This is a genomic window from Micromonospora sp. NPDC005173, from assembly GCF_040608515.1.
Taxonomy (GTDB): domain Bacteria; phylum Actinomycetota; class Actinomycetes; order Mycobacteriales; family Micromonosporaceae; genus Micromonospora.
The window spans coordinates 1-115,343 of sequence record NZ_JBEXIK010000014.1 but is presented as its reverse complement, the minus strand read 5'-3'; the positions used below and the strand labels follow the sequence as shown (position 1 = coordinate 115,343).

The 115,343-nt window shown below is 71.9% G+C and carries 97 protein-coding genes, 3 pseudogenes and 2 riboswitches (1 of these 102 running past the window's edge); of the genes and pseudogenes, 46 read left to right on the top strand and 54 right to left on the bottom strand.

All coding sequences use genetic code 11. The features are described from left to right. The 3 genes from ABZV00_RS18155 to ABZV00_RS18145 form a co-directional block, all read left to right on the top strand. Positions 1–1,176 carry the final stretch of a BTAD domain-containing putative transcriptional regulator gene (locus ABZV00_RS18155; RefSeq protein ID WP_355607472.1) on the top strand. It extends 2,142 nt beyond the left edge of the window, so only the last 1,176 of its 3,318 coding nucleotides appear in the window; its start codon lies beyond the left edge, outside the window; it ends in the stop codon at positions 1,174–1,176. A gap of 124 nt (positions 1,177–1,300) precedes the next feature. Beyond that, a complete protein-coding gene (locus tag ABZV00_RS18150; RefSeq protein ID WP_355607469.1) occupies positions 1,301–2,872 on the top strand; it encodes a Na+/H+ antiporter in 1,572 nt (523 codons plus the stop codon). A 203-nt stretch (positions 2,873–3,075) separates the two neighbouring features. Continuing rightward, entirely contained in the window at positions 3,076–4,386 is a 1,311-nt protein-coding gene (locus ABZV00_RS18145) for a hypothetical protein (RefSeq protein ID WP_355607466.1), read from the top strand. Between the two features lie 43 nt (positions 4,387–4,429). Here ABZV00_RS18145 and ABZV00_RS18140 read toward each other — a convergent pair whose 3' ends face one another. From ABZV00_RS18140 to ABZV00_RS18125, 4 genes are all read right to left on the bottom strand, one after another. Then, positions 4,430–5,173, bottom strand: coding sequence for an amino acid ABC transporter ATP-binding protein (locus tag ABZV00_RS18140; protein ID WP_355607464.1), 744 nt, complete (start codon positions 5,171–5,173; stop codon positions 4,430–4,432). Beyond that, a complete protein-coding gene (locus tag ABZV00_RS18135) occupies positions 5,170–5,952 on the bottom strand; it encodes an amino acid ABC transporter permease (RefSeq protein WP_355607461.1) in 783 nt (260 codons plus the stop codon). Before ABZV00_RS18135 ends, ABZV00_RS18140 begins: the two co-directional genes overlap by 4 nt. A gap of 45 nt (positions 5,953–5,997) precedes the next feature. Beyond that, complete coding sequence (locus tag ABZV00_RS18130) at positions 5,998–6,867, bottom strand: ABC transporter substrate-binding protein (protein ID WP_328425555.1); 870 nt, start codon at positions 6,865–6,867, stop codon at positions 5,998–6,000. 274 nt (positions 6,868–7,141) lie between these two features. Beyond that, a riboswitch (SAM riboswitch) is annotated at positions 7,142–7,254 on the bottom strand. An 86-nt stretch (positions 7,255–7,340) separates the two neighbouring features. Beyond that, complete coding sequence (locus ABZV00_RS18125; protein WP_355607457.1) at positions 7,341–9,290, bottom strand: amino acid transporter; 1,950 nt, start codon at positions 9,288–9,290, stop codon at positions 7,341–7,343. A 217-nt stretch (positions 9,291–9,507) separates the two neighbouring features. Here ABZV00_RS18125 and corA point away from each other — a divergent pair, with 217 nt between their 5' ends. After that, positions 9,508–10,638, top strand: a complete 1,131-nt coding sequence (gene corA / locus ABZV00_RS18120; protein ID WP_355607454.1) for a magnesium/cobalt transporter CorA — start codon at positions 9,508–9,510, stop codon at positions 10,636–10,638. 15 nt (positions 10,639–10,653) lie between these two features. On the opposite strand, the gene ABZV00_RS18115 is transcribed toward corA, so the two are convergent. Both ABZV00_RS18115 and ABZV00_RS18110 read right to left on the bottom strand, forming a co-directional pair. After that, positions 10,654–10,839, bottom strand: coding sequence for a hypothetical protein (locus ABZV00_RS18115; protein WP_089016844.1), 186 nt, complete (start codon positions 10,837–10,839; stop codon positions 10,654–10,656). A gap of 221 nt (positions 10,840–11,060) precedes the next feature. Continuing rightward, positions 11,061–11,576, bottom strand: a complete 516-nt coding sequence (locus ABZV00_RS18110; RefSeq protein ID WP_328425566.1) for a 2'-5' RNA ligase family protein — start codon at positions 11,574–11,576, stop codon at positions 11,061–11,063. A gap of 76 nt (positions 11,577–11,652) precedes the next feature. On the opposite strand from ABZV00_RS18110, the gene ABZV00_RS18105 reads away from it, so the two are divergent. Then, positions 11,653–12,162 (top strand): DinB family protein, encoded by a 510-nt coding sequence (locus ABZV00_RS18105; RefSeq protein ID WP_355607451.1) that lies wholly within the window; start codon positions 11,653–11,655, stop codon positions 12,160–12,162. A gap of 9 nt (positions 12,163–12,171) precedes the next feature. Here the strand turns inward: ABZV00_RS18105 and ABZV00_RS18100 are convergent, their stop codons facing one another. Further along, on the bottom strand, positions 12,172–13,218 hold the full coding sequence (locus ABZV00_RS18100; RefSeq protein ID WP_355607448.1) for an NAD(P)-dependent alcohol dehydrogenase: 1,047 nt from the start codon (positions 13,216–13,218) through the stop codon (positions 12,172–12,174). 162 nt (positions 13,219–13,380) lie between these two features. Between ABZV00_RS18100 and ABZV00_RS18095 the strand changes: the two genes are divergently transcribed. After that, positions 13,381–13,770 (top strand): SCP2 sterol-binding domain-containing protein, encoded by a 390-nt coding sequence (locus ABZV00_RS18095; RefSeq protein ID WP_355607445.1) that lies wholly within the window; start codon positions 13,381–13,383, stop codon positions 13,768–13,770. Further along, on the top strand, positions 13,767–15,830 hold the full coding sequence (locus ABZV00_RS18090) for a glycogen debranching N-terminal domain-containing protein (RefSeq protein ID WP_355607442.1): 2,064 nt from the start codon (positions 13,767–13,769) through the stop codon (positions 15,828–15,830). The genes ABZV00_RS18095 and ABZV00_RS18090 overlap by 4 nt, the downstream gene beginning before the upstream one ends. A 65-nt stretch (positions 15,831–15,895) precedes the next feature. Here the strand turns inward: ABZV00_RS18090 and ABZV00_RS18085 are convergent, their stop codons facing one another. The 3 genes from ABZV00_RS18085 to ABZV00_RS18075 all read right to left on the bottom strand — a co-directional run bounded on the left by ABZV00_RS18085 (position 15,896) and on the right by ABZV00_RS18075 (position 18,250). Continuing rightward, the gene (locus ABZV00_RS18085) at positions 15,896–16,606 is read right to left on the bottom strand and encodes a Pr6Pr family membrane protein (protein ID WP_355607440.1); all 711 of its coding nucleotides are present in this window, start codon (positions 16,604–16,606) and stop codon (positions 15,896–15,898) included. 203 nt (positions 16,607–16,809) lie between these two features. Continuing rightward, positions 16,810–17,631, bottom strand: coding sequence for a hypothetical protein (locus ABZV00_RS18080; RefSeq protein WP_355607437.1), 822 nt, complete (start codon positions 17,629–17,631; stop codon positions 16,810–16,812). Positions 17,632–17,746: 115 nt separating this feature from the next. After that, a complete protein-coding gene (locus ABZV00_RS18075) occupies positions 17,747–18,250 on the bottom strand; it encodes a DinB family protein (RefSeq protein ID WP_355607434.1) in 504 nt (167 codons plus the stop codon). 131 nt (positions 18,251–18,381) lie between these two features. On the opposite strand from ABZV00_RS18075, the gene ABZV00_RS18070 reads away from it, so the two are divergent. Then, on the top strand, positions 18,382–19,317 hold the full coding sequence (locus ABZV00_RS18070) for a DUF72 domain-containing protein (protein ID WP_355607431.1): 936 nt from the start codon (positions 18,382–18,384) through the stop codon (positions 19,315–19,317). A 90-nt stretch (positions 19,318–19,407) separates the two neighbouring features. On the opposite strand, the gene ABZV00_RS18065 is transcribed toward ABZV00_RS18070, so the two are convergent. Together ABZV00_RS18065 and ABZV00_RS18060 are read right to left on the bottom strand one after the other, a co-directional pair. After that, positions 19,408–19,776, bottom strand: coding sequence for a hypothetical protein (locus ABZV00_RS18065; protein ID WP_355607428.1), 369 nt, complete (start codon positions 19,774–19,776; stop codon positions 19,408–19,410). A 170-nt stretch (positions 19,777–19,946) separates the two neighbouring features. Next, positions 19,947–20,585 (bottom strand): hypothetical protein, encoded by a 639-nt coding sequence (locus ABZV00_RS18060; RefSeq protein WP_355607426.1) that lies wholly within the window; start codon positions 20,583–20,585, stop codon positions 19,947–19,949. Between the two features lie 206 nt (positions 20,586–20,791). Here ABZV00_RS18060 and ABZV00_RS18055 point away from each other — a divergent pair, with 206 nt between their 5' ends. Then, positions 20,792–20,962, top strand: a complete 171-nt coding sequence (locus ABZV00_RS18055; RefSeq protein ID WP_328425588.1) for a hypothetical protein — start codon at positions 20,792–20,794, stop codon at positions 20,960–20,962. A gap of 42 nt (positions 20,963–21,004) precedes the next feature. Here ABZV00_RS18055 and ABZV00_RS18050 read toward each other — a convergent pair whose 3' ends face one another. Beyond that, entirely contained in the window at positions 21,005–21,856 is an 852-nt protein-coding gene (locus ABZV00_RS18050) for an alpha/beta fold hydrolase (RefSeq protein ID WP_355607423.1), read from the bottom strand. A gap of 125 nt (positions 21,857–21,981) precedes the next feature. Continuing rightward, positions 21,982–23,238: a hypothetical protein gene (locus tag ABZV00_RS18045; protein WP_355607420.1), complete on the bottom strand. Its 1,257-nt coding sequence runs from the start codon at positions 23,236–23,238 to the stop codon at positions 21,982–21,984. Positions 23,239–23,337: 99 nt separating this feature from the next. Between ABZV00_RS18045 and ABZV00_RS18040 the strand changes: the two genes are divergently transcribed. Further along, positions 23,338–24,066, top strand: coding sequence for a uridine kinase (locus ABZV00_RS18040; protein WP_355607418.1), 729 nt, complete (start codon positions 23,338–23,340; stop codon positions 24,064–24,066). Between the two features lies 1 nt (position 24,067). On the opposite strand, the gene ABZV00_RS18035 is transcribed toward ABZV00_RS18040, so the two are convergent. Further along, on the bottom strand, positions 24,068–24,814 hold the full coding sequence (locus tag ABZV00_RS18035; protein WP_355607416.1) for a hypothetical protein: 747 nt from the start codon (positions 24,812–24,814) through the stop codon (positions 24,068–24,070). Next, positions 24,811–25,476, bottom strand: coding sequence for a class I SAM-dependent methyltransferase (locus ABZV00_RS18030; protein WP_355607413.1), 666 nt, complete (start codon positions 25,474–25,476; stop codon positions 24,811–24,813). The genes ABZV00_RS18035 and ABZV00_RS18030 overlap by 4 nt, the downstream gene beginning before the upstream one ends. 278 nt (positions 25,477–25,754) lie before the next feature. On the opposite strand from ABZV00_RS18030, the gene ABZV00_RS18025 reads away from it, so the two are divergent. The 5 genes and pseudogenes from ABZV00_RS18025 to ABZV00_RS18005 all read left to right on the top strand — a co-directional run bounded on the left by ABZV00_RS18025 (position 25,755) and on the right by ABZV00_RS18005 (position 32,362). Further along, on the top strand, positions 25,755–27,812 hold the full coding sequence (locus ABZV00_RS18025) for a DNA topoisomerase IV subunit B (protein WP_355607410.1): 2,058 nt from the start codon (positions 25,755–25,757) through the stop codon (positions 27,810–27,812). Between the two features lie 32 nt (positions 27,813–27,844). Continuing rightward, positions 27,845–28,099: pseudogene (locus ABZV00_RS18020) on the top strand (DNA gyrase subunit A); the annotation flags it as partial. Next, positions 28,073–28,900, top strand: a pseudogene (locus tag ABZV00_RS18015) (LAGLIDADG family homing endonuclease); the annotation flags it as partial. The pseudogenes ABZV00_RS18020 and ABZV00_RS18015, both read left to right, overlap by 27 nt. Before the next feature lie 150 nt (positions 28,901–29,050). After that, positions 29,051–31,633, top strand: a complete 2,583-nt coding sequence (locus tag ABZV00_RS18010; RefSeq protein ID WP_355607573.1) for a DNA topoisomerase (ATP-hydrolyzing) — start codon at positions 29,051–29,053, stop codon at positions 31,631–31,633. 396 nt (positions 31,634–32,029) lie between these two features. Next, the gene (locus ABZV00_RS18005; RefSeq protein ID WP_355607407.1) at positions 32,030–32,362 is read left to right on the top strand and encodes a TrmH family RNA methyltransferase; all 333 of its coding nucleotides are present in this window, start codon (positions 32,030–32,032) and stop codon (positions 32,360–32,362) included. Positions 32,363–32,432: 70 nt separating this feature from the next. Here the strand turns inward: ABZV00_RS18005 and ABZV00_RS18000 are convergent, their stop codons facing one another. The 7 genes from ABZV00_RS18000 to pseB form a co-directional block, all read right to left on the bottom strand. Further along, positions 32,433–33,068 carry an alpha-ketoglutarate-dependent dioxygenase AlkB gene (locus ABZV00_RS18000; protein ID WP_355607404.1) on the bottom strand — a complete coding sequence of 212 codons (636 nt, stop codon included), beginning with the start codon at positions 33,066–33,068 and terminating at the stop codon, positions 32,433–32,435. Positions 33,069–33,159: 91 nt separating this feature from the next. Next, entirely contained in the window at positions 33,160–34,218 is a 1,059-nt protein-coding gene (locus tag ABZV00_RS17995; RefSeq protein ID WP_328426425.1) for a spore coat protein, read from the bottom strand. Further along, positions 34,215–34,937: a glycosyltransferase family protein gene (locus tag ABZV00_RS17990; RefSeq protein WP_328426427.1), complete on the bottom strand. Its 723-nt coding sequence runs from the start codon at positions 34,935–34,937 to the stop codon at positions 34,215–34,217. The genes ABZV00_RS17995 and ABZV00_RS17990 overlap by 4 nt, the downstream gene beginning before the upstream one ends. 77 nt (positions 34,938–35,014) lie before the next feature. Continuing rightward, positions 35,015–36,841 carry a class I SAM-dependent methyltransferase gene (locus tag ABZV00_RS17985; RefSeq protein ID WP_355607402.1) on the bottom strand — a complete coding sequence of 609 codons (1,827 nt, stop codon included), beginning with the start codon at positions 36,839–36,841 and terminating at the stop codon, positions 35,015–35,017. Continuing rightward, the gene (locus ABZV00_RS17980) at positions 36,831–37,679 is read right to left on the bottom strand and encodes a hypothetical protein (RefSeq protein WP_355607399.1); all 849 of its coding nucleotides are present in this window, start codon (positions 37,677–37,679) and stop codon (positions 36,831–36,833) included. Before ABZV00_RS17980 ends, ABZV00_RS17985 begins: the two co-directional genes overlap by 11 nt. A 10-nt stretch (positions 37,680–37,689) precedes the next feature. Next, on the bottom strand, positions 37,690–38,847 hold the full coding sequence (locus tag ABZV00_RS17975; protein ID WP_355607396.1) for an aminotransferase class I/II-fold pyridoxal phosphate-dependent enzyme: 1,158 nt from the start codon (positions 38,845–38,847) through the stop codon (positions 37,690–37,692). Next, a complete protein-coding gene (pseB, locus tag ABZV00_RS17970) occupies positions 38,844–39,827 on the bottom strand; it encodes a UDP-N-acetylglucosamine 4,6-dehydratase (inverting) (RefSeq protein WP_328425612.1) in 984 nt (327 codons plus the stop codon). Before pseB ends, ABZV00_RS17975 begins: the two co-directional genes overlap by 4 nt. A gap of 355 nt (positions 39,828–40,182) precedes the next feature. On the opposite strand from pseB, the gene ABZV00_RS17965 reads away from it, so the two are divergent. Further along, positions 40,183–41,916, top strand: a complete 1,734-nt coding sequence (locus tag ABZV00_RS17965; RefSeq protein ID WP_355607392.1) for a hypothetical protein — start codon at positions 40,183–40,185, stop codon at positions 41,914–41,916. A 108-nt stretch (positions 41,917–42,024) separates the two neighbouring features. Here the strand turns inward: ABZV00_RS17965 and ABZV00_RS17960 are convergent, their stop codons facing one another. After that, positions 42,025–42,534 (bottom strand): GNAT family N-acetyltransferase, encoded by a 510-nt coding sequence (locus ABZV00_RS17960; RefSeq protein ID WP_355607389.1) that lies wholly within the window; start codon positions 42,532–42,534, stop codon positions 42,025–42,027. Positions 42,535–42,633: 99 nt separating this feature from the next. Here ABZV00_RS17960 and ABZV00_RS17955 point away from each other — a divergent pair, with 99 nt between their 5' ends. The 4 genes from ABZV00_RS17955 to ABZV00_RS17940 are packed head-to-tail and all read left to right on the top strand — an operon-like array spanning position 42,634 to position 45,364. Further along, a complete protein-coding gene (locus ABZV00_RS17955) occupies positions 42,634–42,885 on the top strand; it encodes an acyl carrier protein (protein ID WP_328425618.1) in 252 nt (83 codons plus the stop codon). Beyond that, positions 42,882–44,186, top strand: a complete 1,305-nt coding sequence (locus ABZV00_RS17950; RefSeq protein ID WP_355607385.1) for an AMP-binding protein — start codon at positions 42,882–42,884, stop codon at positions 44,184–44,186. The genes ABZV00_RS17955 and ABZV00_RS17950 overlap by 4 nt, the downstream gene beginning before the upstream one ends. After that, positions 44,179–44,934 carry an SDR family NAD(P)-dependent oxidoreductase gene (locus ABZV00_RS17945; protein WP_355607382.1) on the top strand — a complete coding sequence of 252 codons (756 nt, stop codon included), beginning with the start codon at positions 44,179–44,181 and terminating at the stop codon, positions 44,932–44,934. The genes ABZV00_RS17950 and ABZV00_RS17945 overlap by 8 nt, the downstream gene beginning before the upstream one ends. Further along, the gene (locus tag ABZV00_RS17940) at positions 44,918–45,364 is read left to right on the top strand and encodes a hypothetical protein (protein ID WP_355607379.1); all 447 of its coding nucleotides are present in this window, start codon (positions 44,918–44,920) and stop codon (positions 45,362–45,364) included. Before ABZV00_RS17945 ends, ABZV00_RS17940 begins: the two co-directional genes overlap by 17 nt. Before the next feature lie 728 nt (positions 45,365–46,092). Here ABZV00_RS17940 and pseI read toward each other — a convergent pair. Together pseI and ABZV00_RS17930 are read right to left on the bottom strand one after the other, a co-directional pair. After that, entirely contained in the window at positions 46,093–47,145 is a 1,053-nt protein-coding gene (gene pseI, locus ABZV00_RS17935; protein WP_355607376.1) for a pseudaminic acid synthase, read from the bottom strand. Positions 47,146–47,278: 133 nt separating this feature from the next. Continuing rightward, a complete protein-coding gene (locus ABZV00_RS17930) occupies positions 47,279–48,457 on the bottom strand; it encodes a glycosyltransferase (protein ID WP_355607374.1) in 1,179 nt (392 codons plus the stop codon). A 310-nt stretch (positions 48,458–48,767) separates the two neighbouring features. Here ABZV00_RS17930 and ABZV00_RS17925 point away from each other — a divergent pair, with 310 nt between their 5' ends. The 4 genes from ABZV00_RS17925 to ABZV00_RS17910 all read left to right on the top strand — a co-directional run bounded on the left by ABZV00_RS17925 (position 48,768) and on the right by ABZV00_RS17910 (position 52,908). Then, positions 48,768–50,003 (top strand): acyltransferase, encoded by a 1,236-nt coding sequence (locus ABZV00_RS17925; RefSeq protein ID WP_355607372.1) that lies wholly within the window; start codon positions 48,768–48,770, stop codon positions 50,001–50,003. A gap of 83 nt (positions 50,004–50,086) precedes the next feature. Then, positions 50,087–50,500: a hypothetical protein gene (locus ABZV00_RS17920; RefSeq protein WP_355607369.1), complete on the top strand. Its 414-nt coding sequence runs from the start codon at positions 50,087–50,089 to the stop codon at positions 50,498–50,500. A 135-nt stretch (positions 50,501–50,635) separates the two neighbouring features. Beyond that, the gene (locus ABZV00_RS17915) at positions 50,636–51,403 is read left to right on the top strand and encodes a hypothetical protein (protein ID WP_355607366.1); all 768 of its coding nucleotides are present in this window, start codon (positions 50,636–50,638) and stop codon (positions 51,401–51,403) included. A 285-nt stretch (positions 51,404–51,688) separates the two neighbouring features. Further along, positions 51,689–51,830, top strand: a riboswitch (cyclic di-AMP (ydaO/yuaA leader). Positions 51,831–52,074: 244 nt separating this feature from the next. After that, positions 52,075–52,908, top strand: a complete 834-nt coding sequence (locus ABZV00_RS17910) for a C39 family peptidase (protein WP_355607364.1) — start codon at positions 52,075–52,077, stop codon at positions 52,906–52,908. Between the two features lie 70 nt (positions 52,909–52,978). Here the strand turns inward: ABZV00_RS17910 and ABZV00_RS17905 are convergent, their stop codons facing one another. Then, positions 52,979–54,022 carry a hypothetical protein gene (locus ABZV00_RS17905; RefSeq protein ID WP_355607362.1) on the bottom strand — a complete coding sequence of 348 codons (1,044 nt, stop codon included), beginning with the start codon at positions 54,020–54,022 and terminating at the stop codon, positions 52,979–52,981. Between the two features lie 148 nt (positions 54,023–54,170). Between ABZV00_RS17905 and ABZV00_RS17900 the strand changes: the two genes are divergently transcribed. Further along, positions 54,171–54,917: an alpha/beta hydrolase gene (locus ABZV00_RS17900; RefSeq protein WP_355607359.1), complete on the top strand. Its 747-nt coding sequence runs from the start codon at positions 54,171–54,173 to the stop codon at positions 54,915–54,917. 4 nt (positions 54,918–54,921) lie between these two features. On the opposite strand, the gene ABZV00_RS17895 is transcribed toward ABZV00_RS17900, so the two are convergent. The 4 genes from ABZV00_RS17895 to ABZV00_RS17880 all read right to left on the bottom strand — a co-directional run bounded on the left by ABZV00_RS17895 (position 54,922) and on the right by ABZV00_RS17880 (position 60,003). Next, complete coding sequence (locus tag ABZV00_RS17895) at positions 54,922–56,592, bottom strand: CDP-glycerol glycerophosphotransferase family protein (RefSeq protein ID WP_355607356.1); 1,671 nt, start codon at positions 56,590–56,592, stop codon at positions 54,922–54,924. Between the two features lie 42 nt (positions 56,593–56,634). Beyond that, a complete protein-coding gene (locus ABZV00_RS17890) occupies positions 56,635–58,152 on the bottom strand; it encodes a bifunctional cytidylyltransferase/SDR family oxidoreductase (protein WP_355607353.1) in 1,518 nt (505 codons plus the stop codon). Between the two features lie 146 nt (positions 58,153–58,298). Next, complete coding sequence (locus ABZV00_RS17885) at positions 58,299–59,117, bottom strand: ABC transporter ATP-binding protein (RefSeq protein WP_355607350.1); 819 nt, start codon at positions 59,115–59,117, stop codon at positions 58,299–58,301. Continuing rightward, positions 59,110–60,003 (bottom strand): ABC transporter permease, encoded by an 894-nt coding sequence (locus ABZV00_RS17880; RefSeq protein WP_355607348.1) that lies wholly within the window; start codon positions 60,001–60,003, stop codon positions 59,110–59,112. The genes ABZV00_RS17885 and ABZV00_RS17880 overlap by 8 nt, the downstream gene beginning before the upstream one ends. A gap of 178 nt (positions 60,004–60,181) precedes the next feature. On the opposite strand from ABZV00_RS17880, the gene ABZV00_RS17875 reads away from it, so the two are divergent. From ABZV00_RS17875 to ABZV00_RS17865, 3 genes are all read left to right on the top strand, one after another. Beyond that, complete coding sequence (locus tag ABZV00_RS17875) at positions 60,182–60,820, top strand: TetR/AcrR family transcriptional regulator (RefSeq protein WP_355607345.1); 639 nt, start codon at positions 60,182–60,184, stop codon at positions 60,818–60,820. A 126-nt stretch (positions 60,821–60,946) separates the two neighbouring features. Continuing rightward, positions 60,947–63,058, top strand: a complete 2,112-nt coding sequence (locus tag ABZV00_RS17870) for a DUF6077 domain-containing protein (RefSeq protein ID WP_355607342.1) — start codon at positions 60,947–60,949, stop codon at positions 63,056–63,058. Between the two features lie 273 nt (positions 63,059–63,331). Then, entirely contained in the window at positions 63,332–65,089 is a 1,758-nt protein-coding gene (locus ABZV00_RS17865) for a CDP-glycerol glycerophosphotransferase family protein (RefSeq protein ID WP_355607339.1), read from the top strand. Positions 65,090–65,147: 58 nt separating this feature from the next. On the opposite strand, the gene ABZV00_RS17860 is transcribed toward ABZV00_RS17865, so the two are convergent. Next, the gene (locus ABZV00_RS17860; RefSeq protein ID WP_328425656.1) at positions 65,148–65,486 is read right to left on the bottom strand and encodes a DUF952 domain-containing protein; all 339 of its coding nucleotides are present in this window, start codon (positions 65,484–65,486) and stop codon (positions 65,148–65,150) included. Between the two features lie 114 nt (positions 65,487–65,600). Between ABZV00_RS17860 and ABZV00_RS17855 the strand changes: the two genes are divergently transcribed. The 3 genes from ABZV00_RS17855 to ABZV00_RS17845 all read left to right on the top strand — a co-directional run bounded on the left by ABZV00_RS17855 (position 65,601) and on the right by ABZV00_RS17845 (position 68,102). Further along, positions 65,601–65,912: a hypothetical protein gene (locus ABZV00_RS17855; RefSeq protein WP_328425658.1), complete on the top strand. Its 312-nt coding sequence runs from the start codon at positions 65,601–65,603 to the stop codon at positions 65,910–65,912. 87 nt (positions 65,913–65,999) lie between these two features. Continuing rightward, complete coding sequence (locus ABZV00_RS17850) at positions 66,000–66,656, top strand: response regulator transcription factor (protein WP_328425660.1); 657 nt, start codon at positions 66,000–66,002, stop codon at positions 66,654–66,656. 9 nt (positions 66,657–66,665) lie between these two features. Then, positions 66,666–68,102: an ATP-binding protein gene (locus ABZV00_RS17845; protein ID WP_355607335.1), complete on the top strand. Its 1,437-nt coding sequence runs from the start codon at positions 66,666–66,668 to the stop codon at positions 68,100–68,102. Between the two features lie 3 nt (positions 68,103–68,105). Here the strand turns inward: ABZV00_RS17845 and ABZV00_RS17840 are convergent, their stop codons facing one another. The 6 genes from ABZV00_RS17840 to ABZV00_RS17815 all read right to left on the bottom strand — a co-directional run bounded on the left by ABZV00_RS17840 (position 68,106) and on the right by ABZV00_RS17815 (position 74,501). Further along, entirely contained in the window at positions 68,106–69,026 is a 921-nt protein-coding gene (locus tag ABZV00_RS17840) for a TAXI family TRAP transporter solute-binding subunit (protein WP_355607570.1), read from the bottom strand. Between the two features lie 110 nt (positions 69,027–69,136). After that, complete coding sequence (locus ABZV00_RS17835) at positions 69,137–69,829, bottom strand: hypothetical protein (protein WP_328425664.1); 693 nt, start codon at positions 69,827–69,829, stop codon at positions 69,137–69,139. 108 nt (positions 69,830–69,937) lie between these two features. Then, entirely contained in the window at positions 69,938–70,735 is a 798-nt protein-coding gene (yaaA, locus tag ABZV00_RS17830; protein ID WP_355607567.1) for a peroxide stress protein YaaA, read from the bottom strand. A 16-nt stretch (positions 70,736–70,751) separates the two neighbouring features. Next, a complete protein-coding gene (locus ABZV00_RS17825; protein WP_355607332.1) occupies positions 70,752–72,158 on the bottom strand; it encodes a transposase in 1,407 nt (468 codons plus the stop codon). Next, on the bottom strand, positions 72,155–72,769 hold the full coding sequence (locus ABZV00_RS17820) for an IS607 family transposase (RefSeq protein WP_355607329.1): 615 nt from the start codon (positions 72,767–72,769) through the stop codon (positions 72,155–72,157). The genes ABZV00_RS17825 and ABZV00_RS17820 overlap by 4 nt, the downstream gene beginning before the upstream one ends. A gap of 112 nt (positions 72,770–72,881) precedes the next feature. After that, positions 72,882–74,501 carry a hypothetical protein gene (locus tag ABZV00_RS17815; protein ID WP_355607326.1) on the bottom strand — a complete coding sequence of 540 codons (1,620 nt, stop codon included), beginning with the start codon at positions 74,499–74,501 and terminating at the stop codon, positions 72,882–72,884. A 123-nt stretch (positions 74,502–74,624) separates the two neighbouring features. Here ABZV00_RS17815 and ABZV00_RS17810 point away from each other — a divergent pair, with 123 nt between their 5' ends. Further along, positions 74,625–75,665, top strand: a complete 1,041-nt coding sequence (locus ABZV00_RS17810; protein ID WP_328425670.1) for a phosphatase domain-containing protein — start codon at positions 74,625–74,627, stop codon at positions 75,663–75,665. 110 nt (positions 75,666–75,775) lie between these two features. After that, entirely contained in the window at positions 75,776–77,788 is a 2,013-nt protein-coding gene (locus tag ABZV00_RS17805; protein WP_355607323.1) for a family 10 glycosylhydrolase, read from the top strand. An 83-nt stretch (positions 77,789–77,871) separates the two neighbouring features. Here ABZV00_RS17805 and glgB read toward each other — a convergent pair whose 3' ends face one another. The 3 genes from glgB to glgA all read right to left on the bottom strand — a co-directional run bounded on the left by glgB (position 77,872) and on the right by glgA (position 83,484). After that, the gene (glgB, locus tag ABZV00_RS17800; protein WP_355607320.1) at positions 77,872–79,974 is read right to left on the bottom strand and encodes a 1,4-alpha-glucan branching protein GlgB; all 2,103 of its coding nucleotides are present in this window, start codon (positions 79,972–79,974) and stop codon (positions 77,872–77,874) included. Continuing rightward, positions 79,962–82,037, bottom strand: a complete 2,076-nt coding sequence (locus tag ABZV00_RS17795; protein ID WP_355607317.1) for a maltotransferase domain-containing protein — start codon at positions 82,035–82,037, stop codon at positions 79,962–79,964. Before ABZV00_RS17795 ends, glgB begins: the two co-directional genes overlap by 13 nt. A gap of 226 nt (positions 82,038–82,263) precedes the next feature. After that, positions 82,264–83,484 carry a glycogen synthase gene (glgA, locus tag ABZV00_RS17790; RefSeq protein WP_355607314.1) on the bottom strand — a complete coding sequence of 407 codons (1,221 nt, stop codon included), beginning with the start codon at positions 83,482–83,484 and terminating at the stop codon, positions 82,264–82,266. A gap of 70 nt (positions 83,485–83,554) precedes the next feature. Between glgA and glgC the strand changes: the two genes are divergently transcribed. Together glgC and pgm are read left to right on the top strand one after the other, a co-directional pair. Further along, positions 83,555–84,787: a glucose-1-phosphate adenylyltransferase gene (glgC, locus tag ABZV00_RS17785; protein ID WP_328425685.1), complete on the top strand. Its 1,233-nt coding sequence runs from the start codon at positions 83,555–83,557 to the stop codon at positions 84,785–84,787. A gap of 47 nt (positions 84,788–84,834) precedes the next feature. Then, the gene (gene pgm, locus ABZV00_RS17780) at positions 84,835–86,478 is read left to right on the top strand and encodes a phosphoglucomutase (alpha-D-glucose-1,6-bisphosphate-dependent) (protein WP_355607311.1); all 1,644 of its coding nucleotides are present in this window, start codon (positions 84,835–84,837) and stop codon (positions 86,476–86,478) included. A 19-nt stretch (positions 86,479–86,497) separates the two neighbouring features. Here the strand turns inward: pgm and ABZV00_RS17775 are convergent, their stop codons facing one another. Continuing rightward, the gene (locus ABZV00_RS17775) at positions 86,498–87,415 is read right to left on the bottom strand and encodes an NAD(+)/NADH kinase (protein WP_355607309.1); all 918 of its coding nucleotides are present in this window, start codon (positions 87,413–87,415) and stop codon (positions 86,498–86,500) included. 361 nt (positions 87,416–87,776) lie between these two features. On the opposite strand from ABZV00_RS17775, the gene ABZV00_RS17770 reads away from it, so the two are divergent. The 8 genes from ABZV00_RS17770 to wecB all read left to right on the top strand — a co-directional run bounded on the left by ABZV00_RS17770 (position 87,777) and on the right by wecB (position 97,591). Beyond that, positions 87,777–88,526 carry a class I SAM-dependent methyltransferase gene (locus tag ABZV00_RS17770; RefSeq protein WP_355607306.1) on the top strand — a complete coding sequence of 250 codons (750 nt, stop codon included), beginning with the start codon at positions 87,777–87,779 and terminating at the stop codon, positions 88,524–88,526. Between the two features lie 142 nt (positions 88,527–88,668). Beyond that, the gene (locus ABZV00_RS17765; RefSeq protein WP_355607303.1) at positions 88,669–90,072 is read left to right on the top strand and encodes a hypothetical protein; all 1,404 of its coding nucleotides are present in this window, start codon (positions 88,669–88,671) and stop codon (positions 90,070–90,072) included. Then, on the top strand, positions 90,056–91,435 hold the full coding sequence (locus ABZV00_RS17760) for a lipopolysaccharide biosynthesis protein (RefSeq protein WP_355607300.1): 1,380 nt from the start codon (positions 90,056–90,058) through the stop codon (positions 91,433–91,435). Before ABZV00_RS17765 ends, ABZV00_RS17760 begins: the two co-directional genes overlap by 17 nt. Before the next feature lie 168 nt (positions 91,436–91,603). Next, positions 91,604–92,842 (top strand): glycosyltransferase, encoded by a 1,239-nt coding sequence (locus tag ABZV00_RS17755; protein WP_355607297.1) that lies wholly within the window; start codon positions 91,604–91,606, stop codon positions 92,840–92,842. Between the two features lie 231 nt (positions 92,843–93,073). After that, a complete protein-coding gene (locus ABZV00_RS17750; RefSeq protein WP_355607294.1) occupies positions 93,074–94,114 on the top strand; it encodes an SDR family NAD(P)-dependent oxidoreductase in 1,041 nt (346 codons plus the stop codon). Continuing rightward, positions 94,108–95,235 (top strand): capsular biosynthesis protein, encoded by a 1,128-nt coding sequence (locus ABZV00_RS17745; protein WP_355607291.1) that lies wholly within the window; start codon positions 94,108–94,110, stop codon positions 95,233–95,235. Before ABZV00_RS17750 ends, ABZV00_RS17745 begins: the two co-directional genes overlap by 7 nt. Further along, complete coding sequence (locus ABZV00_RS17740; protein WP_355607289.1) at positions 95,232–96,470, top strand: glycosyltransferase family 4 protein; 1,239 nt, start codon at positions 95,232–95,234, stop codon at positions 96,468–96,470. Before ABZV00_RS17745 ends, ABZV00_RS17740 begins: the two co-directional genes overlap by 4 nt. Then, positions 96,467–97,591 (top strand): UDP-N-acetylglucosamine 2-epimerase (non-hydrolyzing), encoded by a 1,125-nt coding sequence (gene wecB / locus ABZV00_RS17735; RefSeq protein ID WP_355607286.1) that lies wholly within the window; start codon positions 96,467–96,469, stop codon positions 97,589–97,591. Before ABZV00_RS17740 ends, wecB begins: the two co-directional genes overlap by 4 nt. Before the next feature lie 57 nt (positions 97,592–97,648). Here the strand turns inward: wecB and ABZV00_RS17730 are convergent. From ABZV00_RS17730 to ABZV00_RS17695, 8 genes and pseudogenes are all read right to left on the bottom strand, one after another. Further along, positions 97,649–97,877: pseudogene (locus ABZV00_RS17730) on the bottom strand (polysaccharide biosynthesis protein); the annotation flags it as partial. Between the two features lie 95 nt (positions 97,878–97,972). Further along, the gene (locus tag ABZV00_RS17725) at positions 97,973–98,632 is read right to left on the bottom strand and encodes a sugar transferase (protein ID WP_355607284.1); all 660 of its coding nucleotides are present in this window, start codon (positions 98,630–98,632) and stop codon (positions 97,973–97,975) included. A 68-nt stretch (positions 98,633–98,700) separates the two neighbouring features. Next, the gene (locus ABZV00_RS17720) at positions 98,701–99,963 is read right to left on the bottom strand and encodes a nucleotide sugar dehydrogenase (RefSeq protein WP_355607281.1); all 1,263 of its coding nucleotides are present in this window, start codon (positions 99,961–99,963) and stop codon (positions 98,701–98,703) included. A gap of 76 nt (positions 99,964–100,039) precedes the next feature. Further along, positions 100,040–101,110 (bottom strand): hypothetical protein, encoded by a 1,071-nt coding sequence (locus ABZV00_RS17715; protein ID WP_355607279.1) that lies wholly within the window; start codon positions 101,108–101,110, stop codon positions 100,040–100,042. Then, entirely contained in the window at positions 101,107–102,195 is a 1,089-nt protein-coding gene (locus tag ABZV00_RS17710; RefSeq protein WP_355607276.1) for a GNAT family N-acetyltransferase, read from the bottom strand. The genes ABZV00_RS17715 and ABZV00_RS17710 overlap by 4 nt, the downstream gene beginning before the upstream one ends. Positions 102,196–102,215: 20 nt before the next feature. Next, positions 102,216–103,334, bottom strand: a complete 1,119-nt coding sequence (locus tag ABZV00_RS17705) for an aminotransferase class I/II-fold pyridoxal phosphate-dependent enzyme (protein WP_355607564.1) — start codon at positions 103,332–103,334, stop codon at positions 102,216–102,218. Between the two features lie 416 nt (positions 103,335–103,750). Next, entirely contained in the window at positions 103,751–105,619 is a 1,869-nt protein-coding gene (locus ABZV00_RS17700; protein ID WP_355607273.1) for a polysaccharide biosynthesis protein, read from the bottom strand. 330 nt (positions 105,620–105,949) lie between these two features. Beyond that, positions 105,950–106,378 carry a hypothetical protein gene (locus ABZV00_RS17695; protein ID WP_355607270.1) on the bottom strand — a complete coding sequence of 143 codons (429 nt, stop codon included), beginning with the start codon at positions 106,376–106,378 and terminating at the stop codon, positions 105,950–105,952. Between the two features lie 258 nt (positions 106,379–106,636). Here ABZV00_RS17695 and ABZV00_RS17690 point away from each other — a divergent pair, with 258 nt between their 5' ends. Then, positions 106,637–107,581, top strand: coding sequence for an LCP family protein (locus ABZV00_RS17690; protein ID WP_355607267.1), 945 nt, complete (start codon positions 106,637–106,639; stop codon positions 107,579–107,581). A gap of 98 nt (positions 107,582–107,679) precedes the next feature. Here the strand turns inward: ABZV00_RS17690 and ABZV00_RS17685 are convergent, their stop codons facing one another. Further along, positions 107,680–110,103 (bottom strand): Tex family protein, encoded by a 2,424-nt coding sequence (locus tag ABZV00_RS17685; RefSeq protein WP_355607264.1) that lies wholly within the window; start codon positions 110,101–110,103, stop codon positions 107,680–107,682. 102 nt (positions 110,104–110,205) lie between these two features. Between ABZV00_RS17685 and dgt the strand changes: the two genes are divergently transcribed. Beyond that, the gene (dgt, locus tag ABZV00_RS17680; RefSeq protein ID WP_355607261.1) at positions 110,206–111,717 is read left to right on the top strand and encodes a dGTP triphosphohydrolase; all 1,512 of its coding nucleotides are present in this window, start codon (positions 110,206–110,208) and stop codon (positions 111,715–111,717) included. 13 nt (positions 111,718–111,730) lie between these two features. Here dgt and ABZV00_RS17675 read toward each other — a convergent pair whose 3' ends face one another. The 3 genes from ABZV00_RS17675 to ABZV00_RS17665 form a co-directional block, all read right to left on the bottom strand. Further along, positions 111,731–112,873 carry an MBL fold metallo-hydrolase gene (locus tag ABZV00_RS17675; protein ID WP_355607259.1) on the bottom strand — a complete coding sequence of 381 codons (1,143 nt, stop codon included), beginning with the start codon at positions 112,871–112,873 and terminating at the stop codon, positions 111,731–111,733. Between the two features lie 113 nt (positions 112,874–112,986). Next, entirely contained in the window at positions 112,987–113,985 is a 999-nt protein-coding gene (locus ABZV00_RS17670) for a serine hydrolase (RefSeq protein WP_355607256.1), read from the bottom strand. Positions 113,986–114,082: 97 nt separating this feature from the next. Further along, positions 114,083–114,205, bottom strand: coding sequence for a hypothetical protein (locus ABZV00_RS17665; RefSeq protein WP_355607254.1), 123 nt, complete (start codon positions 114,203–114,205; stop codon positions 114,083–114,085). A 12-nt stretch (positions 114,206–114,217) separates the two neighbouring features. On the opposite strand from ABZV00_RS17665, the gene ABZV00_RS17660 reads away from it, so the two are divergent. Then, positions 114,218–115,231 (top strand): RNA-guided endonuclease TnpB family protein, encoded by a 1,014-nt coding sequence (locus tag ABZV00_RS17660; protein WP_355607251.1) that lies wholly within the window; start codon positions 114,218–114,220, stop codon positions 115,229–115,231. Positions 115,232–115,343: the final 112 nt, after the last annotated feature.

Sequence of the window (115,343 nt, the reverse complement as noted above, 5' to 3'; positions counted from 1 at the left end):
GGCCTGGGGCGCGCGCTGGCCGTGACGGGCCGGCTGGCCGAGGCGCGGCGGCGGCGAGCCGAGGCGATCGACGACGCGGAGGCCGTCGGCGACCCCCGGCTGATCGGGGAGGTGCTGGCCGGCTTCGACGTACCCGCCATCTGGACCCGCAACGACGACGACCTCCTCTCCGGGCGGATCGTCCGGGCCGCCGAGCACGCCCTGGCCGCACTCGGCGTGCAGGACTCGGCGCAGCGCAGCCGGCTGCAGAGCACCCTCGCGCTGGAGCTGCGCGGCACCACCACCGACCGTGGTCGCCGGGCGGCGGACGAAGCCGAGTCCATCGCGCGCGCCATCGGAGACCCCGGGCTGCTGGCGTTCGCGCTCAACGCCCGCTTCATGCACGCCTTCCACCGGGTCGGCATGGCCGGTGAGCGGGCCCGGATCGGTGCCGACCTGGTCGACCTGGCCGCCCGGCACCAACTGGTGACCTTCGAGGTGCTGGGCCACCTCGTCCGGGTGCAGGCCGGCTGCGCGCTGGCCGACCGGGCGGGCGCCGACACGCACGCACGCGCCGCCGACCGCCTCGCCCAGCGGTACGAACTACCGCTGGTCGGCCTCTTCACCCGCTGGTACGCCGCGCTGCGCCTGGCGCTGGACGGCGAGTCGGCTGCGGCGGCGGACGCGTACCGGGCGGCTGCCGACCGGCTGCCCACCGACGGCATGCCGGGCCTGACCCGTGGGCTGCTCCCGCTCGCCCTGCTCGGCCTGCGCCTGGCTGACGCCGTCGGGGACGACCGGCCGATTCCCGGGTCCGACGGCGAGGACTGGGCGGGCATGGACTGGGGTCCGCACGAGCCGTGGGTCCGGCCGCTGCTGCTGCTCACCGCCGGCGACCGGGACGCCGCCGGAGCGGCCCTGCGGGCCCTCCCGGACGGGCCGCACGACCTGCTGCGGGAGGCGCGGCTCTGCGTCACCGCCCGGGCGGCGCTCGCCCTGGACGACCGGGCCACGATGAAGCGCGTCGCCGCCGAGCTCCGACCGGCCGCCGACGAACTGGCCGCCGGCAGCGGGGTGCTCACCGTCGGTCCGGTGGCCGGACACCTTGCCGACCTGGCTGCCGCCCTGGGCCGCGACGAAGAGGCGGCCGGTTACCGCCTTGCCGCCCGGGCGGTCACCGCCCGCGCCCGCGCCTGACCGCTGGCGGTGGCGTCACCCCGCCCCGGCGACTTGCCGGTTTCCCCCCGAACCGGGCGGCACGGTGCGGTCAGATGGAACCACCGGCGCGGCCACCGTCGGCCATGGATCGAGGGGGTACGCCGTGGAGGTGCTCGTCCTGATCGTGGTGCTGGGCGTCACCGTCCTGATCGGCACCACGCTCGGCGGCCGGTACAGCGTCGCGCCGCCGGTCCTGCTCATCGCGTTCGGGGTGCTGATCGGGCTGGCGCCACCGCTGTCCAACCTCACCCTGGAACCGGAGCTGGTGCTGCTGATCTTCCTCCCGGCGATCCTCTACCGGGAGAGCCTCACCATCAGCCTGCGCGAGATCCGGGCCAACCTCCCGGTGATCGGGCTGCTCGCCGTGGTGCTGGTCGTGCTCACCATGGTCACGGTCTCGCTGACCGCGCAGGCGTTCGGGGTGAACCCCGCCGCCGCCTGGGTGCTCGGCGCGGTCCTCGCGCCGACCGACGCCGCCGCGGTCACCGGGCTGGCCAAGCGGCTGCCCCGGAAGCTCCTCACCACCCTGCATGCGGAAAGCCTGATCAACGACGGCACCGCACTGGTGCTCTTCGCGGTGACCGTGGGCCTGCTCGCCGGGAGCGCGGCGCCGGGCGCGCTCGGCATCGGCGGGGAGTTCCTCGGGGCCAGTGCCGGGGGAGTGATCGCGGGGCTGCTGGTCGGCGGCGGTGTGGTGCTGATCCGCAAACGGCTCGACGATCCGCTGCGCGAGGGCGCGTTGAGCGTGCTGACCCCGTTCGCCGCGTTCCTGCTCGCCGACGCGGTACACGCCAGTGGCGTGCTGGCGGTGGTGGTCGCCGGCCTGGTCCTGGCCTACGCCGGCCCTCGGGTGATCCGCGCTCGGTCCCGGGTGCTGGCGTACGCGTTCTGGGACCTGTCCACGTTCCTGATCAACGGCGGGCTGTTCGTCCTGCTCGGCACGCAGATCCCCCGGGCGGTGAAGGGCATCACCAGCACCTCGCCGGGGCGGGCGCTGGTCATCGTGCTGGTGGTCACCGTGGTCGTCCTGGTCACCCGGCTGCTCTTCGTCTACGTGACGGCGGAGTCGGTGAAGTTGCTGGACCGCCGAGCAGTGAGCATGAGCCAGGGGCAGGGCAGTTGGCGGGTGGGCACCGTCGCCGGCTGGTCCGGCTTCCGGGGTGCCGTCTCGCTCGCCGCCGCCCTGGCGGTCCCGGCGACGACGGCCGCCGGTCGACCGGTGGCCGAACGTGACCTGATCATCTTTGTCACCGCGCTGGTGATCGTGCTGATCATGCTCGTTCAGGGCACCACCCTGCCGCTGGTGGTGCGCTGGGCGGGGCTGGTCGGCGACCCCGAGCGCGTCGACGAGTTGCGGCAGGCCCGACAGCGGGCCACCGAGGTGGGTTTGGCCGCGCTGCCGCAGGTCGCCGCCGAGATCGGAGCCGGGGAGGACGCGGTACGCCGGCTGCAGTCCGAGTACCAACGGCACCTGGAGGACGTCAGCGAGGGCGTTGGTACGTCCGAGGAACGCCGTCTGGAACGCGACCTGCGCCTCGGCGTCCTCGAACACAAGCGGCGGGAGGTCACCCGGTTGCGCGACAGCCGGGAGATCGACGACCTCGTGCTGCGCGACCTCCAGGCCGCGCTGGACAACGAGGAGATCCGGCTGCTGGGTCGCGGGCCCAACGAGTGACCTCGCCTGGCCTGACCCTCGGGTGCCGACGGCCGTGCGGGACGAACCGGAGCGGAGGTCTTGCCGCCGCACACCTCTACGGGGCCGACCGACGGATTGGTGACAGCGGCCAGCCTCTGTGGAGGGCACCCGGCCGCCCTGCCGCCGGGTACGGTGGGACGAGTCGGCGTCGGTCGATGCGCTGGGTTCGCGAGGGGGTGCCCGTGACCACCGGAGCGACAGAGGCCGACCTGCGGGTGGTCACCCAACGGGCGTTCCTCGACGAGCTGACCTCGGTCACCCGCGAGCGCGGTGCCACCGAGTTCCTGTATCTGATGGCGCAGGGCGACGGCGTGATCGGGGTGCAGTGGGAGCAGCCCGGCGTCGACCATCTGCGCCGCTATCGGGTGCGCGATTCCGGCGGCCCGGCCTGCCCGCACTGCGCCCTGCTGGCCGCGGTGCTGGCGCTGGCGCCGGTGCTGCCGCTGGACGTGTTGCGGACCATGCGCGCCCGGCCGCAGTACGAGACGGTGTTACGCACCGGTCGGCTGCCACACCTGGCGTTCGCCCGGCCGGTGCGGCAACCCGGGACGAGTTGGCTCGGTGACTGCCACGCGGTGCCCGGCGACCCGCACACCGAGGCCGACTGCGCTACCCACGCCGTGCCCGCGCCGAGCGGCGACCTGCTGGACCTGCGCCTCGGGACGCTGCCCCGGGCGGTACGGGAGCTGTACCCGCACGACGGTGCCGTGACCGCGGATCTTCAGCAGCGGCTGCAGATCGCCCGGGACTGGCGGGCCGACGCGCAGGCCGTGGCCAGCGGGATCCGCGAGGCGGAGGCGACCTGGGCGTTCCTGCGCAACTCCTGCGTGCTGGGCGTGCCGGTGCCCGGCGCCGCCGGCCTCGTCCTCACCCTTGCGCCGGACCGGGCCCCGGACGACCGCCCGCTGGCCGAGTTGCACACCGCGGCGGTGCGCGCCCTGCCCGCCGGTGGTCCGCCGTTGGCCTACCAGGAGCGGGCCTGCCTGGTGCCGGAGCCGGGCAGCGGGGCGCAACGGATGCCGTCGTACGGCGGTGCGGTGGACCTGACCGGCGCGGCGCCGGTGCGTACGCTGCGGTTGCCAGCGCCCCGCCGGCCACTGAGCACCACCGGTCGGGGCGTACTGCTGCTGTACGAGGCCCGGCACGCGATGGGCCGGCACCATGCGAGCGCGCCGGAGCGCGACAGTGCGTACTGGGAGTCCGAGGCGGCGTTGAACGTCTTCGAGTTCACCCTGCTGGAACGGGTCGCCGGCCGGCCCTACCAGGACGCGGTGGCCGCGTACCTGCAGGCCCTGCGCCGGGAGGGCGACCTGCTCGCCCGCCCGCACAAGGTGCTCGACCGCCGCCGACGCAAGGCCCTGTCGGCGGCGTTCGGTGGGTTGGACGACGAGGAGCTGCACCTGTGGGCGTCGGTCGCCTACCGCAACGCCATCCTGGTGCTGCTCGGCGATCTGCAGGCGTTCGCCGCGCACCTGCGGCGGCAGGCCGGCTGACGTCGATCGGGGCCAGGTCGGGCGGGCCGTCGTCGGCGCGGGCTCAGAGCACCTGAGCGAGGAACCGGCGCAGCCGTGGATGCTCGGCCCGCTCGAAGATCGCCTCCGGCGGGCCGGCCTCCAGCACCACGCCCCGGTCCATGAAGGCGACGGTGTCGGCGACCTGCCGGGCGAAGCCCATCTCGTGCGTGACCACGACCATGGTCATGCCCCCGGCGGACAGGTCGGCCATCACCCCGAGCACCCCCTTGACCAGCTCCGGGTCGAGCGCCGAGGTGGCCTCGTCGAAGAGCATCACCTCGGGCCGCAGCGCCAGCGCCCGGGCGATCGCCACCCGCTGCTGCTGACCGCCGGAGAGCTGCGCCGGCCGTGAGTCGGCCTTGCCGGCCAGCCCCACCAGCTCCAGCTGTGCCCGGGCGACCGCCACCGCCTCGTCCTCGTCGAGCTTGCGCAGCCGACGCAGCGCCAGGGTGACGTTGCGCAGCACGCTCATGTGCGGGAAGAGGTTGAACTGTTGGAAGACCATGCCCACCCGCTGCCGCAGCGCGTCCGGATCGTCGCGCAGCACGCTGCGCCCGTCCAGCAGCACGTCGCCGCGGTCCGGCTCGATCAGCCGGTTGATCGTCCGCAGCAGGGTGGACTTGCCCGACCCGGACGGGCCGATCACGCAGGCCGTCGCGCCGCGTGGCACGGCCAGGTCGACGCCGCGCAGCACCCGGTTCGGTCCGAAGGCGAGGTGCACGTCGCTTACGTCGAGGCTGACCGAGGTGGTCGTGCCGGTGGTCATCGCCGGTCCCCTTCGGTCGTGCCGGCCAGCGCCGACTCGGTGTCGTCCTCGTCATCGTCGGCCGGCGCGGTGGCCGGCCGGCCGTGGCGCAGCCGCCGGTCGATCCAGTTGACCACGTGCGTCAGCGGCACGGTCAACGCCAGGTAGAAGAGCCCGGCCAGCAGCAGCGCGGACTCGTTGCCGGTGGTGGCCGCGTAGTCCTGCCCGATCCGGAACAGCTCCCGCTGGCTGGCCACCAGTCCGAGGAAGTAGACCAGGCTGGAGTCCTTGATCAGCGCGATGAGCTGGTTCACCCAGGCGGGCAGCACCCGCCGGATGCCCTGCGGAATGATCACCAGCCGCATCGAGTCGGCCCAGGAGAAGCCGAGCGCCCGGGCGCCCTCCAATTGGGCGGCCTCCACCGACTGGATGCCGGAGCGGAAGATCTCCCCGATGTACGCCGCCGCGATCAGCGACAGCGCCAGAATGCCCAGCGGGTACGGGTCGGGTCCCCAGACCTCCATGCCCAGCGGCGCCAGCCCGACGCCGATCAGGAGGATCGTCGCCGCGGCCGGCAGCCCCCGGAACACGTCGGTGTAGACCCGCGCCGGCCAGCGCAGCCACCGGGTACGGGAGATGCCGGCGACGGCCAGCAGCAGGCCCAGCACCGAGCCGAGCAGGGCGGCGGAGACCGCCAGGATCAGCGTGTTGGGCAACCCGACAGTCAGCATCTCGGGTAGCGCCTCGCGCATCGCGTCCCAGTCGAAGAAGGTCTCCCACAGGGTGCTCAACGGATCCATTGGTCGCCTCTCCTACCGCCCTGCTCGCTCGTCACCGGGTATGCCTCAGGACGCGGTCGACGCGGACGCCGACGCCGACGGCACGGTCACCGTGCCGCTGCCCGGTCGGAAGTCCTCCGGAACCGGCCGGCCCGGGTAGTACTGCGCCTGCAACCGGCTCCAGGTGCCGTCCGCGATCACCTCGTCGAGGCCCTTGTTCAGCGCCTCGCGGAGCTTGTCGCTGCCCTTGGCGACCGCGTACGCGGTCGGCGCCGGGCTGAGCTGCTTGGCCGCCACGGTGATCTTGCCGTTGCTGTCGGCGGCCGACTTCTCGCCGATCTCCGCCGGGGCGATCCACGCGTCGGCGGTGCCCGCCTTGAGCTGGTTGATCGCGCCGTTGTAGTCCGGCACCCGGACCGGGTCGAGCTGCTTGCCGGTGGCGTAGTCGTCCTGGACGGTGCCCTGGACCACCACGACCCGCTTGCCGGCGAGCTGGTCGAAGCTGGTGATCGGCGAGCCGGCCGGGACGTCCAGGCCGAAGTAGCCGAAGTCGTAGCCGTTGCCGAAGTCGACCGTCTTCTTCCGCGCCTCGGTGATGGTGATCGAGGAGCTGCCGACGTCGAACTTGCGGTTGTTCACCTGGGAGAGCAGCGCGGAGAAGTCGGTGCCGACGAACTCGACCTTCAGGCCGAGCTTGCCGGCCACCGCGGCCAGCAGGTCGTTGTCGAACCCGGTGAACTTGCCGTCCTTGAGGTACACGTTCGGAGGGGCGTCGGTCAGCGTGCCGGCGCGCAGCACGCCCGGCTGCGACAGGCCGTACGGGTTGGCGGTGGCGTCGGACGACGTGTCGTCGCCGCAGGCGGTCAGCGCGGTGGCGGCCAGGATCGTGGCCGCGCCGAGGGCAGCGGCGCGGGTCAGGGCAGGAAGAATTCGCACGGGTGTCTCCGAAGGTTGCGCAGCGGCGGGCACAGGCGTGCGCCGCCGACGGTGCGCCCGATGGGCGTACCGCTGGGGTGGGTTCGGGAAAGAGGGGTGCGCTAGTGCGCGGCGCGGCAGCGACAGGCGGCGCTGCACACCCGCATCATGTCCACGTGCCGCCGCCGGGTCAGTGCCGGCGGAAGCCAACCGGCGCGGGAATCCGCGGCGTCGGTCGGTGGGGCGGTGCTGAGGATGCGCATGGTTCTCCCAGGTCTGTGCTGACCTGGGTGCCAGGCCACGCTTGCACCGACGTCTTTGCCGGTGCCTGGTCTTCACCCGGGGCACCCCACCGCGGAGGAGGGTTGCCGGCCAGCGAGCCGGGGCTTCGCGCTGGCGCTCATGACCTGTCCAGAGGCTAGCAGCCGGAACCGGCGGATCGTCCAGCCGCTATGACCACGCTCACCCTCCGCGACGACCACCGGACCGCCGGGTCAACCGGCGTGCACGTGCGGCCGGCGGCTCCGGTCGGGCTCCTGGCGGCGCAGGATCTCGCGGGTGACCGGGGCGATCTCGCCCTGCCCGAAGGCCAGGTAGCGCAGGAGGTTGCCACCCGGGTTGCCCTCGGTCCACTCGAAGTAGATGTGCGGGCGCCGCTGGATCCGGTCGCGGATCTCCAGCAGCAGGGCGGCCAGCGCGTTGGGCACCGCGGAGCTGGCCAGGCTGAGCACCAGGTAGTTGTCGTGCACCACGCTGCCGCGCACCAGCAGCTCGGTCTCGAAGTCGGACGGGTCGGTGACCGTCACCTCGACGAAGATCACGTCGCTGTCGGCCGGGAAGTCGTTGTCCGCGACGGTCTGGGCCAGCTTGTCGCGGTACTCCGCCGGCTCTCGGCTGGCCGGCTCGTGCGCGATCAGCCGGATCCGGCGCCCGACGCACTCGTCGATCATCCGGGCCGCCTCGGGGTCCAAATCCACCCGTTGGACCCGCAGTTCGAAGGCGCGGTTCAGCCGTGACAGCAGCGAGACCAGGATGATCCCGCCGATGAAGCAGGCCGCGATCTTCACGCCGTCGGGGCGCTCCACCACGTTCGCCGCGGTGGTGTAGACGAAGATCACCGTGATGATGCCGAAGGCGATCGTGCGGCGGCGCTGGCGCCGTCGCCGTGCCGCGAGGGTCACGGCCGTCGCCGCCGAGGTGATCAACACCAGAACCCCGGTGGCGTACGCGCCGCCCTGCGCGTCCACGCTGGCCTCGAAGACCACGGTGATCAGGAAAGCCACCGCGGTGAAGACCAGCACCAGCGGCCGGACCGCCCGGGCCCAGGTCGGTGCCATGCCGTAGCGGGGCAGGTAGCGGGGTACGAGGTTGAGCAGGCCGGCCATCGCCGAGGCGCCCGCGAACCAGAGGATCCCGATGGTGGACAGGTCGTAGGCCGTGCCGAACACCTCGCCGAGGTACTCGTGCGCCAGGTAGGCCAGCGCCCGGCCGTTCGCCGGCCCATCCGGCTGGAACGCCTCAGGCGGGATCAGCACGGTGGTGGTCACGCTGCTGGTGATCAGGAAAACGCTCATGATCGTCGCGGCGGTGGTGAGCAGCCGGCGCGTGCCGCGGATCCGGCCCAGTGGCCGATCCTCCGTGTCCTGCGGGTCGCCCTGCACGCTCGGCATCACCGCCACCCCGGTCTCGAAGCCGGACAGGCCCAGCGCCAGCTTCGGGAAGACCAGCAGGGACAGCCCGACCACCATCCAGGGGTCGCCGTGGCCGGTGGTCAGCGCGGTGGTCCAGTCCCCGACCGCGCTGGGGTGCGTCACCACCTGCCACAGCGCGGCGGCGATCACCACCGCGTTCAGCGTCAGGTAGACCGCGACCAGGACGACGGCGATCCCGATGGCCTCGGTGAATCCCTTGAGGAACACCGCGCCCAGCAGCGCCACGAGCAGCAGCGTGAGCAGGACTTTCTGCCCTCTGAGCCCTTCGGGCCAGAACGGGTTCTCGTCGATGTGTGCGGTCGCGTCGGCGGCGGAGAGGGTGATGGTGATGATGAAGTCGGTGGCCACGAAACCGAGTAGCACCAACACCAGCAGCTTGCCCGGCCAGTAGCTCAGCAGGCGTACCAGCATCGCGATCGATCCCTCGCCGTGCGGGCTCTCCACCGCCACCCGCCGATAGATCGGCAGCGCGCCCAGCAGGGTCACCAGCACCAGCACCAGGGTCGCCACCGGCGAGAGCGCCCCGGCGGCCAGTGCCGCGATGCCCGGCTGGTAGCCCAGGGTCGAGAAGTAGTCGACGCCGGTCAGGCACATCACCTTCCACCACGGGTGGTGCCGGTGCTCCGGCGGGCGGCCGTGCGGGCCCTGCTGCCGAGGCTGCTCCGAATCGCCGCCGAGCAGCCAGTCCCGCAGCCGGCGGGTCCGCGGGCCGGCGCGCCTGTCGACCTCCATCGGCGCTTCCCCCGTCATCCCGCCCGTGGTCACCGCGAGTATCCGCCCGCCGGCCCGCGCCCGTCCGGCGGTGCGCGGAAACGGCCCCGGCCGGGCAACCGGTCCGAGGGTTTTGGCGCGCGGGCACGGGGGAAGCAGCGCGTCCCGGCGTCCCTGCCCGAACTGCCCGGGCGGCTCGGGCAGCCGCCGGTTGAGGCGTCCGGGGAGGGGGCGGGTCATGGTCGGTGGCCGTCGGTTCCGCCGGGGCGAGGGCTTTGGCCGCCAGCTCGACGAGCACGAGATCCGCGGCGGCGAGCCGCCGCGCGAGCCGCCGGCCGAGCCAGGTGCTGGCGGTCTGGTGGACAGCGCCGTCTACATCCAGGGGCACCGCTTCGCGTCGCCGGCCGGGCTCGCCGAGACGTACCGCTGCCTCCAGGAGCAGGATGAGGCGATGGCCTGGATCGGGTTGTACCGGCCCGACATCGACCAGATCACCTCGCTGGCCCGGGAGTTCCGGCTGCACGACCTGGCGGTGGAGGATGCGATCAACGCCCACCAGCGGCCCAAGCTGGAGCGGTACGGGCACACCCTCTTCGTGGTGCTGCGCGCCGCCCGCTACGACGACCTGCGGGAGGAGGTCGAGTTCTCCGAGCTGCACCTGTTCATGGGGCCCGGCTTCGTGGTCACCGTCCGGCACGGCGAGGCACCGGATCTGGCCGCCGTGCGGCGGCGGCTGGAAGCCGACGCGCAGATGCTCGCCCAGGGCCCGGAGGCCGTCCTGTACGCGATCCTCGACCAGGTGGTCGACGGCTACGCGCCGGTGGTGGCCGGGTTGGAGAACGACATCGACGAGATCGAGACCGAGGTCTTCGGCGGCGACCCGAACGCCAGCCGGCGCATCTACGGGCTCAGCCGCGAGGTCATCCAGTTCCAGCGGGCCGCCCGCCCGCTGCTCCACGTGCTCGACGCGCTGGCGGCCGGCGCCGGCAGCTACGGCACCGACGAGGAGCTACGCCGCTATCTGCGCGACGTGACCGACCACCTCACGCAGGTCGTGGAACGGGTCGACGGCTTCCGGCACCTGTTGCAGAACATCCTCACCGTCAACGCCACCCTCGTCTCGCAGCAGCAGAACGAGGAGATGCGCAGCCTCACCGCGGCCAGCTACGCGCAGAACGAGGAGCTGAAGAAGGTCTCGTCCTGGGCGGCGATCCTGTTCGCACCCACGCTCATCGGGACGGTGTACGGGATGAACTTCGTCCACATGCCCGAGTTGCAGTGGCGCTTCGGCTACCTGTTCGCGCTGCTGCTGATGGCGCTGGTCTGCGGCACCCTCTACCTGATCTTCAAGCGGCGCGGCTGGCTGTGACGGTGGGACCGAGGGTCACTCGATGCCGCGCAGGATATGCCGTTCGTCCTCACTGTCGTCATCGCCGGCACCGATCCGGCCGAGCAGCACGGCAGCGGCCCAGATGGTCAGTGGCGTGGCCGCCCCGGTCATGCCGCCGCCGGTCCGGTCGTCCCTGGTCTGGCTCCGCTCCGTCCGCGGTGGCCTGCGCTGAGCCTGCATGGGCTTTGCCTCTCCTCGTCGAAGCCGTCCCGGGCAGCGCCGCGTGCGCCCGCGCCACCGGATGGGCCGGCCGCCCGCAGGCGGGAGGCCACCGGAACGACATCCATGTCGAACCATCCCACGCCCAGCCTCGTCAGCACCCCTCGTTTTCAGTTTCCCGACTGCGACCCGCCAAACCGGACATTCCACGCAGGGTCGCGTCTGTCGTGCCCCTGGTCGCCTCAGGGCAGCGGGTGGGCGATGTTGCGGGCGTGGTCGGTAAGCGCCGCGCCGACCACGGTCGCGGCCAGCGGCAACACCTCCAGGCAGCGACGCACCGCGGCGGCCATCAGCGCGTTCGGCACCCGCATGGAGAGCGTGCAGTGCGGCACCCAGCGTCCCGGCTGGTAGTGCTCCACCAGGGTGATGCCGGCAGCGGCCAGCCGGTCGTGCACCAGCCGGTGGTGTGCCAGCAGCTCCGGGGTGGGCGTCGGGCCGAGCCAGAGCACCCGGCCGACGAACTGACCGGTGTGCTGGAATTCGAGCCGAAGTGGGGCGGCCACGACCGTGCCGCGCAGCGCCGCGGCGACCTGCTCGGGGTCGAAGCGGGGAGCCACGGCGAGCGAGACGTGCGGGCGGTGGCGCTGCTCCAGCAGCGAGCGCATGCTCTGCACGCCCTCGGCTTCGAGAGCGTCCCAGAGCACCCGGATCCGCCGGGTGGCGTCCGGGTCCAGATACAGCTCCAACGCCGCGACCACTTGATCACCGTAGCGGCCGAGGTTTGGCCGCCGGTTTCGGCGGTACCTGATCGGAAACAGACCAGGAGGCGTGCCCGTGGACGTGAAAGACCTGCTGACCGAGACGTACGACCGGCTGCCCGACCTCGTTCGCGCGGCGGTCGACGGCCTCAGCCCGGAGCAACTGCGCTGGGCGCCCGGCCCTGGTGCCAACCCGATCGGCTGGCTGGTCTGGCACCTGACCAGGATCCAGGACGACCACGTCGCCGACCTGCTCGACGCCGACCAGGTCTGGACGAGCGGCGACTGGGCGAGCCGGTTCGGGCTGGCCGCCGACCCGAACGACACCGGCTATGCCCACTCGCCCGCACAGGTCGCCGCGGTGCAGCCGGAGAGCGCGCAGGCGCTGATCGACTACTACGAGGCGGTCGCGGCGCGGACCGCGCCGTTCCTGGCCGGACTGCGCCCGGCGGACCTGGACCGCGTGGTGGACGAGGCGTGGGACCCGCCGGTCACCCTCGGCGTCCGGCTGGTCAGCGTCGCCGAGGACGACCTGCAGCACGTCGGCCAGGCCGGGTACGTCCGCGGCCTGCTCGGGGCCGCCTGACCGGCCGGCTCACGGCACGATCACGGCGCGGCCCTGCAGCGTGCCGTCGCGCATCTGGCGGTACGCGTCGAGGGCGTCGTCCAGCGCGAAGGTGGTGGTCTTCGGCCGGATCAGACCCCGGGCAGCCAGGTCCAGCACCTCGACCAGCTCGGGACGGCTGCCCCAGTAGGTGGTCGCGATGCTCACCTCGTACGGCACGGAGAAGTACGAGACCGGCAGGGTGCCCCCGCCGATGCCCACGATGGTCAGGTCGCCGACGGTGCGGGCCGCGGCCGCGCCGAGCGCCAGGGTGGCGTCCACGCCGACGAAGTCCAGCACCACGTCGGCGCCCCGACCTCCGGTGGCCTGCCGGATCTCCTCGGCGGCGGTCTCGCCCGAGGTCACGGTGCCGTCGGCGCCGCACTCCTCGGCCAGCCGCAGCGCGTCGGCGCGGGTGTCCACCGCGATCACCCGGGCGGCCGTGGTGGCCTTGAGGATCTGCACGCCGACGTGCCCCAGCCCACCGACCCCAATCACGACTGCCGTGCTGCCCGGCGGCAGCTTGGGCCAGGAACGCCGAACGGCGTGGTACGGGGTGAGCCCGGCGTCGGTCAGCGGCGCGGCGTCCACCGGATCGAGCCCGGCCGGCAGAGGGACGATGTGCCGCGCGTCCGGGACCAACTCGTACGTGGCCATTCCACCGTCCAGGCCGAGCCCGCCGCCCCCGCCCGGCACCGGCGCGCCGGCCGGGTTCTCGCAGTACGGGTCGATGCCGACCCGGCAGCGGGCGCAGGTGCCGCAGCCCCACGCGCCGAAGACGGCGACGGGTTGCCCGACCGTCAGCCCGGTCACGCCGTCGCCGAGGGCGTGCACCCACCCCGCGTTCTCGTGGCCGAGGGTGAACGGCGGGTTCCAGGGCACGGTGCCTGGCTCGAACTCGTCCATCAGGTGCAGGTCGGAGTGGCAGGCGCCGGCTCCACCGATCCGGACCACCACCTGGCCCGGCCCGGGCGTCGGCTCAGCGACCTCGACCAGTTCCGGTTCCGACTTCCACTCCCGCAGCCGCAACGCCCGCATCCGTTGCCTCCCGTCCGTGTCGGCCTGTCGGTGCCTGCCCTTTTCATCGGCCGGCAAACAGCGTCTTCCGGCCGACCCGGGCGGGTTGTCACCCGGTTCGGGTGAGCCGGGCTCACCCCGGCTCGGGTGATCCTGCGGGGGAACCGGGGAAGGGGGACGTGGATGAGCACAATGGCGGCGCAGTACCTGCAGCACCTGGACACCGGCCGGCGTCCCGATCTGCCGGAGACCACCGCCGGGACGATACGGCTGGACGTGCGCGGTGACGGCGGTACCAGTCACTGGTATCTGACCATCGCCGACCAGCACGTGGCGGTGACCCGGTCGGCCGACGAGGCCGAGCTGGTGGTCCGCGCCGACCGGGCGGTCTTCGACCAGCTGGCCAGCGGCGAGAGGCACCTCGCGGCGGCGTTGCTGCGCAACGAGCTGACCGTGCGGGGCAACATTCGTCTGCTGATGGCGCTGCGGCGGATCTTTCCCGGCCCGTCCGGCGCACGGCACCCCCGCGAGCTGGGCCAGGCTGCCCTGGCGGAACGGGACCAGCGGCGATGAGAGAGGAACAGGTGCACGTCATCGCCGGCAACGCGTTCGCGCTCAGCGACGCCCAGGGTGACATGGAGGTTGACCCGAAAGAGCCGGTCGGGCTTTTCTCGTTCGACACCCGCTTCCTGTCCCACTGGGTGCTCAGCGTCGACGGGGAACGGCTCAACGCGCTCTCCCGCGACGACATGACGTACTTCGAGACCCGGTTCTTCCTGGTCCCGGGCGTGGCGAGCCACTACGTCGACGCTGACGTGTCGGTCATCCGGCACCGTTCGATCCACGACTGCTTCCACGAGCAGATCATCCTGCTCAACCACTCGGCGCATCCCGCCGAGTTCACCGTGCGGATGGAGATGGGCAGCGACTTCGTCGACATCGTCGACGTCGGGGAGCGCAGGCAGCGGGTCGTGCAGGCCACCGCCGACTCCGCGCGCCACCAGCTCGTGCTGCGGTACGCGCGCGAGCGGTTCGTTCGAGAGACCACGGTGAGCAGCACCGCTCCCGCCGAGGTCGACGAGAAGGGGATGACGTTCCGAATCCGGATCGCGCCCGAGGGGAAGTGGGAGACCGACCTGCACGTGACCATGACCATCCGGGGTGAGGGTGGCCGGGACCTGCGCATTGCTCTGGAGTCGCACCAGCAGACCGTGCGCGGGGGGATGCGCGAGGACCTGGCCGACTGGCTGGACCGGGCCCCGCAGCTGGCGGCGGAACGGGACGGCCTGGAGGCGATGTACCAGGGCAGCCTGGCCGACCTGGCGGCGCTGCGGTACAAGCCGCTGGCGTACACCGATCGGGTGCCGGTCGGTGGCCTGCCGTGGGCGATGGGGCTGTCCGGGCGGGACAGCATCATCACCTGCCTGCAGACCATGGCGTTCACTCCCGAACTGGCCCCCGCGACGCTGCGGATGCTGGCGCTGTTGCAGGGCGGCCAACTCGACGACGAGCACGACGAGGAGCCGGGCAAGATCCTGGCCGAGCTCCGGTACGGCGAGTCGGCCGCGTTCGGCGAACGGCCGGACGCGCTGTACTACGGCGCGGCGGACACCACCCCGCTGTTCGTCGTCCTGCTCGACGAGTACGAGCGCTGGTCCGGCGACGTCGACCTGGTCCACAAGCTGCGACACCCGGCTCGGATGGCCCTGGACTGGATCGACGAGTACGGCGACCTGACCGGCGACGGGTACCTGCGCTACCAGCGCCGCAACGAGCGGCACGGCGTGCTCAACCAGTGCTGGAAGAACTCCCCGGACGCGATCACCGACGCGCACGGGCGGCAACCGGCCTTTCCCCGGGCCACCTGCGAGTTGCAGGGCTACGCGTATGACGCGAAACGGCGCGGCGCCCGGCTAGCCCGGGAGTTCTGGGGTGACCCCGGGTACGCCGACCGGCTGGAACGGGAGGCCGCGGAACTGAAGGACCGGTTCAACCGGGACTTCTGGCTGCCGGACCGGGATTACTACGCGTTGGCGTTGGGATCGGACGGCGAACCGGTCGACGCGCTGACGTCCAACATCGGGCACCTGCTGTGGAGTGGGATCGTGGCGGATGACCACGCCGAGGCCGTCGCCGAGCACCTGGTCGGGCCGCGGCTGTTCAGCGGTTGGGGGGTGCGGACCTTCGCCACCGGGCAGCGCCCGTACAACCCGGTCGGCTCACACCTGGGGGCGGTGTGGCCGTCGGACAACGCCCTGATCGCCGCCGGGCTGCGGCGCTACCACTTCGATTCGCAGGCGGGCCGGATCGCGGCCGGAATCTTCGACATGGCGCAGACGCTCGGCGGGGCGGTACCGGAGCTGATCGCCGGCTACGAGCGCAGCCTGACGAAGTACCCCGTCCAACTGCCCGCGGCCGGTCGTCCCCAGTCATGGTCGTCGGGCGCGCTGCTGATGCTGCTGGGCACCCTGCTGGGGCTCCAGCCCACCGGCGACAACCTGCTGGTCAACCCGGCCCTGCCAAAGGGCTTCGGACGGGTGGAGCTGCTCGACGTCCCAGGCCGCTGGGGCCACTCGGACGCCTACGCCCGCGACCATTCCACCACCCGAGGCCCCCGAAACCGCCTCCGCTAAACCCCCGCCCCTCCTCCCTCCCATTCCCCCTCCCCACCCACCCCCCGGTGATCATGAAGTTAGCGTCACGACACGCCGTTGCCGGTGACGCTAACTTCATGATCACCGGGCGGGGTTGGAGGGGGAGAGGGAGCGGGGGAGAGGGCGGGGGTTCGGGTGGTTAGGGTGTGGTCTATTCCGATGTAGAGCAGGCCGAGTAGCCAGAAGGCGATGGCGAAGAAGAGGGCGCTGATCGCGACTCCGGCGTAGCCCAGCTCGGCCGCATCCAGGAACGGGTACGGGTACCGGTGCACGACCAGCCCTCGGAGCAGGGCGAAGCCCAGATAGCCCAGCGGGAACGCCAGCCACCAGGCCGCGTACCGAAGGCGCAGCCGGCCGCGTTGGTCGAACAGCACCCAGTCGGCGACCACCAGCAGCGGTACCACCGTGTGCAGCAGTTGGTTGCCGAGCGCCTCGCCGCCGGACCGGTCCGGCTGGACCATCGCGAACGCGCTGGCCGGGTTGGCCAGCACCAGGTGGTAGACCACGCCGGTGATGGTGATGTAGAGGGTGACCGCGCCGCGCAGCGCCGGCGGTGGGTCGGGCTGGTCCCGCCAGGCCCGCAGAGCGGCGTACCCGGCGAGGGCGCCGACCGCGAGGTTGCTCTGGATGGTGAAGTACGGCAGCAGTCCCGTGACGGTGGCCGGGCCGAGCGCGGTGAGCACGACCCCGGCCAGCACGCTGAACACCACCACCAGGCGCAGGATCGCCGCCGCGCGTCGGCGCCGCAGACTCATCGGGGCAAGCTATCAGCCCACGGCGCCCCGCGCTCCGCTGGACGAACCGCCCGCTGGACGAACCGCCCGCAGGGCCGCAGCGCCACAGGGCCATAGCGCCACAGCGCCACAGCGCCACAGAGCCACCGGGCCACAACGCCACAGGGCACGGCCGCCGGGCACGGTTGCCCGGCACGGTCGCCAGGCGGGGCTGTGGGGCGTCGTCAGTGCGGGTCGCGGGCTGGTGTCGGTTGGCGGTCCCCGGGGGAGGGCCGCCGGTCGGCTGGTTCGCTGCGGTCCGGTCCGGGTGCGGTGGGCCGTCCGGCGGGGAGGGCCGCCGGACGGCTCGTTCCGCTGCGGTTAGGGACGTCGGGCCGACCATCGGGCGGGCCGGGCGACGTCGGGCGGCGGCTCGGCACGGCCCCGGGCCGTCCATGGGTCGTGTCCGGAACCGCCTCGGTGGCCAGGACCCGCACGCAGTAGTCCGCCACCTGCTCCGGGCCGCCGGCGGCGGCGATCAGCCCGGAGAAGACCGGGTTGTCCAGTGCCCGGCCGTGGTCGTTTCCGGCGACCGTCTGGTACGCCCGACACCGGCCGACCATCCCAGCGGGAACCGAGGTCGGTGGCACCGCCCCGGGCGTGGCGGGTGCGCCCGCGGTGCCCTGCTCGGGTGTGGCCGGGGCGGTCGCGGCGGGCGGCGTCTGGGTGGCCGTGGGTGGGTGCGGCGGACGGGGCGCAACGCCTGTCGCGGCGGCCACTGCCACCCCGCCGATGGCGGCGAGCGCCAGGGCCGCCACCGCGGCCCGGGCGCCGAACCCGGCGAGGGTGCGTGACCGGTGGGCCGGCCGTTGGGCAACGGGCGGCTCAGCCAGGGCGCGGCGGAAGGCCTGCACGGCCACGTCTTCGCCGGCCAGCTCGGCGGGGCGGGGTGTGGCGCGTACCGCTGTCATCAGCAGCACGACCGACTGCGGGCCGCCCGATGGGCCGACGATGCTCCCGCCGAGCAGCCGCTCGGCGGTTTCCTGATCGATCCGGTCTGCGTTCATCTCGTGTCCCTCAGCGCCGCTCACCTGCGCGCTGTCACATCCGTTCACGCAGGGCGGACCGGAGGCGCCGCGCGGAAGGTGGACGGTGGGGGAACGTCGCCGTGGCCGGCCGGGCTCAGCCCATGGTCTTGGCGCCGTCGATCGCCTCGCGCAGGATGTCGGCGTGCCCGGCGTGCTGGGACGTCTCGGCGATCAGGTGCAGCAGCACCCGCCGAACCGTCCAGCTCGCCCCCGGCTCGAACCAGGGCGCCTGCGGCAGTGGGTGCGCCGCGTCCAGGTCGAGGGTGGTGATCAGCTCGTCGGTCTGGTCGGCCACCTCCCGGAACCGCACGACCAGACCGGCGAGGGTCTCGCCCGGCGTCATCCGGAACTGACCGGTCCAGTCGACCGCCTCGCGCTGCATCGCCTCCGCGCCGCCCACGGCGAAGCGCATCCACCGCTCCTCGGTGCCGGCCACATGCTTGATGAGGCCGCCGAGGCACAGCTCGCTGACGGTGGTGCAGGTGGCCGCCTGTTCGTCGGTCAGCCCGTCCACGGTCTGCAACAGGAAACCCCGGTGCCGGCGCAGCGTCTGCAGCAGGTCTGCCCGCTCTCCGGTGAGCTGCTCGGTGCTGGTCATGGTGCCGCCCTTCGGTCGAAGTTCGCTCGGCGCCAGCGTAGGACGCGGCACCGATACTTCCGGCTCGACACGGTGGCGGCGTGGGCCGCCAGCGGTTGCCGATCCACGCGCGGGGCGGTCCACTGAATGACATGGGTGTGATTAAGGTGGGTACGTCCTCCTGGGCCGACCAGTCGCTGCTGCGCTCCGGGTGGTACCCGCGTTCGGCCAACACGCCGGCCGGCCGGCTGGGTTTCTACGCGGGCCGCTTCCCGCTGGTCGAGGTGGACACCTCCTACTACGCGATCCCCGCACCGGAGACCACCCAGGGCTGGGTCGACGCCACACCGGACGACTTCACCTTCGACGTCAAGGCGTTCAGCCTCTTCACCGGTCACCCGACGCCGGTCGCCGCGCTGCCCCGCGACCTGCGGCCGGCCGCCGGTCCGAGCCGGATCCGTCGCCGCGACCTGCCGGAGCGGGCGTACGACGAGCTGTGGTCCCGGTTCCGAGCTGCGCTGGCCCCGGTCACGGCCGCCGGCAAGCTGGGTGTGGTGCTGCTGCAGTTCCCGCCGTGGCTGGTACGCGGCGCCGCCGCCGAGCGCCGGATCATCGAGTTGGCGCAGCGGTGCCGGCCGTGGCGGGTCGCCGTGGAGCTGCGGCACGGGTCCTGGTTCGACGGTTCGGCCGCACCCGACACGATGGACCTGCTGCGTGCGCACGACCTCTCACTGGTCTGCGTCGACATGCCGCAGGGGCACCCGTCGTCGGTGCCACCGATCCTGGCCACCACGGCGGAGCCGGCGATCGTCCGGTTCCACGGCCACAGCGGCGCCTGGCGCGACGGCGACAAGCAGGACAAGTTCCGCTACGCGTACGCCGAGGAGGAGCTCCGGCACTGGGCCGGGCTGCTGGCCGAGCTGGCTGGGTCGGCCGACGAACTGCACGTGCTGTTCAACAACTGCTGCTCCGGCCAGGCCCAGCGCGACGCGACCCGGCTGGCACAGCTGCTCACCGAGACCATGCTCTGGCCCGAGCCCCGCGAAGACCGACGGGACGTCCCCGCCCGGGCCGCGTCCACCAATTGACGGTGCCCGGCAACGGCGCCCGGAGCACCACCGCCCTGGGAGCACCAGCCGCCGCCGGCCGGAGACCGGCGGCGGGCGTCGCGGGTTGTGCTAGGACCGCCGGCCGCGGGAACGCAGCGCGTCCTGGCTACGTTCGTTGATGTCCGCGTCGTCCGGGAAGGTCCGGCCGCTGGGTGCCGGGTCCGGTGGCGCACCCGGGCCGGCCGTGGGGGTGCGGGTGGGTTCCACCGAGCCGAAGCCGTGCCGACCGGCCGGGTTGGCTCGGCCCGCCGGGGCGCCCGCGCGGCGTTCTCCTCGCTGCCCCTCGGGCACCGCCGTCTCCTCGCTGCCCTCGTCCATCGGGGAGTCCTCGCCCGTGCCCCACGGCGGTTCGGCATCGAACCCGTCTCTGGTACCCCATGGCTCGACCGCCTCCGGCACCAGCCGATCGCCGCCGCCCTTGCGTCCCTCGTGCGCCATCGTGGTCACCTCAGCTCGTCGGTCCGCCGCTATGGGCGGACGATTGCCCGTCCCCGGGCCGGTCATGCCGGTCCCGGCGGACCGCGTGCCGTACCCCGGCCCGGTGGTTGCGTGGGGCCGGCCGGCGCCCCGCCGTCAAGGAGCCGGCAGGGTGCCGCCCGGCCCCATGCTCAGCGTCCGGCCATCGCCATCGGCCGCTTGCCGTTGCTCATGGTCGCCATGCTCGCCATCTTGGCCATCCCCTTCGGGGCGCTCATCAGCCCGCTGGCGCGGCCGAGCATCCCCCGGAACACCTGGCCGGGCTTCTGCTGCTCGCCCATGTACGCGGTGATCACCACCAGGGTCCCGGTCAGTGCCGGGATGGCCCACTGGAGCAGCTTCATCTGCCGCTGCGAGGAGGCCACGCCGGCCGGAGTCTGGTGGTTCGGCTCGGTGGCACCGTTCACCGGTGGGGCACCCGCCTTCTCCAACCGCATGCCGATCAGCCGGCTGTAGCCGGTCACCGCGAGCGCGCCGATCGTCAGCGCCGTCTTGATGGTGCTGGCCCGGGCGACCCCTGACTGGGCGGCCATCCGTGGGCTCTCCGTCACCAGCTCGCCGACCGCCCCGGCCAGGTGAGCGCCGATCGCCGCCGCGTTGACCGGGGTCCACTTGGACCATCCTGCCGAGGCGACCGGGAGACGCTGGGTCGAGTCGCTGATCTTCGCCGCTGCGCCGTTGACGCCGAGCGCTCCCATCAGGGAGCCGCCGAACCAGGCCGCCAGGCCCAGATCGTGCATCGAGCGCAGTGCGGTATGCCGTTCGGACATCTGATCCCCTTCCGCCGTGTCGGGCGCTGCGGCTTACCCGCCGCCCGGGCCGCTAACCCCGCCCCGTGCGTGCCGAACCGGCGCCGCATCGGTACGTCGGGGACGTCAGGGACATCGGTTCGCTGCGGTGCCGGACCGCCGCCGGCAGGAGTCGTCCGGTCGGTGGCGGGTAGATGTCGGGGGACGCTGACGGAGAGGGGAACGGGATGTCGCAGCCGGACGAGAGCCGGGAAAAGACCGCCAAAACCGACGCGGTGCTGATGCATCCAGACAACGACCCGCACAGGAACATCGCCGAGGTCGCCCCACGCAAGGACCACGGTGAGGTCCGGGTGGAGCGCGACGGCAAGCTGGTGCCGCTGGACCAGGAGGAGTGAGCGGGCCGGTCGGGCGGCCACCGACCGGTCGGCCGGTACGGCTCAGCGGGGCGGCAGGTCGCTGGCGAAACCGGCGATCCGCTGCGCCAGCGGGGTGGCCGCCCGGACCCAGGTGAAGTGGTCCAGCGCTACGCCGGCCTGCGCCACTGTGTACAGCTCCCGGGTCACCGGGGCCGCGGTGAGCTTCCCGCAGAGGTGATCCATGGTCTCGTGCGGGGTGTACTGGTCGTCGTCGACGCTGACGGCCAGCACCGCGCGCACCGCCGCCTCGGTGTCCGTACCGTCGAGACGGGGGAAGCGGCCGGTCCGCGCGGTGTACGCCCAGTCCCGGATCACCCCGCGTGCCTGCCGGCCGCCGAAGCCCCACCCCGGCCAGACCCCGAGCAGCGCCGTGGTGGCGGCGATCCCCTGCGTGTACGGCAGCACGCCGACGCCACGCCGGCCGGGATAGCTTCGCCAGTACGGGATTCCGACCGCGACCAGCGCCAGCCCGTCCACCGCGTCGGCGCCGTGCAGGGCGAGGTGTAGCAGCGCGGCCTGCCCCCCGAGTGAGTGCCCGAGCAGCAGCCGGGTGCGGCCGTCCAGCTGCGGCTTGAGCGCGGCCAGGACAGTGCCCACGTCGTCGGCCAGCTCGGTGTAGCCGTGCCGGTCGGCGCGACTCGGCGCGGGGGTGCTCGTCCCGGTACCGCGCAGGTCGGCGACGACCACGGCCAGCCCGGCGGCGCGGAGCGCGGTGGCGAACGGCCGGTAGTAGCGGGCCCGCACCCCCATCGCCGGCCAGATCACCACCACCGGCGCGCCCGCCGGGCCGGTCGGCTCCGGATAGATCTGCACGCCGAGCCGACCGCCGGCGATGTCAACGAACTCCTGCGCGTACTCCGGGTCCCCGTTCACGGGCCTAGCCTACGGGCCGAGGTTACCGACGGGTAGCCGCAGGCGTCGGGCGACCGGTTCGAGCCGACGTGGCCGGACACGACGGAGGCCCCGCCGGGTGGCGGGGCCCTCGGTGACGATTCCGGTCAGGATACGGAGATCGTCCCGTTGCTGGCGCGAACGCAGGCCACCGACCGCGCGCTGGTGGCGGCCGCGCCGGCCAGGCACTGGCCGAGCACCTGGTGCCCGGTGGCGTTCGGGTGCCACGACTCCTGGCAGGTCTGGAAGTAACTGACGCAGGTGTTGGCGATCCGCTGAATGTCGATCTTGTCCTTGCCGGAGAGGCTGGTGACGAAGGTGCCGCTCGCGCCGTCCTGCAGCCGGATCGGGGTGGCCAGCGCGCCGGTCGGGCTGGCCGCCGACTCGCAGAGCCGGGCGCCGTCGAAGGCCCGCTGCACGTTGAGGTAGACCAGGTCCGCACCGGGGAACTCGGCAGCGAGGGTGTCCCGGGTGGACTTCACCAGGGTGCCCAGGCCCTGCGAGAAGCGGTGACCGGGCGCGAGGCTGGCCCGGTGGATCGGGCAGCCGCCCGCGTACCGCTCGGCACCCAGGTCGCGGAACTTGTCCCGGGTGTCGTCCCGGCTGTCCTGGGTGTGGAACGTCGGCTCGAGATCCAGCGGCAGCGGGTTGGTGTAGTCCTGGAACACGACCCGGTGCTGGCCATCCGCGTCCACCTGATCCAGGGTGGTCAGCAGTTGGCGCACCGCGGCGGTGGTCTCGGCGGTGGCGGCGTTGAACTGCGCGGCGGTGGCCAGATCGGCGTCGGTGCACGGCTTCTGCTCCACCGGGCCACCCAGGTACGCCCAGAACTCCCACCAGCCCGTCCACGCGTCGGCGATGAACCGGTTGGCGCACTTCTCCGCGACGCTGCCGAAGGTGAACGAGCTGTTGTTCGAACCCAGGCCGAGCAGCACCAGGTCGATGTCCTGGGTCTGCGCGACGGTCCGGAGCTGGGCGATCTGCGCGGCCACCGTGCGGCCGTTGGTCCGGGCGTTCGATGCGTTGGCGATGTCGTGTGGCTGGCCGCCGGAGCAGGCCAGGTTGAACCGATTCTGGATGCCCGGCAGGTTGGCCTGGTTCAGCGAGGCGTTCGCGGAGCGGTGGCAGAAGAACGCGTTGTTGTTCGGCGCCGTCCAGCCGGGGAAGTCCTGGGCGACCCCGTTGACGTCGACCACCGGGGTGTACGCCCCAGCGCCCTCGCCGCTGATGAAGCTGTCGCCGACCGCCACCGCAGCGGTGGGCAGCGCGGCGGATGCGGGAGCGGGAAGCGCGATGGCGGTCGACAGCGCGGCCATGGCGATCGTGAGTGCCGCGGCGAACGCGGTACGCCGGAACCTGAGCATTGGCTCACATCCATCCATCGAAAGATGAAAGATTCTCTGAGGGCGCGATCAGATCACCCCCGTGCGACGGGCGTCAATGGCCCGTAACAGAATCGTTCGATGAAAGACACGCCCGCCCCGCTGCGCCATTCGGTCTCCACCTGGCAGCAGCCCCTGCCTCCGCCCGCGTCGGCCACCCGGACCGCGCTGGTCGACGATTTGACCAACCGGATCCTCGCCAGTGGACCCGCCCGCCTCCGGGTCGGCGTCGACGGCCTGACCGCCGCCGGCAAGACCAGCCTCGGCCACGAACTGGCCCAGCGCGTCGCCGCCGCTGGTCGGCCGGTGCTGCGCGCCAGCCTGGACGACTTCAAACGCCCCTGGTCGGAGCGGCACCAGTACGACCGGACCTCCGGGCCCGGCTACTACCGCAACGCCTTCGACCTGCCGGCGATCCGCACCCTGCTGCTGGAACCGGCCGGGCCGGCCGGATCCGGGGCCTGCGTGCTCTGCCTGCGCGACCCGCTCACCCAGCGCGTGCACACCGACGTCGTCACCCCCGCCCCGCCGGACGCGGTGCTCATCGTGGACGGTGTGTTCGCGTTCCGCCCCGAGCTGGACGACCTCTGGGACTACCGGATCTGGGTGGAGGTCGCGGCCGAGCTGTCGGTGCGGCGCGGGGTGGCCCGCGACGGCGACCGGGAAGGCGTCGCGGCGGCCGAAGCGCTGCACCGGGACCGGTACCTCGCCGCCCAGCGCGTCTACCTGGCCGAGGCGGACCCGCTGTCCCGGGTGGACGCGATCGTCGACAACACCGACTTCGCCCGGCCACGACTGCTCCCGCGCTGACCTACCGGGCGGGCTGCTGGCGCCGCTTCAGCAGCGCCGCGCCGGCGGCGTTCAGACCGACACCCCAGATCAGCAGGACGCAGAGCCACTGCACCCACCGCAGCACGCTCATGTCCCCGGAGAGCAGGTTGCGCACGCTGCCGAACGGGGTGAGCCACGCCTGCGCGGGACGGAGGGCGTCGACAGCGCCCAGCAGTGCGAACAGGCCCAGTGGCAGGACGATCGTGGCGAGGAACGCGACCACCGGTGAGCGCAGCAGCAGGCCCAGCCCGGTGCCCACCAGCCCGGCGACGATCTGCACCAGCACGCTGCCCACCGCGATCGTCCCGGAATGCCGCCACGGCTCGTCGGCGATGTCGGCCGGGGTGAGCGCGAGCGTCGCGGCGCAGATCAGCACCCCGACGACGCCGATGACGGCGGCCGGGAGCCCCACCGCCAGCACGGTGGGGATGACCCGGGTGGCGTCGGGTGCCCGTCGCAGGTCGCGCACCAGCAGGATGCCGAAGAGGGGCGTCAGGACCGACATCAGGCTCTGGACCGTGCCCGAGAGCTCGGCGAACGTCCGGTCGGCCGGGGCCGCCGCCGCGGTCAGCGCCACGGCGGCGAGCAGCCCCGCCAGCAGGGTGCCCGCGAGCAGCCACCGCCGGGCCCGCGTACCGATGGCCCGCCGGAGAGCACCGCGAATCGTCCCGTCCACCTCGATGGCCTCCTGACGATCGGTCGTACCCGGCTCTGTCGACGCGGTCACCGGATCAGCCCGCGACGGAACTCGGCGCGCCAGCGGCGTACCCCGCTCTGGTCCTGGATCTCTTCCACCCGCACCGGCGCGAGCCCGACGCCCGCGAACGTGTCGATCTCGGCACGGGTCAACGGCCACGGCGGCCCGGCCGGCGTGGGTTCGTCGTCAGCCCGGCCGGCGGCGATGACCAGCAGCGTGCCGCCCGGCGCGACCAACTCGCCCACCGCGCCGACCGCGCCGGCCCGGATCTGCGCCGGCAGCGCCTGCACGGTCATGCTCTCCACCACCAGGTCGAACGACCGTCGCCAGGCCGGTGGCGGGTCCAGCAGGTCGGCGGGACGGTAGTCGACCGCCGAGGCGGGGTGCCGTCCACGGGCGCCGGCCACCGCGGTGGGGGAGATGTCGAAGGCCACCGTGTCGAAGCCCAGACCGGCGACGTGCTCGGCGTCGCGGCCGTAGCCGCAGCCGACCACGACCGCCCGACGGCCGGTGCCGGTCAGACCCCGCTCGACGGTCCACTCGGTGAGCAGGCTGTGCGGGGCGTCCCGGTCCCACGGGACGACCGCCTCGCCGCGCTCGGCCTCGGTGTAGAGCCGCTCGAACCAGCCGGTCGGATCACCCGCCGCCAGCGACTCGGCCGCCAGCCGGTCTGCCGACTCGTCCTCGTCCATGTCGCCCCCCGCCCCGCGCCGGCGCTCCGACCGGCCGCGATCGCCGGTCAGAGTACCGGCCGGACGGCCCCTCCGTGGCCCCGTGAACGCCGCCGCCGGGCTGGTCCGGGCGCTGAAGGGCTGTTCCGTGGCTCACTTCCGGTGGGTCGACACCCGGCGGGTCGCAGAGGTCCTCCGGGAGTTGTCCTAGCCTCGGGCTAGGCTCGCTGCGGCGCGCCACGCCGGCTGATGTCGCCGGTGAACGGCAGCACACCGCCGAGACCGGGGAGTACGACCAGTTGACCGCAGAGCCTGACACCCTGTACGGGGCCGACGACCTCACTCACCTTGAGGGGCTGGACGCTGTCCGCAAGCGGCCCGGCATGTACATCGGTTCCACCGACAGCCGTGGCGTGGGTCACCTCGTCAACGAGATCCTCGACAACTCCACCGACGAGGGTGTCGCCGGTCACGCCGCCAACGTCGAGGTGATCCTGCACGCCGACGGCTCGGTGCAGGTCGACGACGACGGCCGGGGCATTCCGACCGACGTGCACGCCAAGTCCGGCATCTCCGGCGTCGAGCTGGTGCTCACCCGGCTGCACGCGGGCGGCAAGTTCGGCGGCTCCGGCTACAAGACCTCCGGCGGCCTGCACGGCGTCGGCGCCTCCGCGGTCAACGCGCTGTCCCGCCGGTTCGACGTGACCGTCCGCCGCGCCGGCAAGATCCACTCGATGTCCTTCCGCCACGGCGTGCCGGGGATCTTCGACGGCGACGGGCCGGACGCGCCGTTCACCGCCGGCCCCGGGCTCCAGGTGGTCGGGGCCATGAAGCGCAGGCAGTCCACCGGCACCTCGATCCGCTGGTGGCACGACGCCCGCTACTTCGAGACCGGCGCGGCGCTCGACGTCGACGCGGTCCGGATGAAGCTGCGCAACACCGCCTTCCTGGTCCCCGGTGTGCTGTACGTGCTGCGCGACCTGACCGGCGAGGCGCCCGCCGAGGAGAAGTTCCACTACCCCAACGGGCTCAGCGACATGGTGGACTTCCTCGCCCCGGCCGGAGACCGGCCGGTCTCCGGCACGCTGCTGGTCACCGGCGAGGGGACGTACCGGGAGAACGCCGCCGACGCCAACGGCGTCATGCAGTCCAACGTGCAGCGCCGCGCCGAGGTCGAGGTGGCGTTCCGCTGGGGCACCGGCTACGAGCGCACCGTCGAGTGCTTCACCAACACCATCCGCAACGCGCACGGCGGCACCCACCGCAAGGGTTTCGAGCGGGCCCTGGTCCGCACCCTCGCCGACGCGGTGCGCAACACCCGCGGCCTGCTCAAGGCCAAGGAGGAGCCGCCCACCCTGGACGACGTCCTGGAGGGGATGACCGCGGTCGTGCACGTGCGGATCCCCGAGCCGCAGTTCACCTCGCAGACCAAGGACGAGCTCTCCACCACCGGCATCACCAAGGTGATCCAGACCCAGGTCGACGCGCACATCAAGGCGTGGCTGGAGGACCGTCGCACCAAGGCCGAGGCGCGCACCGTTCTGCAGAAGATCGTCGACGCGGCACGGGTGCGGCTCACCCAGAAGCAGCAGAAGGACGCCGCCCGGCGCAAGACCGCCCTGGAGGGCGCGTCGATGCCGCCGAAGCTGGTCGACTGCCGCGCCACCGGCGTGGAACGGAGTGAGCTGTTCATCGTCGAGGGCGACAGCGCCCTCGGGACGAGCCGCATGGCCCGCTCCTCGGAGTACCAGGCGTTGCTGCCGATCCGGGGCAAGATCCTCAACGTGCAGAAGGCCAACCTCCAGCAGGTTCTGGACAATGCCGAGTGCGCCGCGATCGTCCAGGTCCTCGGTGCCGGCTCGGGGCGCACGTTCGACCTCTCCGCGCTGCGCTACGGCCGGGTGATGATCATGGCCGACGCCGACGTGGACGGCGCGCACATCCGCACGCTGCTCATCACCCTCTTCGCCCGGTACATGCGCCCGCTGATCGAGGCCGGCCGGCTCTACGCCGCGATGCCGCCCCTGCACAAGATCACGACCAAGGGGCGCAACCCGCAGACCGTCTACACCTACACCCAGGCCGAGATGGTGGCGACGGTCCGCAAGCTGGAGAAGGCCGGCAAGCAGATCGTCACCCCCATCCCACGGTTCAAGGGCCTCGGTGAGATGGACGCCGACGAGCTGTGGGACACCACGATGAACCCGGCCACCCGCGCCGTCCGCCGGATCACCATCGAGGACGTCGACGCCGCCGAACGCATCCTCGAACTGCTGATGGGCGAGAAGGTCGAGCCGCGCCGCAACTGGCTGATCGACTCCGCCGACCGGGTCGACCGGGAAGCGATCGACGCATGAGCACCGGTCTCGTTCAAGGGGAAAGCTGAGTCATGGCACGCCGCAAGGAAAACAAGGTCGACCTCTCCTCGTTCGACCAGGCCGGCGCGCGGGTCTTCGACAACCCGCTGGTCACCGAGGTCTCCGACTCCTACCTGGAGTACGCGTTCTCGGTCATCCACTCCCGCGCCCTGCCCGACGCCCGCGACGGCCTCAAGCCCGTACACCGGCGCATCCTCTGGTCGATGTACGAGCAGGGCTACCGGCCCGACCGCGGCCACGTGAAGTCCGCCCGCATCGTCGGCGACTGCTTCGTCGCCGGCACTCTCGTCTCGACACCCGATGGTCTGCGCGCCATTGAGGAAATTGAGATTGGTGACCGCGTCCTGGACGGCGACGGCGCCCCGGTGCCGGTGACTGCCGTGTATCGGAACCCGACGTCGGACCTCGTGCGCGTCACCTGGAGCAATGGGCACACGATGCTCGTCACCCCAGGCCAGCGGTTCCGCGTGGTCGCCGATGATCTCTCGGTCCGCTGGGTGGAGGCTCGGGATCTCCCGGGGCAACTGACATTGGCGTACGGGAGTCGCCGCAGTGCGGTGTCGACGCCCGCTGGCGACGTCTACGACTATGTGCGCGGGCTGTTGGTGGCCGAGGGCTTCCCTGCGCACCGGTCTCGCGAAGCGGACGGTCGGGTCCGGATCCACATGTGTGACGTCGAGCCGCTGGATGTCGCCCACGGCTGGGCCATCGCCAGTGGATTGAACGTCTCCCGGGGTAAGCGTGAGGCCCGGAACCCCCTCCATCGCGACCAGCACATCTTGACCTTCAGCCGGCACGAGGGGCTGCTGGAGGCCGCACAGCCGCTCAGCCGCGACAAGCACGTGCCCGGCGACATCATTGGGGACCGGTCGGCGTGGGCGCCGTTCCTCGCCGGCTTCTTCGACGGAGACGGCTACATCCGTAAACGCTTCAGGGAGATTGTCTTCGTCAGCACCAGCGAGGTGCTGGTGCGGCAGATCTACGCCATGCTTGCCGACCTGGGGCTGCACGGGCACCACTGGACCAGCGGTCGTCGCTCCGGGAATCGTCCGCTTCTCGGTCTATCGGTCACGGGCCGAGACGCCTCGGATCTCGCCCGGCTGCTGCTGCCCTGGGTGCGGATCGGTTACAAACACGACGGCTTGCAACGGGTCGCCGAGACTGACTACCAGTACAGCGGCAAGCAGGGCAACGACCGGTTGCCGTGCGGCCCGGTCATGGCGGAATTCACGGCGGCGCATCAGGGCGGCGGTTGGTTCCGAGATGCGGATGGACGGGCGTTCCGCGACTCGCTCTCGGCGGGCGACGGGCCGAAGGTGCGTTACGGCAAGGACCGCAATGGTGTCCCCCTCGCAGACCGGTCGTTCCAACTGGAGCGCGCGGTACGAGACGGTTGGATCCGCAAGCTCCACCGCCTCGGCTCACCACTCGCTCCTCGGCTGGACGCGTTGGTCGGTGGTTCTTTCCTGCGGGTCACGTCGGTGGAGCCGGTGTCACCTGATGTCACGTACGACATTCAGGTCGGCAGCGACGAGCACGCCTTCGTCGCCGAGGGCTTTGTCGTTCACAACTGCATGGGTAAGTACCACCCGCACGGCGACACGGCGATCTACGACGCGATGGTCCGCCTCGCGCAGGACTTCTCGCTCAACGTGCCGCTGATCGACGGCCACGGCAACTTCGGTTCCCCGGACGACGGTCCGGCCGCCGCCCGCTACACCGAGGCGCGGATGTCCCGCGAGGCGATGCTGCTCGTCGGTGAGCTGGGCGAGGACACCGTCGACGTCGAGCCCAACTACGACGGGTCGCTGACCCAGCCGACCGTGCTGCCTGCGGCCTTCCCCAACCTGCTGGTCAACGGCGCGTCCGGGATCGCGGTCGGGATGGCCACCAACATGATCCCGCACAACCTCGCCGAGGTGGTCTCCGCCGCCCGTTGGTTGATCAACCACCCGGACGCCACGCTGGACCGGCTCATGGAGTTCGTCCCGGGCCCGGACCTGCCCACCGGTGGAGTGCTGCTCGGCCTCGACGAGGTGCGCCGGGCGTACGAGACCGGGCGCGGCGTGGTGCGGATGCGCGGCAAGGTCGAGATCGGCCCGATCGAGGGCAGCCGGGGCCGCCAGGCGATCACGGTGGTCGAGCTGCCGTACGGCGTCGGCGCGGAGAAGGTCATCGCGGCGATCACCAACGAGGTCACCAAGACCAAGCGGCTGACCGGTATCGCCGACGTCAAGGACCTCACCGACCGGGAGAGCGGCACCCGGCTGGTCGTCGAGTGCAAGGTCGGGGTCAACCCGCAGGCCCTGCTCGCCGACCTCTACCGGTTGACCCCGCTGGAGCAGTCCTTCGGCGTCAACAACCTGGTGCTGGTCGACGGGCAGCCGCGCACCCTCGGGCTGAAGGCGCTGCTGGAGGTCTTCCTGGCCCACCGGTACGAGGTGGTCACCCGGCGCAGCTCGTACCGCCGCCGCAAGCGCCAGGAGCGGCTGCACCTGGTCGACGGCCTGCTGATCGCACTGCTGGACATCGATCGGGTGGTCCGGCTGATCCGGGGCAGCGACGACGCGCAGGCCGCCAAGGACGGGCTGATGAGCCAGTTCGGCCTCTCCGACATCCAGGCCACCTACATCCTGGACACTCCGCTGCGCCGCCTGACCAAGTACGACCGGATCGAGCTGGAGGCCGAGCAGGAGCGGCTGCGCACCGAGATCGCCGAGCTGTCCACGATCCTCGACGACGACAAGGTGCTCAAGAAGCTGGTTTCCGACGAGCTGGCGGCCGTGGTCAAGCAGTTCGGCAGCGAACGGCGCACCACGCTGGTCGACGGCGACCTCAAGGAGGTGCTGGCCGCGTCCGTGCCGGCCGGTCCGCTGGAGGTCGCCGACGACCCGTGCCAGGTGATCCTCTCCGCGACGGGGCTGGTCGCCCGCACCGCGGCCGAGTCGGAGGAGAGCGCCGAGGGGCGCCGGCGCAACGGCCGGGTCAAGCACGACACGGTACGCGCGATCGCGCACTCCACCGCCCGTGGTCGGGTGTTGCTGGTGACCAGTGCCGGTCGGGCCTTCAAGGTCGACGTACTGCCGCTGCCGGTGCTGCCCGAGCAGGCCGGCACGGTGTCGCTGCGCGGCGGCATGTCCGCCGCAGAGTTGGTGCCGTTGGAGCCGGGGGAGACGGTGGTCGGCCTGGCCCCGCTCGGCGGGTCGGCGGAGGGTTCGCCGGGGCTGGCGCTGGGCACGCGGCAGGGCATGGTGAAGATCTGCGCGCCGGAGTGGCCGGTGCGCTCCGACGAGTTCGAGGTGATTGGCCTGCGCGACGGCGACGAGGTGGTCGGGGCGACCTGGCTGGCTGACGGCGCCGAGACGCTGACCTTCATCACCTCGGAGGCGTCGCTGCTGCGCTTCGCCGCCGGGCTGGTCCGCCCGCAGGGCCTCAAGGGTGGCGGCATGGCTGGCATCAACCTGCCCGCCGGGGTGCAGGTGGCCTTCTTCGGCGCGGTGCGCACCGACGACCCGGGGCACGGTGAGCCGATGGTGGTCACCTCCACCGGGGCGACGGTCAAGGTGACGCCGTTCAAGGCGTACCCGGCGAAGGGCCGGGCGACCGGCGGGGTGCGTGCGCACCGCTTCCTCAAGGGTGAGACGGACGTGGCGGTCGCCTGGGTGGGGCCGCGCCCGGTCGGCGCCACCGGCACCGGCGACCCGGTCGAGTTGCCCGCGGCGGACCCGCGCCGCGACGGCTCCGGCTTCGCCGTCATGCTCGGCCCAACGGTGGTAGGCCACCTCATCGAACGCGACTAGCCCCACCCCCAGACCCCGCCCCGCCTCGTTGATCATGAGGTTATTGCGGCGACACGCCGACGTTGCCGGCAGTAACCTCATGATCGACCGGGCTCGGGAGGGGGTGGGGCGCGGTATGGTGAGTGCTCTGTTGTCGGTGAGGGTTCGGGCGCGCCGCTAAGCACCCTTCACATGATCTTTCTTCTGTCCGGCGGAGTCGCCGGCGCGGCGTGAGCGCCGCCATCCGGGTCCGGCCGCCGCGCGAGCTACGCGCCGCTCGCCGGCCCCGGCCGCACCGCTGCTGGGGTCACCTGATCGCCGCCCCGCTCTGGCCGCTGCACGGCGCGAACCTGGGTACCCTGCTGCGCACCTGCGACGCGGTCGGTGCCTGCCTCGCCGTGCCGCCGTTTCCGCTGGGTGGACGAGGCCGTGGCCCGGGGCAACACGCTGCGCAGGCCGGGCTGCGTCCACCGGGTCGGCAGTCCGCTGCGCTGGCTGGCTGCCGAACGGGCCGCCGGCGCCCGGATCCTCGGGGTGGAGTTGGCCGACGAGGCCGTCCGGCTCGGTGATCTGCCCGCCGCTCGGGGACGCACCGTGGTGCTGCTCGGGCACGAGGCGACCGGAATCCCGCCCGAGGCGCTCGACCACCTGGACGCGGCCGTGGAGATTCCCATGGTTGGGCACGGCCACAGCCTGAACGTCGCCGTCGCCGGCTCGCTGGTCCTCTACAAACTTGCCGGCCTCCTCTAGCCCTCAGCCCGTCCTCTGACCGCGTCGATCGTGCACTTGCTGCCCTGACGTGGCGGGTAAGGGGATGAGGTCAGGCGACGTTGATGGGGCGGAACTGGACGCTGACCCGGGGGCCGACCGGGCGGGTGGTCTTCGGGATGGCGTGTTCCCAGGTGCGTTGGCAGGAGCCGCCCATCACGATCAGGTCGCCGTGGCCCACCGGAAAGCGCAGGCTGTCGCCGCCGCCGCGAGGGCGCAGCAGCAGCGGCCGGGGCGCGCCGAAGGAGACGATCGCGACGATGGTGTCGGTGTGCGCCGACCGGCCGATGGTGTCGCCGTGCCAGGCCACGCTGTCCCGCCCTGAGCGGTAGAGGCACATGCCGGCGGTGACGAACGGCTCGCCCAGCTCGGGGGCGTAGTGCCGGGTCAGCTCCGCCCGTGCCGTGGTGAGCACCGGATGCGGCAGTTGCCGGTCGCCGTCGTACCAGCAGAGCAGGCGGGGCACGTCGACCTCGCTGTCGTACATGGTGCGCCGCTCGGCTCGCCAGGGGACCTCGGTGAGCAGGGTGTCGAGGACCGCGTCGGAGCCCTGCACCCAGCCGGGGAGGTGGTCGACCCAGGCGCCCCGGCTGAGGTGGTGCCGGCGGATCTGGCCGGGCAGCGGACCCGGGGTCGGCCCGGCGTCGGTCAGGTCGAGCATCGACGGCTGGTAGGCGGCCTGCGTCATGGGGCCACCCTAGCAGCCCTTTCGTACACCCGTGCCAATTGGTCGTGGCGGCCTGGAAGGGCCGAGATCAATCGGTGAGCCCGGGCCGCGGTCAGCCAGTGACGGCGGCCGGGCTGACGGCGTCGAACACCGCGTCCACGACCCGCGCCCGGCCCCGCCCGTCGACCGTGGACCAGGCCCGAGCGGCGAGCGCCGTGCGCCGGTGCGGCGAGCTGAGCAACCCGTGCAGGGTCCGTGCCGCCGTCGCGCGGGCGGCCCGTCCGGCGACCCCGGTGCCGGTCAGCTCCGGCAGCTCGCCGAGACCGGCGGCCAGGCCGTGCCGCACCACCCGGGCGTACGACTCGCGCTGGTTGTCGACCACGCAGACCAGCGCGGCGGGTGCGCCGAGGCAGCAGAGTTCCCAGGTGGACGTGCCGGCGGCGCTGACCACCAGGTCGGCGTCGGTGATCAGCGTCGGCAGTGAGCCGGTGGGTGGGACCGGTCGGATGATCTGCCCGCGTCCGGGGGTGATCTCCTCCAGCTCCGCCTCGATCTCGGGTCGGCCGACGACGACCGTGAGGTCCATCGGATGGCCGGTGGCCACCAGCACCCGGGTCAGCACCGGGGCCGCGCCGACCGCGTCCGTGCCGCCGAAGAAGGCCAGCACCCGGGGTCGGCTGACCTCCGTGGCGGGCCGTGGTGCCGGCGGTCGGGCGGTCACCACCGAGTCGCGCAGCAACGCGTACCCGCTGCCGGCGAGCAGCCGTCCGGGCAGCGCGGGGGCCTGCGCCCCGAAGTTCTGATCGAGGTAGAGGTCCGCGTCCTGGCCCCGGCTGTCCCCGTCGATCACGGCGAGGGTGAACACGCCGGCGGCGCGCAGCGCGCCCGCCCCGGCCGGGTCCAGCTCGTAGGAGTCGAGAACCAGCACGTCCAGCTCGTGCCGGCGGGCCGCCTCGACCAGCTCGGCCGGCGAGTCAGGGCCCGGGTGCAGGGGGATGCCCCGCGCGGCCAGTTCCGCGGTGGCCCAGTCGAGCCGCTCGACCGCGCCGAACACCGCGACGTGGGCGCCCCGGGCCAGGAACTCCTCGGCGAGCGCCAGGCAGCGGACGAGGTGGCCGACGCCGCGTCGCGGCCCGGCGTCGCAGCGCAGTCCGACCCGTAGCGTGCTCAGGACTCCTCCAGCCGCTTCTGCCGTACGTCGGCGTTGAGCGCGCGCAGCCGGGGCTGCCCGTCGAGCCAGTCGGCGAGCTTGGCCAGCGGCACGCTGACGTCACCGAAATGGTCGATCACCGCGTTCACCAACGCCCAGTCCTGCTCGGTGTCGAGGGTCAACCGCAGCGCCGAGCGGTCCGGGGTGAGCGTCACCCCGAGGACCCGGAACAGCTCCGGATGGGTGTACGCGTACGAGGTCACGTGCACCCGGTGGTGACCGGTGGCGAGCCGGTCCAGGGTACGCAGCGTCTCCGCCCGGATGATCTCGACGTCCAGCCCGCGGGGCAGGGTGCGGGCGATCGACGTGCTCGCGTAGTCCAGCCCGGGCACCGCGCGGTACACCGAGGCGACCAGCGTGATGATCTCCGGGTCGAGCAGCGGGCAGTCGGCGGTGAACCGCATGACCGCATCGCCCGGGTGCGCCGCCAGCGCGCCCACGAAGCGGTCCAGCACGTCGTCGACCGGCCCCCGGTGACAGGGCACGCCCAGTCGCGCGGACTCGGCCACCACCGCGTCGTCGACCGGATCGGTGCTGGTGGCGACCACCAGGTCGGCCAGGACGCCGCTGTCCCGGGCTGCGCGCACCACCCGGCCCAGTACGGAACGCCCGGCGAGCGGGCGGAGCACCTTGCCGGGCAGTCGGGACGACCCCATCCGGGCCTGCACGATCCCGACGATCCGCGGCCCCCCGTTCGCGCCCGTGCCCTCCGTCGGGCCCACCCTGTGCGTCGTGTCCGACGCGCTGTCGTGGCCGGTCACTGCTGCTCCTCCTGCTTCGGGGCGAGCGCCGAGCGGGCCCGGCGTTTGGCGGCACGGGCACCCCGCTTGGCCAGCCGGGCCGGGGTGATGGCGAGCCGGCCGACCCGGTAGCTGAGCGAACCGCTGAGCAGACCGATCGTCGCCTCGGCCCGGCGCAGCGCCCGTTCCCGCGAGGTGAGCATCTCGTCGGTCCACTTGGCCAGTGCGGCGAGTCGGCTGATCTCCTCGCGTTGGCGCAGCCACGCCTCCCGCAACTGCTGGTAGCTGCGCGTACCGACCGGCGGGTCGGTCGACTCGATGGCGTGCAGCTTGGCGGCGAGGCTGCCCCGGTTGCCGGTGTCCAGCCCGTGCAGTGCCGCGGTGATCGCCACCTCGGCGTCCACCGCCTGCGCCACGGTCTCCCGGGTCAGGTCGTGGCCGGCGAGCCCGCCGAGCACCACGGTCAGTCCCGCCACGTCGAGGGTGGACGACCAGGGGTGGGCGTACCCGCCGGTGAGCAGGCCCGTCGCGAAGCGCCACAGCCCACGGGCCAGCACCACGTCGCGGGGCAGGGCTTTGGTGGCCCGCCAGCTCGGGTCGAGTACCGCGTAGCGCTCTCCGGCGACCACCACGTTGTCGGTGCTGGCCAGCGCGCCCGCTCCGGCGATCCGGCCGTCGTCGTCGGCCTGACCGGCGAGCCAGCCCGCGTACCCGTGCAGCAGCGTGCGCAGCATTGCCAGGTCGCGGCGCAGGGCCGCGTCGAGCAGCAGGGTGCGGAGCAGCCGTCCGGACGGCACCGGCCCGGTCAGCGCGCCGGGGTCCCGGTACGCGGCCTCGCGGCTGGCGAACGGCGCGGCGGCCGGCACGCTCGCACTGGCCGGCGCGGTGAACCCCCACCGCCAGCCCGACGGGCCGTCGAACACCTCCAGCACGCCGATCCCGGGCTGCCCGGTCTGCGCCAGCACCGCCGGCAGGTCCCCGTCAGCGGTCGGCGTGGCCTGGTCGTCGGGCCGGACGGGGCGCCGGGCCAGCATCAGCCAGCCCGGCGCGAGGTCGGCGGCGCGCCCGGCGTGCAGCGCGTCCACGGCCAGCCGGGCCGGGTCCTGGAGCACCGGCGCGGTGGTGAAACCCCCCGCGCAGGCGCCGTGCAGCACGGCGTCGAACAGCCCCGACCCGGCGTCCCGGTCGAGCTGGTCGGCGTCGAGCAGCGCCGTGGCGGCGCCGGCGGTGGGGTACGCGGCCCAGCACGCGGTCGGCCGCAGTCCGGCCCCGGTGAGCCGCTCGCGCAGCTGCTCCCGGTTGGCAGGGTGCGCCCGGTCCAGGACCCCGCCGACCACCCAGGCGGAGTCGTTCCGGTCGGCGTACCAGGGGGAGGTGGCGACCAGCCGGTGCAGCCCGAGCGGGTTGTCCAGTCGCAGCAACAGCGCGCCACCCGGCCGTACCGCGGCGACCAGGCGCGCCAGCACCCCGTCCCAGCCGAACCGGGTGCCCTCCACCGACTCCACCGGGTCGAGCCCAGCGGCGGCGATCACCACGTCGTAAGTCTCGTCGTCGGGCAGCCCGGCCGGGCCACCCACCACCACGCGGGCGGCCCGCTGGGCCAGCGCCACCGCGTCCGGGTGGCTGCGCAGCAGGCAGGTCACCTCGGCGTGGGCGAGCCGATCGAGCAGCGCCGGGTCGTGCGGCCCGGCCAGCAGGACCCGGGCACCGGCCGGCACGATCCGGGCGGCCAGCGCGGCCAGCGGCCCTCCGTCGGCCAACCGCTCCTTCGGCAGGTCGGACCAGGCCAGCATCTCGCCGCCCGGCAGGGTGATCCGGCCGGCGGGTGCCGTCTCAGTCGTCACGGTCTTCCTCTTCCTCCTGGAGCGTCGCCCAACCGAGCAGCTCGCGTAGCTCGGCCGGCGTGCAGCGGTGATCCGTGCCCAGCTCGGCGCGGGCGATCTCGACCGCGGTGGGCAGGTCGACCGCGGCGCCGTGCAACTCCGGCCACTGCCGCCGGATGCGGGCGGTCCCGCCGAAGGTCGGGTCCTCATTGGACAGGATCATCGGGTCGCCGTAGACCGCTGGTTCGCAGCCGGCCGCGATGCCGTAGAAGATGGCGCTGGTCAGCCGGTTTGACGCTACCCGACGGTGCCGGCGCAGCTCGGTCAGCTGATTGTCGAGGAACTCCGGGTTGGTGTCCTTCCACCAGTGCCCCCGGTAGCCGTGGCAGATCACCCGGAACCCGGCGCGTTCGTAGAGGCGGCGGACGTGGCGCATCCGGTACTCGTGCCAGTAGAGGCAGACCGTGACGGGGCCGGGCTCGGTGTCCTGGATGCGGGCGATCAGCGCCCGGTGGTCACCCTTGACGTGCTGGCCCTCCCAGCCGTGGAAGGGGTACCAGATGGTGCCCTCCCGCTCCTCGGCGGGCGGCTCCTCGGGCCGCATGGCCAGCAGGTACACGAACGGAGCGCCGATCACGACCACGTTGCGCCGCCCCACCGACCAGGCCCGGCGGCGGGTCTGCTCCGACCAGAGCAGGCTCGGGGTGCGCTCGGCGTACGGATGGCCGGGGGCCAGGCCGTCGCCGATGTTCCAGCCGTGCTGCACGTACCCGTTGATCCGGGGTGGGTGCCGGTCGCCGAGGCCGGCGTACCGGGCCAGCACGTGAGCGTGGCCGTAGAAGTGGTTGGCGTGGTGCATCAGGTTCCCATCAGGCGGCGGAACGCACCGAGCCGGCCCGTAGGGCCGCGACCAGCGCGTCGATGACGCGGTCCTGGTCGGCGTCGCTGAGTCCCGGGTAGAGCGGCAGCGACAGCTGCTGAGAGTAGAACGACTCGGCCACCGGGCAGGATCCGCGCCGGTAACCCAGGTCGGCGAAGGCCGGGTGCCAGTGCACGGGGACGTAGTTCACCTGGACGCCGATGCCGGCGGCGCGCATCCGGTCGTACACCTCGCGGCGGCGTCCGTCGAGCACCCGGATCGGGTAGAGGTGCCAGGCGGGTCGGGCCCACGCCCGCCGGCCCGGCAGCCGGACGCCCGGCAGGTCGGCGAGGGCCTCGTCGTAGCGGGCCACCAGCCGGTCCCGGCGGGCCAGGAACTCGCCGAGCCGCCGCAGCTGGCTACGGCCCAGCGCGCAGAGCACGTCCGGCAGCCGGTAGTTCAGCCCGAACTCGTGCACCTCCTGGTGCCAGCCGCCCTCGTCCGGCCACCGTTGCTCGTCGCGCTCGCGGACCAGGCCGATGTTGCGGAACCGGCGGGCCCGCTTCAGCAGCTCCGGGTGCGGGGTCACCACCGCGCCGCCCTCGGCGGTGGTGAGGTTCTTGGTGGGGAAGAACGACAGCGTGGTCAGGTCGGCCAGCGACCCGACCGGCCGGTCCTTGTAGCTGGCGCCGATGGAGTGCGCCGCGTCCGCGAGCAGCAGCGCGTCGTGCCCGCCCAGCGCGGTGCGCAGCGCGTCGTAGTCGGCCGGGTGGCCGGCGTAGTCGACGGCGGACACCACCCGGGTACGCGCGGTGGTCGCGGCGGCAGCCGCCGCCGGGTCGAGGGTGAAGGTGTCCTCCTCGACGTCGGCGAACACGATCTTCGCGCCGAGCGCGACGGCGCTGCTGGCGGTCGCCACGAACGTCATCGGCGGCACGATCACCTCGTCTCCGGGGCCGACGCCGGCCGCCGCGTACGCCACGTGCAGCGCCGCGGTGCCGTTGGAGACGGTGGCGCAGCCCGCGCCGCCGGTCCAGCCGGCGAGGTCGGCCTCGAACGCCTCGACCTGCGGCCCGGTGGTGAGCCAGTCGCCGCGCAGCACGCCGGCCACGGCCGCGATGTCGTCCTCGGTGACGGAGTGCCGGCCGTACGGGAGCATCCCCGTCATGCGGTGAGGCCGAGCATGTCGCGCAGTTGGTCGACGCTGAGCCACTCGTCGTTGGTGTCCGACTGGTACGCGAAGCCGTCCGGCACCGGCTCGCAGTCGACCGGCGGCTGGTAGCCCCAGCCGGCGATGGTCGGCTGGACGATGAACCGGTCCTTGGCGCGCAGCGTCCGGCGGCTGTCGTCCGGCGCGATCATCTCCTCGTGCAGCTTCTCGCCGGGCCGGATGCCGATCTCGTGCGTGGTGGCCTCCGGGGCGACCGCCTCGACCAGGTCGAGGATCCGCATGCTGGGGATCCGCGGCACGAACAGCTCGCCGCCCTGCATCTGGTCGAACGAGTCCATGACGAACTGGACGGCCTGCTCCAGCGTGATCCAGAAACGGGTCATCCGCTTGTCGGTGATCGGCAGGCTCTTGCCCTCGGCGGCCAGCCGGCTGAACAGCGGGACCACCGAGCCACGGCTGCCGACGACGTTGCCGTAGCGGACCACCGCGAACCGGGTCGGGTGGTGGGCGGCGTAGTGGTTGGCCGAGACGAACAGCTTGTCGCCGACCAGCTTGGTCGCGCCGTACAGGTTGATCGGGCTGGACGCCTTGTCGGTGGAGAGCGCGATGACCTTCCGGACGCCGGCCTCGATCGCGGCGTCGACCACGTGCTGCGAGCCGGTGATGTTGGTGGCGATGTACTCGGAGGGGTTGTACTCCGCCGTGTCCACCTGCTTGAGGGCGGCGGCGTGCACGACGTGCTCCACTCCGTGCATCGCCCGGGTGAGGCGGTGCCGGTCCCGGATGTCGCCGATGAACCAGCGCAGCCGGGGGTCGTCACCGAGCTGCTGGCGCAGCTCGTACTGCTTGAGCTCGTCGCGGGAGAACACCACCACTCGGGCGGGGTCGGCTTCGGTGAGGATGTGCCGCAGGAAGGTCCTGCCGAAGGAACCCGTTCCCCCGGTGATCAGAATGGACGATCCATTCAACTCACTCAATTTGGTGCTCCCGTGTTCGTGGATGAACGGGCGGCCCTCGGCCGGCCGACCGGGGTGAGACGCTAACCATGGCGGGTTAACGGGCCGGCGCTCCCGGGTTAACCCCGCCCCCTGCCCCCGTGAATGCCGGGCACCGGGCAGACGAACACTTCCGGCCACCCGCCAAGCGGGCTGACCAGGCCCGATTGGGCCGTTACAGTGGCCGCGCGAGCGACCCGGCCGCCCCTGCGCGCCGCTGGTACCCGCGTTCACCCGACATTCGCACCACCCCGGTTCGAGCGGGCCACCCCGAGCGTCAGCGGCGTGCCCGCCGGCCCGCGTGGCCCCGGTGCGGCCGGCAATTCAGGAGGCGTCGATGGCATCCGGCAGCCACGTGATGGAACGCCCGGCTGACCCGGTCGAGACACGACCGGCCGTACCCGCACGGCGTTGGCTGGTGCCGCTGCTGCTGCTCGTCGGTTGGGTGCTCAGCGTGGCCTGGCGGATGTGGCTGTCCCGTCACATCGTGCTGCCGATCGCGCACACCGACGAGGACAGCTACCTGAACACCGCCCGCGCGCTGGCCGGCGGGCCGGGTGGGTTCAGCAGCGAGAACGGCCTGCTGCGCCGGGTCGGCTACCCGATGCTGATCTCGCCCGCGTTCCTCGGGGACCGGGACTTCAGCGACAGCTACCGGCTGGTCCAGCTGATCAACGCGATGGTGAACTCGACGCTGTTGCCGCTGGCGTACCTGCTCGGCAGGCGACTGCTCCAGCTGCGCCGGTCGTACGCCCTGCTCGGGGCGGTGGTGGCGGCGACCCTGCCGGCCACCGCCTTCTACGCCGGTGTCGCCATGATCGACTCGGTGATGGCGCCACTGGTGATCGCCTGGCTGCTCGCCGTGCACCGCTGGATCGAACGGCCCGGCCCGCTCGCCGCGGCAACCGTCGGCCTGCTGGTCGGCGCGTTCCACCTCCTGCACTCCCGCGGCCTGGTGATCGTGGCGGTGCACATCGGGCTGGTGCTGCTGCTGCTGATCCGCCGCCGGATCACCCCGACCGTGCTGCTCGCGGCGCTGCTGCCGGTGCTCGCCCTTGCGCTGGTCAACGAGGCCGGTATCCGGCTGCTCGGGGACAAGGTCTACCTGCTCGGCAACACCCCGGGCGGCAGCATGGTCGACGCGGTCTCCTCCGCCGCGGGTGTGGTCCGGGTCGGCGCGGCGGTCACCACCCAGCTCTGGTACCTCGTGGTCATCACGTTCGGGATGGCCGGGGTGGCCTGGGCGGCAGCCGTCCGGGAGCTGTGGCGGCCCCGGCGCGGCGACGCCACCCGCTGGACGATGGGCGTGGCGCTGGTGGTGAGCGTCGGAGTGGCTAGCGGGGCGTCGGTGATCCTGGCCGGCATCACCGGAAAGCCGCTGGACGCGATCTACGGCCGCTACGTGCAGATGTTGGCCCCGTTCTGGCTGCTGGTCGGGCTCGGGGTGCTCCTCACCGCCGGGCGCCGGGTGGTGCTGCGCCGGGCTGCCGTCGCGGTGGCGCTGCTCATCGCCGGCGGCGCCCTGATCGCCGTCCGCCTCGCGTACGTGGCCAGCCGGGGGCACTCGCTGCGCTACGGCGGCTTCGGCGCGCCGGACCTGATGGCGCTGACCGGCGGCTGGCGGGAGATGCGGCCGGTCGTCGCGTCGCTGATCGGCATCGCCGGCTGCGTGTTGCTCGTCGCCGCGGTCCAGGTGCCCCGGCTGCGGCTGCCGCTGCTCGGGGCGCTGGTGGTGGTCAACCTCGTGACCATGCAGGTGATCGACCAGCGGTTGGTGCGGCCGATGGTGGCCAGCAGCGCGCCGACGCCCTGGGTGGCCGACGTCGGGGTGCGGCCCGGCGAGCGGGTGTGGGCCTCCACCGGCGTGCAGTACATCCACCGGTTCAACCTCAGCCACCAGGTGACCTGGACCGACGTGCGGTGGTTCCAGGAGCAGCCGCCGGACACGGCGCAGGTGGTGTTCGCCCGCTGGGCGCCCGGCCAACCCGACGACTGGGACGGCGCGAAGTACGGCTTCGTGCGGCTCGGTGGCAACGTGCGTCAGCATTGGGCGGCCTGGCGGCGGGCCTGACCCGCACCGCCCCGCGTCCGGTGGACATCAATTTTCGTGAACGGGGGATGTCCACCGGACGCACGGCCGGTTAATGGTGCCGGGCCAGTGCGGAAATGCTCGCCGTAATCAGCGCTGGCGGCGGTCGGCCCGGTTCAGGGAAATCGGGATTACGGTGATTTCCCGACCATCGGACAGCTCCTGTCGGGGGGTGCCCTCGACGAATCGGAAACGCCGGTTCATCTGCCGTACGACGGTGTTGTGCGCGAGCACCTCGCCGTCGAGTCGGTCCAGGTGCAGCCCGTCGAAGGCGTACTCGACGGCCTCCCGCATGACCGCCAGCCAGGCGGGCAGCGTCTCGCCCCGCTCGGCCAGCCCGTCAGCGTCCAGATAGAAGCCCCAGGCGCCGGTCCGGGGGCCGTCCAGCCGCAGGTCGAAGAAGGTGACCACGCCGCTGGGCAGGTCCTCGCGGACGTACACCAGCACCCGCCGGGACGGGTCGTCACGGACCGCCGACCACCACCGGGCGTGCTCGTCGGCGGTGATTTCGTGGCTGGTCTTGCTGACCTGACGGTTGGTTTCCTGATTACGCCAGGACAACATCAGGTGAACGTCTTCCGTCGTCGCTTCGCGTAGCACGTGCTCTCACTTTCCTTACTGTTCACGTCCGGTCCCGGCACCCTACCCGGGCGCACCGGGAAATCAGATATCTATTCGCGGGGCTGTAGACTCCGGCGCATGAAGGAATTGAGTCGCGCGCAGATCCGCGACCTCATGGCTCAGGTGCTGAAGAACCAGGACAAGGAGCTGCCGGCCGACGACGCGGCGCAGTTGCGGGAGATCGGCTTCCGGTCGCTGGACTTCTCCGAGCTGGCCCTGCGGGTGGAGGACGAGACGGGGGAGGAGCTCAACTTCGACGCCCCCGGCCTGCGCCGCATCGCCACCGTCGGGGACGTCCTCGACTTCCTCGTCGAGCTCCAGCAGCAGTGACCGTCGCGCCACCCCGCCCGCCGACCGCCGCGCCCCCGGAACCGGCCGGCGTCGACAACCGGCTCGTCGTCGGCGGCACCGCGCTGACTTGGCGGACGCTGCCGACGCCGGCGTTACCGGACCCCGCCGCGGTGCTCGCGCACTCCGCCGGTCACGCGCTCGCCGCCGCGCGGCAGCACGCCGTGCACGGCACCGAGCTGCTGCTCAGCGCCGCGAGCCGGGTCGACGCGGCGATGCGCGCGGAGCTGCTGGACGCAGGGTTCACCGTGACCGTCCTTGACGACGACGGCGCGCACCCGAGCGCGCCGCCCCAGCCGCGCGCCGCCGAACCCGGCCGGCTCTGGCTGCTGACCTCGGGCTCGACCGGCCGTCCCAAGCGGGTCGGGCACACCCTCGACACTCTGACGACCGTGCGGGCCGACCAGCCGGAGCGGACCTGGCTCTGTCCCTACGCCCCCGGCACGTACGCCTGGTGGCAGGTGGTCACCCTGTCGCTGACCCAGCCCGGTCAGCACCTGGTGGTGGTCGAGCCGGAGGAGCTGGACGACTGGCCCGCGGTCGCCGCGGCGCACGGGGTCGACGCCGCGTCCGGTACGCCGACCTTCTGGCGCCGCACCCTGCACCGGGACGCCGCCGCGCTGGCCCGGGTGCCGCTGCGCCAGATCACCCTCGGCGGGGAGCCGGTGGACCAGGCGATCCTGGACCAGCTGCGGGAGGTTTTTCCCACCGCGCGGATCTCCTGGATCTATGCGTCTTCCGAGGTGGGCGCGTCCATCGTGGTGCACGACGGGCGGGCCGGGTTCCCGGTCGGCTGGCTGGACCGGGAGGCTCCCGGCCGGCCGACTCTCTCCGTCCGCGACGACGAGCTGGTCGTCACCTCGCCGTACCACGGTGCCGGGCTGGGCGGCCCGGTCCGCACCGGGGACCGGGTGCAGGTGGTCGACGAGCGGGTGCTGATCACCGGCCGCCTGGACTCCGACGAGATCAACGTCGGTGGCAGCAAGGTCTCCGCCGGTGTGGTCCGCGGTGTGCTGGCCGGGCACCCCGCGGTGGCCTGGGCCCGGGTCACCGGCCGCCGTGCCCCGGTGCTCGGCCGGATGGTGGTCGCCGAGGTGGTCCTCGCCCCCGCTGGCCCGTCCGACCGCCCAGCTGACCAGTCCGGCCATCCCGCCATCAGCGTGCCGGACGAGGCCGCGTTGGTTCGCTGGTGTGCCAACCGGCTGCCCGAGCACGCGGTGCCGCGCCGGATCCGTGTGCTGACCGAGATTCCCGTCAAGGAGACCCTGAAGAGCGATGTCTGACCTCGCCGACACCCAGTTCGTTCCGCCCAGCTCCGTGGTCCTCGTCTCCGGGGGCTCCCGGGGGCTGGGCCTGGCCATCGTCACCGACCTGCTCGACCAGGGCGTACGGGTGGCGGCGTTCGCCCGCACGGTCACCCCGGAGCTGGCGAAGCTCGCCGCCGAGCACCCCGACCGGGTGCACGTCGGCTCGGTGGACGTCACCGACCTGCCCGCCGCTCAGGGCTTCGTCCGTGAGGTGGAGGAACGCCTCGGCCCGATCGACGGGATCGTCAACAACGCCGCCGTCGGGCAGGACTCCCTGCACGTACACACGGCCACCGACGACATCGCGCGGATCATCGAGACCAACCTGACCGCCCCGCTCCAGCTGACCCGGCTGGTGGTCCGGCGGATGCTCGGCAAGGGGCTGCGCGGGCGGATCGTCAACATCACCTCGATCTGCGCGCAGCGCGGCTTCCCGGGTCTGGTCGCGTACTCGGCCACGAAGGGCGGCATGGACGCCGCCACCCGCTCGCTCGCCCGGGAGTTGGGCGGCCGGATGCTGGTCAACGCGGTCGCTCCCGGCTTCTTCGCCTCGGAGATGTCCGCCGTGCTCGGCCCGACCCAGCTCGACCAGATCGTGCGACGCACCCCGACCGGCCACCTGACCGAGCCGGTGGAGGTCGTACCGGTGGTCCGGATGCTGCTCCAGGCGCACACCAACATCAACGGCCAGGTCATCGTGGTGGACGGTGCCGCCTCCATCTGACCTGGACCCGGTCGTCCGGCCCCGCCCGGTGCCAGCGCTGCTCGCCGCCGCCGAGCGGTACCTGCGGGTGGTCGTCGACGCGGGGCAGGTGGCCGACGCGGCGACCCGCAGCCACCTTGACGACGGCCGCTGCGTGGGCTGGTACGGGCCGCCGACGGCCGGTTGGCGGGTCGCGGTCGACGCGGAGCGCGCCGACGCCCCGGTCCCCCCGGCGCTGGCTCGCCGGTTCGGCACGGCGGACTTCTGGGCCCGGTGGACCCGGGCCGAGTGCTGCTGCAAGCTGGCCGACGTGCCGGTGGCGCTCTGGTGGCGTCGCTACGGGCTGGGTACGCCGGCCGACGGAGCGGCGGTCTGGCGCACCCTGCGGGTCGCCGACCTGGTAGTCACGGTCGGCTTCGCCCCAGGGTCTGACTTGGCCCCGGGGGTCTGACTTGGCTCCGGGTTCTGGCATCGACCTGGGTTCTGGCATCGCACTCTCGATGGGCCGGGGTCGCTCCTGCTTCTGACGGCCGCCGTGCTGCCAATGTCGCGTGCCTGTCGAGCTGCCCCACATCTGGGGCGCTCGCCACCGTCAGGTTCGCCGACGGGTGGGCGGTGGTCGCTTCCGTCGGGTTGTCGTGACGGGTGGGTGGTGGTCGCTTCCGTCGGGTTGTCGTGACGGGTGGGTGGTGGTCGTTTCCGTCGGGTTGCCGCGACGGGTGGGCGGTGGTCGCTGCCGTGAGGGCCGCCTAGAAGCGGCCGTGTTCGCCTCCGTCGGGGTGCTCCACGAATGGGCGGTGCTCGCTGCCATCAACACTGCCAAGAAGTGGGCGGTGCGTGCGACCGTCAGGGCTGCCCCGTCGATGGGCGGTGCTCGCCGCCGTCAGAGCCGCCCCATATCTGGGGCAGCTCGACAGGGACGCAACGGTGGTCGCCCACCCCCGACCCGCCCTGCTCGCCAACGCCGGGCCACCCTGCGGGGGCGCATGCCGGCCCGAGCTCGAGCCGAGGCCCGAGCTCGAGCTCGAGCCGAGGCCCGAGCTCGAGCCGAGGCCCGAGCCCGAGCCCGAGTCCGCGCCGAGCCCGAGCCGGGCCGGAGCGAGTTGAGCCTCGGGCCGAGCTGAGCCGGGGACGGGGGACGGGGGACGGGCTGAGCCGGGTTCGGGGCCGGGTCGACGGTCAGATGAGGTCCCAGCTGAGCGGGGTGCCGCGCGGGACGTCGGTGGTGAAGGTGCGGCCCAGGACCCGGTCGATCTCCACCGGGGCCAGCCCGCCCGCCGGTCGGATGGATCGGACGTTGCGCGCCGTGACGGGGTCGCCGGCCCGCACGTCCTCGACCACGAAGAGCGAGCGACGGAACCGCAGTCCCTCCCGCTCGGCCGGCGTCGGGCCGATTGCGGTGCCGCCCAGCGCCGCGTACGCCCGGCCCGACTCGGCGACCAGGGCCGTCAGCTCCGTCGGGTTCAGCGAAAAGTCGGAGTCCACGCCGCCGTCAGCCCGGTCCAGCGTCACGTGCTTCTCGATGAAGCAGGCGCCCAGCGCCACCGAGGCGACCGCCACTCCGATGCCGGGGGTGTGGTCGGAGAGCCCGACCGGCACGTCGAACGCGCCTGCCAGCACCGGCAGCCGGCGCAGGTTGCTGTCGGCCGGCGGCGCCGGGTAGGACGCGGTGCAGGCCAGCAGCACGATGCCCGCCGCGCCGCCGTCCCGGGCGGTCCGCACGGCCGCGTCGATCTCGGCCACCGTCGCCATCCCGGTGGAGATCACCATCGGCTTGCCGGTGCTGGCCACCAATCGGATCAGCGGTAGGTCGACCAGCTCCGACGAAGCGATCTTGTACGCCGGCGCGTCCAGCGACTCCAGCAGCTCCACGGCGGTCGCGTCGAACGGTGACGAGAAGACGGTCAGACCGCGCGCGCGGGCCCGCTCGAAGATCGGGGCGTGCCACTCGTACGGGGTGTGTGCCCGCTCGTAGAGGCGGTACAGGTTCTCCCCGCCCCACAGCTCGTGCCCGCTGGAGATGCGGAACGCCGGGGTGTCGACGTCGATCGTGATCGTGTCCGGCCGGTAGGTCTGGAGTTTGAGGGCGTGCGCCCCACTCTCGGCCACCGCGTCGACGATGGCCAGCGCCCGGTCCAGGTCGCCGTTGTGGTTACCGGACATCTCGGCGACCACGAAGGGTCGCTCCCCGGCACCGACCGCGTGTGGTCCGATCTTGATTGTCGCCGTCATTCCGACCTCTGCTCAGGTACGCCCGCACCAAGGTGCGGTGGTGCTGTCGTCGTCCACCCGGCGGGCGGAAGACCTGAAAAACCAGGGCGCCGGCAGCCGACCCGGCTCCCGGCGTGGTGTGCGGTGGAGGCGGTCACGGCAGGCGGCGCCCGACCAGCGCGTCGCCTCGGTCCGCGTCGCCGACCGCGAGCCTGTCGCCCGTCCCCGTCGTGGACTCGGCCGGTCGGCTCGGATCCTCGTCGGCGACGGCCGGCCCGGCACCGTTGTCGGCGCCCCCCGCAGGGCCGGACCGGCGCAGCCGGCCCGCGACCCGATGCGCCTGCCGCAGCGCCGAGTACGCCAGGTAGTCACCGCGACCGACCAGGCGATGCTTGAGCCCGGCCACGCCCGGTGGCACCGGGTAGCCACCGCTGGGCAGGTAGCGGCGGTAGTGCTCGGCCACCCGGTGGAAGAAGGCCCGCCGCAGGTGCGGGTGCAGCCTATCGTCGTTGCCGACCACCACCAGAAGGTGACTGATCATCAGCTCGAACAGCTCGGCCCGCAACTGCTCGTCCGGGTGCCGCAGGCGCAGCCAGTCCATCAGCCGCTCGTACTGGGCGAACGCGTCGAAATGTCGGCCGCTGCGGGTGGAGGTGATCGCACCCTGCCGACCCTGCCGGTACAGGTAGCAGACCTGGTCCAGCACGGAGATCTTCTCCGCGCCGATCAGCAGCGGGTGGCTGAACGGAATGTCCTCGTACCAGCCGGGGTAGAACCGCAGCTCCAGCTCGTCCAGGAAAGCGCGGCGCACCACCTTGTTCCACGCGGTGTGCTGCACACGCAGCAGTTGCGGCTGGTCGGCCAGGCGGGCCACGCCCGGCATCCCGCACAGCAGGTGGCTGCTCGCGTCGACCTCACGCCGGCCGTCCTCGTGCACCCGCAGGTGGTCCAGCATCAGGACGTCGGGCTGATGCTGGCGCAACCGGTCCAGCACCGCCGGGATGGTGCCCGGCGGCAGCCAGTCATCGCTGTCGACGAACCAGACGTACCGGCCGGAGGCCACGTCGAGGCCGGCGTTGCGGGCCAGGCCCAGGCCCACGTTGCTGCCCAGATGAACGACCCGGACCCCGTCGCGGCCGGCAGCGTACGACCGCAGCATCGCGCCGCAGCCGTCCGGGGAGGCGTCGTCGACGGCGATCAGCTCGACCGCGTCCGCCTCGCCCGCCGGCACGTCGGCCCGGATCGATTCAAGGCACTGGTACAGGTACGCCTCGACGCCGTACACGGGCACGACGATGCTCAGCAGCGGTGCGTGCGTCGGCTCATTGACCACGCCGCCACCTTCGACGGTCCGGGTGGCCGGCCTCGGAACCTGACGTGGCCGACGAAGGTGGAATCCCTGAACTCCCGCGGAGCGGAAGGTTAACGCCGGCCGCCCCGCGGGGCCCGGAGCCGGGCCGCCGGGACGATCCGCCGCGCGCCCGCCACCCGTGGGACACGTCCGATTCACCCTGGAGTAACCCGGTAGGGTGCCCCGGTGCGGCCCTGCCGGGCCGCCGTGGGCGTCGCCGTTGCGCCGTCCGACGCCGCGCCGAGGAGGAGACGCACGTGCTGGTGATCCTGCGGAGCGCCGGGACCTCGGCATGACGAGCACCGTCGCCGAGCCGGAGGTCCGGCCCGCAGGCGTCCCGGCCCGGCTGCCCTCTTTGACCGGGCTGCGCTGGATCGCCGCGTTGCTGGTGTTCGGCTTCCACGCCGGCACCATGCGGATCATCGCGGAGCCGGACTACAAGGCCGTGGTCGACGTCCTGTTCACCCTCGGCCTGTCCGGGGTGCAGTTCTTCTTCATTCTCAGTGGCTTCGTACTGGTCTGGTCGGCCCGCCCCGGCGACTCCCGGCGGAGCTTCTGGCGGCGCCGGGTCGCCAAGATCTATCCGAACCACCTGGTGCTGTGGGCGGCGGCGCTGCTGGTCGCCTGGTGGTTCGCCGATCCGGTGCTGCCGGCCGCCGCGCTGGAGAACCTGCTGCTGCTGCAGGCCTGGGACCCCCGGCCGGGTTGGTTCTACAGCATCAACACGGTGAGCTGGTCGCTGTCCTGCGAGTTCTTCTTCTACCTCTGCCTACCGCTGGCACTGCCGCTGCTACGCCGGTCCCGGCCGGCACTGCTCTGGACGCTGGTCGTCGCGTTGCCGCTGCTGATCCTTGCGCTCTGGCCGGCCCAGCACCTGGTGCCGGAGCCCAGCCGCTGGTGGTTCACCCAGGTCTTCCCGCTGGCGCGGTCGCTGGAGTTCTGGTTGGGCGCGGTGGCGGCCGAGTTGATGCGTCGGGGCCTCTGGCGGGGTCCCGGGTTGACCGGAGCCAGCCTGATCTTCGTGGCCACCTGGGTGGCCGCCGCGCAGTGGATCCGCGCCGAGCTGTGGACCACCCTGCTCGCGGTGGCGTATCTGCTGGTGATCACCGCCGCCGCGGACGCGGACGTGCGGGGGCGACGCTCACCGTGGCGGTCCCGCCCGCTGGTGTGGCTCGGCGAGGTCTCGTTCGCCTTCTACCTGGTGCACGTTCTGGTGATGACGAGCGTGCTGCGCTGGACCGGGGACTGGGGTAGCGGCTTCGGCGGCTGGCGCGGCCCGGCGGCGGTGCTCGGCTTCCTGCTGGTGAACCTGATCCTCGCCGGGCTACTGCATCGTTTCGTCGAGACCCCGATGATGCGCAGGCTCACTCCGCGCCGTTCGGCCCGCCCGGCGGTCATTCCTCGACAGCGAGCAGGCGGCACCGAAGCCCGCGACGCTGAAGCCAAAGCCCGCGACGCTGAAGCCCGCACCGAGGCCGGCGGGGCGAGCAAAGCTGGCGAGCGATCGACCTACGCCGACTCGCGCTGACAGCGTCCACTCTGGTCGGCGCGGCGCGGGCCGACACGCCCGTCGTCGATGCGCCTGGTCGGCCACGACGGTAGCGTGGGGACGTGCTTTCGGCCGCGCTCACCTGTCCGCTGTGGTGGGTGGCGCGCTGGGCGACACGTGTGCTGACCAGCCTCGCCGTTGTCGCCGCCCTCGCGCTCGGCGCCGGCACGTCGCCCGCCTCGGCCTCCGGGCTGTCGGCGCCGGCATCCGGGCTGTCGGCGTTCAGCCCCGGGTCGGTCGCGCCGTCGGGCCGGCCCGCCCCGACGGATGGCGCCGTGCACACGACGCCGATCGCCGCCGAGGAGGCTGCTGAGCAGCCCAGCCCGACGCGGTCGAGCGACGGGCAGGCAGCGCCCCTCGGTGGCGAGGCCGCCGTCCCCGCCGACGCGGCCCCGGTGCTCGCGGCCGGCGCCGACCGGCTACCCCGCGCGGATGGCCCGGCCAGCCGCGCGCCCCGGGCCCCACCGGGTCGCTGAGCCACCGGGACGAGCGTCCCGCCGCCGCGCCTGTCGACTCATCAGCTCCACACCCGCCGGACCCGTGGCCCCCGCCGCAGCCTGGGTGGCCCGTGCGGATCCCCATCGCATCGTTCTCTCCCCGAGGTGCCCACCATGGAGACCGTCGTCTTCTACCAGTTCCTGACCGAGGTGCCGCAGGCCGTCGCCATCTGGTCGGCCCTGTTCCTGCTGGCGCTGACCGTGCTCGCCGTGCTGGTCGCCCGCCCGGAGCGGGACCGGCCGGCGGTCGACCCGACTCCGGCGCCCACCGCCCGGGAGGTGGCCGCAGCCGAGGCCGCCGACCTGCGCCGGTACGCCGAGGAGGTGGCCGTCGCGGCGGCCGGCGCGGCGCAGACCGCCCGCCGCCGACGCGCGGACTGGCTGGCCGCTCAGGAGCAGGTGGAACGCGCGTGGGCCGGGTACGACGAGGCGGACACCGCCGCCCGTCGGTTCGCCGGCGCCGCGGCACTGCCCACCCCTCGTACTCCTCGTACCCCCGCCGAGTACGCCGCCCGGGAGCGCTATCTGCATCGCGCGGCGATGGCGGCGTACTGGCGCGGCGACCTGTCCATGCGGCAGCTCACTGACGTGTTCGGGCAGCGGCACGGCTGGGACCCCCGCCGGCACCCGGTTGAGCAGGAGGTGCTGCTCAACCGGGCGGTCCGGGACGCGAGGCTCGCCGACTACCGGGCCGCCGCCGGGCGGGAACGGTCGGCCTGGCGGGACGCGGAGCTTGCGGCCTCCTCGGCCCGGGCCCTCACCGAGGAGGCGTACGCGGCGGCGGCCCGGCTGCGTCCGAACCCGCTGCCGGCGCGTCGGACGATGACCGCAGCGCTCCGTCCGGCGGCCGCGACGCGCTGGCGGCCGGCCCGGGTTGGCTGAGTCGTCAATTAGGCCGTGAGCCCGGTCACACTCACTCGAAATCGGGCGGACGGCTCGATCGGCAGCATTGTTCCCACGAATTCGAGGCCATTGCCGACGGCCTGTCCGGTTGTCGCCCGCAGGCGCCGCCGTAACCGGTTGTCCCATCGAGTCGCGTCAGCGGCAATACGCGCAGAAATTGCTGCGACAGTTCAGGTTTACGCAGGTGAACCTGGCTTGGCAGGGTGCGGAGCGGCCAGTAGTGTCGTCCCGTCCGGTGCGGTAACCGATCGCAAGAGGCGACGCCGCGCTGACCCGCTTAATCGTGATCAACGAACCGGGGACCCACCAGTAAGTCCGGGGTGAATCCGCGAGCCACGGCCCGCGGTAGGGCGATCTTCCCGCCCGAATCCGTCAGCTAACCCGGTAGGCGGTGTCGGAAGGAGTTCCATCGTCGTGCAGCAACTCTCGACCCCTCGATTGTTCCCCCGCCTCCACGGCGCCGCGGTACCCCCGCTCATCCGTCCAGTGACGGTGAGCTGACCCCCGGGTCACCGCCTCTTCCGCCCGGCCGCGCCGGGCATTCCCCTGAGCGGTTCATCATCCGCGGACCACGGTCCGCGCGCTGGCGCCTGCCCGGATACCGGTCCGGCTCCGGTGTGCCGCTCTCCCCCTGATCCGTGGAGGACCCCGTGAAGCACACCCTGAAGCGTCAGCTCCGCCGCCTCACCACCGAGCGCCCGTACCAGATCGTCACCGCCTCCGCCGCGGCCCTCGTGATCGCGACCACCACCGGTGCTCTGTTCGCCGGCGCCGACGACGCCCCGGCCAGCCAGCACACCGCGACCACGGTCGCCGAGATGCGCAGCGACTCCGTTGCCTCCCGTGGCGAGGCGCGTGCCGCGTCCCCCTCGGCCAGCACCGCGCCGACCACCGCTGCCCCCGCGCCGGCCACCAAGGCCGCGTCGCCCGCCGCCAAGGCCAGCAGCAACCCGGACCTGACCAGTAAGCCGAAGCCGCCCGCGACCAAGGTGCTCGACTACGACTACCAGGTGCAGAACACGTACTTCAACTGCGGCCCGGCTGCCACCCGCAACGCCCTCAGCGCCGCCGGCATCGACCGCACCCAGGATGAGCTGGGCGCCGAGCTGGGCACCACCGAGATGGGCACCAACTCGGCCCTGGACACCACTCGGGTGCTCAACGCCGAGGTGAAGGGCTCCCCGTACCGGACCCGGATGTTCGCTGGCACGCCCAGCCCGGCCCAGATGGACCAGCTCCAGGCCGACGTGGTCAAGGCGATCACCGACGGCCGCGGCGTGGTGGCCAACGTCGCCGGCGACGCCACCGACACCGACGGCGGCTGGCACTCCTACGGCGGCGGCCACTACATCGCCGTGGTGGGTTACAAGGACAACGGCCGGACCGTGCGGATCGCCGACTCGGCCAACGCGGCCGACCCGTCGTACTGGATCACCACGATCAACCTGGCCAACTGGATCGCCACTCGGGGCTACTCCGCCTGACCCGGGCGTAGCCGCCGCGGGCGCCGTCCCCCACAAGGGGCCGGCGCCCGCGGCGTCTCTGTCCGTGCGATCAGTAGCTGATGAAGCCGTACAGCGCGAGGTGGTTCGACTTCGTCCCGCTGACCGTGTGGTCGATGCCGGACGGCTGCACGCTGCCCTTCACGAAGAGATAGTCGATCTTGCTGGAGCCGCTGGTGGCCTTCGACCCGTAGCCGGTCATGCCGTACCCGCCCAGCGTGCCGGGCGCGATGCCAGTGCGGTTCGCGTCGATGCCCACGATGCGGATCGTGGAGGCGTTCAGCAGGCTGGTCGCGTCGGCACCGAGGTGGATGCCGCTGTTGGCGATGCCCCGGTCGCCGTCGCCAGCGCACGCGTTCTGCCGGTTCTCCTGCGGTAGGTGCATCGTCGCGGCGAACACGCTGGTGCCGGTGGCCTTGATGGTGAACCGGGCCGCGATGGCGCTGGTCCGCTTCCACTTGTAGTAGTCGGTGCTGTCCGGGTCGCTGTTCGGCGGCTTGTACAGGGTGCACCCGGCGCCGTTGGCGTAGGCCGTGCCGGGCTTGAGCCAGCCCGCGCTCCAGTACTTCGAGATGTCACCGGCGGCGAGGCTGAGCGTCCGGGTGTTCCAGATGATCCCGTTGGTCTGCTTCTTTTTGAGGTCGCCGAGCGACTGCGAACTGCACTTGTGCGTGCTGCCCCACGGCTCCGGGTCACTCCACGCCACGATCGCACCGTAGGTGCCCGCCGGGTAGCCGAACTTGGCCGACAGTTGGTCGGCGTACGCCTCGGCCTGGCCGGTGCCGCGCACCTGCTGCACGATCAGGATGTCGGGTGCCACCACGCCACTGGTGCCGGTGCGGCCGGCGTCGTCGACCAGGATCGAGGTCAGGTGGTCCGGCCCGGAGATCCGGGTGCACGTCCCGTCGGAGTTGTTCACCACCAGGTTCTCGATGTTGTTGTTGTAGACCCGCAGGACCCGGTCGGCCGCCGCGACCGCGGTGGCGCCCTGCGTGGGGCTGGTTGACGATGTGCCGAGCGCGGGAGCGCTGGGCGCGGTGGCGAGCGCGACGGCCGCCAGGGCCGCCACCAGTGTTGATCGATGCCTCCTGCGCACGGTCGGCTCCTCTCCACGGTGGGCTCGACGGGTGGCTGGGCCCGTCCAGGCGCCGAACTCTACAGTGGATCTTCCCTGGTCGCGGTCCCCGCGCGCATCGGCGGTGACGACTCTCGTACCCGGGGGCGAACCGTGGAAGACTGCGGCCGTGGTGGATGAATCAGGTGGCCGGACAGGCCGTGGGCCGATCCTGTTGCTGCTGCACGGGATGGGGGCGACTGGAGACGTCTGGCTGCCCTGGGCCCCACTGCTGGAGCAGCACTGGCCCGGGCGGTGGCTGGCACCGGACCTGGCCGGTCACGGTTGGTCGGCCCCGCTGCCGTCGTACTCCTTCGAGGGGTTCGCCGAGCGGATCGCCCACGGCCTGGCCGCCGACGACCGGATCGTCGTGCTCGGGCACTCGCTGGGCGGGGTGGTGGGCCTCGCGCTGGCCGCCCGCGCCGCCGGGATGCCGGTGGACGCGGTGGTCGGGCTGGGCATCAAGGCGGTCTGGTCACCCGACGAGCTGAGCCGCTCCGCCGAACTCGCCGCCCGCCCGGTCAGCTGGTTCGCCAGCCGCACCGAGGCGGCCCGCCGCTACCTGCGGGTCTCCGGGCTCGCCGGCCTGATCCCGTCGGATGATCCGGTGGTGGACGCCGGGCTGCGCCAGGTCGACGGCCGGTGGCGGCTGGCGATGGACTCGACCGCGTTCGCCGTCGGCGAGCCCCACCTCGCCGCTCTGCTGGCCGCGACCGACGTGCCGGTGGTGCTGGCCCGCGGCGAGCACGACGCGATGGTCACCGACGCACAGCTCAAGGAGTTCGGCGTACCGGTCGTCACGCTGGCGGGGCTTGGGCACAACGCGCACGTGGAGGACCCGGCGGCGGTGCTGGCGCTGCTGGACGCGTACCGCTGAGCTGCTACACCGGGGTGGCGGTGGCCAGGGGCGTGGCCGGCGCCAACTCGTGGCGGGCGGCGGTCAGGAACGCCTCGGCGTACGACTCAGCCGGGAAGTCACCCAGGTAGCGGCGGCGGGTCGCCCAGCGCGCCTCGGCCAGCGGGTCGGTGTCCAGCAGGGCGGCCAGCACATCGTCCACATTCGACATGTCCCGGCGCAGCACGTAGCCGGCACCGGCCAGCGGGAAGCGCTCCACGAACCGGTCGCCCTCGTCGCCCATGTCGGTGACCGCGTAGGGCTTGCCGGAGTAGAGGTAGTCCGAGATCACCCCGGACACGTCGGAGACCAGCGCGTCGGACCGGTTGACGCACTCGGTCAGGCTCAGCTCCCGGGCCGCCGCGCCCATCACGTGCTGCCGCCCGGTGCGGGCCCGGTCGGTGACCAGCAGCTCGGTCAGCCGGCCCAGTTGCCGCGCCGAGGCCGGGTTCTGCGCGGTGTACGGGTGGGCACGCAGGATCACCGTCGCGCCGCGCTCCAGCAGCCGGCGCAGCAGCTCCTCCGCCACCGGCAGCGAGCAGTAGTCGGCGTCGGCGTGGTGCCCGGTCCAGGTCGGGGTGTAGAGCACGGTCGGGTGCGCCAGCCCGCGCACCGGCTCCGGGCGTACCTCGATCGACTCGACCTGTGGGCGGCCCACCACCACGAACTTCTCCGCCGGGATCTGCACCCCGGCGCGGGCGTACCGGTCGATCGCGGCCGGACCGGCCACGAAGATCCGGTCGAAGATCCCCGAGACCGGGTTGGCGCTCGGCGCCTTGTCGCTGTCGCCGTGGTGCAGCTGCACGTGGGTGAGCTGGGTGTACCGGATGCAGTGGCTGTTCTTCGCACCGTGGTTGACGTAGAACGCCGCCCGCAGACTGGGCACCAGCGCCTCGTCCATCGCCCGCAGGGTGGGGCAGTAGACCACCGGCGCGTCGGTGGCCGCGGCGATCGGCGCCAGGAACTCCGGCTCGCGCAGCACGACCATGAAAGGCCGGCCGATCCGCTCCAGGTACGGCAGCCACATGGTGACCTGGTACTCGGAGCCGGGCGGCGCGGAGAAGTAGAGCAGGAACTCCGGCTGGTGCCGGCGCAGCGCGCGGGTCACCGCCCCGCCACCGGCGGTCGGCCGGAACCGCCGTCGGGCCAGGTCCAGTGCGACCGCCCCGGCTCCGGCGCCCAACAGCAGGCTGGCGACCAGCGCCACGGCTGCGGGCAGGGTCAGCGCGGCGGCCAGGGTGACCGCGGCGAGCAGCCCGAGCAGGGCGGTGCCGAGCTGGTCGGCGATCACCGGGGTCCAGGTCCGGATCGGCAGGTTGGCCCCCCGGATCTCCAGGTTGCCGGCGGTCCGCAGTGGCCCCACCAGCAGCACCAGCCCCAGCAGGACCAGGGCGGTGGCGACCAGCGCAGGGTCGAACCCGTCGGCCAGCCGCCGGGAGTATCCGACCAGGACCGCGGCAGCGATCAGCGCCGTCTCCGCGACGAGGTCCGCACCGGGCCGGATCCGCCGCTCGGCGGCTGCCGCGGCCAGTGCGGCGCCGGCCAGCGCCAGCCCCCACCCGGTGGCGCCGGTCAGCGCCACCACGACGAACGCCAGCACGGCCAGGCCGGTGCTCAGGCACCGGGCGGCCAGCTTTCGGACCAGGTCACCGCGCATGTCGCTCCGTTCGCCGCCGTCCCGGATCTGCCGCCGTCAGCGTCAGCTCGCGGAGACCGCGCCAGCCGGCGCCTCGACCCGACCCGACCCGGACTGGGCCGGCACGGTCGGCGGGGGGCCGTCACCGGGCGCCCGGCGTACGTCGATCACCTGGCCGGTCAGATCGGAGATCAGCACGTCCAGCGACGACTGGGCGACCGCCTCCGCGGCGAGCAGGGTGTGCTCCGGCTCCTCGCCGAACGCCCGGGTCCGCATCGGGGTCGCGGTCCGCTCCGGGTTGATGCAGTTGACCCGTACGCCGAACTCGGCCCACTCGTCGGCGAGCGCCTGGGTGAGGTTGACCAGGGCGGCCTTGGTGGCCGAGTAGAGCGCGTAGCGGGCCCTCCCCCGGGTGTAGGAGCTGGAGGTGTAGAGCAGCAGCTGACCCTTGGTCTGCTGCAGGTACGGCAGGGCCTGCCGGGCGATGGTGACCGGGCCGACGAAGTTGACCTGGAGCACGCGGTCCATCGTCGCCTCGTCCATCTCGGTCAGGGCGCCCTTCTCGAGGATCCCGGCGGTGACCACCACGTGGTCGATCCGGCCGGTGGCCTCGAAGGCGGTCTTCAGCGCGGCCTCGACGTCCTCGGCGCGCTCCACGTGCGTGCCGGTGGTGGAGCGGCTGAACGGGAAGACCTGCGCGCCGTAGCGCTGGGCCAGCTCGCTCAGCTCGTGGCCGATGCCGTAGCTGCCGCCGAACACCACGACGGTGCGGCCGGTCAGCTCCTCGGTGTAGCTGCGGTGGTCGGTCAGCCGGGGCGCCTGCGCCGCGGCGAGCTGGAAGAGCTTGTCCGCCAGGTGCACGTCGACCGGGTGGGTGACCTTGATGTTCTCGTCCGAGCCGTCGATCACCTTGATCGGGGTGCCGGGCAGGTAGCGCAGCACCACCCCGCAGTCGTCGGTGGCGGAGAAGTTCGGGTCACCCTCGGCGATCCGGTACGCCTCGCGGATGGTGGGGGAGCGGAACGCCTGCGGGGTCTGGCCCCGACGCAGCCGGGAGCGCACCGGGATGTCGGTGATGCAGTCGTTGTCGTCCACCTGGATGATCGTGTCCGCGGACGGGATGGCCACGTCCACGGCGTCGTAGGTCCAGAGGGCGTTCACGCACTCGCGCACGATCCGGCCGCTGAGCAGCGGGCGCACCGCGTCGTGGAAGAGGATGTTGCAGTCCGCCGGGCCGACCGCGTCCAGCGCGATCCGGGTGGTCGCGTTGCGGGTTTCGCCGCCCTCGATCACCTGGGTGACCTTGCGTAGGCCAGCCTTCTCGACGATCAGCCGGGCGTCCTCGACGTGCCCGGTGGCCATCAGCACGATGATCTCGTCGATCTCCGGTGCGGCCTCGAAGACGGCCAGGGTGTGCTCGATGATCGGCTTACCGGCGATCTTCAGGAGCTGCTTCGGGATGCCGAGGCCCAGCCGGGTCCCGGTGCCGCCGGCCAGCACCACGGCCACCGTCCGCGAGGGCCGCCACGGTGCCGGGGTCTCCGGTGCGGCGTCCGGGCCAGTGGTCTGGTCCTGCGTCATTGCCGGATCCTCACTCTCAGGAATGCGTTAACGGAAGGTTCCGCCCGAGCGGCGACGGAATGAACCTTAACGCGCGGACCGCGTCACCCCAACGGGGGAGACGCGGTCCGACGGCGCCGTGTCGATGCCGGAGGTTCTCCGGCGCTCTACTTGCTGTTCGCGTAGGCCTCGTATGCCCGGATGACCTCGTCGGTGGGCCCGTCCATCCGCAGGACGCCGGATTCCAACCAGATTGTCCGTTCGCAGGTGTCGCGCACCGAGGAGAGCTGATGGCTGACCAGGAACACGGTGCCGGCCCCCTCCCGCAGCTCCCGCACCCGCTGCTCGCTGCGCCTGCGGAAGCCCTTGTCACCGGTGGCGAGCGCCTCGTCGATGAGCAGCACGTCGTGCTTCTTCGCCGCGGCGATGGAGAAGCGCAGGCGGGCCGCCATGCCGGAGGAGTACGTACGCATCGGCAGGCTGGCGAAGTCACCCCGCTCGTTGATCCCGGAGAAGTCGATGATCCCGGCGGCCTGCTGGGCCACCTCGTCGGGATGCATCCCCATGGCCAGGCAACCGAGGACGACGTTGCGCTCACCCGAGAGGTCGTTGAGCAGTGCCGCGTTCACACCGAGCAGCGACGGCTGCCCCTGGGTGTAGATCGCGCCCCGGTTGACCGGCAGCAGGCCGGCGATGGCCCGCAGCAGGGTGGACTTGCCGGAGCCGTTGCTGCCGATCAGCCCGATCGCCTCGCCCCGGTACGCGGTGAACGACACCCCCTTCACCGCGTGCACCTCCCGGATGTTCGGCGCGGAGGTGCGCTTGATCAGCCGGCGCAGCGCGGCCACCGGAGTGGTGCCACCGGCGGCGCCCTGGTGCACCCGGTAGATGAGGTGCGCGTCGTCCACCACCACGGTCGGGATGCGCTCCTCGACCGGAGCCAGCGTCACGGTCGCCTGGAGGGAGTCGTCGAAGTGCTCAACCACGGCCGTACTCCTGTTCGCCGCGCCAGAAGTAGATGAAGCCACCGATCCCGGCCACCAGCGCCCACCCCGCGCCGACCAGCCAGAGCTGGGTCAACGACTCGTTGAGCAGTGGCGCCTGCTCCAGCAGCGTGTACCGGGCCAGCTCGATGTAGACCAGCATCGGGTTGTACTGCACCAGCGTCGTCGCCCAGCCGGGCAGCCGTTCGAAGAGGCTGACGCTGTAGAGGACGCCGGAGCCGTACATCCAGGTGCGCAGGATGAACGGCATGACCTGCTTCAGGTCGCTCGCCTTGGCGCCCATCCGGGCCACCAGCAGCACGACGCCCGCGTTGAACACCGCCTGCAGGATCAGGGCCGGCACCAGCATCAGCCACTTCAGGGTGATCGGCTCGCCGGTGGCCAGCACGATGCCGATCAGCACCACCATCGAGGCCAGCAGCTGCTGGAACTGGGTCATCGTCGTGGACAGCGGCAGGGTGGCCCGGGGGAAGTGCAGCGCCCGGATCATCCCCAGATTGCTGCTGATCGACTGAGTGCCGGCCAGGACGGCGCTCTGGGTGAAGTTGAAGATGAACAGGCCCGTGGTCAGGTAGGCGATGAAGTTCGGGATCTCGTTCTGCGCCAGCACCACACCGAAGATCAGGTAGTACACCGCCGCGTTGGTCAGCGGGGTGAGAACCTGCCAGAGCTGTCCCAGCTTGGCGTTGCTGTACGAGGCGACCAGTTTGGCGTTGGCGTACGCGGCGATGAAGTGCCGGTAGGCCCACAATCGGCGGCTGTACTCGGCGAGGCTGGGTCGCTCACCGGCGACCCGTAGCCCGTGCCGAGCGGCCAGCTGCGCCTGGGTCAGGCCCGTTTCAGGGTCGACCAGCGCGGTGGTGGCCATGGAAAGGGCGCTCCGATCTTTCGGGACGACGGGTTGCTCGCGACGATGGAATCCTAGTGGGAGTTGTGCGCGGAGCGCCGCCTCGTCGCTGCGAGGACAGTAGTCCGAAATACGTCGGGACGCAACCGTACCGTCGTTGCGCTACTCTGGCCTTCGTGACCTGCGAGAAGAGTCCCTGGTGACGACCGAGAAGAGGCGCGCTCCGGCCGGTGCGGCGGTGCTCCGTGGTGAGATCACCACGGCCATCCGGCGCGCGCTGATGCAGGAGCTCGCCGCGGTCGGCTACGGCCGGCTCTCCATCGAGGCGGTGGCCCGCCGGGCCGGCGTCAGCAAGACGGCGGTCTACCGGCGGTGGAACTCCAAGCTCGACCTGGTCCTGGAGATGGTCGCCGCCGCGGCGCACGGCAAACTGCCGGCACTTGACACCGGCACCCTGCGCGGCGATCTCGCGCTGCTGTTCCAGGTGGTGGCGCACGCGCTGCGCCACCCGCTGGCCTCGCAGATCATCCCGGACCTGCTGGCCGAGGCCGCCCGCAACCCCAGCATCGACCAGACCCTTCGGCAGGTGCTGCACGACCGACAGCAGGAGATCGGCGGCCGCCTGGTCACCCGCGCCATCCAGCGCGGCGAGCTGCCCGCCGACACCGACCCGGACGCCGCAGTCGACCTCATCGTCGGCCCGCTCTACTGGCGGCTCGCCATCGCTCGCCTCCCACTCACCGACAGCTACCTGGACAGTCTGGTCGAATCCGTGGCCGTCGGGCTCGGTGTGGACAGCCCCTCTGCCCGACCTCGGGCGGCCCCGGTTTCCGGCTGAGCACGCCCGCGACACCGGCACGAGGGGGATCGGTTCAGCTGTTGGTCTCCGCTAGGCTGCCCCCTTGACACCCGGCCGTCACCGTGCCGAAACCCGCCCCTGATCCGCCCGACGAGAAGGACACCCGTGGCCAACGTCGACAGCATCGCCGTCGCGCCCACCAGCACGGACCCGGCACCGGGGTCCGATCAGGCTCCCCAGCCCAGCACCGGCCCCGCCCGCGCCCCGGCAGCCCGGTTCCGCGCGCTGGTGGCCGCCACCCCGGCGCTGCTCACCGATGGCGCCGTGGTCGCGTTCGCACTCTGGACCGTGCTCTACCACGCGGCCTTCCTGGGGGACCTGCGCCCGTCGGTGACCTTCCGGATCTGGCTGGTCGCCTGCGTGCTGCTCGCCGTCGTGGCCCTGCTGCGCGCCCGCCGCCGTTCCGCCGGCACCCTGAACGCCAGCGAGCCGGCCTCGGCCGATCCGGCACCCGCGCCGCCCGCCGTCGACCGCCGCCTGCTGATCGGGGTGCTGGCCGCCGCCGTCGTGGCCGCGATCACCGCCGGAGTGGCCGGGACGGATGTCGACATCTCCTGGTGGATCCCCGCGGTGGCCGGTCTGCTCGCGGCGGTCGGCGGCATCCTGCTGCTGCGCAAGGTCTGGCTGAGCGGCCCGACGTCCACGTCGGTCGCGCCCGCGCCCACCGCCGCGCAGTCGGCGTACGCGCTGGTCGTCTCGGTGCTGGTCGGGATCTCCTCGTTCTTCCTGGCCCGGAACACCCCGGACGACGTGTACTACGTGGGCAAGTCGGTCTGGATCGCCGAGCGGGACATCGTTCCGCTCAACGACTTCCTGTTCTCCGAGAACGTCCTGCCGGCGATGGGCTCGCAACCGCCGATCCCCTCGATCGAGGTGTTCGACGGCGCGCTCGCCAACGTGATCGGCATCCACGCGGCCTCGGCCACCTGGTACCTGGTCCTGCCGATCATGGCGGTCCTCGCGGTGCTGGCGCTCTGGCGGCTGACGCACCGGTGGGCGCCGCGCCGCCCGGTGCTCGCCTTCAGCGTGGCCGTCGCGTACCTCTACCTGGTCGTCGGCGGGGACGCCGCACTGGGGACGTTCCACCTGCCCCGGCTGTACGAGGGCAAGGGCATGTTCGTCTCGGCGGTCATCCCGCTGATGTGGCTCTACCTGACCGAGTGGTTCGACAACCGCTCCCGGCGCAGTCTGCTGCTCATCGTGGCGCTCTCGATCACCGCGATCGGCCTCACCACCACCGCCGCGATCATCCTGCCGATGCTGGTCGGCGCCGCCGGCTTCGCCATGCTCCTGGTCGGGCGGTGGAAGGCCGCACTGGTGGCCGGGGTCGCCGCGCTCGCGTACCCGATCGGCTCGGTGGTCGTCTCCCGCCTGGTGCTCGGCGGGATGAGCGCCAGTGGCGCGGACGATGCCTTCTTCGACGCGGCGTACACCTACCGGCGGACGCTGATGGTCGGCGTGGTCGGCGTGATCGGCGGCCTGGCGCTCTGGTGCGGCCCGCTGCTGGCCCGTCGTCGCACGCCCGCGCTGATCACAGCCGGTGCCACCCTGGCGCTGAGCGTGCTGTTCGTTCCCGGCGTGCTGGAAGCGATGAGCGCGCTCAGTGGCATCTCGGTGGTGCTCTGGCGGGTGCCGTGGCTGCTCGCCCTGCCAACGCTGATCGGGTTGCTCTGCACAGTGCGCGTGCCGGTCGCGTCACGGGCTATCCGCCGCGCGGCGTCCGGCGGGATCGCGGTGCTGTTGGTCGCGTCGTTCGCCCTCTTCGCCACGCCGATGTGGTCGCCGACGAGCTGGGTCGACGTGCACGACCGACCCACGTGGAAGCTGCCCCAGCAGCGCCAGTCGATCGCCTTCTGGATCAAGGGGCTGGACCGGCCGCCGGGCCTGCTGCTCGCGCCGAAGACGATCATGCGGACCTCCCTGATCGTCACCAGCGAGGTCCGGGTCGTCCTGCCCCGCGACTTCTACCTCGTCGAGTACGACCTCAACTCGCAGTTCGCCAAGGACCGCCTGCTGCTCGCCGCGTTCGCCGACGGCGGCGACACCACCCCGTCGCCGTCCGAGCTGGCGCCAGCGCTCGACCGGCTGGACGTGGGCACCATCTGCGTCTACAACGGCAACCAGTACGCCCGCGACATGGCACCACAGCTCGGCTACCAGGAGTTCGCCGAGCGCCGGGCACCCGGTGCGATGACCTGCTTCCGGCGGGTCGGCTGAGCGCACGCCCAGCAGAGATGGCCGGCTCCGTTGTGGTGCCCGGCTTACCGAGCTACGGAGCTTTGACCGGAATGGTGCAGGATACCCGAGCGACGCCATCGTGTCCCTTCGCGTTAAGGTCGCAGTCACACGTGGCCGGCCGCCACGAGGAATCGGGGCCGCGACCACCGTGGCCCGCCGCACTCCTGCGGGTGCGGTCGGCCAGGCGCGGCGGGAAGTGACGCCGACCACCACGGGCCCAGCCCGTCCTCGAACTCGTAGGGAGCGAACTCTTTGTTCGGCACGTTGACAGGACGCATCGGAGTGGCCGCCCAGAGCGCGCTGCTGGTGCTGTCCTACCTGGTCATGCTCGTCGCCGGCGCACTCGGCTGGATCGGTCTGTTCGCCGTTGCCGGGCTGATCGCCGTGCTCGGCGAGTTCGCCCTGACCCGTTGGTCGCCGCCGTCACTGCTGCTACTGGACAAGGTCGGCCTGCACTGGTCGTACCGGCAGCTGACCAGGGACCTCGCGGCCGTGCTGGTGGTCGCCGCGGAGGTGTCTCTCAGCGGCACCGAGCTGACCTGGCTGCTGGTCCTGCCGGCCACCGTCTGGGTCGTCTCGGTCTTCGCCGGAGCGCTCTCCACGATGATCGACCGTCGTAACCCGCTCTCCGCCATGGTGCGCAACATCGAGCTGGGTCCGCTGCGCTCGGCCCCCCGGCCGCCGGCCTGGGCGGCCGCGGTCGCCGGGGACCGGATGCCCCTGCTCAACGTGCTGCTCGTGCCGGCAGCCGTCGCGGCCGCGGTGCAACACGACCCGACGCCGTTCTTCGTCGCCGCGGTGGTGGCGGTGGTGGCGACCGGACTGGTGGGCGCGATCATCGCGCTGACCTGGCTGCGTGGCCGGGGTACCGGGCAGGACCCGCTGCTGCCCGCCGTCCAGCGTTGGTTGGACACCCACCGGCCCGAGGTGGCGCTCTACTTCGCCGGCCCGGCCAAGGACGTCTACCAGGCGAACATGTGGCTCGCTCCGACCGAGGCGCTGGGCCAGCCCGCGGTGGTGCTGATGCGCAACCGGGAGGCGTTCCTGGAGTTGGCCGACACCCGGCTGCCGGTGATCTGCGTACCGGCCGGGGTGGACTTCATGAACCTCGAGCTCAGCAGCGTCCGCGCGGCACTCTACTCCGCGAACGTCGGCGCGAACATCCACCTGCTCCGCGATCCCGGCATGAAGCACGTCTTCGTCGGGCACGGCGACAGCGACAAGCAGGCCAGCGTCAACCCGTACAGCAAGGTGTACGACGAGGTCTGGGTCGCCGGCCTGGCCGGCCGGGAGCGGTACGCCCGGGCCGGGGTGGGCGTGCTCGACTCGGACATCGTCGAGATCGGCCGGCCGCAGCTGGCCGGTGTGCACACCTTCGGCGCCGAGTCGGTGGACCGGCCGTTCACCGTGCTCTACGCGCCCACCTGGGAGGGATGGCTCGACGACGACCCGTACCACACCTCGCTGGTGCTGATGGGGGAGCGGATCGTCAAGGGGCTGCTAGCCACCAATCCCCGGGTGCGTCTGATCTACAAGCCGCACCCGCTCACCGGGTCGCGGTCCAAGGCTGCCAGGGTCACGCACGAGCGGGTGGTGGATGCCATCCGGGCCGCCGGCGGCAACCCGAACGCGGCCTCTCTGGACGGGACCGCGCACCTGGTGGTCACCGGCCGCACGCCGGCGCTGTTCGACTGTTTCAACCAGACCGACCTGCTGATCAGCGACGTGTCCAGTGTGGTCTCCGACTTCGTGCAGAGCCAGCGGCCGTACGTGGTGGCCAACCCGGCCGGCCTGCCGGAGGACGAGTTCCGCCGGGAGTACCCGACCGCGCGGGCCGCGTACCTGCTCTCCAAGGACTGCGGCGAGCTGGAGAAGATCGTGGCGGTGACCCGGGCCGGCGACGACCCGATGACCGAGGCCCGCCGGGAGCTGAAGACCTACCTGCTCGGCCCCGCCGAGGCCAACCCGATGGACCGGTTCCAGGAGGAGATCGGCCGGCTCTGCCGCTGAACCTCGCGTTCGGAGATCCGCGCCCGGCCCGACACCCGTCGGGCCGGGCGCGGTCATGTCAGCCCAGCAGGGCGGCCACCGCGTCGGGCACCGGGACGTCGGCCGGCAACGCCCGCGCCGCCGCCACCGCCGTCACCGGCAGCGGGCCGTACAGGTGCGGGAACGGTTGCCCGCCCCGCGACGGCTCCCAGCGCAGCGCGTCGCCCAGCCGCTCCTCCTCGACGCTGAGCAGGGTCAGCCCGCTCGCTCCGCTGAAGTATCGGCTGGCGGTCTGCACCACCTGGTCCGGACCGGAGAGGTGGATGAACCCGGACTCGTGGTCCATCGCCGTGCCGGTGAAGGTGCCGGCGGCGAGGGCGTCGTTCCACTCCGCGGTCGGCAGCAGTTTGTAGATCACAGCGGCAGCCTACGTGCGCCTCGCGGCCGTCCCCGCCCGGTTTTCGCGCGTACCGCCTCGGCCGTCGCCCCCTGCCGGGCATGCTCAGGTGGAGCGGCCGCGGAGGGGATGGCGATGGAGAGCTACGACGACGACTGGACCGACAGCCAGCGCGCGCTGTACGACGAGTGCTACCGGGCCGGCGGCGAGTGGGCGGACGATCCGGACACCCCGTCCGACGACGTGCAGCACGTGATCAACCTGGCCGAGGCGGACGACGACGCCTTCCAGGACGCCGAGATCGACTACGCACCCCTGGTCGACGCGGTCACCCAGGCCAGCGGGGTCAACGTCACCAGCGTGCCGGCCCGCCACGACGACCCCGGTTTCCGGGGCTTCACCGACGGCGTCCGGGACGCCACCGCCGACGACGTCTTCGGCCTCTGACCGACCCGTCCGGGAGGCGGCCCTCCCGCTCGCGCCCTGCTTCTGCCACCATTCGCTGGACAGCGCTGCGAACGGACGGGGGCACAGGTGCGGATCCTGCTGGTGGAGGACGACCGTCGGGTTGCCGCCGCGCTCTCCTCCGCCCTCACCCGCCGCGGCTACCAGGTCGAGCACGCGGCCACCGTCGCCGCGGCGCTCTCCGCCGCTCCGTGCGACCTGGTGCTGCTCGACCTGACCCTGCCCGACGGGGACGGCACCGACCTGTGCCGGGAGCTGCGTCGGCGCAGCAGCCAGCTCGGGATCATCGCGGTGACCGCGCGGGGCGAGGAACGCGATCGGGTGCTCGGCCTGCGCCTCGGCGCGGACGACTACGTGGTCAAGCCGTTCTCGATGGTGGAGTTGCAGGCCCGGATCGAGGCGGTGCTGCGCCGGGCCGCGAACACCGCGCCGGAGCGGCACCTGATCGAGGCCGGGGCGGTGCGCATCGACGTGGCCGCCCGGACGGTGAGGGTGGACGGCCGCGAGGTCACGTTGACCCGCAAGGAGTTCGACGTGCTGCTCTCGCTGGCCCGCCAGCCGGGGGTGGCGGTGCCCCGCGACCGCATCCTGCTCGACGCCTGGGGCACCACCTGGGCCGACCGGCACACCGTCGAGGTGCACGTCGGGTCGCTGCGCGGCAAGCTGGGCGACGCCCGCTTGGTGGAGACCGTACGCGGGGTCGGCTACCGGCTGCGCGATGCGTGAGGGGCTGCCGTGCGCCGTCGACTGGTGATCAGCTATCTGCTGCTGATGGTGCTCGTCCTCATCGCGTTGGAGAACCCGCTGGCTGTCACCCTGGCCAGCCGCGAGACCGAACAGGTCCGCGCCGACCGGCTCGCCGACGCCACCCGGTTCGCCTCGCTGGCCGGGCCGGCGCTGCGCGGCGGCGGGCCGGGCCCACTCGAAGCGGAGCTGCGCAGCTACGACGAGCTGTACGGGATCGGCGCGGCGGTCGTCGACCGGGACCGTCGCACCGTGTTCGCCTCGGCGAGCTGGCGGCCCGCCGGGGGGACCGCGACGGCTCTGGACATCGCGCTGTCCGGGCAGCAGACCAGCACCCCCGCCACGGTCTGGCCGTGGACGGCCGGCGCGGTGGTGGTGGCGGTGCCGATCAACGACGGTGGCGAGGTGCTCGGCGCGGTGGTGATCGTGACGTCGGTCGACCCGATCCGCCGGGCCGTCACCTCCTGGTGGTTGCTGCTCTTTCTGGCCGGCCTGCTCGCCATGCTGGCCTGCGTACTCACCGCGTTCGGGCTGGCCAGCTGGGTGCTGCGCCCGGTCACCGAGCTGGACGCGGTCACCCACGAGATCGCCGAGGGCGACCGGGGTGCCCGGGTGCAGCACCGACTCGGCCCGTCGGAGCTGCGCCGGCTCGCAGCCAGCTTCAACCACATGGCCGACGTGGTCTCCGACGTGATGGACCGGCAGCGCGCGTTCGTCGCGCACGCCAGCCACCAGCTGCGGAACCCGCTCACCGCGTTGCGGCTGCGGGTGGAGGAGCTGGGCCCCAGCCTCACCGACCCCGACGGGCGCTCCGAGCACCGGCTGGCGCTGGAGGAGACCGACCGGCTGGCGCTGGTGCTCGACGCGCTGCTCACCCTGGCCCGGGCCGAACGCGAGGAGAACGAGCGGGTCACCGTGGACGCCGCCGCCGTGGCCGCGTCCCGGGTGGCCGCGTGGGCGCCGTTGGCCCGGCACCGGTCGGTCGCGCTGCGGCTCGCCACGAGCGACGCCCCGGCGTACGCCCGGACCGTGCCGACCGCCGTCGACCAGGCCCTGGACGCATTGATCGACAACGCGGTGAAGTTCAGTGGGGCCGGCGGGGCGGTGACGGTGACCGTGGCCCGCCGCGACCAGGGGGTGGCTCTGGAGGTGCGGGACACCGGCCCGGGGATGACCGAGAGTCAGCTCGGGCAGGCCACCGAGCGGTTCTGGCGGGCACCGGACGCACAGAACGTGGACGGCGCCGGGCTCGGCCTGACCATCGCCGCGGTGCTGGTGGACGCCTCCGACGGGCGACTCACCATGCGACCGGGGGAGCGGCGCGGGCTGGTCGCCGCCCTGTGGTTCCCGGCGCCCGCACCCGACCCTGAAGCCGACCCGGCCGACGGGGAACCGACCGCCGACCTGCGGCCCACCCCGGCTCGGTAGCGGTCAGGGCTTGGCCGCGCGGTACCAGGCGGCGGCCCCCGGGTGCAGCGACAGCGGCGCGGTGGCGATCGCCGAGCGCGGGCTCATCTGCCCCGCCGCCGGATGCGCGGCGCCCAACTCGGCCCGGCGCTCCATCAGCAGCCGGGTCACCTCCCGGACCAGCCGCTCCGGCAGGTCGGCCCGGACGATCAGGTAGTTCGGGTCGGCCACCGTGGTCACCGGGTCCACGCCGTACACCGAGCGGGGGATGTCCCGGGAGACGTAGACCTGGCCGTAGCGAGCGCGCAGCGGCTCCGTCCACTCGCCGAGGTCCACGATCCGGGTGGCGCTGCGTCCCGCCAGCTCCTTGATGCCCTGCACCGGCAGTCCGCCGGAGAAGAAGAACGCGTCGATCTCCCCGGCGCGGAGCGCGGCCACCGACTCGTCCAACCCGAGCCGCTCCCGGAGCACCCCGTCGCCGCTGAGCTGGGCCACCTCCAGCAGCCGCATCGCGGTGATCTCGGTGCCCGATCCGGGTGCGCCGACGGAGACCCGCCGGCCACGCAGGTCGGCGACCGTGCGGACCGGCCCGCCGCCGGTGGTGACCAGGTGCAGCTGGTCGTCGTACACCCGGGCGACAGCGTTGACCGACGGGCTTTCCGAGGTGGTGGTGGGCAGCACGTCGGCCTGGGTGAAGCCCAGTTCGGCTGCTCCGGAGCCGATCAGCCGGACGTTCTCCGCCGAGGCGGCGGTGACCACCACGGTGGCCCGCACGTTGGGCAGCTCCCGGTTGAGGATGGCGGCCAGGGACTGCCCGAAGGCGTAGTAGACGGCGGTCGGGCTGCCGGTGGCGATCCGGATCGGCAGCGGCTCGGCCTGGGCGTCCCGGCAACTGGCGGCACCGGCCACGGTTGTGGCCAGCAGCAGCGCCAGCAGCGCGGCCATTCCCACGCGGCGGCGGCCGAGCCGGCCGGACGAGGTACGACTCACGCGGAGCACTGTGCGCTGCCGGAACGGTGCGCGCAAGCCCGTTCGGGTGGGTGGGGCGTGCCGGGTCAGCAGGCCGGGCGGCGTTCCGGCTCCGTTTCCGAGCCCCGTGCGGCCTCCATCGCCGCGCTGCGCAGAATCCGCTCCCGGTCCGGCCCGTCGGCGACGCTGACCAGGAAGCAGCCGGTGCCGGGGCGGAGCACGGCCGGGACATCGAGCACGGCCGCGCTACGGATCAACACCGCGGCCAGGTCCCGGTCAGTGAGCCGCACGCCGAGGATGTGCCGGCGGACGTGCCGCCCGCCGGCCAGCAGCGCCGACCGCCAGGCCGCCGCCGCGAGCCGGGACACCCACCGGCGACGGGCCGGTGAGGCACCGGGCTGCGGCCCACCGAGCAGCTCCCGACGCCCCTGCCACCAACCGGCGTTCAGCAGCCGGGTGTACGCGCCGTGATGCTCCGGGGGCACCCAGAGCCGGTGCAGCTCGTAGCGACGGCGCAGGCCGCCGACGGCCACCTCCTGGGTCACCGGAATGTCCAGCCGGGCGAGCAGCTGCCGCATCCGCTGAGCGGCGTCCTCCCGGTTGAACTCCACTCCCGGCGAGTGCGACCGGAGCGCCGCGGTCGGCCGGGCGACGGTCGGCAGGGGTGTGCACCGCAACAGGCAGGCGGCCTCGAACGCGTCGCCCAGGGTCAGCCAGTCCAGCGGGGGTGGCGTCGCCGGCGAGCGGAGCCGGTCGAGCAGGGCGGGTTCACGGGCCAACGAGGCGCTCCCTTGTCGGAGTCTGGGTTCCCCTACCGTGACCCCTGCCCCGCCCTTGCGGAACTGATCCCGCCCAGCCTTGAGGAAATCTTGCGGCTGGCGACCCGCCTACAGCTCAGTGACCACCAGATCCACCTGTCGCGGCCGGCCGGCTGGGGCGGCCTGCTCCACGACGGTGTGCTTCAGCTCGCGCAGCGTGCCGACCAGTTCCCCGGCGGTTCGCGGCCGGGCGCCGGCGACCAGCAGGTCACGGACCAACCGCCCCTTGGTCGCCTTGTTGAAGTGACTCACCACCGAGCGGACCGGCACACCGTCGACCTCCCGCTCGTGCAGCACCCGCACGGTCACCGTGCGCTCGGCCAACTCCCCGCGCGGCGTCCAGGTGGCCGCGTACGAGCCGGAGCGCAGGTCGAGCACCGGCCCGGTGCCGGCCGCAGCCGACAGAGCCGGCGCCAGCACCGGCCGCCAGTACGCCGACAGCGCCCCCACGCCGGGCAGCCGGGCACCGATCGGGCAGCGGTACGGCGGGATCCGGTCGGCGAGCCGGACCGCGCCCCACAGGCCGGAGCTGATCAGGATCGACCGGCGGGCCGCCCGCTGCGCCGCCGCCGGCAACGAGGCCAGCTCCAGCGCCTCGTAGAGCACCCCGGTGTAGATCTGCGCGGCCGGCGCGGTGGCCGCCACCCGCAGCCGGGCGTTGCGGCGCAGCTCGCCGCGCTGGCCCTCGCTGAGCCCGAGCGCAGCCCGCGCCGCCGCCTCGTCCGGCCCGGTGCTCAGCGCCACCAGCGCGTCCAGCACCCGCTCCCGGGCCGGGTTCAGCTCGGGCAGCGCGAGCCGGTCCGGGTCCCACCGTCGGCCGGTGCCGGCGTCGGCCTTCCCCTCCGAGGGCGGCAGCAGGATGAGCATCGGATCCGCTTCCTTGTCATTGCTCATTGCTGAGCAGGTTGGATGATTCGCTCTCCGCCCGGTGTTCCGGGCTGGAGTCCGGGAGCGGCAGTCTGCTCCGGTGACGATCGGCCCGTGCCTGCACGATCTGCCTCACCGCGCGATGCGGGGTGCGCAGGGTGATGTCGGGGTCACCATGTCGTCGCAGGACGTTGATCGCGGCGTTCACGTCGGCCTGCCACACCACCCCGCACAGGGTGCAGTGAAGCCGGTCCCCGGCGCGACGGCCGAAGCAGCCGCAGCGGTGACAGACTTGTGAGGTGTAGGCGGCGTTGACGTGCACGAGCGCAGAACCTCTGCGCTCCGACACATCCTTCAGCGCCTGCGCGGTGACCCCCTTGGTCCACGCGGCGAGACGCCGGTTGGTGTTCCTTCCGAGCTGCTTGCGCCCGGCGAACGTCTTGGTCAGGTCTTCGGCCACCACGACGGCGGCCTTGTCCACCACCCGGTGCACGGCGGTGAAGATCTCCGTGCGCACCCGCGCCTGATGACGCGCGGCCTGCCGGTCACGCTTGATCGCGCCGAGATTATTTCTGGCGATCCGGTCGGCCTTGGCCTGGTCGCCGCGCCGGGCGGCGGTGTTGGCAACAGAGCGAAGTTTCGCCCGGCGGCGGTTGCGTTCCTTGATCCGATCAGACTCGGCGGTCAACAGGTCGCCGAGGCGGTCGCCGTGGTGGTTGCCGTCGGAGTCGGTCAGCGCCTCGGTGTAACCCTTGTCCACCCCGAGCGTCGCGCCGCCACAGGGCCGCTGTGAGGTCTTCATGGTGGCGGCGTCGATCTGATAGTGGATCTCCACCCGGCCGTCGCGGAGGATCAGCCGCAGCGTGCCCGTCGGGGCGACGGTGGTGTTCAGCGGAATGCGGACGAGCTGGCGCTGCACGAGCCCGGGCACCGCCAGCCACAGTCGACCATTGCTGTCGGGTCGGGTGTGGTGCTGGTCGGCGCGCACCACGATCTGGTTGTGGGTGCGGTTGTGCCCGCGCCGCCAGTGTGAGCGCATCTGCCGGGACAGGTACGGGTCGTCGGCCCACCGGTCAGCCTTCAGCATCCCGAACAGCCGCTTCTGCTCTGCCTGGTCGCCGGTGTGGTGGCGGATGGCTCGGCGCACCTGCACCTTGGCCGACTCGCGGGTCGCGGTGATGTCGGCCATCGCGTCGCGGACGGTTTCCTTCCACGCGTTCGCCAACACCTCGAACCGGTGGTGGATGCCCTCAGCAAGCCACCGGTCGCGAACCTGCCGGTCGGTCAGCCCAGCGCCGCCCGCCGACCCGTACCGCTGCCACACCTCGCCGCGGACCCGACCCAGCCGCCGCGCCTGCTCGGCCAGCGCGCAGTATTTCCCCGCGTTGAGGCGGTGTGAGTAGGCGATCCGGGTCGTCTTCACGACGACACCTCGGTCAAGTCCGCAACCTTGAGCTGCTTCTCGTAACGACGCAGGCCGTGCAGGCGGCCGGAGAAGGTATCCACGATTGCCAACAGGTCCTGCACCATCTCCTCTCGCGGCGACAGCGACTCCTGGTTAGCAACGAGAATTTCGCAGCCAGCGGTCTCGGCCTCGTGGGCGAGGTAGTCATAGCCGAACCGGGTCAGCCGGTCTTTGTGCGCTACGACCAAAGTTGCCACTCTCCCGGCTTTGACGTCTGCCATGACGGCGAGCATCTTCGGGCGAGTCAGGTCCATTCCGCCGCCGACTTCCCGCACCCACTCATCCACCGCCAAACCGCGAGCGAGGCAGAACGCCTCCATGGCTTCGACCTGGCAGGCGAGGTCGGCGCGCTGCCCGGCGGAGGAGACGCGGCAGTAGACGACGATCTTGCGGTCGTCGCGGGTGAAACCGGGGGCAAGGACAGCGGCCACGTCGGATTCGTCGAAGTAGCGCTGACCAGACGGGGAGCGGCGGACAGTGATCTTGCCTTCCGCCTCCCAGCGCCGGATGGTCGACGGTGACCGCCCGACGCGCTTGGCGAAGTCGCCAATCCGGTAAACGCTACTCACGACGAGAAACTCTAGGCAGCTTTGCCTAAGGGAGCAAGCCTAGAGCCACCGCTCCTCGACGGGCGGGACGACGGCGCCCCGAGCGCCGGCTCGGCCAGCGTACGACCCGCCGCTACCGCCAGGGCCGCACCGGGGTGTCGGGGTGGTACACGCGATAGCCGTCCAGTTCCCGTACCGGTGCGGCGTCGGGCTCGTCGGCGAGCAGTCGACGCAGCCGCCGCTCCATCGGCGAGTCGATCTCCACCACGTAGCCGGGTCGCTCGGCCCGGCCGACCTGCCGCCAGTACGGCAGGTACCGGTTCTGGCCGGGGGACAGGTCGTCGTCGAGCACCCCGCAGACCACCGTCTCGTCGGTGTTGAAGACCAGTCGGTTGCAGGTCCAGTAGTCCCCGTACACCTCGTGGGGGCCGTTGGCGCGCAGCGTGGCGGCGAGTTCCCGGGCTTGGCGCTCCTCGGTCCGCGACGTCCGCACGTCGGTGGTCACGAAGAGCACGGTGATCACCAGCATGGTCGCGGTCAGGGCGGCCAGCACGGCGGTGGCCAGTGCGCCGGTGAGCCGACCGAGCGCTCCGACCGTGCCCCGCCAGCAGGCCACCGCGGCCACCCAGAGCGGCCAGAGCACCGCCGGCAGCGACAGTTGCAGCACCGACAGGTAGCGGGCGTTGTCCAGCGGGCTGGTCGCGGCGAGCGGGCTGCGCACGTACGACAGCAGGGTCAACGCGGCGCCGGCGACCAGGGCGAGCTGCACCACCGGCCGGACCCGATCCCCGAGTGGCGCTCTCGCGGCCCGGCGGTACGCGAGGACCGCGAGCACCGCGGCGACCACCAGCAGCACCGGGTAGAGCAGCCCGAACCACTGCTGCCAGCGGCCGCAGCCGTCCACCGGGCAGAGCCCGTGCGCCAGCGGCACCCCCTCCAGCAGTCCGCCCCGGATCCGGTCCGACCACGGTGGCAGCGGGCCGTCCTTGGTGCTCACCTCCCGGAACACCGACAGCGAGTCGTCACCCGGCGCTGCCCGGAGGTTGTCCCAGAGCATCGGCGCGACCCCGACCACGACGCCCGCCACCAGCAGCAGGCCGGACCAGCCGACGAGTTCCCGCCGCACCGCCCACAGCAGCGCCAGCCCGGCCACCGCCAGGTAGGGCAGGATCAGCCAGTCCGACCAGGCGGCCAACCCGACGAGTAGGCCGAACAGCGCGAGGGCGAGCCGGCGGCGGTGGACCGTGCCGGCCGCCAGTCCCACGGTGATCAGCAGCATCAGCAGCACCGCCGGCTTCACCTCGGGCCGTCCGCCGACCACGGTGAGCTGATCGCGCACCACCCGCTCCGGCCCGAGCGCCAGCAGGCCGACGATGAAGGCGGCGAACCACGGCGCGCAGAGCCGGCGGGTCAGCCGGTGGATCAGGTAGAGGAAGACCGCGTACAGCGCGAGCATCGGCAGCCGCAGCACCGGCCAGCTCGGCCCGGCCACCGCGACTAGCGGCGCGGCCAGGTACGACTCCAGCATCCCCATGTAGTGCTGGCCGTAGAGGAAGACCGGGTGCTCCCGGCCCTGCCCGATGTGCAGCGCGGCGAGGCCGAAGGTGGCCTCGTCGCTGTTCGACACCGGCACGGTGTACAGCGTCAGGACCAGCCGGTACCCGATGCCGGCCAGCCCGAACAGCAGCGCGACGAGCGCCGGTCGGTCGAGTCGTGGGCGCCACCGCCCACGGTGCTGCTCTGGTTTCGACACGACCACGCCCCCGTTGTCGTCCCGACCGGAGTGTTTCACGCATGGCGGGCTGGTCGGGGTGGTTCGGCTCAGCCGGGGTCGGCTCGCGTGGCCGTGGCTGTCGACGTGTGGCAGGGTTGGCGCGTGCCACCCACTCCCGCCGGCCAACTGGCCGTTCCGAACCTGCACCGGGCCGCGCGGATCGAGGACGCCGTGCACCAGCTCGTGGAGCGTCGGCTGCGGCGCACCGGCTGGCGGATCAACATCATCGCGTACACCAACTATGGCTCCCCGGGCTGGGTGCGGGTGATGTGCCGGGTGCTGCTCGGTCGGCCGGACACCCGTCAGCGGGGCCGGTTGGACAAGGTCCGCGGCTGGCGCAGCTTCACCACCCTGCCGGCCAAGCACGTCACGGTGACCATCGAGGCCGGCGGCGTGCGGCACGAGACCCGGGCCGACCGTAGCGGCTTCGTCGACACGCTGGTAGAGGCCGACCTGCCGCCCGGGTGGGGCACTGTCCGGCTCAGCGTCCCGGACGCTGAGCCGGTCGACGCGCCGGTGCGCATCCTCGACCCGGACGTCAAGTTCGGCATCCTCTCCGACATTGACGACACGGTGATGGTGACGGCGCTGCCCCGGCCGCTGCTCGCCGCGTGGAACACGTTCGTGCTCGACGAGCACGCCCGCAACGCCGTGCCCGGTATGGCGGTGCTCTACGAGCGGCTGGTCACCGCGCACCCCGGCGCCCCGGTCTTCTACCTCTCCACCGGCGCCTGGAACGTGGCGCCGACGCTGACCCGGTTCCTGTCCCGGCATCTCTACCCGGCCGGGCCGCTGCTGCTCACCGACTGGGGCCCGACGGCGGACCGTTGGTTCCGCAGCGGCCGGGAGCACAAGCGGGTGACTCTGGCCCGGCTGGCCCGGGAGTTCCCCGACGTGCGTTGGCTGCTGGTCGGCGACGACGGCCAGCACGACCAGGAGATTTACCGGGAGTTCGCCGCCGCCCACCCGGAGAACGTGGCGGGGGTGGCGATCCGCCGACTCTCCCCGACCCAGTCGGTGCTGGCCGGTAGTCTGCCCGCCCCGGCCGGCCTCCCGTCGACGGGGCCGGTGGGGCAGAAGTGGCTCTCCGCGCCGGACGGCGCCGGCCTGTGGAAGCTGCTGCGCGACGCCGGCCTGGTCTGACCGCCGGTCCGCCGGGTATCGGACGGTGGTCGGCGTGGCGAGGTGACTTCGTAGCGGGAAAATTGTGAAGGATACTTGCGCAACGGATCGGCAACCTTGAACATATTTTCGTGCGTAGAGACTATGGTCGATATCTGTCCGGGCTGGCGCTGGTAGCGGCGCTGGTGCTCGGCGCGGCAGCCCCCGCCTCCCCACCCGCCCCTCCGGACACCGTGCCGGTGGCCGCCCAGGCGGCCTGCGTGACCGATCCGGCAACCCCGAAGCGGCAGCTACGCGGCATGTGGATCGCCAGCGTGGCCAACATCGACTGGCCCAGCCGCACCGGGCTCACCCAGGCGGCCCAGCAGGCGGAGTACCGGGGCTGGCTCGATCTGGCCCAGCAGCGGCGGATGAACGCCGTCGTCGTGCAGATCCGCCCCGCCGCCGACGCGTTCTGGCCGTCCACCTACGAGCCCTGGTCGCAGTGGCTCACCGGCACCCAGGGCGGCAACCCCGGCTACGACCCGCTGGCCTTCATGGTGGCCGAGGCGCACGCCCGCAACCTGGAGTTCCACGCCTGGTTCAACCCGTATCGGGTCGCCACCCACACCGACCTGACCAAGCTGGCGGCCAGCCACCCGGCCCGCAAGAACCCGGGCTGGGCCGTCGCCTACAACGGCCAGCTCTACTACAACCCCGGCATCCCCGCTGTCCGCGCCTTCGTGCAGGACGCCATGATGGACGCCGTCCGCCGCTACGACATCGACGCGGTGCACTGGGACGACTACTTCTACCCGTACCCGGGCAGCGGTGGGGGTTTCCCCGACCAGGCCACCTTCGCCCAGTACGGCGCCGGCTTCAGCAACATCGCCGACTGGCGGCGCAACAACGTCAACCTGTTGGTGCAGGAGATGCACAACCGGATCCAGGCGATCAAGCCGTGGGTGAAGCTCGGCGTGAGCCCGTTCGGCATCTGGCGCAACGCCGGCACCGACCCGCTCGGCTCGCGCACCACCGGCCTCCAGTCGTACGACGCGATCTACGCCGACACCCGCCGCTGGGTGAAGCAGGGCTGGATCGACTACATCGCCCCGCAGATCTACTGGCACATCGGCCACTCCTCGGCCGACTACGCGGAGCTGGTCCGCTGGTGGTCCGAGACCGTGGCTGGCACTGACGTGCAGTTGCTCGTCGGGCAGGCCACCTACCGCGCCGGGGCGTCCGGGCAGGACGCCGCCTGGCAGGACCCGGCCGAACTGACCGACCACCTGACGCTCAACCGCACCTACCCCCGGATCCTCGGCGACATCCACTTCAGCGCCAAGGACGTCCGCGCCGACCGCATCGGCGCCGTCTCCCGGGTGGCGACCGACCACTACCGCCGGCCCGCGCTGGCGCCGGCCGGGTTGGGCGGCGCCGCGCCCGCCGCGCCGAACCTCACCTCGGCGGTACGCGGCACCGGCGGCGTGACCCTGAACTGGCAGCGCGGTGCGACCGGCAGCACGGCCGCGTACGCGGTGTACCGGCTGCCCGGCGACGGCGCGGTCGACCCCTGCGACCTCGCCGACGCCCGCAACCTGCTCGGCACGGTCCGCGCCTCGGGCAGCACCGGGACGTTCACCGACACCACCGCTGCGGCCGGGTCGACGTACCGGTACCTCGTGACCGGGCTGGACCGGCTGCACCACGAGAGCCCGGCCAGCAACGCGCGGGTGGTCACCGGCACCGGCGGCACGTTCAGCGTGATCGTGGACAACGCCACCGCCGGTGGCTTCACCGCCGCCGCCACCTGGGGAACGTCGTCGTACCTCGCCACGCGGTACGGCGCCAACTACCGGTTCGCCGAGCCGCAGGCAGTCAGCGATCCGGCCTGGTTCAGCGCGACGCTGCCCGCCGCCGGCTCGTACCGGGTCGAGGTCTGGTACCCGGCCGACTCCGGCTACAACAGCGCCACGCCGCACCTGGTGGCGACGGCGAACGGGACCGTGACAGCCACCGTCGACCAGCGCAGCGGTGGCGGGCAGTGGCGGGTGCTGGGCACCTACGACTTCGCCGCGGGGACGCGCCAGGTCGTCGGGGTCAGCCGCTGGACCAGCACCCAGGGGTACGTCGTGGCCGACGCCGTCCGCATCACCCGGCTCTGAGCGCGCCGTTCCCCCGGGGCGTCTCGACGCTTCGGGGGACCGGTCCCGCCCGCCCAGACGTCGCCCGGACCCGGCGCGCCCGGTCAGTCGCGGCGGAGCCAGATGACGCCGAGTGGGGGGACCTGGAGGGCGGCGGAGGCGACCATGCCATGCCACGGCACGTCCTCGGCGTGCACCTCGCCCAGGTTGCCCACCCCGGAGCCGCCGTAGTGGTGGGCGTCGGTGTTGAGCACCTCGGCCCAGGTGCCTCCCGCCGGCAGGCCGATCCGGTAGTCGTGCAGCGGCTGGGCGGAGAAGTTCGCCACGCAGACCAGCGTCGAGCCGTCCGGGGCGATCCGGATGAACGACACGGTGTTGTTGGCGACGTCGTCACCGGCGATCCAGCGGAACCCGGCCGGCTCGGTGTCCTGCGCCCAGAGCGCCGGGGTGTCCCGGTAGACCCGGTTCAGGTCACCGACGAGCCGCTGCACCCCGGCTCGTGCCGGGTCGTGCAGCAGGTACCAGTCGAGGCCGCGCTCCTCGCTCCACTCCCGGTCGTCGGCCAGCTCGGAGCCCATGAAGAGCAGCTGCTTGCCCGGGTGCGCCCACATGTAGGCCAGCAGCGCCCGTACGTTGGCCAGCCGCTGCCAGGTGTCGCCGGGCATCTTGCCGGCCAGGGAGCCCTTGCCGTGCACCACCTCGTCGTGGCTGATCGGCAGCACGTAGTTCTCGCTCCAGGCGTACGCCAGGGAGAAGGTGAGCTGGTGGTGGTGGTGCTGCCGGTAGATCGGGTCCTTCGAGGTGTAGAGCAGGGTGTCGTGCATCCAGCCCATGTTCCACTTGAACCCGAAGCCCAGCCCGCCCTCGGCGGTGGGCCGGGTCACGCCCGGCCAGGCGGTGGACTCCTCGGCGATCATCACCACCCCGGCGTGGTGCTTGTAGACGGTCGCGTTCACCTCCTGCAGGAACGCGATGGCCTCCAGGTTCTCCCGACCGCCGTACTGGTTGGGGGCCCACTCGCCGTCCTTGCGGGAGTAGTCCAGGTAGAGCATCGAGGCGACGGCGTCCACCCGCAGCCCGTCGATGTGGAACTGGTCGCACCAGTAGAGCGCGTTGGCGACCAGGAAGTTGCGGACCTCGCGGCGGCCGAAGTCGAAGACGTAGGTGCCCCAGTCGGGGTGCTCGCCGCGCCGCGGGTCGGGGTGCTCGTAGAGCGGGGTGCCGTCGAAGCGCGCGAGGGCCCACTCGTCCTTGGGGAAGTGCGCTGGCACCCAGTCCAGGAGGACGCCGACGCCAGCGGCGTGCAGCTGGTCGACCAGGTAGCGGAAGTCGTCCGGGTCGCCGAAGCGGGAGGTCGGCGCGTAGTAGCCGGTCACCTGGTAGCCCCAGGAACCGCCGAACGGGTGCTCCATCACCGGCAGGAACTCCACGTGGGTGAAGCCCAGTTCGGTCACGTACGCGGTGAGCTGCTCGGCCAGCTCGCGGTAGCCGAGACCCGGCCGCCACGAGCCGAGGTGCACCTCGTACACACTCATCGGCTCCTGGTGCGGCTGCCGCTCGGCCCGCTGGGCCAGCCAGTCCGCGTCGGACCACCGGTACGTCGAGTGGTGCACCACCGACGCGGTGGCCGGCGGCACCTCGGCGTACGCCGCGAGGGGGTCTGCCTTGTCCCGCCACTGCCCGTCGGCGCCGAGCACCCGGTACTTGTAACGGGCCCCGACCCGGGCGTTGGGGACGAACAGCTCCCACACGCCGCTGGAGCCGAGCGAGCGCATCGACCAGCCGTCGTCGGGCGCCCAGCCGGTGAAGTCGCCGACCAACCGCACCCCGTGCGCGTTGGGCGCCCAGACGGTGAACGCGACGCCCTCGTCGAAGACCCGGGCGCCGAGCGCCTCCCACAGCCGCTCGTGCCGGCCCTCGCCGATCAGGTGCAGGTCCAGCTCGCCGAGGGTCGGCGGGTAGCGGTACGGGTCGTCGTGCACGGCACCGTCGACCTCCACCCGGTAGTCGAGCACGGTGCCCTCGACGCGACTCTCGAAGACACCGATGTCGTGCACCCGCTTCATCGGGTGCCGCTCGTCGCCGATGAGCAGCACGACGTCGCCGGCGCCTCGGCGCATCGTGCGGATCGTCGTCCACCCGTCGGCGGGGTGCGCGCCGAGCAGCGCGTGCGGGTCGTGCGTCACGCCGGTGATCAGCTGGTCCATCGGGCGTCCTTCGAGGCGGGAGCGGTCGGCGTGGTACCGCCGGACAGGTCGGCGGGGACGTCCGCGACGGTGAGCGTGGCCGGAACGGTCGCTGCGCGTACCGGTGCGGCGGGCGGGTTCGACCGGCGCACGGTCAGCACGTGTGCCGGTTGCAGGTACGGGTCGAGCCGCACGGCGTTGCGCTGACCCCAGTCGTAGCTGGTGCCGGTGAGCTCGTCGTGCACGGTGAACCGCTCGTGCCAGTCGAAGCCGAGGGCGGGCATGTCCAGCGTGGTGTTGCCCCACTGCACGGTGCGCGGGTCGAACGAGCAGATCACGATGACGGTGTTGCCGGTCTCCGGGTCGTGTTTGGACCAGCAGAGCAGCGCCGGGTTGTCGATCTCGTGGAAGCGCAGGTTGCGCAGCTGGTGCAGGGCCGGATTGTCGCGGCGTACCCGGTTGAGGGTGGCGAGGAACGGTGCCAGCGAACGGCCCTGCGCCTCGGCGCCGGCCCAGTCCCGGGGGCGCAGCTCGTACTTCTCGTTGTCCAGGTACTCCTCGGCGCCGGGGCGAGCCACGTGCTCGAACAGCTCGTAGCCGGCGTACAGGCCCCAGGAGGGGGAGAGCAGCGCGGCCAGCACCGCCCGGATCTTGAACATCGGTGGGCCGCCGTGCTGCAACGACTCGTGCAGGATGTCCGGGGTGTTCGGCCAGAAGTTGGGCCGCATGTAGTCGGCCGCTGCGAGCAGTTCCTCGCAGTACGCCCGCATCTCGGCCGCCGACGTGCGCCAGGTGAAGTAGGTGTACGACTGGGTGAAGCCGATCTTGCCGAGACCGTGCATGATGGCCGGCCGGGTGAACGCCTCGGCCAGGAACAGCACGTCCGGGTCGACCGCCTTCACCTCGGCGATGAGCCAGTGCCAGAAGTCGAACGGCTTGGTGTGCGGGTTGTCCACCCGGAAGATCCGGACACCCTCGCCGACCCAGTGCAGCACCACCCGCAGCACCTCGGCCCGGATGCCCTCCGGATCGTTGTCGAAGTTCACCGGGTAGATGTCCTGGTACTTCTTCGGCGGGTTCTCCGCGTACGCGATGCTGCCGTCGGCCCGGGTCGTGAACCACTCCGGGTGCTCGCTGACCCACGGGTGGTCCGGCGCGCACTGCAACGCCAGATCCATGGCCACCTCCAGGCCCTGGGCCGCCGCGGCCTCGATGAAGGCCCGGAAGTCTGCCGGCGTACCCAGGTCGGGGTGGATGGCGTCGTGGCCGCCCTCGGCGGCGCCGATCGCCCACGGCGAGCCCACGTCGTCCGGCCCGGCGGTGAGCGCGTTGTTGGGGCCCTTGCGGTTGACCCGGCCGATCGGGTGGATCGGTGGCAGGTAGAGCACGTCGAAGCCCATCGCCGCGACGCCCGGCAGCCGATCCGTGGCGGTGGCGAAGGTGCCGGAGCGCGCGCCCACCGCTCCCTCTGAGCGCGGGAAGAACTCGTACCAGGCGGAGAAGAGCGCGCGCTGCCGGTCCACCCAGAGGGAGTACGTGTCACCCTCGGTGATCAGCTCCCGCACCGGATGCTCCCAGAGCAGGTCGGCCAGGGCCAGCGCAGGGTCGACCCGCTGCGGCAGCGGCAGGTCGGTGTCGACCAGCGCCGTGAGAGCCGTGGCGACCCGGGCACGCTCGGCGGCCGGCACCAACTCGCGGGCGGCGGTGAGCACCCGGGCACCCTCGGCCAGGTCGTTGGCCAGCTCGGCCGGCCCCTGCCCGGCGGCCACCTTCTTGGTCACCGCGTTCTGCCAGGTCAGGTACGGATCCTGGAACGCCTCGACGGTGAAGACCCAGGCGCCGACCGTGTCCGGACGAATGGTGGCGTGCCAGCGGTCCTGACCCGGCTCCCCGGGGCGCATCCGGGTGGACGGCCGCGCCGCACCGTCCGGGCCGAGCCACACCACGTTGCAGCCGAGGGCGTCGTGACCCTCGCGGTAGGCGCGGGCCGACACCGGCACCGGCTCGTCGACCACTGCCTTGGCCGGGTAGCGACCGCAGGCGACGGCGGGGGAGACGTCTTCGATCGGGAACCGTCCAGTCACCCCGCCAACCTACTGTGCGAGATCCTCTCGCGCGCGGCAAGCAACTCCAACGCCTCCGACCCGTGGCCGAGGGGTGGCTCATGATCGTGCTCGATCCTGGTTGTAGTGCCCTCGTTCGCACCGCGAGGCCACTGTTTCCTGGATCGAGCACGATCATGGGGCCGGGCGGCGCCACTCGCGAGCCCTCAGAGGCGCAGGGTTGGCGCGAGGCGGCGATCTGACCGGGTCAGCCCGCTGCCCCGACTGAGCGGTACACGTCGAGTGTCTGCCGGGCGACGGCGTCCCAGGAAAAGTGCTCCACCGCGCGCTGCCGGCCGGCCTTGCCGAACCGCGCGGTGCGGGCCGGGTCGGCCAGCAGCGTGTTGACCGCCGCCGCCAGGTCGGCGACGAACTTCTCCGGGGCCAGCGGCCGGCCGGACCCGTCGGCGGCCTGCTCGATTGGCACCAGCAGGCCCGTCTCACCGTCGGCCACCACCTCGGGGATGCCACCGGTGGCGGTCGCCACCACCGCCGTCTCGCAGGCCATCGCCTCCAGGTTGACGATGCCCATCGGCTCGTACACCGACGGGCAGACGAAGACGGTGGCGTGGGTGAGCACCTGGATCACCTCGGGCTTGGGCAGCATCTCGGCCACCCAGACCACCCCGGAGCGGTTGGCCCGCAGCTCGGCGGCTAACTCCTCCACCTCGGCGGCGATCTCCGCGGTGTCCGGAGCGCCGGCAAGCAGCACGAGCTGGGTGTCCGCCGGCAGCTCCCGGGCGGCCCGCAGCAGGTAGGGCAGCCCCTTCTGGCGGGTGATCCTTCCGACGTACACCACGCTGGGTCGGGCCGGGTCGATGCCGAGCCGCTCCAGCACGTCGGTGCCCCGGTCCGGGGCGTACTGGATGGTGTCGATGCCGTTGTAGACCACCCGGACCCGGTCCGGGTCGACCTGCGGGTAGGCGGCCAGCACATCGCGGCGCATCCCACCGCTCACCGCGATCACCGCGTCGGCGGCCTCCACCGCCGTGCGCTCGCACCAGGAGGAGAGCGCGTAGCCGCCGCCGAGCTGCTCGGCTTTCCACGGCCGCAGCGGCTCCAGACTGTGCGCGGTCATCACGTGCGGCACCCCGTGCAGCAGCTTCGCGGTGTGTCCGGCCAGGTTGGCGTACCAGGTGTGGCTGTGCACCACGTCGGTGCCGGCCGCGCCGGCGGCCATCTCCAGGTCCACGCCCATGGTGCGCAGCGCGGCGTTCGCGCCGGTGAGGCCGGGCGGTTCGGCGTACGCGGTGACGCCCGGCTCGGTGCGCGGCAGACCGAAGCAGTGCACCCGCACGTCGGCGAGGCGGCGCAACTCCCGGGCCAGGTACTCGACGTGCACGCCGGCGCCGCCGTAGACCTCCGGCGGGTACTCACGGGTCAGTAGATCGACGCGCAGGGAGCCGGTGGCCGGGGAGGAGTCGGTCATGTGCGCACCCTAGTGCAGAAGACTCCCCGTACGAGTGGTGAAGTGCGACGCGGGTGGATAGCGTCGGGGCATGGCTGCCAAGGTGCTCGCGATCGTCCTGGCGGGTGGGGAGGGCAAGCGCCTGATGCCACTCACCACGGACCGGGCCAAGCCGGCCGTCCCGTTCGGCGGGATGTACCGCATGGTCGACTTCGTCCTCTCCAACCTGGCCAACGCCGGCTATCTCAAGATCGTCGTGCTGACCCAGTACAAGTCCCACTCCCTCGACCGGCACATCACCAAGACCTGGCGGATGTCCACGCTGCTCGGCAACTACGTCACCCCGGTACCCGCGCAGCAGCGTCGTGGCCCCTGGTGGTTCGCCGGCTCCGCCGACGCCATCTACCAGAGCTTCAACCTGATCAACGACGAGCAACCTGACTACGTGATCGTCTTCGGCGCCGACCACATCTACCGGATGGACCCGCGGCAGATGGTGGAGGACCACATCGCCTCCGGCGCCGCGGTGACCGTCGCCGGCATCCGCCAGCCGCTGTCGACGGCCGACCAGTTCGGCGTCATCGAGGTCGGCGAGGACGGTCGGCGCATCCGGGCGTTCCGCGAGAAGCCCACCGACGCGGTCGGCCTGGCGGACGCTCCGGACGAGATCTACGCGTCGATGGGCAACTACGTCTTCACCACCCGGGCGCTCTGCGAGGCGGTCGAGCGCGACGCGGAGGACAAGACCAGCAAGCACGACATGGGCGGCAGCATCATCCCGATGCTCGTCGAGCGGGGCGAGGCCAACGTCTACGACTTCCGGGACAACGAGGTGCCGGGCACCACCGACCGGGACCGCGGCTACTGGCGGGACGTCGGGACGCTCGACTCGTTCTACGACGCGCACATGGATCTGATCAACGTGCACCCGGTGTTCAACATGTACAACTTCGACTGGCCGATCTACACGGAGCAGCCGCCGTGGCCGCCGGCGAAGTTTGTGCACCAGTGGGGCGAGCGGGTCGGCCGCGCGGTCGGCTCGATGGTCTCCCCGGGCGTGGTGATCTCCGGCTCGCTGGTGGAAAACTCGATCGTCTCGCCGAAGGTGCGGGTGCACTCCTGGGCGCACGTCGAGGGCTCGGTGCTGATGGAGGGTGTCGAGATTGGCCGGCACGCGGTGATCCGACGAGCCATCCTGGACAAGAACGTGTTCGTCCCGGAGGGCGCCGAGATCGGCGTCGACTTGGAGAAGGACCGGCAGCGCTACACCGTCTCCGACAACGGCATCGTGGTGATCGGCAAGGGCCAGAAGGTCGAGCTGTGATCCCTGCCGGTCCGTCGTCCGTCGCAGTACCGAGGAGGTAGACCCCCGTGCCCCATCCCCGTGCCGGCCAGCCCGCCGAGGCCGCCGACCTGGTCGACGTGCCGCGCCTGGTGACCGCCTACTACGCCGAGCACCCGGACCCGGCGGACCCGGCGCAGCAGGTCTCCTTCGGCACCTCCGGCCACCGGGGTTCCAGCCTGCGCAACGCGTTCAACTCCGACCACATCCTGGCGGTCACCCAGGCGCTCTGCGACTACCGACGGGAGCACGGCCCGGACGGCCCGCTCTTCCTCGCCCGGGACACGCACGCGCTCTCCGCGCCGGCCGCGGTGGACGCCCTGGAGGTGCTCGCCGCCAACGGGGTCACCGTGCTGGTGGACAGCCGCGACGGCTACACCCCGACCCCTGCGCTGTCGCACGCGATCCTCACCCACAACCGGGGGCGCACCAGCGGGCTCGCCGACGGCATCGTCATCACCCCGTCGCACAACCCGCCGGACGACGGCGGCTTCAAGTACAACCCCACCAACGGCGGGCCGGCCGACACCGACGTCACCAGGTGGATCCAGGACCGGGCCAACGCGATCCTCGCCGCCGGGCTCAAGGAGGTCCGCCGGATCACCTACGCCCGGGCCCGGGCCGCTGACACCACCGGGGAGTACGACTTCCTCGCCAACTACGTCGACGACCTGCCGGCGGCCATCGACGTCGACGCCATCCGTGACGCCGGGGTCCGGATCGGCGCGGACCCGCTGGGCGGGGCGAGCGTGGCGTACTGGGGCGAGATCGCCGAGCGGCACCGGCTGGACCTGACCGTGATCAACCCGACGGTCGACCCGACCTGGCGGTTCATGACCCTGGACGGCGACGGCAAGATCCGAATGGACTGCTCCTCGCCGAACGCCATGGCGTCGCTGATCGCCGCCCGCGCCAACTACCAGATCTCCACCGGCAACGACGCCGACGCCGACCGGCACGGCATCGTCACCCCGGACGCCGGCCTGATGAACCCCAACCACTACCTGGCGGTGGCGATCAACCACCTGTTCCGCACCCGACCCGACTGGGGTCCGGCCGCCGCGGTGGGCAAGACCCTGGTCTCCTCGTCGATGATCGACCGGGTCGCCGCCGACCTCGGCCGGCCGCTGCTGGAGGTGCCGGTCGGCTTCAAGTGGTTCGTGCCCGGGCTGCTGGACGGTGCGGTCGGCTTCGGCGGGGAGGAGAGCGCAGGCGCGTCGTTCCTGCGCCGCGACGGCTCCACCTGGACCACCGACAAGGACGGCATCCTGCTCTGCCTGCTCGCCGCCGAGATCCTGGGCAGCACCGGGCGCAGCCCGAGCGAGCACTGGGCCGAGCTGGCCGAGCGGTTCGGCGCGCCCTCGTACGCCCGGATCGACGCCCCGGCCACCCGTGAGCAGAAGGCCGTGCTCGGCAAGCTCTCCCCGGAGCAGGTCACCGCCACCGAACTGGCCGGCGAGCCGATCACCGCGACGCTGACCAGCGCGCCCGGCAACGGTGCGCCGATCGGCGGGCTCAAGGTCAGCACGCAGTCCGGGTGGTTCGCCGCCCGGCCGTCCGGCACCGAGGACGTCTACAAGATCTACGCCGAGTCGTTCCAGGGGCCGGAGCACCTGGCGCGCATTCAGCAGGAGGCCAAAAACCTGGTAGACGGGGTGCTCAACCAGTCCTGACCCCGCCCAGCGGGGTCGGTCAGCAGGGTGGGGGACGATCCTGCTGGTGATGCTGGAGCTCCTCGGGCAGCAGCTCGCGGAGCTGCTCGGGCAGGAACGGCAGGTCGAGCAGGCTCATCTTCAACTGGTTGCGTTCCTGGTAGCGCAGCGGGTCGAGGCGGACCACCAGGCCGGCGTTGCGGCGGTAACTGATGTCGATGGTCCCCTCGGTCGCCGCATCCCGGAACACCAACCCGTCCATCTCCACGGCGACCGCCGCCGAGTTGGGTTCCAGCTCCAGCCGGATCTTCTCCCCTGGAGAGAGCACCACCGACCGGGAGATGCCGGCCATCGGCGCCGACGGTGTCACCACCACCACGTCCGCCGCCGGGGAGATCAGCGGTCCGCCAGCGGCGTAGCTGTACGCCGTGGAGCCGATCGGCGTGCTGACCACCACGGCGTCGCAGCGGTAATAGCCGTACTGCTGGCCGTCGATCCCGAGGGTGGCGGTGATGAAGCCGGAGCCGGGCTGACGGACCAGGGCGATGTCGTTGAACGCCACGACGTCGTCGCCGCACACGTCGCAGGCCAGGCAGGCGTGCGACTCGACGGTGAAGTCCTTCGACAGCAACCTGCTCAACGCCTCGGGCAGCTCCGGCGGTTCGACCTCGACCAGGAAGCCGAGCCGACCCAGGTGCACGCCGAGCACCGGCTTCGGATCGAGGATGGCGGAGCGCAGCGCTCCCAACATGGTGCCGTCACCACCGATGCTGATCAACGCGTCGGCGCGGCTGGCCACCTCGTCCGCCGGCACCGGCTCGACACTGGCCGGCACGCGGTGCCGGTCCTTCTCGCTTACCATCAGCGTCTTGTGGTGGCGCGACGCCCACCGTTCGATGATCCCGACCACCTCGGAGACGTCCCGCGTGGGATGCAGCACCAGACCCAGCCCCGCCACCCGTACAGCTCACCACATCGGCGTCGGACGCGCCGGACGTCGCGGGAGGTTCACGGGCGGTGGCTTCACCGCCGGTGCACCCTGCGGACCAGGCACCCTGCCCAACCATCAGCGGGACATCGCTCGCAGGTCGGCGCAAGTGAGCGGGAATCACCATCGAACCCAAATATGGCGGAGGCAAGGCTGGGAAATTTCAGGTGGCTCGTGGGGATCAAAGCGCTGGTTGCGCTGTTCGTGCCCGTTTCGGATGTAATATCCGTTTTTGTTGGTCAAACGGGCCAGCCTGCGTGTCCGGCCGACGGGCGAAGCCCGTGCAGTGCGGTCAGCGCGCCTGACGCGAGGTCACGGAAAGGGAGGCAGGGTGAGCCGGCTCATGGCATTGGTGCGCGCAGTCAATGAGAAGAGAGTGAACTTCAGTCAGGGGATCAGTCGTACGCGTCGCAGAGACGGGTCGGCCGCTGCGCTCAGGCTGGCGCTGCTGTGGGTCATCGAGGGGACCCTGCGGCCGGCGAAGAACATCCGGCAGCGCCGATTCGACCGCAGCCTCTGCATCGTGACGACCGGCAGGATCGCGGTCACCGACGCCATGCGGTCCGCGGCCACACATCCCGACAGCACCCGCTATGAATCGATGTCACCGCAGCAGATCAAGACGTTGCTGAGACGCCTGCCGATCGACTCGCCGGCGCACTTCACCTTCCTCGACCTGGGCTCAGGCAAGGGCCTTCCCCTGGTGCTGGCTGCCAGCTACGGGTTCCCGCGGGTCCTGGGGGTCGAACTGGACGGCGGGCTGGTAGAGATGAGCCGGGCCAACGTGCGGTCCTTCGAGACCAGATCACCAACGCACGCGGGAGTCATCGGGGTGACGCAGGGGGACGCGGCCAACGTCGTTCTACCGCCCGGACCCACCGTGCTGTTTCTCTTCAATCCGTTCGGCGAGGCAACGCTGCGAATCGTCGTCGACAACATCGAGCGGTCGCTGAAAGTGTCGCCAAGGCCCTTCTTCGTGGCCTACTACAACCCGGTGCACCGGGAGGTTCTGGACGAGCGTCCGTCGCTGCGGCGGGTGTTGTCGACCACGCGCCTGGCGATGTACGAGGCCCATGGCTGAGCACGGTCGGGCCGGATGGGGGGGCCGGATGTGGTCGGGGCTGCCGGCGTGACCTGACCGGTTGGCCCTCGTTGAGCCGATGTTGGCGGAAGAGCGGGGGTCGAGAGTGTTGTTGGTATTTGTGCCGGTTCTCGGATTGGCCGTGATCCACTACTTCGTCGCGATCCGGCGCAACGGCCTCCTCACGCCGGACGGGCTGTTCGTGGCGTGCCAGATGTTGATGCTCTACGGCACGGTCCGACTGGTCGACCCGGCCTCCGAGGTGCAGGTCTTCTACGCGCGGCTCATGGCCGGGGCTGTTGCCATCTACGTCATCTCCAGCATGGTCACCTTTCTCTGGCTGACCCGCAGCGAGACTTCCTCGGCGAACGACGCGCATTTCCGTTCGTCATACTCGGTCTCCCTACTGCCGCCGACGGCCGCGATCCTGGCCGTAATCGGAGTTTCGATCCTGATCACGGTGGCCTACTTCAAGGCCGTCGGGTACAGCGCCTTTCTCACGGGCCTGTGGGGCCGACTGAGCGGTTCGCCGGCGGACATCGCGACGCTTCGCCTGGAGTCGTACGCCGGCAGCGCGTACTTCTACCCGGGCTATGTGAACCAATTCAAGAACGTGATCCTGCCGTCGCTCACGCTCGTGCTGGTCGCCTGGTCGTTCAGCCGCAGCGGGCTCTTCGCGCGGGCGTGCTCTATCGCGCTCCTCGGAGTCTCCGCGCTCGCGCTCATGGCCACCGGGCAGCGGAGCGCGTTGGTGATGTTCCTGCTGACCGCCATGGTCTTCACGTTCCTGCACCACGGGCGGCGACTGCCGAGGGCGGCGCTGGTGCCCGTGATTCTCGGACTGCCGCTCGTGCTGCTGTCCACCTTCGTGTTGGCCCGCGGCGCCGGCAGTGCCGAGCACCCGGTGCGGACGGCGCTGACCGACCTCATCGCGCGTTTCGTGAACGACAATCAGGAAAGCGGGATCGCCGCCTTCATCTACACCTCCGCCAGCCCCGTCCGCTACGGCCGGGAGTGGCTCGAGCAGTTGGCCGGCGTCCTGCCCGGCAACCGGGGCAGCGATTTGAGCGGGCAGGTCTTCGCCACGTTGTACGGCTCCACCCGCGGCACCTCGCCGCCCTCCCTGTGGGGCTCGATCCACTACAACTTCGACACTGTGGGAGTGATCCTCCTGGCCGGGCTCTTCGGCGTGCTCCTACAACTGCTGACCCGGCGGACGCTGTGTGGCGTCAACTACAACTCGCTGGAGCTGGTCGGAATCGCCGGGGTAACCGTCGTGCTCGGGACCTGGGTCGCCGGTGGCATCGAGACCCCGTTGAACGTCGGCCTCGTCCCCTACCTGGGGCTGTGGTACTGGGGTAGCCGGATCGGCCGTGCCAACCGGCAGCCTGCCGACCAGGCCGTGTCGATGAGCGGGCGACCGGTGCCGACGGGCGTCGGCCACCGCGCGGTCGTACCGCCTCAGGGGCGACCCGCGTGGCTGGCAGGATTCGAACCCAAGAGGGGCGCTCCGGCAGCGAAGGCGCCCGGTGCCCGCTGGTGGTGACCGGCCCACCGGAGGTCGGGGACGCATCGGGCTGCTCGCGTCCGTCCGCAGTCGACTGGGCGGCAGCCGGCGGGGAGTGCTGAGCATCGCCGCCGGAAGCGCGGGGGGACAACTGCTCCTGCTGCTCGCCGCGCCGCTGCTCGCGCGGATATACAGCCCGTCGGACTTCGGCGTCTTCACGGTGCTGTCCATGCTCGCGGCGACCATCAGCGTGGTGGCCGCCGGCCGGTTCGAACTGGCGGTGCCGCTGCCGGAACGGGACCGCGACGCCCATGCCCTCGTGGCGCTGGGCCTCGTCGCGGCGCTCATCACGGCGATGCTGTGCACCGCCGTCGTGGCGGTGGCGAGAGACGACGTCGCGGTGCTCTTCGATCAGCCGGCGCTCCGGCGGTGGCTGTGGCTGACGCCGTGGACCGCGGCCGCGATGGGCGCTGTCCTGGTGCTGAACCAGCTGGCAATCCGGTACCGGCGGTACGGCGCGATCGGCCGACGCAACCTGCTTCAGTCCGTCGCGATCCTGCTCACCCAGCTGGGCGCCGGCATGGCCGGCGTGCGGTCCGGCGGCATGGCGTTGGGCCTCGGGGTCGGCCACCTCGTGGGCGCGCTCAGTCTGCTTCGGGGGGCGGGTCGGCCCGCGGCGGACGGGTGCGCCGGGGTGCGACGCCGGATGCTGTGGGACCTGATGGTGCGCTACCGCCGGTTTCCCCTCCTGCTGGCACCGTCCGGGCTGCTCAACGTGCTCGGGCTGCAGCTGCCTGCCCTGCTCATCGCGTACCACTACGGTGCGGAGGTGGCCGGCTGGCTCGGCCTGACCCAGCGGGTGATCGCGATGCCCGCGGCGCTGATCGGCATGGCGGTCGCCCAGGTGTACCTGGCGGAGTTGTCCGGCAGCGCCCGATCCGGCGGCGGCGTTCGTACGGGACGACTCTTTCTCACGGCGAGCCGGCAGTTGGCGGTGATCGCCGGTGCCGGGCTCGTGGTCCTCGCCTTCGGCGCACCGTCGGCCTTCTCAGCGTTGTTCGGGGCGGAGTGGGCGAACAGTGGACGCTACGCCCAGGCGCTGGCGATCTACGCCGCTACGCAGTTCGTCGCCGCCCCGCTGTCGCAGACGCTGATCGTCTTCGGCAGGCAGGGCCTGCAACTGGCGTGGGATGCGGGCCGGGTGCTGGTGGTGACGGGAGCAGTCGGTGCCGTCGCCATGTCCGGCGCCTCGGCACTGGCGGCCGTCTGGGCGTTCGGACTGTCGGCGGCGGCCGCGTACGTGGCCTCCTGGCTGCTGTCGCTGTGGACGGTCACCAGAGCGGGCCGGGAGATGCCACGGCCGGCGGCGGCCCCGGCACTGGCACTGGCTCGGGAGAAATGACGGCAACCCGCATTCCTGGTCCGACGGTTCCGGCTCTCGTTTCCGGAGCTTCATTCCCTTCCTGCCGCGGCACCCGTACACGCAACCTGCCAACTCTTCTCTCGTTCAACCAGATGCGCTCACCTTTTCGCCTTCGATCCCGAATCCATTTCGAAGAATTGAGTTCACATGACGCCGGACACGACGCTTCTCCTCTGCGATCTCTCGCCCTTCCGCCACTCCACCCGAACGCGGAAGATCGCCGTCACGGTCGCGTCCAGCGTTCCCGGCTCGGTGCGGGCCATCACCCTCTCCCGGGTCGGCCGCTTCGGAGCGGCGGACGAGCCCGGCCGGTCGTGGCTCGACGGTGTCGATGTCGAGCAGTTGCCGGTGCGCCAGATCGACGACCGTCGTCGATTCACCGCCTCCGTACGCAATCTGCTGGGCGTCTACCTTCCGGCGCTCCGGCGGCTCCGCCGCCGGGTCCTGGCGACGCCGGCCAGAACCATTTTCGTCGGTCACATTTCACTTTTCTGGATCGGTTTGGCGCACCGGAAACGATGGGGCTCTCACATCATCCTCAATGGACGCGAGCGGCCCGGTGGCATTCGGACGAAAGGCTCACTGGCCACCTGGTACTCCCGACTCGAGCCGTTGCTGTTGCGGATGGTGGCACGACGGCGGGGCCTCACGGTGTTGGCCGTCTGCGAGAGCCACGCGGCCGCGTTCCGCAAGCTGGGCTTCGATGACGTGCTCGTGGTGCGCAACGTGCCGCTCGCCTCGTTCGCGCCGGAATTCGTACCGCCATCGCCCGGCCCGGAGCTCGTCGTGGCCTGTGTGGGCACCCTCTATCCCGGGCGCGCCCTCGAAATCCTGATCGACGCCGTCGTCGCCGCCCGGTCCGCCGGTGCGGCGGTGCGGCTGGAGATGACCGGCCCGGCGAGCCAGGACTATCGGCAGGCCCTCCGGGACCGGATAGTCAACGCTGGTGCCGAGCCCTACATCTCGCTGAGAGACCCCTGTCCCGGGGCCGAGGTGCCCGCCCGCTATCAACGCGCCCACCTGAGCACGGCGCTGTACCAGGCGGTGGACACGGCCAACGACTCGCTGTCCAACAAGCTGTTCGAAGCCGTGGTGGCGGGTCGCCCCGTCATCGCCGGCAGCCTGCCCGAGAACCGGGCGCTGATCGAGCAGTTCGGAGTCGGTTGGGTAGTCCCGGTGGAAGCGGCCCCGCTCAGCCGGCTTCTGGTGGAACTGGCGGCGGACCTGGCCGCCGTCCGCGCCATGGCGCAGCACTGCTTTCAGACCGGCCGGGCAGAGTTCGTCTGGGAGGTCGAGACCTCCCTGCTGCAGAAGCGGCTCCTTGACCGCACCGGGATCCAACCGCCCCGACCGGTCGCTCCACTCAGGTCCGGCGAGCCGAACTGAGCGGAGTGGACTGCTCGGGAATCCGTTGAACGGTCGCGCCGCCGTCGTAGCCGAATGCGGTCTCCTGCGGGCTTGTTGCCCTATTCGGGTGATTTCGGGCCATTAGAGTGTTTAGCTCGTTGTCAGGCAGGACAGAGCCGGCCTGAATGACAGGCGTTGACCCTGTGCCTCGGTGGCCGTGCCAGCGCGCGAACACCACGTGGCACCGGTCCCTGACGAACGGGAGCACCAGTGAGTTACTCGATCACCGGACGCCGGGTACTGATCACCGGCGGCACGGGTTCCTTCGGCCAGACCATGGTTCGCCGGCTCCTCGATCGGGGAGTCGGCGAGGTTCGCGTGTTCAGCCGGGACGAGGCCAAGCAGGACACGATGCGCCGACTGCTCGGCGACGAGCGGGTCCGCTACCACGTGGGGGACGTGCGGGACTACGACTCGGTGCGGCGGGCCAGCCGCGGCATCGACCATATCTTCCACGCGGCGGCGCTCAAGCAGGTGCCGTCGTGCGAGTTCTTCCCGCTCGAGGCGGTCCGGACCAACATCGTGGGCAGCGCGAACGTGGTGGAGGCGGCCGAGCGCAACGGGGTCGGCTCGGTGGTGGTGCTGAGTACCGACAAGGCCGTCCACCCGGTGAACGCCATGGGCATGAGCAAGGCCCTGATGGAGAAGGTCGCCCAGGCACACGCCCGGAACAACCCGCACAGCGCCACCACCGTCTCGTGTGTCCGGTACGGCAACGTCATGTACTCCCGTGGCTCGGTGATCCCGCTCTTCATCGAGCAGATCAAGGCCGGACGCGCCCCCACGGTCACCGATCCGGCGATGACCCGGTTCCTGATGTCGCTGAGCGAGTCGGTGGAGCTGGTCGAGCACGCCTTCGGCCATGCCCGTCCCGGCGACATCTTTATCCGCAAGGCCGCCGCCTGCACGATCGGCGACCTGGCCGAGGCCGTCTGTCACCTCTTCGACGTGCCGGCCAAGCTCGACCTCATCGGCGTCCGGCACGGCGAGAAGCAGGACGAGACGCTGGCCAGCCGGGAGGAGCTTGCCCGGGCCGAGGACTTCGGCGACTTCCTGCGGGTTCCGCTGGACGCCCGCGACCTGAACTACGCGCTCTACGTGTCTGAGGGCGGGCTGGGCGACCCGCCGCCTGTGGACTTCAACTCGGGGAACGCGCCGCGGCTCGGCGTACCCGAGATCGTCGACCTGCTGAAGACCTTGCCGGAGATCCGGGCGGAGCTGGCGTTGCGGGATCCGGTGCTGTCGTGCTGAGGCTGGCGATCACCGGGGCCGGAGGCTTCCTCGGCTGGCACGTCCGGGTGCTGCTGCGGGCGCTCGGCTGGCCCGAGCCGGCTGCCGTCAGCCGCACCGACCTGACCGACCCGGCGCTGGTCGCGGCGAAGATCCGCGGGGTCGACCGGGTGCTGCACTTGGCCGGCGTCAACCGTGGCGAGCCTGCCGAGGTGGCCGCCGGCAACACCCGGCTGGCCGCCCAACTCGCGGCGGGGCTGCGCGCCGCCGAGGTGCCGCCGGCCTCGGTGGCGTACGCCAACTCCGTACAGGCCGGCAACGGCACCCCGTACGGCGACGCCAAGGCGGCCGCGGCGGGCATCCTGGCCGACACCGGCCTGCTCCTCGAGGACGTGCTGCTGCCGAACCTCTATGGCGAGCACGGCCGCCCGTTCTACAACTCGGCCGTCGCGACCTTCTGCCGGGTGCTCTCCGCCAGCGGGCGGCCGGAGGTGCACGCCGACCGGGAGTTGAGTCTGGTGCACGTCACCGACGCCGCCGCCCGGCTGATGGGCGTGCCGGCCGGCGGGTCGTGGGACCCGGCCATGCCGCCGCTGCGGATCGGCGTGCGGGAACTCGCCGACTGGCTCACCGACGTGGCCGCCACCTACCGGACCGGGGAGATCCCGTCGCTGACCGACCGGCACCAGGTACGGCTGTTCAACACCTATCGCTCGCACGGCTTCCCGGCGCACTACCCGCTGCCGCTGGCCCGGCGCGCCGACGCCCGAGGCCAACTGGTCGAGGCGGTCAAGGTGCATGGGGGAGCGGGGCAGACGTTCTGCTCGACCACGCGTCCGGGGATCATCCGGGGGGAACACTTCCACCTCGCGAAGGTGGAGCGCTTCGTGGTCCTGCGCGGCTCGGCCGAGATCAGCCTGCGTCGGGTCGGCGGCGACGAGGTGCTCCGGTTTTCGGTCTCCGGCGCCGAGTCGGTGGCGGTCGACATGCCCACCATGTGGGCGCACAACCTGGTCAATACCGGCCCGGAGGAGCTGATCACCCTGTTCTGGACTAACGAGCTGTTCGATCCGGCCTGTCCGGACACCTGGCCGGAACCGGTCGAGGCGGCGATTCCGAAGCCAGTGTCGGTCTCGGCATGAGGGTTGGCCTAGTCAGTCAGTGGTATCCGCCGGAAGGCGCGTTCATCCCGGGCAACTTGGCGCAGCAGCTGGCCCGCCGGGGCCACCAGGTACGGGTTCTCACCACTTTCCCCAGCTATCCGCACGGGCGGATCTACCCGGGCTGGGAGCAGCGCTGGCGGCACCGGGAGGCGCAGGGGCCGGTCGCGGTCCGGCGGGTCCCGGCCTACCCGAGCCACGACACCTCGGCCCTCCGCCGGGCGCTGAGCTATCTCTCCTTCGGGGCCAGCAGCGCGATGGCCGGCCTCGGCTGGCTGGACGGCGCCGAGGTGACCTACGTCTACCATCCGCCGCCGACCGCGATCGCCGCCGCCGCGCTCCTACGCGCCGCCCGGCGTACGCCGATCGTGCTGCACGTGCAGGACCTGTGGCCCGAGTCGGTGCTGCAGTCGGGGATGGCACCGACCGGTTATGCCGGCCGGGCCTTGGAGCTCAGCCTGGCCGCGCTGATGCGTACGACGTACCGCCTGGCCGCAGCCATCGTGGTGATCTCGCCGGCGATGGCCGATCTGCTCGTGGAGCGCGGCGCGGACCCGGCCCGGATCCGGGTGGTCTGGAACTGGACCGACGACGCGCTGTTCCGTCCGGTGCCGGCCACCGCCGAGGCTCGCGCGGTGCTCGGCCACCGCGGCCGCTGCACTGTGATGTTCGCCGGCAACCTCGGCCTGCTGCAGGGCGTGGAGACCGCCGTCCGCGCGGCGGCCGCCGCTCGGGACCGGATGGACCTGGTGCTGGTCGGCTCGGGGGCCGGCGAGGACGCCGCCCGCGGGCTCGCCGTCGAGCTGGGCGCGGACAACGTGCGGTTCATAGGTCGCCGTCCTGCCGACGAGATGGCCGAGCTGTACGCCGCGGCGGACTGGCAACTCGTCTGCCTGCGCGATCTGCCCGCCCTGCGCGGCACCGTCCCGTCGAAGCTGCAGGCAGCCCTGGCCTGCGGCGCGCCGGTGATCGCCGGGGTGGGCGGCGACGCCGGTGGTCTCGTCGAGTCGACCGGGGTGGGCCTGGTCTGCCCGCCCGAGGACTGGGCCGCGCTCGCCGAACGGTTCGTCGAGGCGGCCGACCTGCCGGCGGCGGCGCGGACGTCGATGGGACTGCGGGCCCGCGAGGTCTATCAGGAGCGCATGTCGCTGCGGGTCGGCGTCGACCAGGTCGAGGACATCCTGCTCAAGGCATCCATGGGGAGAGGACGGACATGACCCGGATCATGACGGTGGTCGGCACCCGACCCGAGATCATCCGGCTGTCTCGAGTGATCGCCCGGCTCGACGACACGGTGGACCACCTGCTGGTGCACACCGGACAGAACTGGGACACCAGCCTCTCCGACGTCTTCTTCAAGGAACTACGGCTGCGTGAGCCGGACCGGTTTCTCCGGATCGACACGTCCTCCCTCGGCCGGGTGCTGGGCGGGGTACTGGTCGGGATGGAGGCCGCCCTCGCCGAGCTGCGGCCGGACGCGTTGCTGGTGCTCGGTGACACCAACAGCTGCATCGCCGCCCTGATGGCTCGACGGATGCGGGTGCCGGTCTATCACATGGAGGCGGGCAACCGCTGCTTCGACCTGAACGTCCCCGAGGAGACGAACCGCCGGCTGGTCGACCACGTCGCCGACTTCAACCTGGTCTACACCGAGCACGCCCGCCGCAACCTGCTGGCCGAAGGGCTGCACCCGCGCCGGATCCTGCACACGGGCTCACCGATGCGGGAGGTGTTGGAGCACTACCGGGCGGAGATCGCCGCCTCGTCGATTCTGCGCCAGCTCGAACTTGCCCCGGGCCGGTACTTCCTGGTTAGCGCGCACCGCGAGGAGAACATAGACCATCCCGAGCGGCTGCGGCAGCTGCTGGACTGCCTGGGCGCGGTCCGCGACCGGTGGGGGCATCCGGTGCTGGTCTCCACCCACCCGCGCACTCGCAAGCGGCTGGAGGCGCTGGCGGCGAACGCCGCCGCGCTCGACGGGATCGCCTTCCACGAACCGTTCGGCCTGCTCGACTACGTTCATCTGCAGACGCGGGCGTACTGCACGCTGTCGGACAGCGGGACGGTCAGCGAGGAATCCGCGATCCTCGGCTTTGCGGCGGTGACGCTGCGCGAGTCGATCGAGCGGCCCGAGGCTCTGGACGCGGGGGGCATCATCATGACGGGCCTCGACCCGCAGGGCGTGGTCGAGGCGGTCGGGGTGACCGTGGACCAGGTCGCCACGCAGGGGGTGCCCTGCCCGGCCGACTACCGGGTACCCGACACCTCCCGCCGCGTGGTCGACTTCATCCTCTCCACGGTCCGCCGCCACCACGACTGGGCGGGCATCCGACGCTGACTGACCCACCCGCGGTACGGCCACACGTCCGGCGGCGGGAACCCTGGCCGCCGGCCGCCGAGTGCTGAGGAAGGTGCCGGGATAGCGCGAGGCGGAGTGCGCGGCCAGCCGTTCGGTGATCCGCTTGGAGTAACCGAGGACGCTGACCGGGTCGGCGGCCTTGTCGGTGGAGACGTTCACGAACCGGCCCACATCGCGACATGCCTCGAGTACCGAGAGCGTGCCCCAGATGTTCGTCTTGACCGCCTCGCCCGGGTACCGCTGCAGTCGGGAGGTGCTTGAGCGCTGGCCGCGGCCTGGGTCCGCGCGGCCGCGGCAGCCGGCGGTCCACCGCCGATAATGGAGGGCCGTTGTTGCGGCCGGTCCGGACGGCGGGCGTGGTCAGACCGGGGAGGAGCGGCCAGCATCGGCTTTCATCCGCGACCCTGGACCTGCCATGCCGAGGAACTCGGGAGCGGTCGCGTGACCGTCAGCCGTGACGCCCTCGCGGCGGAGGACCATCACCACCGTCTCCAGCAGGATGCGCAGATCGAGGCGGAGACAGCGGGTATCCACGTACCGCACGTCGTAGGTGAACTTTTCTTCCCAGCTGAGCGAGTTGCGACCGCGTACCTGGGCCAGGCCCGTCAACCCGGGCCGCACCTCATGGCGGCGCGCCTGCTCGGGCGTGTATCTCGTCAGGTAGCGCATGAGCAGCGGGCGGGGGCCCACCAGACTCATCTCGCCCCGCAGCACGTTCCACAGGCTGGGCAGCTCGTCCAGGCTGGCCGCCCGCAGCCGGCTGCCGAGGCGGGTAAGCCGCTCCCCGTCGCTGATCCGGCCCGGGCCGACCGCCGTCATGGTGCGGAACTTCCGCAGCTTGAACGGCTTGCCGTGCCGGCCCGGCCGGGTCTGCCGGAAGATCACCGGGCGGCCGTCGGCCACCGCGATCAGGGCGCTGACGAGCAGCAGCACCGGCGCGAAGGCCAGCAGGGCGAGGCTGGCGAGCAGGATGTCGAGGATTCGCTTGATCCGGTCGTATGAGTTGCGATGGGCGTTCACGCCGTCTGCTCCAGTGGGTTGGTCCTGGCCTGGTGCGGATCGTCTGGTCCGGGCGGAACCAGGCGCGGTCACAGTCGTTCGACCTGGTCGCCCTGGCAGCGGTGGCGGGTGTCGAGGACGTGGGAGGCCGCCCGTGCCACGAGGTCGTAGTCGAACGCGTCGTGATCGGTGACCACGACCACCGCGTCCGCGGCGCGTACCTCGCGTTCGGTCAGCTCCACCACCACCACGCCGTCCGGGATGTGATGCGACTCGGCGTACGGCTCGACGGCCCGCACCTCGGCGCCGAGCGCTTGCAAGCGGCGGGTGATGTCGACGGCGGGGGAATCGCGCATGTCGCCGGTGTTCTTCTTGTACGCCAGGCCGAGCAGCAGCAGTCGGGATCCGTTCACCGCCCGGCCCCGCTGGTTCAGGCCGGCCATGACGCGGTGCACGACGTGTTGGGGCATCTCGTGGTTGATGTCGTTGGCCAGCTCCACGAACCGGAACTGCCGGCCGAGAGTGCGCTTCACCTGCCAGGACAGGTAGCACGGGTCGATCGGCAGGCAGTGGCCCCCGACGCCGGGCCCCGGCCGGAACGACATGAAACCGAACGGCTTGGTCGCCGCGGCGTCGATCGCCTGCCAGATGTCGATGCCGAGCTCGTGCGACAGGACCGCCAGCTCGTTGACCAGAGCGATGTTGACCTGTCGGAAGGTGTTCTCGATCAGCTTGGTGAGCTCGGCCACCCGGGTCGAGCCGACCGGTACCGTCCGCTCCACGATCCGCCGGTAGAACCCGTCCACTTGGCGCCGGGCCGCCTCGTCCACGCCGGACACCACCTTGGGGGTGTTCTCCAGCCGCCAGTGTGGGTTGCCCGGGTCGATTCGCTCGGGGCTGTATCCCAGGTGGAAGTCGCCGGGGCTCTGCAACCCGCTGGCCGCCTCCAACAGGCGGCGCAGGAGTTCCTCGGTGGTGCCGGGGTAGGTGGTGGACTCGAGGATCACCGTGCAGCCAGGCCGCACGTACGGGCCGACGGCCCGGCCGGCCTGCTCGATGTGGCTTAGGTCGGGGGCGCCGTCGCGCAGCGGCGTGGGGACGGTGATGACGCAGACGTCGAAGCCGGCGGCGTCGGCGTAGTCGGTCGTCGGGTGGTACCGCCGGGTGTCCAGGGCGGAGTCGAGCCGCTGGGCGGGGATGTCCTCGACGAAGGACTCGCCTGAGGCGAGCCGCTTGACCCGGCTCTCGTCGAGGTCGATGCCGACGACGTCGAAGCCGGCCTCCACGGCGCGTATCGCCAGCGGGAGTCCCACGTATCCCTGACCGACGACGACGAGCTTCTGGCAGTCCACCCCGTACCCCCGAAATCGGTTAACTCTGATAGAGCGTCACGTTACCCAGCGCTTGGGGGAAATATTCCCAAACCGGTCAAAGTCGGGCGGCCTCCGACCCGGCGGGCGCGAGCCGAGTCGGACAGTCGCTGCTCCGTTCGCACAGCTCGCGCACGATCGCGGCGACCCGGCGCATGTCGTCCCTGCTCCACCTCGCGTCCGTGTGCAGATGGAGCAGCCGGCGGGAGAGATCGAGCTGATGCGGTGGCACGTCCTGCGGGCTGAGCTCCCAGAGCACCGCCGGGTACACACTCCGGCCGAGCAGGCCCTGGCGGACCGCGTCGCGCCGCCCGGCGGAGTCGAACTCGAGCACCACGCCGAAGGTGCGGACATGGACCCGCACGCCGGCCAGGTCCGGCAGGCCCAACGCCAACTCCTCGGCGTTCTCGATCCGGCGGCGACGCAGCAGCGCGGCGGGCAGGATCCGCAGTGCCTCGCGGGAAAAGTCGGAGATTCCGCTCACCGTGGACGCCCCGAGTTCCGCCAGGCCGGCCGTGTAGAGCGGAAGATACTGCTCCTTGCGCACCGGCGCGCCGGTCAGATATGCGGCCTTCAGGCACATCGCGGCCAGGATCCGGCTGACCGTCGCGAGGTGACGGTCGGTCGGCGGCACGGTGGCCGGCAGGGGGCGTCCGCCGCCGGACCAGAGCAGCCCCCCGTCGGGCAGGGGCAGGGTCTTGTGCAGCGACGCGAAGAGGTAGTCAGCTCGCAGCCGGTCGAGCCAGGGAGCGGTCGGGTCGTGGGTGACGTCGACGACGAGGGCCGCCGCCGTGGCGGGCAGGACCGGCGGCGCCCCGAAGTATGAGACGGCGATCACCACGTCGGACGGGCCGGCCCGCGGCTGCGGGAACGGACCCAGCGGTCCACTGTCGTACCGCCGCACCGGAAGCAGGTCGGCGATGTGCGGTACCACGGACGGGCTGTAGTAGGCCGGGACGTGCACCGCCGTCCACCCGTACTCCCGGCGGCCGAACTCGAGGAGGGCCCGGACCGCCTGCCGGCCTGATCCGAAGAGCCGACTCTCTCCGGCCGGTTCGACCAGACCCTCGCCGTTCGGGAGCAGCAACGGGTACGCGGCGCCGACCTCCCAGCGGTCGTCCCCGCTCATGCCGTCTCCGGCGCCGGCAGCTCCTGCCGGTACGCCGGAAAGAAGCCGGGATCCGGCTGCCACCCGGGGAGTCGGCGCTGCCCCTGCGCGACGTGCGCGTCGACCAGTGGCGCGTACGACCGTTCGTCGAACACGCGGGTGCCGACGGAGAACGGCATCAGGCCGTGCGGAGCGAAGGCGCGCTTGTACCGGAAGATGCCGTCGTCGGCGGCGTAGCCGCCGCCGAGGACGAAACGCGCCTTGCCGTGCTCCTGTCCCCACCGGATCACTTCGACCTTCAGCAGGTCGTTGGGACGCAGGTCGAAGGCGGACCGATCGGTGCCGCCCAGGAAGGAGTACAGCGTATCGGCGGAGGAGAGGACGAGTTCGGTGGAGACGATTCGCTCCCCGTGCACGGCGTGGAAGAAGACGAACTGTCCAGCCAGTTCGTCGAGGATGGTCTGGAAGAACTCCCGGGGAAAGTAGAAGCTCGACCGGGCGTGCCGGCGATCCATCGTGGCGTGGTAGATCCGCAGGAAGTCATCCACACCCGCGCCGGTCTCGTCGACCTCGACGCTGACCCCCAGCCGCCGGGCCTTGTTCACGTTCTTGCGGACCTTGGGGTCGAACTCCCGCCACATCTGATCCTGCGGCGTCCGCAGGTCACGGACCACGTTGACGAGCTTCTGCCGCGTCGGGCCGGGGTACGGCAGCCGCCGGTCCTCGAACAGGCAGAGGCGGGTGAACTCGGAGACCACGCCTCGGGCTCGACAGAACTCCTCGAAGGCCGACCAGAACTCCTTGGCGTCGACCTCGGTGGCGCCGCTGTGGAAGGCGCCGCTGTAGCCGTAGGGGCTGGTGAGGTCGGTCGCCCGACGTGTCCCTTCGCTCAGGTGGGGCGCGGCGATCGGCCGCAGCACGAACGGGTACAGGATGAACCCGGAAGGTGTCTCCGCGTACGCGGCGAGCGGCTCGTCCTGTTCCTCGGCGAACAGGCGAACGTAGGCAGGGGCGGCGAAGATCTCTCGTTGCGCCCATGCCCCGTGCACGGCCTGCCAGCGGCTCGCGTCGGCGGCACGCCGGGCGTTCCAGATTTCGAGCTTCATCGTGTCTGCCCCGTGTCCCGTCAACGGCCGTCCAGGAACTGCTGCGTCGCGTCGAGGACGCGGACGATCTCGCGCTCGCTCAGCGCGGAACCACTCGGCAGGATCAGGCCGTCCGCGAAGAGCCGTTCAGCCGTTCCGGTGACCAGTGACCGCGCGCCGGCGAAGACCGGTTGCAGGTGCATGGGCTTCCACACCGGTCGCGTTTCGATCCTCTGTGCGCCGAGATGGTCGGCGAGATCCGGCGCCCGCCAGTTGGCGACGGCTGGATCGACGTGGATGGCGGTGAGCCAGCAATTGCCCCCCTCGTCCTCGTCCGAGAGCAGGCGGACGCCCGGGACCGCGGCGAACAGTTTGGCGTAGCGCTCCCGCAGGCGCCGGCGCCGGGCCACCATCTCGTCCAAGCGGCGCAGCTGGGCCCTGCCCAGAGCAGCGAGCAGGTTGCTCAACCGGTAGTTGTAGCCCACCTCGGTGTGCTCGTAGTGGGTGACCGGTTGACGGGCCTGGGTCGACAGGTAGCGACAGCGGGCCACGAGTGCGGCGTCGTCGGACAGCAGCATTCCGCCGCCCGAGGTGGTGATGATCTTGTTCCCGTTGAACGAGACGACCGCCGCCCGGCCGAATGAGCCGGCGGCACGGCCGGCGCGGACCGCCCCGAGCGCCTCGGCGGCATCCTCCACCACCGGCACTCCGGCCTCCGCGCAGAGCGGCAGGATCCGCCCGTAGTCGGCGCAGCTGCCGAAGATGTCGACGGGCATCACGGCGGCGATCCGGCGGCCCCGTCGCCGCAGGTCACGGAGCAGGTCGCGCAGGAGGTCGGGATCCAGGTTGCCCGTTGCCGGCTCGCAGTCGACGAAGATCGGTTCCGCTCCCGTGTACACCACGGCGTTGGCCGTCGCCGCAAAGGTCAGGGTCGGCACCACCACGGAGTCCCCGGGCCCGACGTCGAGCGCGACCAGCGCCAGGTGAAGTCCCGCGGTGCCCGAGGCGAGCGCCACCGCGTGTGCGCAACCGACCCGCTGGGCGATTTCGCGTTCGAAGGCGTCGAGGTCGGGGCCGGCGGGCGCCACCCAACCGGACCGGAGCGCGTTCAGGACGTACGACTCCTCGAGCACGCCGACGTCAGGCGGCGACAGGAGGATCCGCTCGGCCGCCGAATCGGGTCCGGGTTGGCGGACCACAGGTGTGCTCACTCGGTCCGGGAACGTCATCGGTCGACCTCCGGTGTTGATCGAGTGGACCGGCGCAGACCGGTCAGGCCGGCTGGGCAGGTTTCGCTGACCTAACGAGCAAGCGGGCGGTTTGTTACCATTTCGTCCCTGGTCATGCCCACCCGAGCGCAGGCCCGGTCAACGCCACCTGCCCCCCGGCTGCGGGCACCGCACGAACATGGCCGTCGCCGCCGCATACGGGGCGTGGCACGAGGCCGGCGTTCGGCGCTGCAACAGTCGGCGGGTGAGGAGCGTGCGCGGCGGGTGCCCAGCGATGCCAGCCTGCCCCTGTCGTGCTGGGAGGCTCGACTGATTGGGGATCACCACGGCCGGGCCCGTGCCAGCAGTCATCGGGAGAACGGCACCTGGACGGAACTCCCGCCGGATGGGGCGACCGGATGGGCGCATAGCCGGGCGAGCTGCGCGACGATCTTTGCCGGATCGTCGTACGGATCGAGGCCGCTGAGCTCCATGTGGTCGAGCGGTGGCACTGCCACGTGAGAGACCATCGGGTGCAGTGTCCGGATGTCGATCTCGCCGGCGCCGAAGAGGCTCTCGTGCAGCTTCTCGCCCGGCCGAAGTCCGGTGTAGACGATCGGGACGTCGCTGCCCGCCTGCTCGGCCATCTGCCGGGCCAGGTTGGCGATGCGGACCGGCTCGCCCATGTCCAGCACCAGCGCCTCCCCGTCCCGGCCGATCTCGGCGGCATGCAGCACCAGGTGCACCGCCTCCTGCACGGTCATCAGATAGCGGGTCACCTCGGGGTGGGTGACGGTCAGCGGCTGGCCGGACTCGATCTGATGCTGAAACGCCGTCACCACGGAGCCGCGGCTGCTCAGCACGTTGCCGAACCGGACGCTGAGGAAGGTGCCGGGAAAACGCGAGGCGGCGTCCGCGGTCAACCGCTCGGTGATCCGCTTCGAGTAACCGAGGACGCTGACGGGGTCGGCCGCCTTGTCGGTGGAGATGTTCACGAACCGGCCGACGTCGCGGCAGGCGTCGAGCACCGAAAGCGTCCCCCAGACGTTCGTCTGGACCGCCTCGCCCGGATACTGTTCCAAGAGCGGGAGGTGTTTGAGCGCTGCGGCGTGGAAGATCACGTCCGGTCGCCGCTCCCGGATGATCCGCCGGATGCCCTCATCGTCCCGCAGGTCGGCGAGGATCAGCTCAGGGCCGTCCAGCAGGGCCCTGCCGGTCAGCGACAGTTGCAGGTTGTGCAGGGCGGACTCATCGCGGTCCAGCATCATCAGCTCACCCGGGTTCGCCTTCATCACCTGCCGGCAGAGTTCCGAGCCGATCGAGCCACCGGCACCGGTCACCAGGACCCGAAGGCCGCGCAGTCCCTCGTCCTTGGTGGCCAGGTCGGTGACCACCTGCCGTCGGCCGAGCAGATCCATGATGTTGGGGCTACGCACGTCGGCCACGCTGATCCGCTGATCTACGAGTTCCCGGACGGGTGGAAGCACCTTGAACTCGGCACCGGTTGCCAGCGTCAGCGCTCGGAGTTCCCGGATCAGCGCGGCGTCCGCGTTGGCGACCGAGAGGATCAGCGTGCTGGCGTTGGTCTGCCGGACGGCGGCGGCGATCTCGCTGCGGCGACCGAGCACCGGCACACCGTCGACGCGCAGGTGCCGCTTCTTCGGGTCGTCGTCAAGCAGCCCGACCGGCAGGTACCGGCCGCGTGGGTCGCTGAGCATCGCCCGCAGCAGCCCTCGGCCGGCAGAGCCGATCCCGAACAGCAGCACCGGGGTCGCGGAGCGGGCATCGGGGCGTAGTGCCCGGTCGTTGTGGCGGCGATACGCCCAGCGAATCGCCAGCATGCACAGCAGGGCGATGGCCGACCCGACCAGTGGCGAGCTTGCGGGCACGGGGTGCTGGGCCAGTGTGATGTCGGCCAGCAGCATCGCGAGGCCGGTGCAGGCGGCTGTCGTCGCGAGGGCCTGCGCCTCCTGCATGCTGCCGACCGGGTTGCGGCCCCCGTGCCTGCGCACCGCCCACGAGATGGCAACGTGGAGCAGGGCCGCGACCAAGCCGGCGCTGACGGCCCGGGTGAGTTCGGCAGTGGCGAATTCGAACTCGAATCGCGCCCACGTCGCAGCGGTCAGGCCGGCCACCCAGCCCGCGGTGTCGCCGACCAGCAATGCAGCTGCGCCCGGACGCCAGACCTTTCGTCGCGGGAGTGCGTCCAGGGTGGGCTGGAGTGCGGCGCGCGGCATAAACGGCTCCCTTTCGGTACGTCAATGAGTCCGGGGTCACGGTCGGCTAGGAACCGCATCCTCGTTCTAATCGCTCGTATCGCCGCTTGCCGCATGTTTCACGTCTTATGGACCAATCAGGCATTTCGGATGTCTTGGTGATCGGTGACGCCATACCCGTCACCACCCGTGGTCGGCGGCGCGGCACCGGCACCCGCCGGGCCGCGAACGCAGGCCGTGCGTGGCGTGCGACAGGGATGGGCCGGTCACGGCCGATCTACGAGGACGTCGTTGCGCTGTTCGGGTTGAACGGTCCCGTAACAGCGCAATGGGTAGAACGAACCGTGCCGGTCAATCCCAGCCGTCTTCGGCGGCCAGTCGCCGGTCGAGCAGCGTCCGTAGCGGGACCGACTCCCCGTCCCGGCCGCCCTGCCCGATCACCAAAGGTGCCCGAGACGGCTGCGGGTCGGCACCGAACAGCCGGGCCCGCAGGCTTGCCCGGACGATCAGGAGATAGAACTGCCCCGATGCGTCGACCGCCCGGGTTCGGGCCCGATCGAGATACCAGCCCGCAAGCTGGGTGCGGTAGCGGCCTCTGCCGTCGTGACGTATGGCGGTGAGCCGATCGTGGCACAGCCCGCGCCGGGTCGCCTCGGCGGCGAACCGGGCGACCAGCTCTGCGGCCTCCGCTTGTTCGGCCGCCCGGCGCATCTCGTCGGCCACCGCGTGCGCCCGCACCGCCCACTGCCGCTGCTCGCGCCATGCCGAGCCGTCGTCCATGTGCCGACGGTACGCGAAGCCCTGTCATCCCCTGACATGGGTGCCGGCCACCGATTCCGACGTTCTGGGCACTTTAAATACTTCTGAAGGGTATTGTCGGTATCCATGGTGGAGCAGGTTTCTCCTGGCGAGGCAGGGCGGACGCCTCGACCGCAGAATCCGCGAGGCGGCGAAATGGATCGGCGCCGCCGACGTCGGCGATGGTGGCCGAGAAGCAGATGGGCCCGCGCGACGACGCTCGTTGCCGCCCTCGTCCTCGTGGTGGTGCTCGGTGGCGGTGGGGTCGGCACCTGGCTCTACGTGCGATCGTTGGAGAAACAGGTAGAGAAGGTCGACGCCTTCCGCGGGTTGCAGGAGGAGCAGCGACCGGTCCGGGCCGCGGATTCCGCGCGCAATTTCCTCGTCGTCGGCAAGGATCAACCGGAGCCGGGTGACACCACCTCACGTACCGACACCATCATGCTGGTCCACGTGCCACACAGCCGGGACCGCGCCCAGCTCATCTCGATCCCGCGGGACACCTGGACCATGATCCCGGCCTCGCTGCCAGAGGACGGCGGCGGTCCGACCAAGGCCAAGATCAACGCGGCCTATGCCTGGGGGGGGACGCCGCTGCTCGTCCAGACGATCGAGGGCTTCACCGGCGTGCGTATCGATCACGTCGTCCTGGTGAACTTCGTCGGCTTCGGCAAGGTCATCGACGTTCTGGGCGGCGTGGACGTCACCGTGGACCGTCCCTTCACCTCGGCGGCGCCCCCCGGACGTGTCTTTCAGCCCGGCGTGCATCGGATGGACGGCACGGTCGCCTTGGAGTACGCCCGGGAGCGCAAACAGTTCGCCGACGGGGACTACAGCCGGATACGTCACCAGCAGGCCCTCATCGCCGCCGTAATGCGGGAGGCCAGCCGCAAGGGCGTGCTCACCAGCCCCGGCCAGCTCAACGACTTCCTTCAGGCGACGGCCGACGCCGTGCAGGTGGACCAGGCGCTGTCGGTCTTCGACACGATCTGGGACCTGCGCCAGGTCGGTGCCGACAACGTGACCATGATGACCAGCCCGACCACAGGCGTGGGCATGGTCGGCGACGAGAGCGTGATCTTCCCGGACCTGCCGGCCTCGGCGAAGCTCTTCGCGGCGGTGAAGAACGACACCATGGACGGGTGGCTGAGGGAGAACCCGCAGCAGGGGAAGACACCCGACTGAGGAGAGCGGATCCCTCTCGGGCGACGGCCCCGGGTGCACGGTGGTGGTCCCGGGGCTATCGCCCGTCGTCTCGCTGGGCGCTGGCTGGCCGGATTGTGTCAGGCCAGCCCGGCCCGGCGCAGGGCGTCGGCCATAGCGTCGTTGGCCGGCGGCGGGGTAGCGCCGCTACGGCCCTGCCGCGGTTGCCCGCCGCGTCCGTCCTGGGCATTGCGGCCACCACGCCCGGCGGAGCCGCCCTGGCCACCACGCCCGGTGCCCCCGCGCGGGCCATCCTGCCCGCCGCGCTGGCTCCCGCGTTCGCGCCGGCCGCCGGCCGTGCCGCCCTGGACGGCCTCGGCGTCGTCGTCCAGCCGCAGGGTGAGCGAGATGCGCTTGCGTGGTACGTCGACGTCGAGCACCTTCACCTTCACCACGTCGCCGGACTTGACCACGTCGCGCGGGTCCTTCACGAAGGTGTGCGACATGGCCGAGACGTGCACCAGGCCGTCCTGGTGCACGCCGACGTCGACGAAGGCGCCGAACGCGGCCACGTTGGTGACCACGCCCTCGAGCACCATTCCGGGCGTCAGGTCGCCGATCGTCTCGACGCCCTCGACGAACGTCGCCGTCCGGAACTCGGGACGCGGGTCGCGGCCGGGCTTCTCCAGCTCGTGCAGGATGTCGGTGACGGTGGGCAGGCCGAAGGTGTCGTCGACGAAGTCACCCGCCCGGAGTCCGCGCAGGATCGCGTTCTGCCCGATCAGCGCGCGCAGGTCCTGCCCGGTGTGGGCGAGGATCCGCCGCACCACCGGGTACGTCTCGGGGTGCACGCTGGAGGAGTCCAGCGGGTCGTCGCCGCCGGGGATGCGCAGGAAGCCGGCGCACTGCTCGAACGCTTTCGGCCCGAGCCGGGGCACCTTCTTCAGGTCCGTCCGGGTGCGGAACGGCCCGTTGGCGTCCCGGTGCAGCACGATGTTCTCCGCCAGCCCCGCGCCGATGCCGGAGACCCGGGTGAGCAGGGGAGCCGACGCGGTGTTGACGTCGACGCCGACCCCGTTGACGCAGTCCTCGACCACCGCGTCCAGTGAGCGGGACAGCTTCACCTCGGACAGGTCGTGCTGGTATTGGCCGACCCCGATCGAGCGGGGGTCGATCTTGACCAGCTCGGCGAGCGGGTCCTGGAGGCGGCGGGCGATGGAGACCGCGCCGCGCAGCGACACGTCCAGCCCGGGCAGCTCCTGCGAGGCGTACGCGGAGGCGGAGTAGACCGACGCGCCGGCCTCGGAGACCACCACCTTGGTCAGGTTGAGCTGCGGGTGCCGCTTGATCAGGTCGCCGGCGAGCTTGTCGGTCTCCCGGCTGGCGGTGCCGTTGCCGATCGCGACCAGCTCGACCCGGTGCGCCGCGGCCAGCTTGGCGAGGGTGTCGAGCGAGGCGTCCCACTGCCGGCGCGGCTCGTGCGGGTAGATGGTGTCGGTGGCGACCACCTTGCCGGTGGCGTCGACCACCGCGACCTTGACGCCGGTGCGCAGGCCCGGGTCCAGGCCCATCGTCGCGCGGGTGCCGGCGGGCGCGGCGAGCAGCAGGTCACGCAGGTTGGTGGCGAAGACCCGGACGGCCTCCTCCTCGGCCGCCTGCCAGAGCCGCATCCGCAGGTCCGCGCCGAGGTGGATGAGGACCCGGGTACGCCAGGACCAGCGCACGGTGTCGGTCAGCCACCTGTCGGCCGGGCGCCCCTGGTCGCTGATGCCGAACCGGCCGGCGATCGCCGCCTCGTAGCGGGTCGGGCCGCTGGCCACGGCGTCGGAGTCACCCTCCGGATCCGGGTCCATCGTCAGGTCGAGCACCCCCTCCTTCTCGCCCCGGAACATGGCCAGGATCCGGTGCGAGGGCAGCTTCGGGTACGGCTCGGCGAAGTCGAAGTAGTCGGCGAACTTGGCTCCGGCGCTCTCCTGGCCGTCGCGTACCCGGGACACCAGCCGGCCCCGCGACCACATCTGCTCCCGGAGCGTGCCGATCAGGTCGGCGTCCTCGCCGAAGCGCTCGATCAGGATGGCTCGTGCGCCCTCCAGCGCGGCGGCGGCGTCGGCCACGCCCCGGTCGGCGTCGGCGAAGCCGGCCGCCGTCTCGCGCGGGTCCCGCGACGGGTCGGCGAGCAGCGTGTCGGCCAGCGGTTCCAGCCCGGCCTCGCGGGCGATCTGCGCGCGGGTCCGCCGCTTGGGCTTGTAGGGCAGGTAGATGTCCTCTAGCCGGGACTTCGAGTCGGCCGCCATGATCTGCGCCTCGAGGGCCTCGTCGAGTTTGCCCTGGCCGCGGATGGACTCCAGCACCGCGGCCCGCCGCTCGTCCAGCTCACGCAGGTACCGCAGCCGCTCCTCGAGGTTGCGCAGCTGCACGTCGTCGAGCAGGCCGGTGGCCTCCTTGCGGTAGCGGGCGATGAACGGCACGGTGGCGCCGCCGTCGAGCAGCTCCACGGCCGCCCGCACCTGACGCTCCGCGACGCCGAGCTCGTCGGCGATCCGCTGATGAACTGACTGGGTCACGATCTTGATCCGCCTTCGTTGTGGGTTCCATGCTGCATTCTGCCGCCCGCCCCGACGGCGCACGCCACACCCGCCCGACGCGCCTGCGCTAGCGTTGCGATCATGGAACAACGTGCGGATCCGCGGGCCCGCCGGCTCTTCGGCGGCAGCGCCCGGGCCCTCGGCGATCTCACCGGCAACCCGTTCCGCGCCGACCGGGACCGGATCGTCGGCTCGCCGTTCTTCGCCCGCCTGGGCGGTGTCACCCAGGTGATCAGCCCCGTCGGCTCGGGCCTGCTGGTGCACAACCGGCTGACCCACAGCCTGAAGGTCGCCCAGGTGGCCCGGGCGATCGCCGAGCGGCTGACGGGCGACGGGCGGTGGCGCGATCTGCTGGACAAGCTCGGCGGCTGCGACCCGGACGTGGTGGAGGCCGCGGCGCTCGCCCACGACCTTGGCCACCCGCCGTTCGGGCACCTGGGGGAACGGGTGCTGGACCGGCTGGCCCGGCAGCGTCTCGGCCTCACCGACGGCTTCGAGGGCAATGCCCAGTCGTACCGGATCGTCACCAGTACCGAGATCAGGGGCGCGGCCACCACCGGGCTGGACCTGACCGCCGCGGTCCGCGCGGCGATGCTGAAGTACCCGTGGACCCGGCTGGACCATCCCGACCCGCACCCGCGCACGATGGACCCGCCGCCGCGCGGGGCCACTCCGCCGCTGGACGACCCGGAGAGCGGCTCGTCGAAGTTCGGCGCGTACCGGACCGAGCTCGACGACCTGCGGCAGGCCCGGGAGCCGTTCGCCGGCCGCATCCCGGACTGGCAGCAGACCGTGGAGGCGTCCGTGATGGACACCGCCGACGACATCGCGTACGCCATCCACGACGTGGAGGACTTCTACCGGGTCGGGGTGCTCCAGCAGGGCTCGGTCTCCGCCGAGCTGATGGCCTGGCAGCGGGAGAGCGGGCAGTTCCGGGCGATCACCGACGCGGCGCTGGCCACCGCGGCCCGGCGGCCCGGTGCGGCCATCGAGCGGCTGCGCCGGCAGTTGCACCGCAAGGACGCCTGGATTGCCGACGACGAGGCGTTCGCCGCCGCCGTCGAGCACGTCCGGGAGGAGTTGGTCGACGGGTTGCTGGCGATGCCGTTCGACGGCTCGATCGAGGCCGAGCAGTACGTGGCCCGGTTCTCCGCCCGCTGGTCCACCCGCTTCGTCGAGGCGATCACGGTGACCGATCACCCGTCGGTGCGCTCTGGGTACGTGCTGCTCGGCTGCGCCCAGTGGCACGAGGTGCAGGTGCTCAAGTTCGTCCACCACCGGTTCGTGCTGGCCCGCCCGGACCTCGCCCTGCACCAGCGCGGCCAGGCCCGGCTGCTGGGCACCCTGGTCGAGGCGCTGTGGGAGTGGCTGCTCGACCCGGAGGAGGAGTCCCGGCTACCCCGCCGGCTGCACGACCTGGTCGAGTTGGCCGAGGCGGAGCTGCACCCGCGCACCCCGGATCGGATCGGCCGGGCCCGGGGGCGGGCCATCGTGGACTTCGTCGCGCAGCTCACCGACGGCCAGGCGGTGGCCATGCTGGACGCGCTCTCCGGCCGCTCCGGAGCGCTCTGGACCGACGCCTTCGTGCTCTGAGCGGCCTACCCCGTCAGGCGACGGCCTGCCACCAGCCGTCCACGGCGGGCGGGTCGTCGACCACCACCCGCTCACCCGGGCGGGGCACGGCCAGCCGGACGTCGCGGGCCTTCGCCTCGGCCCACAGGCGGTTCACCGGCTCGGACCAGTCGTGCAGGGCCAGGTTGAACGTCGCCCAGTGCACCGGGATGAACAGCCCGCCGCGCAGGTCGAGGTGGGCGTTGACCGCCTCCTCGGGAAACATGTGGATGGTCGGCCAGGCCCGGTCGTACGCGCCGATCTGCATCAGCGTGACGTCGAACGGTCCGTGCTCCGCGCCGATCGCCGCGTACCCGTCGAAGTAGCCGGAATCGCCGGTGTAGAAGACCTTGCGTCGGGCACCGGCGACCACCCAGGAGCTCCAGAGCGTGCCGTCGCGACGCAGCCCCCGGCCGGAGAAGTGCTGCGCGGCGGTGGCGGTGATCTCCAGCCCGGCGACCCGGTGTGACTCGGCCCAGTCCAGCTCGATGATCCGGTCGGCGGGTACGCCCCACCGGTCCAGGTGCGCGCCCACCCCGAGCGGCACCAGGAACGGTGCGGACTGCCCGGCCAGCAACGCCCGTACGGTGGCCATGTCCAGGTGGTCGTAGTGGTCGTGGGAGATCAGGATGGCGTCCAGCGGGGGCAGCTCATCCAGGCGCACCGGCGGCTCGTGCAGCCGGCGGGGGCCGACCAGGCCCGACGGCGAGCAGCGCTCGCTCCAGACCGGGTCGAGGAGCACCCGCCGACCCTCGATCTCGATCAGCGCCGAGGCGTGGCCGTACCAGACGATGGTGAGCTCGTCGGTCGTGTCGGTCGCCTGTGGTGCGCTCGGGCGCAGCAGCGGCACCGCGGTGCTCGGGCGCCGCTTCTGCTTGCCGAAGATCAGCTCGCGGAGCAGGTTGCGGCCCGGGTCGGCGATCATGGTGCGGGTGCCGGCCTGATTGTGGAAGGTGCCGTCGCGAAACTGCGGCGAGCGGGCCGCCCGTTCAGCCCGGGCTCCGGTGAGTCGGCCGCCGAGTGCCGCCGGCACGTCCCGGGCCGCCCAGGCCAGTCCGGCCAGCGCGGCCAGTCCGGCCGCACCCCGCATCCGTCGCCCGAGTGACCGTTCGACGTCCGTGCGCTCCGCTGGTGCCATCGCCGTCCCTCCGCAGTGTCCCGCACTACACGGTAGTCACCCGGGTCGGCTCGCGTGTCGGCGGTCGCCGCACCGGATCGGCCGCCGCTTCGGCGACCGATCCGGGGCCGGGCTCAGCCGCCGTTGCTGGGCCGCCGTGCCGCCGTCCGGTACGCCGTTCCGGCACCGGCGAGCCGGCCCACCGCCTTCAGGAACCGGGGGCCCATGGCGGCCCGGGCCTGCACCGCCGGGTGAGTGGCGCCGAAGTCGTCCGGGTCGGCCTGCCCGTCGGCGAAGAGCGCGTAGGTGAGCACCGCGGCGCCGGACCGGTCGAAGATCACCCCGGCCTCGTGCCGGGCGTCGGCGAACCAGCCGGCCTTGGTGGCGATACGCGCCCGTTCGTCGGAGGACATGGTGCGCCGGATGCCGTCGGTGAAGGCCACCGGGGAGCGCAGCAGCCCCAGCAGGAACGCCGTCGAGGCGGGGGAGAGCAAGGTGCCGGCGACCAGGGCGCGCAGCAGGTCGTGCGTCTCCCGGGGGGTGCTGGTGCCGAGGAAAAACCGGTTCGGGTTGGCCACCGGCTCGACCTGGGTGTTCGGGAAGCCCTTGCCGACCAGGATGGCGTTCAGCTCGGCGGCCGGGCAGACCGACCCGCACAGCCGCACCGCCGTGTCGTCGGAGACAGTCAGCAGGGCGGCCAGCACGTGCCCGAGGGTCACGCTGCTCGGGTACGCGCCGTCCAGGCTGAAGATGCCGTCGCCGCCCGGCACGACGATCGCCGCGGTCACCTCGACCCGCTGGTCCAGGGTCAGCAGCCCTCGGTCGACCTTGTCCAGGACCGCCGTGGCCACCGCGATCTTGTTGACGCTGTATGCCTCGATCCGCCGGTCCGCATCGGCTGTCACCGCGACCACCGGCGGGCCGGCCGGGTCGGCCACGCTGACGTACGCCTGCCAGTTGCCCCCGGCCTCTGTGCTGTGCCGGGTGTAAGCGGCGGCGACCCGGTTGGCGGCCTTGGCGGGGGTGGTCGGGACGGCTTCGGTGCCCTCGGCGGCGCTCGCCGGCGCGGCGGCGCCGAGCACCGTACCGGCGGTGGCTACCGTGCCCAGCCCGAGCGCCGTCCTGCGGTTCAACCGGATAGTCAATCGTCTCTCCCGTCGTGGTGCGCCGAAGCGCTTACCGGCCCACCACCCTAGGCGAGTTGATCGATACACGATGCCCTCCGACCGCTCAGGTGAACCGCCGGCGCAGCGCGGCATCGACCGCGCAGGCCGGCCCGGACACGCCGCGGGCGAGTTGCCGCAGGTCGGGCAGGTGACCGCCGCGTTGCCTCGCCGGCCGGTTTCGAGGCAAAGATCGTCCACCATGGATGGTGTCCGGCCGCTCCCGGTGAGTGCGTGGGCGGTTGACCGGCAGCGCAGCACCTATGTGCAGTCGTCGGCGTGGCTGACCGAGTGGAAGCGCACCGAGGAGCTTTTGTTCCTCAATGAGGTCAGTTCCGTGCCGTTGCAGCAGGCCCTGCGGCACCTGCAAGCCGGGTTCGCGGCGTTCTGGGGCAAGCGGTCGCGGTACCCGCGTTTCAAGTCCAAGCGTAAGTCTCGGGCGTCGGCGGAGTACACCCGCTCGGCGTTCCGCTGGCGCGACGGGCAGATCACCCTGGCCAAAATGGACGCGCCGCTGACCATCGTGTGGTCCCGGCCTCTGCCCGAGGGCGCGCAACCGTCCACGGTCACGGTGTCCCGCGACGCGGCCGGCCGCTGGTTCGTGTCCCTGCTGGTGGACGACCCGTCCGTCGCGGCCTTGCCGCCGGTGGGCGCTGCGGTGGGGATAGACGCGGGCATCACCAGTCTGCTGACTCTGTCCACCGGGGAGAAGGTCACCAACCCGCGTTATGAGCGCGCTGACCGGCGCAAGTTGGCCAAGGCGCAGCGGAACCTGTCGCGTAAGGCCAAGGACTCCGCGAATCGGGCCAAAGCCCGTCTGGCGGTGGCTCGGATCCATGCCCGTATCGCCGATCGGCGGCGGGATCACCTGCACAAGTTGTCGACTCGACTCGTCCGTGAGAACCAAACGGTCGTGATCGAGGATCTCAGTGTGCGCACCATGCTGCGCAACCACTCGCTGGCCCGCGCCATTTCCGACGCGGCGTGGACACACCTGCGCAGCATGATCGAGTACAAGGCCGCCTGGTACGGGCGGACTGTGATCGCCGTTGACCGCTGGTATCCGAGCACGAAGACCTGTTCGGCGTGCGGGCGGATCAACACCGCGATGACCCTTGGCGTTCGTGTCTGGACGTGTCCCGGCTGTGATGCCGTGCATGACCGGGACGTCAACGCCGCCCGCAACATTCTCGCCGCCGGGCTGGCGGAGAGGTGAAACACCTGTGGAGGGAGGGTAAGACCCGACCCGCGAAAGCGGTGAAGGCACGGCCCGGTGAAACAGGAACCCCCTCGGGCGACCGAGGGAATCCCCGCCCTTCACGGCGGTG

Excerpts from the sequence above, each read along its gene's own strand:
- ABZV00_RS17955 (WP_328425618.1), top strand. The coding sequence starts at position 42,634 with ATGAAGGAATTGAGTCGCGCGCAGATCCGCGACCTCATGGCTCAGGTG.
- ABZV00_RS17755 (WP_355607297.1), top strand. The coding sequence starts at position 91,604 with ATGACGCCGGACACGACGCTTCTCCTCTGCGATCTCTCGCCCTTCCGC.
- wecB (WP_355607286.1), top strand. The coding sequence starts at position 96,467 with ATGACCCGGATCATGACGGTGGTCGGCACCCGACCCGAGATCATCCGG.
- ABZV00_RS18095 (WP_355607445.1), top strand. The coding sequence starts at position 13,381 with ATGAGCACAATGGCGGCGCAGTACCTGCAGCACCTGGACACCGGCCGG.
- ABZV00_RS17840 (WP_355607570.1), bottom strand. The coding sequence starts at position 69,026 with ATGGCCGCGCTGCTGGCGCTGCTGCTGGCCACAACCGTGGCCGGTGCC.
- glgB (WP_355607320.1), bottom strand. The coding sequence starts at position 79,974 with ATGGACCAGCTGATCACCGGCGTGACGCACGACCCGCACGCGCTGCTC.
- yaaA (WP_355607567.1), bottom strand. The coding sequence starts at position 70,735 with ATGCTCATCCTGCTGCCGCCCTCGGAGGGGAAGGCCGACGCCGGCACC.
- ABZV00_RS18065 (WP_355607428.1), bottom strand. The coding sequence starts at position 19,776 with ATGGCGCACGAGGGACGCAAGGGCGGCGGCGATCGGCTGGTGCCGGAG.
- ABZV00_RS18080 (WP_355607437.1), bottom strand. The coding sequence starts at position 17,631 with ATGAACGCAGACCGGATCGATCAGGAAACCGCCGAGCGGCTGCTCGGC.
- ABZV00_RS17895 (WP_355607356.1), bottom strand. The coding sequence starts at position 56,592 with ATGCGCGGTGACCTGGTCCGAAAGCTGGCCGCCCGGTGCCTGAGCACC.
- ABZV00_RS17695 (WP_355607270.1), bottom strand. The coding sequence starts at position 106,378 with ATGGACGACGGCTCGGCATGGCGCGAGCAGCGGCAGTGGGCGGTGCGG.
- ABZV00_RS17925 (WP_355607372.1), top strand. The coding sequence starts at position 48,768 with ATGACGAGCACCGTCGCCGAGCCGGAGGTCCGGCCCGCAGGCGTCCCG.
- ABZV00_RS18045 (WP_355607420.1), bottom strand. The coding sequence starts at position 23,238 with ATGCTCAGGTTCCGGCGTACCGCGTTCGCCGCGGCACTCACGATCGCC.
- ABZV00_RS18000 (WP_355607404.1), bottom strand. The coding sequence starts at position 33,068 with ATGACGCAGGCCGCCTACCAGCCGTCGATGCTCGACCTGACCGACGCC.
- ABZV00_RS18040 (WP_355607418.1), top strand. The coding sequence starts at position 23,338 with ATGAAAGACACGCCCGCCCCGCTGCGCCATTCGGTCTCCACCTGGCAG.
- ABZV00_RS18115 (WP_089016844.1), bottom strand. The coding sequence starts at position 10,839 with ATGCAGGCTCAGCGCAGGCCACCGCGGACGGAGCGGAGCCAGACCAGG.
- ABZV00_RS17980 (WP_355607399.1), bottom strand. The coding sequence starts at position 37,679 with ATGCACCACGCCAACCACTTCTACGGCCACGCTCACGTGCTGGCCCGG.
- ABZV00_RS18125 (WP_355607457.1), bottom strand. The coding sequence starts at position 9,290 with ATGGAGGTCGACAGGCGCGCCGGCCCGCGGACCCGCCGGCTGCGGGAC.
- ABZV00_RS18135 (WP_355607461.1), bottom strand. The coding sequence starts at position 5,952 with ATGGATCCGTTGAGCACCCTGTGGGAGACCTTCTTCGACTGGGACGCG.
- ABZV00_RS17710 (WP_355607276.1), bottom strand. The coding sequence starts at position 102,195 with ATGAAGCTCGAAATCTGGAACGCCCGGCGTGCCGCCGACGCGAGCCGC.
- ABZV00_RS17675 (WP_355607259.1), bottom strand. The coding sequence starts at position 112,873 with ATGGCACCAGCGGAGCGCACGGACGTCGAACGGTCACTCGGGCGACGG.
- ABZV00_RS18070 (WP_355607431.1), top strand. The coding sequence starts at position 18,382 with ATGGGTGTGATTAAGGTGGGTACGTCCTCCTGGGCCGACCAGTCGCTG.
- ABZV00_RS17880 (WP_355607348.1), bottom strand. The coding sequence starts at position 60,003 with ATGGCCACCACCGCGCTGGTCGACCCTGAAACGGGCCTGACCCAGGCG.
- ABZV00_RS17715 (WP_355607279.1), bottom strand. The coding sequence starts at position 101,110 with ATGAGCGGGGACGACCGCTGGGAGGTCGGCGCCGCGTACCCGTTGCTG.
- ABZV00_RS18060 (WP_355607426.1), bottom strand. The coding sequence starts at position 20,585 with ATGTCCGAACGGCATACCGCACTGCGCTCGATGCACGATCTGGGCCTG.
- ABZV00_RS17965 (WP_355607392.1), top strand. The coding sequence starts at position 40,183 with ATGGCATCCGGCAGCCACGTGATGGAACGCCCGGCTGACCCGGTCGAG.
- ABZV00_RS17975 (WP_355607396.1), bottom strand. The coding sequence starts at position 38,847 with ATGACGGGGATGCTCCCGTACGGCCGGCACTCCGTCACCGAGGACGAC.
- ABZV00_RS17855 (WP_328425658.1), top strand. The coding sequence starts at position 65,601 with ATGGAGAGCTACGACGACGACTGGACCGACAGCCAGCGCGCGCTGTAC.
- ABZV00_RS18085 (WP_355607440.1), bottom strand. The coding sequence starts at position 16,606 with ATGAGTCTGCGGCGCCGACGCGCGGCGGCGATCCTGCGCCTGGTGGTG.
- ABZV00_RS17740 (WP_355607289.1), top strand. The coding sequence starts at position 95,232 with ATGAGGGTTGGCCTAGTCAGTCAGTGGTATCCGCCGGAAGGCGCGTTC.
- ABZV00_RS17915 (WP_355607366.1), top strand. The coding sequence starts at position 50,636 with ATGGAGACCGTCGTCTTCTACCAGTTCCTGACCGAGGTGCCGCAGGCC.
- pseI (WP_355607376.1), bottom strand. The coding sequence starts at position 47,145 with ATGACGGCGACAATCAAGATCGGACCACACGCGGTCGGTGCCGGGGAG.
- ABZV00_RS17890 (WP_355607353.1), bottom strand. The coding sequence starts at position 58,152 with ATGACGCAGGACCAGACCACTGGCCCGGACGCCGCACCGGAGACCCCG.
- glgC (WP_328425685.1), top strand. The coding sequence starts at position 83,555 with ATGGCTGCCAAGGTGCTCGCGATCGTCCTGGCGGGTGGGGAGGGCAAG.
- ABZV00_RS18010 (WP_355607573.1), top strand. The coding sequence starts at position 29,051 with ATGGCGGAATTCACGGCGGCGCATCAGGGCGGCGGTTGGTTCCGAGAT.
- dgt (WP_355607261.1), top strand. The coding sequence starts at position 110,206 with ATGGAACAACGTGCGGATCCGCGGGCCCGCCGGCTCTTCGGCGGCAGC.
- ABZV00_RS18030 (WP_355607413.1), bottom strand. The coding sequence starts at position 25,476 with ATGGACGAGGACGAGTCGGCAGACCGGCTGGCGGCCGAGTCGCTGGCG.
- ABZV00_RS17945 (WP_355607382.1), top strand. The coding sequence starts at position 44,179 with ATGTCTGACCTCGCCGACACCCAGTTCGTTCCGCCCAGCTCCGTGGTC.
- ABZV00_RS18090 (WP_355607442.1), top strand. The coding sequence starts at position 13,767 with ATGAGAGAGGAACAGGTGCACGTCATCGCCGGCAACGCGTTCGCGCTC.
- ABZV00_RS17700 (WP_355607273.1), bottom strand. The coding sequence starts at position 105,619 with ATGCCGCGCGCCGCACTCCAGCCCACCCTGGACGCACTCCCGCGACGA.
- glgA (WP_355607314.1), bottom strand. The coding sequence starts at position 83,484 with ATGACCGACTCCTCCCCGGCCACCGGCTCCCTGCGCGTCGATCTACTG.
- ABZV00_RS18075 (WP_355607434.1), bottom strand. The coding sequence starts at position 18,250 with ATGACCAGCACCGAGCAGCTCACCGGAGAGCGGGCAGACCTGCTGCAG.
- ABZV00_RS18055 (WP_328425588.1), top strand. The coding sequence starts at position 20,792 with ATGTCGCAGCCGGACGAGAGCCGGGAAAAGACCGCCAAAACCGACGCG.
- ABZV00_RS18100 (WP_355607448.1), bottom strand. The coding sequence starts at position 13,218 with ATGCGGGCGTTGCGGCTGCGGGAGTGGAAGTCGGAACCGGAACTGGTC.
- ABZV00_RS17660 (WP_355607251.1), top strand. The coding sequence starts at position 114,218 with ATGGATGGTGTCCGGCCGCTCCCGGTGAGTGCGTGGGCGGTTGACCGG.
- ABZV00_RS18140 (WP_355607464.1), bottom strand. The coding sequence starts at position 5,173 with ATGACCACCGGCACGACCACCTCGGTCAGCCTCGACGTAAGCGACGTG.
- corA (WP_355607454.1), top strand. The coding sequence starts at position 9,508 with ATGGTCGGTGGCCGTCGGTTCCGCCGGGGCGAGGGCTTTGGCCGCCAG.